The 87,543-nt window shown below is 35.4% G+C and carries 94 protein-coding genes, 3 pseudogenes and 2 riboswitches; of the genes and pseudogenes, 70 read left to right on the top strand and 27 right to left on the bottom strand.

The features are described from left to right. Together FOT98_RS07755 and calY are read left to right on the top strand one after the other, a co-directional pair. A partial coding sequence (locus FOT98_RS07755; RefSeq protein WP_186292096.1) for a hypothetical protein occupies window positions 1-183 on the top strand: 183 nt, incomplete at its 5' end. Between the two features lie 311 nt (window positions 184-494). After that, window positions 495-1,088 carry a biofilm matrix protein CalY gene (calY, locus tag FOT98_RS07750; protein ID WP_063261872.1) on the top strand — a complete coding sequence of 198 codons (594 nt, stop codon included), beginning with the start codon at window positions 495-497 and terminating at the stop codon, window positions 1,086-1,088. A 72-nt stretch (window positions 1,089-1,160) separates the two neighbouring features. Here calY and FOT98_RS07745 read toward each other — a convergent pair whose 3' ends face one another. Both FOT98_RS07745 and FOT98_RS07740 read right to left on the bottom strand, forming a co-directional pair. Next, window positions 1,161-1,484, bottom strand: a complete 324-nt coding sequence (locus tag FOT98_RS07745; protein WP_060630023.1) for a helix-turn-helix domain-containing protein — start codon at window positions 1,482-1,484, stop codon at window positions 1,161-1,163. 79 nt (window positions 1,485-1,563) lie between these two features. Then, window positions 1,564-1,698, bottom strand: coding sequence for an anti-repressor SinI family protein (locus FOT98_RS07740; RefSeq protein WP_000276217.1), 135 nt, complete (start codon window positions 1,696-1,698; stop codon window positions 1,564-1,566). Between the two features lie 342 nt (window positions 1,699-2,040). On the opposite strand from FOT98_RS07740, the gene inhA1 reads away from it, so the two are divergent. The 11 genes from inhA1 (at window position 2,041) to FOT98_RS07685 (ending at window position 15,175) form a co-directional block, all read left to right on the top strand. After that, window positions 2,041-4,428: a M6 family metalloprotease immune inhibitor InhA1 gene (gene inhA1 / locus FOT98_RS07735; RefSeq protein ID WP_063261873.1), complete on the top strand. Its 2,388-nt coding sequence runs from the start codon at window positions 2,041-2,043 to the stop codon at window positions 4,426-4,428. A gap of 171 nt (window positions 4,429-4,599) precedes the next feature. Continuing rightward, window positions 4,600-5,967 carry an aldehyde dehydrogenase gene (locus FOT98_RS07730; protein ID WP_063261874.1) on the top strand — a complete coding sequence of 456 codons (1,368 nt, stop codon included), beginning with the start codon at window positions 4,600-4,602 and terminating at the stop codon, window positions 5,965-5,967. A gap of 236 nt (window positions 5,968-6,203) precedes the next feature. Then, entirely contained in the window at window positions 6,204-7,187 is a 984-nt protein-coding gene (gene potA / locus FOT98_RS07725) for a spermidine/putrescine ABC transporter ATP-binding protein PotA (RefSeq protein WP_000720323.1), read from the top strand. Beyond that, window positions 7,184-8,032 carry a spermidine/putrescine ABC transporter permease PotB gene (gene potB, locus FOT98_RS07720; RefSeq protein WP_000715495.1) on the top strand — a complete coding sequence of 283 codons (849 nt, stop codon included), beginning with the start codon at window positions 7,184-7,186 and terminating at the stop codon, window positions 8,030-8,032. The genes potA and potB overlap by 4 nt, the downstream gene beginning before the upstream one ends. Before the next feature lie 6 nt (window positions 8,033-8,038). Next, window positions 8,039-8,839 carry a spermidine/putrescine ABC transporter permease PotC gene (potC, locus tag FOT98_RS07715; protein ID WP_000714199.1) on the top strand — a complete coding sequence of 267 codons (801 nt, stop codon included), beginning with the start codon at window positions 8,039-8,041 and terminating at the stop codon, window positions 8,837-8,839. A 38-nt stretch (window positions 8,840-8,877) separates the two neighbouring features. Further along, on the top strand, window positions 8,878-9,927 hold the full coding sequence (gene potD, locus FOT98_RS07710) for a spermidine/putrescine ABC transporter substrate-binding protein PotD (protein ID WP_063261875.1): 1,050 nt from the start codon (window positions 8,878-8,880) through the stop codon (window positions 9,925-9,927). Between the two features lie 59 nt (window positions 9,928-9,986). Then, window positions 9,987-10,634 carry a phosphatase PAP2 family protein gene (locus tag FOT98_RS07705; protein WP_063261876.1) on the top strand — a complete coding sequence of 216 codons (648 nt, stop codon included), beginning with the start codon at window positions 9,987-9,989 and terminating at the stop codon, window positions 10,632-10,634. Window positions 10,635-10,744: 110 nt separating this feature from the next. Further along, window positions 10,745-12,937, top strand: coding sequence for an MMPL family transporter (locus tag FOT98_RS07700; protein WP_063261877.1), 2,193 nt, complete (start codon window positions 10,745-10,747; stop codon window positions 12,935-12,937). Window positions 12,938-13,038: 101 nt separating this feature from the next. Next, complete coding sequence (locus tag FOT98_RS07695) at window positions 13,039-13,455, top strand: hypothetical protein (RefSeq protein WP_000490295.1); 417 nt, start codon at window positions 13,039-13,041, stop codon at window positions 13,453-13,455. Between the two features lie 99 nt (window positions 13,456-13,554). Beyond that, window positions 13,555-14,478 (top strand): RluA family pseudouridine synthase, encoded by a 924-nt coding sequence (locus FOT98_RS07690; RefSeq protein ID WP_063261878.1) that lies wholly within the window; start codon window positions 13,555-13,557, stop codon window positions 14,476-14,478. Window positions 14,479-14,569: 91 nt separating this feature from the next. After that, entirely contained in the window at window positions 14,570-15,175 is a 606-nt protein-coding gene (locus FOT98_RS07685) for a DUF1648 domain-containing protein (protein ID WP_063261879.1), read from the top strand. Window positions 15,176-15,215: 40 nt separating this feature from the next. Here FOT98_RS07685 and FOT98_RS07680 read toward each other — a convergent pair whose 3' ends face one another. The 4 genes from FOT98_RS07680 to FOT98_RS07665 all read right to left on the bottom strand — a co-directional run bounded on the left by FOT98_RS07680 (window position 15,216) and on the right by FOT98_RS07665 (window position 20,453). Next, window positions 15,216-16,031: a CAP domain-containing protein gene (locus FOT98_RS07680; protein WP_144290987.1), complete on the bottom strand. Its 816-nt coding sequence runs from the start codon at window positions 16,029-16,031 to the stop codon at window positions 15,216-15,218. Window positions 16,032-16,482: 451 nt separating this feature from the next. Next, entirely contained in the window at window positions 16,483-17,811 is a 1,329-nt protein-coding gene (locus tag FOT98_RS07675) for a (Fe-S)-binding protein (RefSeq protein WP_063261881.1), read from the bottom strand. After that, window positions 17,808-19,220, bottom strand: a complete 1,413-nt coding sequence (glcD, locus tag FOT98_RS07670; RefSeq protein ID WP_063261882.1) for a glycolate oxidase subunit GlcD — start codon at window positions 19,218-19,220, stop codon at window positions 17,808-17,810. Before glcD ends, FOT98_RS07675 begins: the two co-directional genes overlap by 4 nt. A 117-nt stretch (window positions 19,221-19,337) precedes the next feature. Beyond that, on the bottom strand, window positions 19,338-20,453 hold the full coding sequence (locus FOT98_RS07665) for a CdaR family transcriptional regulator (protein ID WP_063261883.1): 1,116 nt from the start codon (window positions 20,451-20,453) through the stop codon (window positions 19,338-19,340). A gap of 136 nt (window positions 20,454-20,589) precedes the next feature. On the opposite strand from FOT98_RS07665, the gene FOT98_RS07660 reads away from it, so the two are divergent. The 9 genes from FOT98_RS07660 to FOT98_RS07620 all read left to right on the top strand — a co-directional run bounded on the left by FOT98_RS07660 (window position 20,590) and on the right by FOT98_RS07620 (window position 28,729). Then, a complete protein-coding gene (locus FOT98_RS07660; RefSeq protein WP_063261884.1) occupies window positions 20,590-21,564 on the top strand; it encodes a YncE family protein in 975 nt (324 codons plus the stop codon). Continuing rightward, window positions 21,557-22,228, top strand: coding sequence for a response regulator transcription factor (locus FOT98_RS07655; RefSeq protein WP_000049878.1), 672 nt, complete (start codon window positions 21,557-21,559; stop codon window positions 22,226-22,228). Before FOT98_RS07660 ends, FOT98_RS07655 begins: the two co-directional genes overlap by 8 nt. Window positions 22,229-22,231: 3 nt before the next feature. Beyond that, window positions 22,232-23,632, top strand: a complete 1,401-nt coding sequence (locus tag FOT98_RS07650; RefSeq protein ID WP_063261885.1) for a sensor histidine kinase — start codon at window positions 22,232-22,234, stop codon at window positions 23,630-23,632. A gap of 210 nt (window positions 23,633-23,842) precedes the next feature. Next, window positions 23,843-24,532, top strand: a complete 690-nt coding sequence (locus tag FOT98_RS07645) for a FadR/GntR family transcriptional regulator (RefSeq protein ID WP_258958392.1) — start codon at window positions 23,843-23,845, stop codon at window positions 24,530-24,532. A 168-nt stretch (window positions 24,533-24,700) separates the two neighbouring features. Further along, window positions 24,701-25,420 (top strand): (Fe-S)-binding protein, encoded by a 720-nt coding sequence (locus FOT98_RS07640; protein WP_061678849.1) that lies wholly within the window; start codon window positions 24,701-24,703, stop codon window positions 25,418-25,420. Between the two features lie 16 nt (window positions 25,421-25,436). Further along, a complete protein-coding gene (locus FOT98_RS07635) occupies window positions 25,437-26,858 on the top strand; it encodes a LutB/LldF family L-lactate oxidation iron-sulfur protein (protein ID WP_000061923.1) in 1,422 nt (473 codons plus the stop codon). Next, window positions 26,858-27,568, top strand: a complete 711-nt coding sequence (locus FOT98_RS07630; RefSeq protein ID WP_000147206.1) for a LutC/YkgG family protein — start codon at window positions 26,858-26,860, stop codon at window positions 27,566-27,568. The genes FOT98_RS07635 and FOT98_RS07630 overlap by 1 nt, the downstream gene beginning before the upstream one ends. A 112-nt stretch (window positions 27,569-27,680) precedes the next feature. Next, the gene (locus FOT98_RS07625; RefSeq protein ID WP_063261887.1) at window positions 27,681-28,403 is read left to right on the top strand and encodes a prepilin peptidase; all 723 of its coding nucleotides are present in this window, start codon (window positions 27,681-27,683) and stop codon (window positions 28,401-28,403) included. A 14-nt stretch (window positions 28,404-28,417) separates the two neighbouring features. Further along, on the top strand, window positions 28,418-28,729 hold the full coding sequence (locus FOT98_RS07620) for a cyclic-phosphate processing receiver domain-containing protein (RefSeq protein ID WP_063261888.1): 312 nt from the start codon (window positions 28,418-28,420) through the stop codon (window positions 28,727-28,729). Between the two features lie 27 nt (window positions 28,730-28,756). Here FOT98_RS07620 and FOT98_RS07615 read toward each other — a convergent pair whose 3' ends face one another. The 7 genes from FOT98_RS07615 to phaQ form a co-directional block, all read right to left on the bottom strand. After that, a complete protein-coding gene (locus FOT98_RS07615; RefSeq protein ID WP_061678852.1) occupies window positions 28,757-29,608 on the bottom strand; it encodes a formate/nitrite transporter family protein in 852 nt (283 codons plus the stop codon). A gap of 202 nt (window positions 29,609-29,810) precedes the next feature. Further along, window positions 29,811-30,605 carry a TerC family protein gene (locus FOT98_RS07610; RefSeq protein WP_000383326.1) on the bottom strand — a complete coding sequence of 265 codons (795 nt, stop codon included), beginning with the start codon at window positions 30,603-30,605 and terminating at the stop codon, window positions 29,811-29,813. A 90-nt stretch (window positions 30,606-30,695) separates the two neighbouring features. After that, a riboswitch (yybP-ykoY riboswitch) is annotated at window positions 30,696-30,862 on the bottom strand. Between the two features lie 38 nt (window positions 30,863-30,900). Then, a complete protein-coding gene (locus FOT98_RS07605; RefSeq protein ID WP_061678854.1) occupies window positions 30,901-32,220 on the bottom strand; it encodes a TrkH family potassium uptake protein in 1,320 nt (439 codons plus the stop codon). A gap of 114 nt (window positions 32,221-32,334) precedes the next feature. After that, window positions 32,335-32,520 carry an alpha/beta-type small acid-soluble spore protein gene (locus FOT98_RS07600; protein ID WP_000241212.1) on the bottom strand — a complete coding sequence of 62 codons (186 nt, stop codon included), beginning with the start codon at window positions 32,518-32,520 and terminating at the stop codon, window positions 32,335-32,337. A 147-nt stretch (window positions 32,521-32,667) separates the two neighbouring features. Continuing rightward, window positions 32,668-33,111: a MaoC family dehydratase gene (locus FOT98_RS07595; protein ID WP_001067916.1), complete on the bottom strand. Its 444-nt coding sequence runs from the start codon at window positions 33,109-33,111 to the stop codon at window positions 32,668-32,670. Between the two features lie 101 nt (window positions 33,112-33,212). After that, window positions 33,213-33,737: a polyhydroxyalkanoic acid inclusion protein PhaP gene (gene phaP, locus FOT98_RS07590; protein WP_061678855.1), complete on the bottom strand. Its 525-nt coding sequence runs from the start codon at window positions 33,735-33,737 to the stop codon at window positions 33,213-33,215. 42 nt (window positions 33,738-33,779) lie between these two features. Continuing rightward, complete coding sequence (gene phaQ / locus FOT98_RS07585; RefSeq protein ID WP_000903018.1) at window positions 33,780-34,232, bottom strand: poly-beta-hydroxybutyrate-responsive repressor; 453 nt, start codon at window positions 34,230-34,232, stop codon at window positions 33,780-33,782. Between the two features lie 198 nt (window positions 34,233-34,430). On the opposite strand from phaQ, the gene phaR reads away from it, so the two are divergent. The 5 genes from phaR (at window position 34,431) to FOT98_RS07560 (ending at window position 39,640) form a co-directional block, all read left to right on the top strand. Beyond that, complete coding sequence (gene phaR / locus FOT98_RS07580) at window positions 34,431-34,913, top strand: polyhydroxyalkanoic acid synthase subunit PhaR (RefSeq protein ID WP_000566960.1); 483 nt, start codon at window positions 34,431-34,433, stop codon at window positions 34,911-34,913. Window positions 34,914-35,065: 152 nt separating this feature from the next. Continuing rightward, on the top strand, window positions 35,066-35,809 hold the full coding sequence (locus tag FOT98_RS07575) for an acetoacetyl-CoA reductase (protein ID WP_000250414.1): 744 nt from the start codon (window positions 35,066-35,068) through the stop codon (window positions 35,807-35,809). A gap of 83 nt (window positions 35,810-35,892) precedes the next feature. Further along, entirely contained in the window at window positions 35,893-36,978 is a 1,086-nt protein-coding gene (gene phaC, locus FOT98_RS07570; protein WP_000206842.1) for a class III poly(R)-hydroxyalkanoic acid synthase subunit PhaC, read from the top strand. A 95-nt stretch (window positions 36,979-37,073) separates the two neighbouring features. Then, window positions 37,074-38,267 carry an NAD(P)/FAD-dependent oxidoreductase gene (locus FOT98_RS07565; protein WP_063261889.1) on the top strand — a complete coding sequence of 398 codons (1,194 nt, stop codon included), beginning with the start codon at window positions 37,074-37,076 and terminating at the stop codon, window positions 38,265-38,267. Between the two features lie 23 nt (window positions 38,268-38,290). Next, window positions 38,291-39,640, top strand: a complete 1,350-nt coding sequence (locus FOT98_RS07560) for a TrkH family potassium uptake protein (protein ID WP_063261890.1) — start codon at window positions 38,291-38,293, stop codon at window positions 39,638-39,640. A gap of 38 nt (window positions 39,641-39,678) precedes the next feature. Here FOT98_RS07560 and FOT98_RS07555 read toward each other — a convergent pair whose 3' ends face one another. Continuing rightward, window positions 39,679-40,014, bottom strand: coding sequence for a DUF3905 domain-containing protein (locus tag FOT98_RS07555; protein WP_061678858.1), 336 nt, complete (start codon window positions 40,012-40,014; stop codon window positions 39,679-39,681). 148 nt (window positions 40,015-40,162) lie between these two features. On the opposite strand from FOT98_RS07555, the gene FOT98_RS32280 reads away from it, so the two are divergent. The 11 genes from FOT98_RS32280 to cbpA all read left to right on the top strand — a co-directional run bounded on the left by FOT98_RS32280 (window position 40,163) and on the right by cbpA (window position 52,652). Next, window positions 40,163-40,315 (top strand): hypothetical protein, encoded by a 153-nt coding sequence (locus FOT98_RS32280; protein WP_063261891.1) that lies wholly within the window; start codon window positions 40,163-40,165, stop codon window positions 40,313-40,315. Between the two features lie 228 nt (window positions 40,316-40,543). Then, entirely contained in the window at window positions 40,544-41,620 is a 1,077-nt protein-coding gene (locus tag FOT98_RS07545) for a putative 2-aminoethylphosphonate ABC transporter substrate-binding protein (RefSeq protein ID WP_061678859.1), read from the top strand. A 20-nt stretch (window positions 41,621-41,640) separates the two neighbouring features. After that, entirely contained in the window at window positions 41,641-42,642 is a 1,002-nt protein-coding gene (locus tag FOT98_RS07540; RefSeq protein WP_063261892.1) for a putative 2-aminoethylphosphonate ABC transporter ATP-binding protein, read from the top strand. After that, complete coding sequence (locus FOT98_RS07535) at window positions 42,643-44,400, top strand: putative 2-aminoethylphosphonate ABC transporter permease subunit (RefSeq protein WP_063261893.1); 1,758 nt, start codon at window positions 42,643-42,645, stop codon at window positions 44,398-44,400. Window positions 44,401-44,421: 21 nt separating this feature from the next. Further along, entirely contained in the window at window positions 44,422-45,216 is a 795-nt protein-coding gene (phnX, locus tag FOT98_RS07530; RefSeq protein WP_063261894.1) for a phosphonoacetaldehyde hydrolase, read from the top strand. 15 nt (window positions 45,217-45,231) lie between these two features. After that, the gene (gene phnW / locus FOT98_RS07525; RefSeq protein WP_063261895.1) at window positions 45,232-46,329 is read left to right on the top strand and encodes a 2-aminoethylphosphonate--pyruvate transaminase; all 1,098 of its coding nucleotides are present in this window, start codon (window positions 45,232-45,234) and stop codon (window positions 46,327-46,329) included. After that, window positions 46,326-47,510, top strand: coding sequence for a saccharopine dehydrogenase family protein (locus tag FOT98_RS07520; protein WP_063261896.1), 1,185 nt, complete (start codon window positions 46,326-46,328; stop codon window positions 47,508-47,510). Before phnW ends, FOT98_RS07520 begins: the two co-directional genes overlap by 4 nt. Before the next feature lie 40 nt (window positions 47,511-47,550). Further along, window positions 47,551-48,333, top strand: coding sequence for a DeoR/GlpR family DNA-binding transcription regulator (locus tag FOT98_RS07515; RefSeq protein ID WP_000117658.1), 783 nt, complete (start codon window positions 47,551-47,553; stop codon window positions 48,331-48,333). A 425-nt stretch (window positions 48,334-48,758) separates the two neighbouring features. After that, entirely contained in the window at window positions 48,759-51,017 is a 2,259-nt protein-coding gene (locus FOT98_RS07510; protein ID WP_063261897.1) for an NEAT domain-containing leucine-rich repeat protein, read from the top strand. A 256-nt stretch (window positions 51,018-51,273) separates the two neighbouring features. After that, window positions 51,274-51,903, top strand: a complete 630-nt coding sequence (locus FOT98_RS07505; protein ID WP_061678866.1) for a class II aldolase/adducin family protein — start codon at window positions 51,274-51,276, stop codon at window positions 51,901-51,903. A gap of 125 nt (window positions 51,904-52,028) precedes the next feature. After that, a complete protein-coding gene (cbpA, locus tag FOT98_RS07500) occupies window positions 52,029-52,652 on the top strand; it encodes a cyclic di-AMP binding protein CbpA (RefSeq protein ID WP_061678867.1) in 624 nt (207 codons plus the stop codon). Between the two features lie 62 nt (window positions 52,653-52,714). On the opposite strand, the gene FOT98_RS07495 is transcribed toward cbpA, so the two are convergent. Beyond that, complete coding sequence (locus FOT98_RS07495; RefSeq protein ID WP_063261898.1) at window positions 52,715-53,485, bottom strand: divergent polysaccharide deacetylase family protein; 771 nt, start codon at window positions 53,483-53,485, stop codon at window positions 52,715-52,717. Between the two features lie 398 nt (window positions 53,486-53,883). Here FOT98_RS07495 and FOT98_RS07490 point away from each other — a divergent pair, with 398 nt between their 5' ends. Next, a complete protein-coding gene (locus tag FOT98_RS07490; protein ID WP_000495532.1) occupies window positions 53,884-54,165 on the top strand; it encodes an aspartyl-phosphate phosphatase Spo0E family protein in 282 nt (93 codons plus the stop codon). A gap of 29 nt (window positions 54,166-54,194) precedes the next feature. On the opposite strand, the gene FOT98_RS07485 is transcribed toward FOT98_RS07490, so the two are convergent. After that, entirely contained in the window at window positions 54,195-55,691 is a 1,497-nt protein-coding gene (locus FOT98_RS07485) for a DUF3149 domain-containing protein (RefSeq protein WP_063261899.1), read from the bottom strand. A gap of 193 nt (window positions 55,692-55,884) precedes the next feature. Between FOT98_RS07485 and FOT98_RS07480 the strand changes: the two genes are divergently transcribed. The 4 genes from FOT98_RS07480 to FOT98_RS32715 all read left to right on the top strand — a co-directional run bounded on the left by FOT98_RS07480 (window position 55,885) and on the right by FOT98_RS32715 (window position 59,074). Continuing rightward, entirely contained in the window at window positions 55,885-56,331 is a 447-nt protein-coding gene (locus FOT98_RS07480) for a MarR family winged helix-turn-helix transcriptional regulator (protein WP_000203340.1), read from the top strand. A 160-nt stretch (window positions 56,332-56,491) separates the two neighbouring features. Further along, window positions 56,492-58,186 (top strand): M3 family oligoendopeptidase, encoded by a 1,695-nt coding sequence (locus tag FOT98_RS07475; RefSeq protein ID WP_063261900.1) that lies wholly within the window; start codon window positions 56,492-56,494, stop codon window positions 58,184-58,186. Between the two features lie 137 nt (window positions 58,187-58,323). Then, window positions 58,324-58,857 (top strand): DinB family protein, encoded by a 534-nt coding sequence (locus FOT98_RS07470; protein WP_061678871.1) that lies wholly within the window; start codon window positions 58,324-58,326, stop codon window positions 58,855-58,857. A gap of 100 nt (window positions 58,858-58,957) precedes the next feature. Further along, entirely contained in the window at window positions 58,958-59,074 is a 117-nt protein-coding gene (locus FOT98_RS32715; protein ID WP_000066280.1) for a DUF6254 family protein, read from the top strand. Between the two features lie 11 nt (window positions 59,075-59,085). Here the strand turns inward: FOT98_RS32715 and FOT98_RS07465 are convergent, their stop codons facing one another. Then, the gene (locus tag FOT98_RS07465) at window positions 59,086-60,294 is read right to left on the bottom strand and encodes an ATP-binding protein (RefSeq protein WP_063261901.1); all 1,209 of its coding nucleotides are present in this window, start codon (window positions 60,292-60,294) and stop codon (window positions 59,086-59,088) included. 207 nt (window positions 60,295-60,501) lie between these two features. Then, a riboswitch (PreQ1 riboswitch) is annotated at window positions 60,502-60,545 on the top strand. Between the two features lie 93 nt (window positions 60,546-60,638). Between FOT98_RS07465 and queC the strand changes: the two genes are divergently transcribed. The 4 genes from queC to queF are packed head-to-tail and all read left to right on the top strand — an operon-like array spanning window position 60,639 to window position 63,017. Further along, the gene (gene queC, locus FOT98_RS07460; protein ID WP_000711596.1) at window positions 60,639-61,301 is read left to right on the top strand and encodes a 7-cyano-7-deazaguanine synthase QueC; all 663 of its coding nucleotides are present in this window, start codon (window positions 60,639-60,641) and stop codon (window positions 61,299-61,301) included. Then, window positions 61,301-61,792: a 6-carboxytetrahydropterin synthase QueD gene (gene queD, locus FOT98_RS07455; RefSeq protein WP_000368410.1), complete on the top strand. Its 492-nt coding sequence runs from the start codon at window positions 61,301-61,303 to the stop codon at window positions 61,790-61,792. Before queC ends, queD begins: the two co-directional genes overlap by 1 nt. Next, the gene (gene queE, locus FOT98_RS07450) at window positions 61,785-62,501 is read left to right on the top strand and encodes a 7-carboxy-7-deazaguanine synthase QueE (RefSeq protein WP_063261902.1); all 717 of its coding nucleotides are present in this window, start codon (window positions 61,785-61,787) and stop codon (window positions 62,499-62,501) included. Before queD ends, queE begins: the two co-directional genes overlap by 8 nt. A gap of 18 nt (window positions 62,502-62,519) precedes the next feature. Further along, the gene (gene queF / locus FOT98_RS07445; protein WP_000918895.1) at window positions 62,520-63,017 is read left to right on the top strand and encodes a preQ(1) synthase; all 498 of its coding nucleotides are present in this window, start codon (window positions 62,520-62,522) and stop codon (window positions 63,015-63,017) included. Between the two features lie 55 nt (window positions 63,018-63,072). On the opposite strand, the gene FOT98_RS07440 is transcribed toward queF, so the two are convergent. After that, complete coding sequence (locus FOT98_RS07440; protein WP_001165081.1) at window positions 63,073-63,258, bottom strand: YkvS family protein; 186 nt, start codon at window positions 63,256-63,258, stop codon at window positions 63,073-63,075. 260 nt (window positions 63,259-63,518) lie between these two features. On the opposite strand from FOT98_RS07440, the gene FOT98_RS32275 reads away from it, so the two are divergent. Together FOT98_RS32275 and FOT98_RS07435 are read left to right on the top strand one after the other, a co-directional pair. Continuing rightward, window positions 63,519-63,677 (top strand): hypothetical protein, encoded by a 159-nt coding sequence (locus FOT98_RS32275; RefSeq protein WP_163097244.1) that lies wholly within the window; start codon window positions 63,519-63,521, stop codon window positions 63,675-63,677. 88 nt (window positions 63,678-63,765) lie between these two features. Then, a complete protein-coding gene (locus tag FOT98_RS07435; protein ID WP_063261903.1) occupies window positions 63,766-64,368 on the top strand; it encodes a hypothetical protein in 603 nt (200 codons plus the stop codon). A 35-nt stretch (window positions 64,369-64,403) separates the two neighbouring features. Here FOT98_RS07435 and FOT98_RS07430 read toward each other — a convergent pair whose 3' ends face one another. Further along, window positions 64,404-64,982, bottom strand: a complete 579-nt coding sequence (locus FOT98_RS07430; RefSeq protein ID WP_063261904.1) for a GNAT family N-acetyltransferase — start codon at window positions 64,980-64,982, stop codon at window positions 64,404-64,406. Between the two features lie 244 nt (window positions 64,983-65,226). Here FOT98_RS07430 and FOT98_RS07425 point away from each other — a divergent pair, with 244 nt between their 5' ends. From FOT98_RS07425 to FOT98_RS07355, 14 genes and pseudogenes are all read left to right on the top strand, one after another. Then, entirely contained in the window at window positions 65,227-65,421 is a 195-nt protein-coding gene (locus FOT98_RS07425) for a hypothetical protein (RefSeq protein ID WP_000344283.1), read from the top strand. 26 nt (window positions 65,422-65,447) lie between these two features. Then, complete coding sequence (locus FOT98_RS07420; protein WP_063261905.1) at window positions 65,448-65,765, top strand: hypothetical protein; 318 nt, start codon at window positions 65,448-65,450, stop codon at window positions 65,763-65,765. A 476-nt stretch (window positions 65,766-66,241) separates the two neighbouring features. Next, window positions 66,242-66,601, top strand: a complete 360-nt coding sequence (nrdI, locus tag FOT98_RS07410; protein WP_000634376.1) for a class Ib ribonucleoside-diphosphate reductase assembly flavoprotein NrdI — start codon at window positions 66,242-66,244, stop codon at window positions 66,599-66,601. After that, window positions 66,588-67,715 (top strand): annotated as a pseudogene (locus FOT98_RS07405) (ribonucleotide reductase N-terminal alpha domain-containing protein); the annotation flags it as partial. The gene nrdI and the pseudogene FOT98_RS07405, both read left to right, overlap by 14 nt. A 382-nt stretch (window positions 67,716-68,097) precedes the next feature. Further along, complete coding sequence (locus FOT98_RS07400; protein ID WP_309599945.1) at window positions 68,098-69,048, top strand: ribonucleotide reductase large subunit; 951 nt, start codon at window positions 68,098-68,100, stop codon at window positions 69,046-69,048. Window positions 69,049-69,202: 154 nt separating this feature from the next. Beyond that, window positions 69,203-69,781, top strand: a pseudogene (locus FOT98_RS07395) (ribonucleotide-diphosphate reductase subunit beta); the annotation flags it as partial. Between the two features lie 189 nt (window positions 69,782-69,970). Beyond that, window positions 69,971-70,738, top strand: a complete 768-nt coding sequence (locus tag FOT98_RS07390; protein WP_063261906.1) for a GIY-YIG nuclease family protein — start codon at window positions 69,971-69,973, stop codon at window positions 70,736-70,738. Between the two features lie 139 nt (window positions 70,739-70,877). Continuing rightward, window positions 70,878-71,273 (top strand): annotated as a pseudogene (locus FOT98_RS07385) (ribonucleotide-diphosphate reductase subunit beta); the annotation flags it as partial. Window positions 71,274-71,489: 216 nt separating this feature from the next. Continuing rightward, on the top strand, window positions 71,490-71,870 hold the full coding sequence (locus FOT98_RS07380) for a GntR family transcriptional regulator (RefSeq protein WP_063261907.1): 381 nt from the start codon (window positions 71,490-71,492) through the stop codon (window positions 71,868-71,870). Further along, window positions 71,867-72,565, top strand: coding sequence for an ABC transporter ATP-binding protein (locus FOT98_RS07375; protein ID WP_063261908.1), 699 nt, complete (start codon window positions 71,867-71,869; stop codon window positions 72,563-72,565). The genes FOT98_RS07380 and FOT98_RS07375 overlap by 4 nt, the downstream gene beginning before the upstream one ends. Beyond that, window positions 72,562-73,350, top strand: a complete 789-nt coding sequence (locus tag FOT98_RS07370; protein ID WP_063261909.1) for a hypothetical protein — start codon at window positions 72,562-72,564, stop codon at window positions 73,348-73,350. The genes FOT98_RS07375 and FOT98_RS07370 overlap by 4 nt, the downstream gene beginning before the upstream one ends. 14 nt (window positions 73,351-73,364) lie before the next feature. Continuing rightward, window positions 73,365-74,267, top strand: coding sequence for an ABC transporter ATP-binding protein (locus FOT98_RS07365; protein WP_063261910.1), 903 nt, complete (start codon window positions 73,365-73,367; stop codon window positions 74,265-74,267). Beyond that, a complete protein-coding gene (locus FOT98_RS07360) occupies window positions 74,267-75,043 on the top strand; it encodes an ABC transporter permease (RefSeq protein ID WP_063261911.1) in 777 nt (258 codons plus the stop codon). Before FOT98_RS07365 ends, FOT98_RS07360 begins: the two co-directional genes overlap by 1 nt. Window positions 75,044-75,244: 201 nt before the next feature. Beyond that, entirely contained in the window at window positions 75,245-76,258 is a 1,014-nt protein-coding gene (locus FOT98_RS07355) for a CPBP family intramembrane glutamic endopeptidase (RefSeq protein ID WP_088029062.1), read from the top strand. Between the two features lie 28 nt (window positions 76,259-76,286). Here FOT98_RS07355 and FOT98_RS07350 read toward each other — a convergent pair whose 3' ends face one another. Both FOT98_RS07350 and FOT98_RS07345 read right to left on the bottom strand, forming a co-directional pair. Continuing rightward, complete coding sequence (locus FOT98_RS07350) at window positions 76,287-76,469, bottom strand: DUF3913 family protein (RefSeq protein ID WP_000707104.1); 183 nt, start codon at window positions 76,467-76,469, stop codon at window positions 76,287-76,289. 100 nt (window positions 76,470-76,569) lie between these two features. Then, entirely contained in the window at window positions 76,570-77,022 is a 453-nt protein-coding gene (locus FOT98_RS07345) for an Lrp/AsnC family transcriptional regulator (protein ID WP_001175500.1), read from the bottom strand. 63 nt (window positions 77,023-77,085) lie between these two features. On the opposite strand from FOT98_RS07345, the gene FOT98_RS07340 reads away from it, so the two are divergent. The 3 genes from FOT98_RS07340 to FOT98_RS07330 all read left to right on the top strand — a co-directional run bounded on the left by FOT98_RS07340 (window position 77,086) and on the right by FOT98_RS07330 (window position 78,608). Continuing rightward, window positions 77,086-77,577, top strand: coding sequence for a carboxymuconolactone decarboxylase family protein (locus FOT98_RS07340; protein WP_144290986.1), 492 nt, complete (start codon window positions 77,086-77,088; stop codon window positions 77,575-77,577). Next, window positions 77,570-78,124 carry a cysteine hydrolase family protein gene (locus FOT98_RS07335; protein ID WP_063261912.1) on the top strand — a complete coding sequence of 185 codons (555 nt, stop codon included), beginning with the start codon at window positions 77,570-77,572 and terminating at the stop codon, window positions 78,122-78,124. Before FOT98_RS07340 ends, FOT98_RS07335 begins: the two co-directional genes overlap by 8 nt. 85 nt (window positions 78,125-78,209) lie before the next feature. Further along, window positions 78,210-78,608 carry an SseB family protein gene (locus FOT98_RS07330; protein ID WP_061678885.1) on the top strand — a complete coding sequence of 133 codons (399 nt, stop codon included), beginning with the start codon at window positions 78,210-78,212 and terminating at the stop codon, window positions 78,606-78,608. 27 nt (window positions 78,609-78,635) lie between these two features. On the opposite strand, the gene FOT98_RS07325 is transcribed toward FOT98_RS07330, so the two are convergent. Further along, entirely contained in the window at window positions 78,636-79,556 is a 921-nt protein-coding gene (locus FOT98_RS07325; RefSeq protein WP_063261913.1) for a S66 peptidase family protein, read from the bottom strand. A 115-nt stretch (window positions 79,557-79,671) separates the two neighbouring features. Between FOT98_RS07325 and FOT98_RS07320 the strand changes: the two genes are divergently transcribed. Then, window positions 79,672-80,766, top strand: coding sequence for an NAD(P)H-dependent flavin oxidoreductase (locus FOT98_RS07320; protein ID WP_063261914.1), 1,095 nt, complete (start codon window positions 79,672-79,674; stop codon window positions 80,764-80,766). A gap of 17 nt (window positions 80,767-80,783) precedes the next feature. Here the strand turns inward: FOT98_RS07320 and dltD are convergent, their stop codons facing one another. From dltD to FOT98_RS07295, 5 genes are all read right to left on the bottom strand, one after another. Next, complete coding sequence (gene dltD, locus FOT98_RS07315; RefSeq protein WP_063261915.1) at window positions 80,784-81,959, bottom strand: D-alanyl-lipoteichoic acid biosynthesis protein DltD; 1,176 nt, start codon at window positions 81,957-81,959, stop codon at window positions 80,784-80,786. Further along, the gene (dltC, locus tag FOT98_RS07310) at window positions 81,956-82,195 is read right to left on the bottom strand and encodes a D-alanine--poly(phosphoribitol) ligase subunit DltC (protein WP_000807310.1); all 240 of its coding nucleotides are present in this window, start codon (window positions 82,193-82,195) and stop codon (window positions 81,956-81,958) included. The genes dltD and dltC overlap by 4 nt, the downstream gene beginning before the upstream one ends. Window positions 82,196-82,263: 68 nt before the next feature. Then, window positions 82,264-83,430, bottom strand: coding sequence for a D-alanyl-lipoteichoic acid biosynthesis protein DltB (gene dltB, locus FOT98_RS07305; protein WP_063261916.1), 1,167 nt, complete (start codon window positions 83,428-83,430; stop codon window positions 82,264-82,266). After that, window positions 83,427-84,941 (bottom strand): D-alanine--poly(phosphoribitol) ligase subunit DltA, encoded by a 1,515-nt coding sequence (dltA, locus tag FOT98_RS07300; RefSeq protein WP_063261917.1) that lies wholly within the window; start codon window positions 84,939-84,941, stop codon window positions 83,427-83,429. The genes dltB and dltA overlap by 4 nt, the downstream gene beginning before the upstream one ends. 12 nt (window positions 84,942-84,953) lie before the next feature. Then, window positions 84,954-85,100, bottom strand: a complete 147-nt coding sequence (locus FOT98_RS07295; RefSeq protein ID WP_000440293.1) for a teichoic acid D-Ala incorporation-associated protein DltX — start codon at window positions 85,098-85,100, stop codon at window positions 84,954-84,956. Between the two features lie 336 nt (window positions 85,101-85,436). Between FOT98_RS07295 and amaA the strand changes: the two genes are divergently transcribed. The 3 genes from amaA to FOT98_RS07285 all read left to right on the top strand — a co-directional run bounded on the left by amaA (window position 85,437) and on the right by FOT98_RS07285 (window position 87,448). Next, on the top strand, window positions 85,437-86,606 hold the full coding sequence (amaA, locus tag FOT98_RS07290) for an N-acyl-aliphatic-L-amino acid amidohydrolase (protein WP_063261918.1): 1,170 nt from the start codon (window positions 85,437-85,439) through the stop codon (window positions 86,604-86,606). Between the two features lie 226 nt (window positions 86,607-86,832). After that, complete coding sequence (locus tag FOT98_RS32270; protein ID WP_063261919.1) at window positions 86,833-87,009, top strand: hypothetical protein; 177 nt, start codon at window positions 86,833-86,835, stop codon at window positions 87,007-87,009. Next, the gene (locus FOT98_RS07285) at window positions 87,002-87,448 is read left to right on the top strand and encodes a flavodoxin (RefSeq protein WP_063261920.1); all 447 of its coding nucleotides are present in this window, start codon (window positions 87,002-87,004) and stop codon (window positions 87,446-87,448) included. Before FOT98_RS32270 ends, FOT98_RS07285 begins: the two co-directional genes overlap by 8 nt. The last annotated feature ends 95 nt before the right edge of the window (window positions 87,449-87,543 follow it).

The following is an 87,543-nucleotide window of genomic DNA, read 5'->3' as shown; positions in this document are numbered from 1 at the left end:
GAAGAAGAGAAAAAAGCAGAAGAACAGAAGAAGGTAGAAGAGAAGAAAGTAGAAGAAGAGAAAAAAGCAGAAGAACAGAAGAAGGTAGAAGAGAAGAAGGAAGTAGAAGAACAGAAACAAGTAGAGACAGCTAAAAAGCCTGAGCAAGGAACTCATGAAAAGGCTACTGATCATAATGAGTAATCATCAGAACAAACGGACTCCTGTTATGGAAAAAATGATGTAAATGAGTGTGAGGGAGTATTTGACCTCGCACTCATTCCGTTTCTTAAAATATAAACAAATAAATTCAGAAAAAACAAAATAATATTGAGAAATAAAAATAATTGAAAATACTAATAAATATTAGTTGTATTTATAGAGTGTTGTTCGTTATAATGAACTTAAGGTTTTTAAAAGAGAACGAACATTAGCTAAGCTAATATAGTTTTCTTTATGGTCCTTATTGAAAAATAAGGGGTAAAAATATAAAAAACAGCTAGGGGGAATTGATTGTGAGTCTGAAAAAGAAATTAGGTATGGGAGTTGCATCAGCAGCACTGGGGTTATCTTTAATTGGTGGAGGAACGTTTGCATACTTTAGCGATAAAGAAGTATCAAATAATACATTTGCAGCTGGGACGTTAGATCTTACATTAGACCCTAAAACGCTTGTAAATATTGATAATTTAAAACCAGGGGATTCTATTAAGAAAGAATTCTTATTAAAGAACAGTGGTTCGTTAACAATTAAAGATGTTAAATTAGCAACAAAGTACACTGTGAAAGATGCAAAAAATGATAATAATGGTGAAGACTTTGGTAAGCACGTTAAAGTGAAATTCCTTTGGAACTGGGATAAACAAAGTGAGTCTGTATACGAAACAACTTTAGCAGATTTACAAAATGTGGATCCAGATGTTTTAGCTAAAGATATCTTTGCTCCTGAATGGGCTGAGAATGGTGGTTTATTACCAGAAACAGAAGACTATTTATGGGTACAGTTTGAATTCGTAGATAATGGACAAGAGCAAAATATTTTCCAAGGTGATTCATTGAATTTAGAATGGACATTCAATGCTAACCAAGAAGAAGGCACTGAAAGATAATAAAAAAGCGGGATTCCCCGCTTTTTTTTGTAAAAAAAAGAAGTGCTTACAACCAGCACTTCTTTCTATTTATTATTTTTGATCTTGCTTCCATTTTGTAAATTCAAGAAACTCACGAAATTGTTCTTTGGAGACGCCGGAGCTCATTGCATCTTTAACGAGTTGTGTCCATTCGGAGTCTAAGTGATTTTCCTTTGCTGTTTCATCATGAAGTAAAGTATCAACTGGAATTTGTAGAACTGCTGCGATTTTTTCAAGAAACTGAATGGAAGGGTTTTTTTGTAAATTTCGTTCTATAGAACTAATGTAAGATTTAGCAACACCGGCTTTTTCGGCAAGTTCAGTTAATGAAATACCTTTTTGTAAGCGCAGGCGTTTTATACGTTCTCCAATCATATTTGCGCACCTTTCTATCAATATGTCGTCGTCTTATGATGTCATTATTATAACATAAACTTCGTTAAAAAGAACAAACCTATTGAGCCTGACTGGATGGCTTCATACGTTGGAAAAAATGTTCGATATCTTGCAGGGCGATACCAGCGTCTAGAGCTTCAAGTATTAAATCAATCCATTCTTGGTCCAGTGCGTCAGTCTTATCTTTGTACAAATGTAATTCCTCCCTAATTATCGGTCATAACTGCTGCTACAGAATATATGATAATGCAATTGCATTTTGTGTTTTATATAGTGAATTATCAAATATTTTGTAGATAAAACAAAGATAAAATCCCCATTAAATTCCCTCTATGGCGATTATAAAGTTTCTGACAAATATTTTCAATATTTTCAGAAAACATTGTTGAATTGTGATATATTCGTATGCTAACTATGGAATTTTTACAAATATATTAAAAACATTACATAATATGACTAAATATTGAAAAAATATTGAATTTTTAATAAAATTCAATTTGTAATACATATTTTTTATTAGGGGAGGAAATAAGGGATGAACAAGAAACCATTCAAAGTTTTGTCATCAATCGCTTTGACAGCTGTATTAGGTCTTTCATTCGGAGCGGGTGGCCAGTCTGCATATGCTGAAACACCTGTGAATAAGACAGCTACGAGCCCAGTTGATGATCATTTAATTCCAGAAGAACGTTTAGCAAATGCGCTAAAAAACCGTGGGGTAATTGATTCGAAAGCTTCAGAGACAGAAACAAAGAAAGCTGTCGAAAAATATGTAGAGAACAAGAAGGGTGAAAATCCTGGGAAAGAAGTATCAAATGGGGACCCACTTACGAAAGAAGCATCTGACTTTTTAAAGAAAGTGAAAGATGCGAAAGCAGATACGAAAGAAAAGTTAGACAAACCAGCAACAGGAACACCTGCAGCGACAGGCCCAGTTAAGGGTGGTCTAAATGGTAAAGTACCAACTTCTCCAGCAAAGGGAAAAGAATATAACGGTGAAGTTCGTAAAGATAAAGTACTCGTTTTACTTGTAGAGTACGCTGACTTTAAACATAACAATATTGATAAAGAACCTGGTTATATGTATACTGACGATTTTAACAAAGAACATTATGAAAAAATGTTATTCGGTAATGAGCCATTCGCATTAGAGGATGGCAGCAAAATCGAAACGTTTAAACAATATTACGAAGAGCAATCTGGCGGTAGTTATACAGTAGACGGAACAGTTACAAAATGGTTAACAGTTCCTGGTAAAGCTGCTGATTACGGTGCAGATGCTGCTACAGGTCATGATAATAAAGGACCAAAAGGACCACGTGATCTAGTAAAAGATGCATTAAAAGCTGCTGTAGATAGCGGTATTGATTTATCAGAGTTTGACCAATTCGACCAATACGATGTAAATGGCGATGGAAATCAAAAACAACCGGACGGTTTAATCGATCACTTAATGATTATTCATGCGGGTGTTGGACAAGAAGCTGGCGGCGGTAAATTAGGTGACGATGCAATTTGGTCACATCGCTGGACAGTTGGACCAAAACCATTCCCAATTGAAGGCACACAAGCGAAAGTTCCATATTGGGGCGGAAAGATTGCAGCATTCGATTACACAATTGAACCAGAAGATGGCGCAGTTGGTGTATTCGCGCATGAATATGGTCATGATTTAGGTCTTCCAGATGAGTATGATACAGACTATACTGGCGACGGTGAACCAATTCAAGCTTGGTCTGTTATGAGTGGCGGAAGCTGGGCTGGTAATATTGCAGGAACAACGCCAACAAGTTTCTCACCACAAAATAAAGAGTTTTTCCAAAAAACAATTGGTGGTAATTGGGCAAATATCGTAGAAGTAGATTACGAGAAATTAAATAAAGGTATCGGTCTAGCAACATATTTAGACCAAAGTGTTACGAAATCTAACCGTCCAGGTATGATTCGTGTTAACTTACCAGATAAAGATATAAAAACAATTGCTCCAGCCTTTGGTAAACAGTATTACTACAGCACAAAAGGTGACAATCTTCATACAAAAATGGAGACGCCACTATTCGATTTGACAAATGCAACGACTGCGAAATTTGATTTCAAGTCATTGTATGAAATTGAAGCAGAGTATGATTTCCTTGAAGTACATGCTGTAACAGAAGATGGCCAAAAAACATTAATTGAAAAACTTGGCGAGAAAGCAAATAGTGGAAATGCACATTCAACAAATGGAAAATGGATTGACAAATCATACGATTTAAGCCAATTCAAAGGTAAGAAAGTAAAATTAACATTTGAGTACATTACAGATGGTGGTTTAGCATTAAACGGTTTCCTACTTGATAATGCATCACTAAATGTAGACGGTAAAGTAGTATTCTCTGATGATGCAGAAGGTACACCGCAGTTCAAATTAGATGGATTCGCTGTATCTAATGGAACAGAGAAGAAAAAACACAACTATTATGTAGAGTGGAGAAACTATGCTGGTTCAGATAACGCATTGAAATATGCTCGTGGTCCAGAATACAACACAGGTATGGTTGTATGGTATGCAGACTCAGCTTATACAGATAACTGGGTTGGTTTACATCCAGGACATGGTTTCCTTGGCGTAGTTGATTCTCATCCAGAAGCAATTGTTGGAAATTTAAATGGTAAACCAACAGTGGCAAGTAGTACACGATTCCAAATCGCTGATGCGGCGTTCTCATTCGATAAAACGCCAGCTTGGAAAGTTGTATCTCCAACGCGCGGAACGTATACGTATAATGGCTTAGCAGGCGTACCAAAGTTTGATGATTCAAAAACGTATATTAATAAACAGATTCCAGATGCAGGACGTATTTTACCGAATCTTGGCCTGAAGTTTGAAGTAGTAGGACAAGCTGATGATAATTCTGCAGGTGCTGTTCGTTTATATCGTTAATACAGTAAAACTACCGAAAGATTTTCTTTCGGTAGTTTTTTTGTGAGCAATGAATTTTATATACAAGAAAAAATTATATATAATGTAACTTTACGAATAGAAATTTATTATATATGAAGTCTATATAAATAATGAAAGAATTGGATAAAAATAGTGGGAGAAGGTGAATGAATGAGTGTTTCTTCTATTGTAAATAAACAAAAGGCATATTTTTATAATGGCCATACGAGAAGTATAGAAGTGAGAAAGAATAATTTGAAGAAGCTTTATGAAGGCATTCAGCGCTTTGAAGAAGAAATATTTCAGGCATTGAAATTAGATTTAAATAAGTCAGTTCATGAGTCGTTTACAACGGAAGTTGGATATGTATTAAAAGAAATTTCTTTTCAATTGAAGCATATTTCATCGTGGAGTAAACCGAAGCGAGTTCGAACAGCACTCACCCATTTTGGATCAAAGGGGAAAGTCGTGCCTGAACCGTACGGTGTGACACTTATTATTGCACCGTGGAACTATCCATTTCAATTAGCAATTGCACCTCTTGTAGGAGCGTTGGCAGCTGGAAATACAATCGTTTTAAAGCCGTCAGAGCTAACGCCAAATGTTTCCAAAGTGCTTACGAGAATGTTAGAGGAATTATTCCAAGAAGAGCTTGTAGCGGTAGTAGAAGGCGGTGTAGAAGAGAGTACGGAATTGTTAAAGGAACCGTTTGATTATATGTTCTTTACAGGTAGTGTCGGCGTTGGGAAAGTTGTGATGGAAGCAGCTGCGAAACGGTTGACCCCACTCACGTTAGAACTTGGCGGAAAAAGCCCATGTATTGTACATAAAGATGCAAAAATAGATGTAACAGCAAGAAGAATTGTGTGGGGGAAATTTTTAAATGCAGGGCAGACGTGTGTAGCGCCTGATTATATGTATGTGCATACTTCGGTGAAAGAACAGTTAATCGAGGCATTACGATACGAAATTGCGGAGCAGTATGGAAAAAATCCACTGAACAACGACAATTATGTACGAATTGTGACTGAACGTCATTTTGAACGTTTATGTACATTTTTGAAAGATGGTAAAACGGTAATCGGCGGGAACTATAAAAAAGAAACGTTACATATAGAACCAACAGTGTTAACGAATGTTACATGGCAAAGTACTGTTATGGAAGATGAAATTTTTGGTCCGATTTTACCAATTATAGAATACGACAACATAGAAGAGGTAATTGGCACAATTCAGCAACATCCGAAGCCATTAGCGTTATATGTATTTTCTGAAGATAAAAAAGTACAAAAGAAAGTGACGAGTAATATTTCATATGGCGGAGGCTGTATTAATGATGTTGTCTATCATCTTGCAACGCCATATTTACCTTTTGGAGGCGTCGGAAGTAGTGGATTAGGTAGTTATCATGGGGAAGAAAGTTTTCGGACTTTTTCACATTATAAAAGCATTTTAGCCCAATCTACGGCATTCGATATGAAAATTCGTTACTCTTCTACAAAAAGTGCTTTAAAATTCATACGAAAGTTGTTAAAATGATGATGGTGTTTATCAGTAGGCGTAGCCGTATGATAATAGCCCCTTCGCAATGGAAGGGGTTTTTCTGTTCGACACATGTATCGTGCGAAAATGAATCAAACATACTACATAAAGAATAGAAGAGAACGCTGCTAAACAATCATTTTTGTTTGGATCGAAACAAAAAATAGTCTATAGAACATAAATATTTATTCATGAATATAAAAATTTAAATTTAAGGTAGATAGGACGGGAAAATGAAAAAGATTATTAAAGTTGAAGCAGTAGAAAAACATTTTGGAAATCAAGTGATTATCCCACCTCTTTCTTTAGACATTAAAGAAGGGGAATTTTTAACGATTTTAGGGCCGAGTGGTTGCGGGAAAACAACGTTACTTCGTATGATCGCAGGTTTTGAAACGCCAACTAAAGGGAATCTTTTATTAGATGATGAAAAGATTAACGATTTGCCGCCATATAAGCGTCATATGAACTTAGTGTTCCAACATTATGCGCTATTCCCACATATGAATGTGGAGAAAAATATTTGTTTCGGTATGAAAATGCAGAAAGTACCGGCAGCAGAGCAGAAAGAGCGTGCTGAAGAGGCAATGCGTTTAACGCAGTTACTTGAGTTCCGTAATCGTAAACCTGCAAAGCTTTCTGGTGGACAGCAGCAGCGTGTAGCAATTGCGAGAGCGATTGTAAATAATCCGCGTGTATTATTACTAGATGAGCCACTTGGGGCGTTAGACTTTAAGTTAAGAAAAGATTTGCAACGTGAATTGAAAAACTTACAACGTAATTTAGGAATTACGTTCATATACGTAACGCACGATCAAGAAGAAGCGATGAGTATGAGTGATCGTATTGTCGTTATGAATAAAGGACATATTGAACAAATTGGAACGCCGAAAGAAATTTACAATAAGCCGAAAACAATGTTCGTTGCGACATTTATCGGTGAAAATAATATTGTGAAAAACGGGGAAGGCTATGTAGCAATTCGCCCTGAAAACGTAAAGGTACGTTCGGTTGAAGAACCGATTTTAAAAGAATACCATCTTGGACATATTGAAGACGTTGAGTTTGTTGGAAATATGGAAAAGCTGTATGTACGTGACGAGAAAACATCAGAATTACTAATGGCATATCAAACTGCTGAAGAAGCAGCGCAGTGGAGCATTGGAGATAATGTATACGTAGGCTGGGAGCAAGAGGACGAGGTGACCTTAAATTGAAAAAAGGGAAATTACTCGCACTACCTACAGTTGCGTGGCTGTTAATCTTCTTCCTAATTCCCCTTCTGTTTGTATTGGCATTTGCCTTTATGCAACGCGGAGCATACGGAACAGTGGAAATGCAATTTACGTTAGAGAATATAGCTCGTGTGTTTGATCCACTATACATGGGAACGTTATGGGAAACTGTTAAGATTGCAGTTATTACAACAGTAATCTGTTTAGTAATTGGTTATCCATTTGCTTATACAATTACAATTGTTGATCGTAAATACCGTTCCATTCTTTTATTATTGGCAACGATCCCGTTTTGGATTAACTTCCTTGTTCGTTCATACGCATGGATTGTTATTTTACGTTCACAAGGTCTTGTAAACACATTGCTATTGAAACTAGGTATTATTAGTGAACCTTTAAATTTACTATATAATACACCTTCTGTAATACTCGGAATGGTCTATTCTTTATTACCATTTATGATTTTACCGGTGTATGCAGCGATTGAGCAGCTTGATAAGCGTAAGCTAGAAGCAGCTTATGATTTAGGAGCAACACCAGCAAAGGCATTTTGGAATGTAACAGTACCAATGACAATGTCAGGAATTGCTACTGGTTCTATTTTAGTGTTTGTTTCTTCTATCGGAATGTTTGTTGTATCAGACGTTATGGGTGGATCGAAAGTAGCATTAATCGGAAACGTAATTCAAAATCAATTCTTAGGAGCGCGTGACTGGCCGTTTGGATCTGCGTTATCTATGATTGTTGTTCTATTCTCTGTTCTGTTAATTTACTTATATTATCGTGCAACGAAAGTATATAAATATGATGGGAACGGAGGGGAATAAGCAAAGATGAAGAAGTTTTTAGTTTCTTATTCTTGGTTAATTTTATTGTTCTTGTATTTTCCAATGATGGTTTTAATGGTATATTCCTTCAATGATTCTCGCATTAATGCGGAATGGGAAGGTTTTACATTCCATTGGTATACAGATTTATTTCAAAAGCAAGATGTTATTGATGCGTTTGTAAATAGTATGACGATTGCAATCGTAACGACGATTGTAACGACAGTTCTTGGTGTGATTTTCGCGATTGCATTACATCGTTATAAATATCGTTATGAAGGGGCTATTAACGGTCTTGTGTATTTACCAATTTTAATTCCAGATATTTTAATGGGATTATCTTTACTTATCTTATTTAGTCAATTAGGTATGGAGCTTGGCAAAACAACAATTATTATTGCGCACATTACATTTAGTATTTCATTTGTTGTCGTTATTTTAGCAGCACGTCTTTCTGGTATGGGACGTGATTTAGAAGAGGCTGCGAATGATTTAGGAGCAACGCCATGGCAAACGTTTCGTTATGTAACGTTCCCAGCAATTGCGCCAGGAGTTATTTCAGCCGCATTATTAACATTTACATTATCAATTGATGATTTTGTGATTAGTTTCTTCGTATCAGGACCAGGATCAACAACATTGCCATTATATATTTACAGTATGGTTAAGCGCGGAGTATCACCAGAAATTAATGCACTTTCTACAATTTTAATTGTGGCTATCGTAGGATTAATGGTTCTATCTGAAATCTTCCGTAACAAAGGTGCAGATGGTGAGGAAAACTCTGGAGGACACCTTCCTTTATAATACGAACGATATAGAAAGTACGAGGGGGTAATAAATCGATGAAATTAATGAAAAGATTAGCCGGCGCAGCAATTAGCTTTAGCCTTGTTGCTGGTGTACTTGCTGGTTGTGGTGAAAAGAAAGAAGAGTTAAACATTTATAGCTGGGCTGACAATTTTGATGAGCAAGTGCTAAAAGATTTTGAAAAGAAATATAACGTGAAAATTAACTATGATAAGTATGCAAGTAATGAAGAAATGCTTGCGAAATTACAAGCAGGTGGCGCAAAGTATGATTTAATTCAGCCGTCTGATTACATGGTTAAAACAATGGCGAAAATGGATTTATTAGCGCCGTTAGACAAAAAGAATATCCCGAATATCGAAAATATGATTTCTAACTTCAAAACACCGGCGTTTGATCCAGAGAATAAATATTCTTTAGTATATACTTGGGGCGTAACAGGGATTGCATACAATAAAAAGTATGTGAAAGAAGCTCCTACAAGCTGGGCTGACCTATGGAATGAGAAATATAAAGGGCATGTAACTTTATTAAATGATTCTCGTGAAGTATTAGGTATGGGTCTTAAGAAGCATGGATTCTCAAACAGCACGAAAGATGATGCACAGTTAAAGACAGCAGCAGATGATTTAAAGAAGCTGCTTCCAAACTTATTAGCATTTGATACAGATAATATTAAACAAAAATTCATTACAGAAGATGCTTGGATCGGAACAGTTTGGTCTGGAGATGCAGCATTTATCGCAAAAGATAATAAAGATGTAGAGTACGTTGTACCAAAAGAAGGTGGCACAATTTGGGCTGATACGTTAGCAATTCCAAAAGGTGCAAAAAACAAAGAGCTTGCAGAGAAGTTTATGAACTACTTACTAGATGAAAAAGTAAGTGTGAAAAACTACGAATCAATTGGATACAGTAATCCTAATGAAAAAGCTCATCCTCTTCATAGTAAAGAATATCGTGAAAACCACATGATCTTCTTAACGAAAGAAGAATTAGATCGTACAGAATGGCTTGTTGATGTAGACGATAAGCTAAAAGACTATGATCGTTACTGGACAGAGTTAAAAACAAAAGGTAAATAAGTAAGGAAATGCGGTTTCTAAAATAGAAATCGCATTTTTTCATAGTAGGAGGAAATCGCTTGAAAAAGAAGTTGCATCAATATGAGGTAGTATGTATCGTTTTATTACTTGCTGTATTTGGCATTGTTGCTTGGCGCGTACATGCGGGTGGCGTTACAGTGATGGATACATATGTCCGAGCATTAGCAAAAGGATTACAAACAGAAGACTCACTTACATTTTTCTCACACTATACAAAATTAGGCTCTGCCATTGGGATTGTAACTACGCTCGTTATAAGTTTACTTGTTTTTTGGAGAAAACGTTATTATGCTGCGATGATCGTGTATCCAATGGGAATTTTAATAACACATCTTGTGAATAAAGGGATAAAAGAAATTGTGAAAAGAGAACGTCCGTCGTTAAATGAAGCATTGGATGCACTTGGGTATAGTTTCCCTAGTGGACATGCAATGTTATCTATTATGACATTCGGGTTTCTGGCTTATATCATTGCGGCAAATTTGAAGAGTGTAACAGGGAAATATGTTATAACGATTTTGATGGGAATAGTCATTGTATCGATTGGGTTAAGCAGAGTTATTTTAAATGTACATTATCCAACTGATATTTTAGCTGGTTATTGCGTAGGTGGTATTTTGTTAATTATAGCGATTTATTGTCATCGTTTACTTACCGAGAGATTGGGGCTTAATAAAGAGAGATAAAAAAACGTCTAGAAAAACTATCATTATAGTGTTTCTAGACGTTTTTTGTTTGTATGAAGATATGATACAGTATAAATGACAATTGAATTATTTAAAGTAGGTGAAAATGTGTGAAGACAAATGTACATAAAGTAGATAAGTGGGGGAAGTTAGGAGCTTTTTTGTATCAGTTTCGTTATACAGTAATTGTAGCATTACTATTGCTTGCGATTGCACTTGGTATTTTTGCTCCAAAGCTACCAGGGGTATTAGGTGGTGACGGTTTCCAAACAGAAGGGGACTATCAAAAAACGAAAGAAATTTTAGATAAAGATTTTAAGAGGTCTCAAGATACGTTGTTACTCGTTTTTGAAAAAAATAAAGGTGTTTCACATGAAGAATTTCAAAAGCAAGTAGAGGGAATTGTAAAAAATGTACAAGAGAAAGAGACGTATGAATCTTTCCATCACCCAGTGCAAAATAAAGAAATGTTACAAGACGATATCGGCTATGCGACAATTTTATTTTCTGGGAAAACAAATAAGGAACGAATGGAAAAGACGTTGCAATTTGCTGATAAAATCGAAAAGGAAAGTAATGTAGCGTTAAAAGTAACGCCTACAGGGTTTCCAAAAATTAATCAAGAGATTAATGAAAGAACGCAAACTGATTTAAAAGTAGCAGAGATGATTGGGTTACCGATTGCATTCCTCGTATTACTATTTTCATTTGGTAGCCTTTTAGCATCTATTTTACCAATTGTAAATGGGGCACTTAGTGTTATTAGTACGATGGGCATATTATACTTTATAGGTGTCGATAAGGAACTATCTATCTTTGTGTTAAATGTTGCACCGATGATTGGACTTGCTTTATCTATTGATTTCGCACTATTATTTGTAAATCGTTTTCGAGAGGAAGTTGCAAAGCGAACGGTAAAAGAAGCGATAGCAATTACATATCAGACAGCAGGGCGTGCAATCGTATTTTCAGGATTATGTGTATTTGTTGGATTATCCGGTTTGTTTTTCTTTAAGATCGATTATATTCAGTCTGTCGCAATTAGCGGAATGATTGTTGTGATTATGAGTATTTTATTTTCACTCACACTTCTTCCAGCGCTATTATCATTAATTGGGAAACGAATATTAAAAAAGAATCAAGTAGCACATACACCGGCAAAGGCGTGGCGTAAATTTGCACAATTTGTAATGAAACATCCAATTGCGATGATTATTGTCGTTACAACATTTATTGTTATTTGCTTATTACCATTACGGACAGCTAATTTGCAGTTCCCTGACGTGGAAGCTCTACCTAAACAAAGCGATACAAGAATTGCATATGAGAAGTATGAAGAAGCATTTAATAAAACGGCAAAAACACATGCTGATGTTACGTTAGTGGTAGAGACGAAAAAAGATATGAAAGAAAAAGAAAGTTTACAAAAGGTTGAAGAAGTCGTTCAAAAGTTAAAAGATGATAAGAAAGTGCATGAAGTAAGAAGTTTATATGATGGGTTAACAGGTATGAAAGCAGATCAAGTTGCTGGAATGTTAGAGTCACCAGAAGCAGCGAAACTAGCTCCTGTATTTGAAGCATATACGAAAGGGAATAAGACGACGATAGAAGTCTTTCTAAAAACAAAACCACGTACTGAAACTGCTAAACAATGGGTTCGTGATTTTAAACAAAATTATAAAGAAACAGATGTTACGTATTATTTAGGTGGGATGACGACGTTCCAACAAGAGTTAGAAGATGAAATTAAAGATAAAGTTGCAATTGGTATGTCTGTTATATTTGGATCGACCTTTGTTATATTATTATTTGCATTCCGATCTATACTCATTCCGATTAAGGCAATTATTATGAATATACTTAGTTTAAGTGCAACAATCGGAATTGTTGTTTGGTTATTTGAAGGTGGGCATTTTGGTTTAGAAGCGAGTCCGGTTCTATTTGTCTTACCAATCTTCATTTTCGGTCTCGTATTTGGGCTTAGCATGGATTATGAAGTCTTTCTTATTTCACGTATTCATGAATTGTATGAAGAAACAGGAGATAACGATCAAGCAACGTTAGAAGGACTTGTGTCAACAAGTAGGATCATTACATCAGCTGCGTTAATTATGATTGTTGTAACTGGTGCGTTCGCCTTTACTGATATTCTACCAGTAAGGCAAATGGGGCTTGGCGTTGCATTAGCGATATTCCTTGATGCAACAATTATTCGTCTTATGCTCGTACCAAGTTTAATGAAATTGTTTGGAGACTGGAACTGGTGGTTGCCATTTCGAAAGAAAAGAGAGAAATCATCGTAAAAAATACTCATCTATAAGATGAGTATTTTTTTATGAATAGCAAGGCCTACATTTTGCAAATAGTATGTGATAAGAAGATTACATATAAGTAGGTGAAGGCAATGTTTCGTTATTTTAAGTTTAAGCTAAATGATACAGTACAGTTTGCAGAAAACGATGGGCATATGTATCGCATTGTCGGTTATCGGTTAGAAAAAGGATTTTATCCAAAAGATGAATGGACTCATATTATTTATGAATTACTGAGAGATTTTGATGGATATACGATGGATGCGGAAGAGGAGGAACTTGTAAAGGTCATTCAAGTAGAGGATGAGTATTACAAAATACAAGAAGTATCGGGCTATCGTTATCCAGTAAAAATGAAGCAAAAACAACAAGTGATGAAAGTAGAAAAGATAGATGATTTATTAGATACGTATAATGATTATAAAAGATTGGCGGATTTCTTTAAAGATTTATCGTATGAGCAAAAAGCCGAAGAAGTATTGCAAGAAATGAAAAGACGTAGAGCATGAGGGGGCAGTCTATTATAAGACTGTCCTCTATTTTTGACGGTGCATCAAAGTGTATTTTCCGTTACAATGAGAGAATCAATAGAAATAAGGTGATACAGTATGGAAACGAAGAAAAAGGGCGAATGGTGCGAAATTACTGTTCCAGGGAAATGGAATGGCATAAGTATTGATTCGTTATTAAAAATAGAATGGGAAATACCGAAAAAGTTGTTACATCAGCTTCGTATGGAGAAAGGTGTTACCGTTAACGGAGAACAAAGAAGATGGAATGAGCTTTTAAAAGAAGGCGATAAGTTGCAAGTGCATATGTTTGTGGAGGAAGAATACGATGTAGAGCCTGAATATGGTGAATTACATGTAGTATATGAAGACGATCACGTACTCATCGTAAATAAGCCTGAGAAGATGGATACACATCCTGCTGAAAAAGGTGGGATGGGAACACTTGCAAACCTTGTTGCCTTTCATTTTCAAATGCAAGGTTTAGAGACGAAGGTTCGTCATATTCATCGGTTAGATAAAGATACGACAGGTGGTGTCGTGTTTGCTAAACATAGAATTGCTGGTGCAATTATGGATCGTTTATTAATGGAGCGAAAAATTAAAAGAACATATGCGGCGCTTGTGGAAGGAAAAGTAAAAGGTAAGCAAGGAACCATTGACGCAGCGATTGGAAGAGATCGTCATCATGCGACGAGAAGACGTGTTTCTCCAAAGGGAGACCAAGCAATCACATATTATAAAGTAGAGAAGTATTTTAAAAACCAAAATGTTACGCTCGTAACGTTACAATTAGAAACAGGTAGAACACATCAAATTCGTGTTCATATGAGTTATCATGGTAATCCGTTAGTTGGAGATGTATTGTATGGTGGACAAACGCAATATATGTCCGGGCAAGCATTACATGCGATGAAGATAAACTTCTTACATCCCATTACGAAAGAAGAGATCGAAGTGGATGTACCATTTCCTGCAAAATTAAATAATACAATGAAAGAATTTCAAAGAATGAATGCGTAAAGTATAAGTTTAAATTTGAGAAAAGTAGATTTTTGCAGGAATTTCTCTAAAAGAAGCGAAGCCGTTAAGAGAAAAGAGAGGTGAGAATCGCTTGGTCAAATGTAAATATATACTCGGAATATTTTTCGCTTGTCTTGTATTTACTCTATGCCTCTATCCATATTTACCAAACCTTATGGCAGTACATTGGAATGAAAATGGTGCACCGAACGAGTTTATGAGTAAACAAGTTGTTATAGCATTTATTCCTTGTCTTATTATTTTTTTACATGGATTCGTGTATATTATTTCACATAATATATATAAGTTTAATGAGGGCGAGCATGTCATTACAAATGGATTTATAAAAACAATTACTTTATTTATGTTGTTTATCCATATGCTCATTCTCTTTATTAATTTTGGAAGTATGATATCCTTTCAGACAGGACTAACGATTGGAATTAGTATGTTTCTTTTTATGCTTAGTAAAGGGTTTAAAACAGTTAAGAGTACGGAAAAAGACCCAATTAAATTACAAAAAATTCGTTTAGTGAGTAGGCGGATTTTCCAAGTGATGGCATGTAGTATATTGTTTTCACTGTTTTTGGACTTGAAGTGGGGGTTTTACGTGTTACTTAGTGTAATAAGCTGTGGCTCTATTTTGTTTATGTTCTACATAATGTACTCATACATAATAGAAAGTTATGAAACGTAAAAAAGAGTCTTCTCATTATGAGAAGACTCTTTTAATCTATTTACTTCGTAATAAATTGTTGTGTCCAGTAGTTGCCGCTTTCTACATAGCCAACACCGATGTGAGTGAAGCCGTTATTTAAGATGTTTGCACGGTGTCCAGCACTGTTCATCCAAGCTTGTACTACTTCTTCAGGTGTACGTTGGCCTTGAGCGATGTTTTCACCTGCAGATTTATAAGAAATACCAAATTTCTTCATCATGTCAAACGGAGATCCGTAAGTAGGGCTATTATGATCAAAGTAGTTATTTTTTTGCATATCTTCAGATTTAATACGTGCTACTTTGCTTAATTCATTATCGATTTGTAATGCTGGTAAGCCTTGTTTTGTACGCTCAGCGTTTGTTAATTCAACAACACGTTGTTCGAACTCGCTTAAAGATTTTGCTTCTTCAGCAGGCTTTTGCTCAGCAGGTTTTTGTTCAGCTGGTTTTTGAGCTTCTGGTTTTTGAACTTGCTCAGCAGGTTTTTGCTCAGCAGGCTTTTGCTCAACAGGTTTTTGTTCAGTAGGCTTTGGAGCTACTGGTTTAGCTGTTGGTTGTTCAGTTACAACATTTCCATTAGGTTGTTGACCAGGAATATAGCAGTTTGGTTGGAAGTTTCCTTGTTGCCATTGTGCGAATGACTCAACTCCCATAGATTGTAAGAATGCTTGTAATTCTTGTTGGCTCATTTGCTTCATCATCACTTTAGAATGCTGAATATTTTGAACCTTTATGTTAGATGGTTGTACTGTTGCAGCTTGTGCATCTAAAGAAGATACTCCTAAAGTAAGTGCTGTTGCAGCAGCTACAGATAATAGAACACGTTTTTTCATAATGTTTGCCCCCATATTGTCTATGTTTTTATTTATTTTTTGCCAGCCGTCTAACTGACAAATTCATCGTAGCATAGATTTTGCGAGAAAAAAGATGGAAAAAAATTCATAGACTTAAAATTTACCTAATTTATCCTAAGAGGGGAAATGGGGGAGAATCAGAGAAACATAGAGTATAAAAGGAATTTTCAGCATTTGTATACTTGGTCTTAAAAGTTTTTTTTGGTTAAATCTACCTAAAGAAAAAAAGAAGAATGCTTTTGTAGCAACGGTTAGAGCGTTTTTTTTAGGAATTAACTGGATGATAATTTACAAAACTGTAATATTCCTGTCGTTCTTTTTTATAATAAAGTAACATATTTTTAATGTTGTAGAAGACAAAAAAGCGGCTATCTCTTTACGTAGACGAAGGAGATAGCCGTTTTCTTATTATTACGTATGTTACGAGTTATTACGAGTTGGTTTCAATTGCTTCTAATAATAAATCTACAATGTGAATGCCTCTCATTTTATGAGAAAGACCTTCTCGCTCAATGCCCAATTTCATTTGTAATAAACAACCTGGATTTGCAGTAACAATAGTTGCTGCTTCTGTTTCATGCACGCGATCCATTTTATAATCTAGAAATTCCATGGATAACTCTGAATGAACAATATTGTAAATACCAGCAGAACCACAGCAGCGATCCGCATCCTTCATTTCACGGTATGTTGCGCCTTGAATTGCTTCTAGTAACATACGAGGTTCTGAAGATGTTCGCATAACATTGCGTAAATGACAAGAGTCTTGATACGTAATAATTTGCGGTGTGAGTCGTAAGTCATTCCGTTTATGGAAATCCAGTTCTACTAGAATAGCAGTAATATCTTTAATTTTAGAAACAAACTGCTTCGCACGTTCAGCCCACTGTGGATCGTCTTTTAAAAGATAATCGTAGTCTACGAGGTAAGCTCCGCAACCACCAGCATTCGTAATGATATAGTCGATGTTTAAATCTTCGAAGGCTTTTATATTACGTTTCGCTAATTCTTTTGCTCCACTTTTCTCACCAGCATGTCCATGTAATGCCCCGCAGCAACTTTGTGTTTTCGGAATAACGATATCGCAACCAGCTAACTGAAGAAGTTTCATCGTTGCATTATTTGTTTCTAAAAACATCGTATCCATTAAACAGCCCGTGAAGAATGCAACTTGTTTCTTTTTTGTACTTTCAGCAGGTAAAAATGCAGGACGATCTTTCATTTCTTTCATTTTTGGAACTTTTGGTAAAACGAGATCCATCGTTGCAAGTGTTTCAGGGAATAACTTCATAATTCCTGTTTTATGTGTTAGCGTTTGTAAACCGGAACGTTGGTAAAATCCGATTAACCCTGTTAATGTTCTCATTCGATTTTGATGCGGGAATAGTCCTTCAAAAACGACTTTACGAACAGCTTTCACTGGCACCGAGAATTTTTTGTTTTGATTTATAATATCACGAGCTTCTTCTAACAAATGTCCATAATTCACACCCGATGGACAAACAGGTTCACAAGCGCGGCAGCCGAGGCAAACATTTAATGTGTTTTCAACATCTTCATCTGGCTCAATTAAACCGTCAACGACTGCTTTCATTAATGCAATACGTCCTCGTGGTGAATGTGATTCTTTATATCCAGATTGAATATAAGTAGGACAAGTAGGTAAACAGAAACCGCATCGCATACAGTTTAGTAGTTCATCTTCACTTAATCTTTCTTTAAATTCTTTTTGAATGTTTTCTTTATTTAATGTTGTCATCGTTCAACCACCACTCTTTTGCGAGTGTCTTTCGCGAACATCTTGCCAGGATTCATAATGTTATTTGGATCGAAGGCTTGTTTAATTCCTTGCATGGCTGCAATACCTTCTTTACCTAATTTCATTTCTAAATAAGGAGCTTTCATCGCACCAACACCATGTTCACCAGTAATCGTGCCGCCAAGTTCAATTGCTTTCGCAAATATTTCAGCAAAAGCTTGTTCAGCTCGGTGCATTTCTTCTTCATTACGAGCATCTGTCATACAAGTTGGGTGTAGGTTGCCATCGCCAGCATGCCCAAACGTACAAATAGGAATATTATATTTTTTTGCAATGGCATTAATCGCTTCAACCATTGGAGCGATTTGTGAACGTGGTACCGTTGCATCTTCCAGTATTGTAGTAGGCTTTAATCTTGCAAGTGCTGATAGTGCACTACGGCGAGCTGTCCGAAGCGCATCTGCTTCTGCTTCATCTTTTGCAACGCGAACATCAACTGCATTCATAGAGCGGCAAACGTTAGCCATTTTTTCAATATCTCGATTGACAACTTCAGGCGGACCATCTTGCTCAATTAATAAAATTGCTTTTACGTCAGTTGGTAAACCGATTTGAGCAAACTCTTCTACTACTTCAATTGTCGGTTGGTCTAAAAACTCAAGTGTCGCTGGAATGATTTTATTTGCAATAATAGAAGAAACAGCACGAGCAGCTTCATTAATATCTTCATAGAGCGCAAGCATCGTTTTCTTCGTTTCAGGCATAGGAACAAGTTTTAAAATTGCTTCTGTTACGACACCAAGTGTTCCTTCAGAACCGATAAATAACCGAGTTAAATCGTAACCAGCTACATCTTTTGCTAATTTACCACCAGTGCGAATAATATCGCCATTCGGTAAGACAAGTTCAAGACCCATCACATAATCACGTGTTACGCCATATTTTAATCCGCGTAAGCCACCTGAGTTTTCATTAATGTTACCGCCAATTGTAGAAATTTTCATCGAGCTTGGATCTGGTGGATAAAATAAACCTTTTTCTTCTACTGCTTTAATAATATCAAGCGTAATCACACCAGCTTGTACTGTGATTGTTAAATTCTCTTCATCAATTTCTAAAATGTTATTCATATGACGGAAGATAAGGACGATACCGCCTTCAAGTGGACATGTTCCTGCGCAAAGGTTTGTTCCAGAGCCACGAACATATACAGGAATGTTGTGAGTGTTACATACTTTTAACACTTCTGCTACTTCATTTGTATTACGAGGAGCAATGACAGCATCAGGCATTGCTTGGAAGTTTGGAGTGGCATCATAACTATACGTTAAACGCCCCATATTGGATGTATCTACATTATCTTCGCCAACAATGGATACGAATGAATGAATAATTTGCTTTTCTAACATTGGAAATCCCCCTCAAACTGTTAACGTATTTAGTCATTATAAAAAACGTTGTCACAGTGCTTTCATTATAATGATAAAAAAGTTGGGGGATTCTTTCTATGTATAATCATCTGAAGATTACTCTATTTTATCGTTCTTTTTTGTATGATTATCTAATAAGAGGAGCGAGAAGTATAGAATATGTAAGTCTTTGAATTGTTTCGGATCAAGTCCTGTATGCTCCTCAACCTTTTTAAGTCTGTAATGCAATGTGTTAATGTGTATATGTAATTGTTCAGCTGTTTGTTTATAGGATTGGTTATAATCGATAAATAAGCGTAAAGTGTGCATAAGCTCAGGAGATGATAGTAAGTTTTCAATCGTGCGCCTTAGAAACTGATCCCGCGTTTCTGCAGAAATATCTTGTAAGCACATTTCTAAACGTAAATCTTCATTAAATACAATTTGTTTCGTTTCAAGTGATACGGAAAGAGCTTGCAATGCTTGTTCGTACGATAAGTTCATATTGCTTGGCGTAACGGACTGTCCAATCCCGATATATAAAGGAATAGAAAACGAATTTTCACAGTCTTGTTTTAATCGTGTTAAAAATTGATACGTTTGTTCTTTGGAGCTTGTGGCTGTAAATAAAATGAATCGATCATTTCCCCAGCGAACAAATAGATGCTCCTTTGTTAATAGATTGCGTACGTGTTGCCAAATTTTACGCTGAAGCATCGTGTCATTTTGATCGATAGAGAACAAAATAAGTTGTTTCTTCTTATATAAATCAATACCAAGTGTTTTTGCGCGATCGAGAAAGCTTGGAGACCAGTCTGTATTTTGAAGCCAATCAAAGACAAACGCTTCATAAGAACGGTGTTCAAGTTCTAGTTGTTCTAAAAAGTAGTTTTCATGAATGAGTAGTTCAGTCATTTTACGTAATATTTCTCCGTATTGTGAAATGTTTTCAGGTTCGCCTGTAATTCCAATGACACCAATTACTTCGTCATGAAATAGTAAGGGGAGGTTCATACCCGCCTTTACGCCTTGCAAACGTCGTTCATCTTCTTTTGTAATAATGACAGTTTTCTTTTGTTTTGCACATCGGAGTGCGCCTTCATGAAACTGACCGATTCTTTCTACATCTGTACTTGCGATAATAACGCCTTCTATATTAATGATAATAATATTTTCTTTAATTAGTCTGCGTACTTCTCGTACAATTTTATTCGCTAAATCAGGAAAAAGCATAATTTGCACACCTCAAATTCTATTTGTTGTACATTATATATGTAAATGAAGTAAGAAAGGAAAATTTCACACTTTCCACACATTTATTTGTTATTTTACAATTATAACGAAATCATCCGAAGATGGAGGGAATCTTTTGAGAAAGTATGTTTTTCTTCTCTGTTTTTTATTTCTATTAGTAGGGTGTCAAGGAAGTACATATACACCGATTGCTAAAGATAAAAGTGTTATGATAACAACGAATATAAAAGAAGGTAGTATCAGTTTTGTTGATAAACAAACTAAAAAGTTAATTACGACATGGGAACTTAATGAACCAATGGCAGGAGTTGCACTACTTCCAAACGGCGAGGATATACTTGTATATGGCAAGCAGTTAGAGTACATGTATGTATATTCACTAGCAGAGGGACGGCAAGTGGACAAGTATAAAACTGGAAAAGGCATTGTAAATGTGATTGTATCCGAAGATAAAAAGCAATTATTTGCTGCCGATCAAACTGCCCAAAAGGTAAGGTTCTTTACGATAAAAGGGAAAGAGACAGGGAGTGTGTCAACTGGAAAAGGACCGATAACGATGGTAGAGTACCATAACCAGTTATCTGTATTAAACTTTTATGATACGAAGCTAACGACAATTGATACAAAGAAAAAAGAAGTGATACAATCCTTTATGATTCCCCCAGCATCAACAGGAGCGACAATTAGCCCAGATGGGAAAGAAATATGGATTGGCGGACATGGTGATGGAAATCAAGTCAATGAAAAAGTATTAGTATATTCATTGCAGAGCGGAGAAATGGTACGTTCTTTACATGCTCCGTTTATGCCTGTGAATATAACGAAGGATAATAAGTATGTATATGCATTAAGTCACGGTTCGAATACGCTTAGACAGTTTGATGTTAGCACGTATAAAGAGGTAGCTTCTGCAGAAGTAGGGTCGAACCCATTTGCATTTTTGAAGAGCGGAGCAGAAGGATACGTAGCAAGCTATGATAGTGATGAAGTGTGTGTCATAGATATGAAGAATTTGAAAATAAAACAAACAATTAAAGTCGGAAAAGGGCCGTTTCAACTCATAGAGAGGGAAGGGAAGAACAATGAGTAAATATAGGGTGCTAGTTGTAGATGATGAAAGTGATATGAGGCAGCTCGTTGGAATGTATTTAGATAATTTCGGATACGAGTGGGGAGAAGCTGAAAATGGAAAAGAGGCGCTAAAAAAATTAGAGACGGATCATTATGATTTCGTTGTATTAGATATTATGATGCCAGAGATGGATGGACTTTCAGTTTGTAAAGAAATTAGAAAAACATCAGATGTACCAATTATATTTTTAACAGCAAAAGGTGAAGAGTGGAATAGGGTGAACGGCTTACGTATGGGAGCAGATGATTATATTGTAAAGCCATTTAGTCCTGGAGAACTAATTGCTCGTATGGAAGCTGTGCTAAGACGTTATACAAAGCAAGAGCAACAAGAGGAGATTCAGTTTGGACCAATCCTTATTAATGAAAAAAGTAGGAAGATTGAAGCTGATGGTGAGCCGATTTCTCTTACAGTAAAAGAGTTTGATTTACTCTATTTTCTTTGCCAACATACAGGACAAGTATTTAGCCGGGAACAATTGCTGGAAAAGGTATGGGGATATGATTATGCCGGAAGTACAAGAACAGTAGATACGCACGTGAAAACGATGCGTTTGAAGCTTGGAGAAAGTGGAAACTACATTCAAACGGTTTGGGGTGTAGGCTATAAATTTGAGGTGTAACGTATGTTTACGATGGTACAGAAGCTTTGGTTGACAGTAGTATGTGCAGTATTTGTAACAGTTTCCTTTCTTTATTTTGTATCTTTATATTCGTATGAAAAGCTATACGTTGATAATTTAAAAGATTCATTAGTAATGGAAGGGAAGGGTCTTGCTGCGCAATATGATAAGCGTGAAGGAATAGCAACTTTTGAAGAGAAAGTACGAGCATTTGATCAAATATCTAGTTCAGACGTTCTTTTCGTATCAAACCCACGTGATTTAAGCGCATGTTTACCTTTTGATGTGCATCATCATTCTCTTATAAGTGAAGGAGACAGGCAAACATTATTAGATGGAAAAACGGTGACAAAGATAGGGTATGAGGAACATTTTGACCGTAATATTATGGGGGTTGTCATCCCCGTTTTAGAAAATAAAAAGTTAGTTGGCATTGTATATTCTTATATTCCTTTAAAAAGTATAAAAGACTTAATATATGATATGGGCCTTATTTTAGCGCCATTAGCACTTGCTATGACTTTACTAACAATATGGATTGGTAGAAAAATTATTATCGCTATTACGAGACCGCTTTCGCAAATGGAACGAGTGGCAAATCATTTAGCTACGGGAGATTTCTCAGAACGAATTACAATTTCTTCCGAAGATGAAATTGGACGATTAGGAAAAGCATTTAATAAAATGGCAAATTCTTTAGAGACAGAAGACGTAAAGCGTAAGGAATTTTTAGCTAACGTTTCGCATGAACTAAGAACACCGCTTAGTTATATAAAAGGATATAGCGAGGCTATTTTAGATGGTGTAGCGAAGGGACCGCAGCAGGAAAAAGTAACACAGCTCATTCATAAAGAAGCAGATCGAATGCAGCGCCTCGTTCACGATTTATTAGATTTAGCACAATTAGAAGGTGAACATTTTCCGTTAAAGAAACAACCTATCGTTTTTTCACAACTCATTGAAGATGTGTTAGATACGTATGAGATTAAGTTTATAGAAAAGAAAATTCGTATTTCAACAAATTTAAATCCAGAAATCATTGTAATGATTGATGAGGATCGTATGCAACAAGTGCTTCATAACGTGTTAGATAATGCGATACGGTACACAAATCCAAACGGGGATATTATGATAACGCTCATGCAGATAGATGATTACTGTGAATTGAACATAAAAGATACAGGAATCGGTATTGAAACAGAGCATTTAGAAAATCTTGGCGAACGTTTTTACCGCGTTGATAAAGCGAGAAGTCGTCAACATGGTGGAACAGGTTTAGGCCTTGCTATTGTAAGACAAATTGTTCATATACATGATGGACAGTGGCGAATTGAAAGTGAAAAAGGGAATGGAACGACGGTTAGTATTAAATTAAAAATACAACTTGAAGAAAGCATGTTCTAACGTGAAGGACATGCTTTTCTTCATGAATACATATAAATTAATATCAAATAAATATTAAAAATTTGACGATTTTATGAACAAAACATTTGTACTTCTTACCAATTCGTTCTAAAATAGTTATGATGCAAAGTTCTTATAAATCGTTTCAATTGTTGTTTGGAAGATACTGAGGTGATTTAACTGGAGTACAAATCTATTAAACCGAAAAAAATTTACGAAGAAGTATCTGAAGCTATTTTAACAATGATTAAAAATGGTACGTTAAAACCTGGTGACAAACTACTTCCTGTACATCAATTAGCTGAGCAGTTTCAAGTTGGTAGATCTGCTGTTCGTGAAGCGTTAAGTGCGCTAAGAGCAATGGGCCTAATTGAGATGAAACAAGGAGAAGGTACATATGTGAAGAATTTCGATTCTTCTTCATTAACAAAATCATTAAACAATAAATTATTAATGAAGAAAGAAGATATTTTGAACTTATTAGAAGTACGAAAGGTGCTTGAAGTGGGGGCAGTTCGAGCAGCTGCGGCAAAACGTACGGAAGATAATTTGCAAAATATGAAGCATTGGTTAGATGAAATGGCAAAGAGCATTGGAGATGAAAAGGCTGGTGAAAAAGCAGATTTTCAGTTCCATATGGGAATTGCGGAGTCTTCGCATAACAACATTTTGCTTGAACTCATGAATCACGTTTCAGAGATGATTGCTGAAACAATTGGTGAATCAAGACGCATTATTTTATATGGTGAACAAACAACATCAGAACGACTTATAGAAGAGCATCAAGTTATATATGATGCAGTTTTAAAGCAAGATATAGAATTAGCGCAGCAAGCAATGCTAGATCATTTAACAAATGTAGAACATATTGTCACAGGTAAAAACGATATAAATTCGTAATTTAATCTTTTAAAAATCAAATTTTTTGATAAAATAGAGAGAGATTAAGTAAGCGTTTTCTTTAGAAGAGGGAGAGGATAGGCCATGGTTGAGCCTACTTCTTCTTTTCTCAGTCATCTGATGACCATATGTTTGTTGGTGGAGTTGTAAAAAGGGGGAGTAATAATTATGAAAGTTACTTTATTTGTTACTTGTTTAGTCGATATGTTTGAAACAAACGTCGGCAAAGCAACAGTTGAAGTGTTGGAGCGTTTAGGTTGTGAAATTGAATTTCCAGAAGCACAAGTTTGTTGCGGTCAGCCTGCTTATAATAGTGGCCATGTAGAAGCAGCAAAAGAAGCGATGAAACATATGATTGAAACTTTCGAAGATGCAGAATATATCGTTACACCATCTGGTTCTTGTGCGACAATGTTTCATGAGTATCCGCATGTTTTTAAAGATGATCCGAAGTGGGCTAAACGTGCACAAAAGGTTGCTGATAAAACATATGAATTGACACAATTTATTGTAGATGTTTTAAAAGTTACAGATGTTGGTGCAAGCTTACCAGGGATCGCTACTATTCATAAATCTTGTCATATGACACGCCTGCTTGGAGTAAAAGAGGCGCCAGGAATTTTATTATCAAACGTCAAAGGATTAACTGTGAGAGAACTGCCAAACGAGCAAAATTGTTGTGGGTTTGGGGGAACGTTTTCAGTGAAGATGACTCCAATTTCTGAGCAAATGGTAGATGAAAAGGTAGATAGTGCAATGGAAACAGGTGCTGATTATTTAATCGGTGCAGATTGTGGGTGTTTGTTAAACATTGGCGGACGTATTGAGCGTTTAGGAAAAGAAATAAAAGTAATGCATATTGCTGAGGTACTGAATAGTCGCTCATGAAGGGGGAACATAAGCTATGTCTATGAAAATCAGTGAGAAAAAATTTAATGATCGCGTTGGCGATGGAATTCAAGATTCGTTTATGCGCGGAGCAGTATCTTCTGCACAAACGCGCTTATATACGAATCGCTTAAAAGCAGCGGACGAATTAGGAAATTGGGAAGAGTGGCGTGAACTAGGTGAACAAATTCGCCAACATACGTTAGAAAATCTTGATTATTACTTAATGCAGTTAAGTGAAAATGTATCAAAAAGAGGCGGACATGTGTACTTTGCGAAAACGAAAGAGGAAGCAGCAAAGTATATTCAAGACGTTGCAAAAAAGAAACAAGCGAAGAAAGTTGTAAAATCAAAATCAATGGTAACTGAAGAAATTAGTATGAATCATGCCCTTGAAGAGATTGGCTGTGAAGTGTTAGAAAGTGACTTAGGAGAGTATATCTTGCAAGTAGATAACGATCCACCTTCACATATTATTGCGCCTGCACTTCATAAAAATAGAGCTCAAATTCGTGATGTATTTAAAGAAAAACTTGGCTATGAAAATTCTGATGATCCATACGAAATGACAAAGTTTGTTCGTAAACAACTTCGTGAGAAATTTATGGATGCAGAAATTGGTGTGACAGGTTGTAACTTCGCTGTTGCAAATACGGGATCTCTTTGTTTAGTAACGAACGAAGGTAATGCCGATCTTGTTATGTCGATTCCGAAAACTCAAATTGCAGTAATGGGTATGGAACGTATGGTTCCGACAATGGAAGAATTAGATGTTTTAGTTGGTTTACTATGTCGTAGTGCAGTAGGGCAAAAATTAACAAGTTATGTAACTGTGGCGGGACCAATTCAAGAAGAGGAAGTAGATGGACCTGAAGAATTCCACTTAGTTGTTGTTGATAATGGCCGATCTCAAATTCTTGGATCGGAATTCCGATCAGTATTGCAATGTATTCGTTGTGCTGCTTGTGTTAACGTATGTCCTGTATATCGTCACGTTGGTGGACATTCATATGGCTCTATATATTCAGGACCAATCGGTGCAGTATTAACTCCACTTTTAGGCGGATATGACGATTACAAAGAGCTTCCTTATGCATCTAGTTTATGCGGAGCATGTACAGAAGCTTGTCCAGTAAAAATACCATTGCATGATTTATTATTAAAACATCGTCAAGTAATTGTTGAGCAAGAAGGACGTGCTCCGCTTGCAGAAAAATTAGCAATGAAAATGTTTAGTATGGGTGCTTCTTCAGCTGCTTTATATAAAATGGGATCAAAAATGGCACCAGCAGCAATGAGTCCATTTACATCTGGTAACCGTGTATCAAAAGGTGTTGGGCCACTTAAAAACTGGACAGATATTCGTGAATTCCCGGCTCCAAGTAAAGAACGATTCCGTGATTGGTATAAAGATCATAAGAAAGGCGGGGACAAATAATGACAGGATTAATTCAAAACCGTGAGTCCTTTCTAGATAATATTGCAAAAGAACTGGGACGTGAGCGGAAAACGGAAGGCGTAAAGCGTCCAGCGTGGAAAAGTAATGTGAATGTAGAAACGCTAAAAGATTATTCACAAGAAGAATTGTTAGAAGTATTTAAAAATCAATGTACAAACATTCATACAACTGTAGTGGAAACGACAAACGACCGTTTACGTGAAGATATTCAAAAAGTAATCGTGGAAAACGGCGGGGGACCTATTATGTTATCGGCAGATGAACGTTTTGATTCTTATGGATTGACTTCTTTATTTAAAGAAGAGCTTCCAAAGCAAAATGTTGAAGTGAATGTATGGGATCCTGAGAAAAAAGAAGAGAATATGCGTATCGCAGAAAGAGCGAATATTGGAATCGCATTTAGTGATTATACTTTAGCTGAATCTGGTACGATTGTTGTACAAAGTCATAAAGGTCAAGGTCGTTCTTTACACTTTTTACCGACTGTTTACTTTGCTATTATTCCACGTGAAACACTTGTGCCTCGTATTACACAAGCAGTTCAGGATATGAACACACGTGTAGAAAATGGTGAGACGGTGGCATCTTGTATTAACTTTATTACAGGGCCTAGTAACTCGGCGGATATTGAAATGAATCTTGTTGTCGGCGTACATGGACCATTAAAAGCAGTATATTTCATCGTATAAAAGAGGGGAAAGCAGGCCAGAAAATGGCCTGCTTTTTTAATAGAATAGAGATAATATGAAGTAGAATTTCTCTCCTTTTTTTGCTATGTTCTTCTGGAAAGGAGAGGAAGGGATGTTCACTTATTTATATGCATTGTTAGTGGGGATGGTGTTTGGTTCTTTTTTTATGGTAATTGCGATGAGAGTTCCACTAGGTGAGTCTATCATTACCCCGCGTTCACATTGTCATTATTGTAAGTATGTGCTAAAGCCAAAAGAATTGATCCCAATCATTTCATTTTGTATACAGAGGGGACGTTGTACGAATTGTAAGAGGACGATTTCAATTTTGTACGTAGTATTTGAACTTGTAACCGGAATGATATTTCTTCTTACTGTATATATGATTGGGATGGAACGAGAGCTTATCATCATTTTATCGCTATTTTCATTACTTCTTATTATTTCAGTTACAGATTACATATATATGTTAATCCCAAATCGTATTTTAGCTTGGTTTGCCTGTTTACTCATTTTAGAATGTCTTTTTGTACCGTTAGTAACTTGGACAGATAGTATAGTTGGTAGTGGCGTTATATTCATTTTGTTATATTGCATGCAAAAGATATATCCAGAAGGACTTGGTGGAGGGGATATAAAATTACTTTCGCTACTTGGGTTTATAGTGGGACTGAAAGGGATTTTTATGATTTTATTTTTAGCATCTTGTTTTAGTCTTTGTTTCTTTGGAGTTGGTATAGTATTAAAACGTATGAAAATGAGGAGCCAAATTCCGTTTGGTCCTTTTATTAGCCTTGGGGCAATATGTTACATGTTAGTCACGTATACAAAATAGAGAGGGGATAGAACATGAATGTATATATGGATGATCAAAGAAGTTGTCCGTACGGGTATGTACCCGCCACTACAGTAGAATGTGCTTTGCAAATGGTTCGGGATTATGAGGTGAATATTCTTTCCCTTGATTTTAACATGGGTTGGGGAGAAAGAAATGGATTAGATTTTGTAGAGGCTTTTTGTAAAGAGGGTTTATATGTAAATGAAATGCACCTTCATACGAATGATGTCATCGGTATGCACAAGATGAAACAGAGGATTAATAAGGGAAAGGAAGAAGGGGAAATTAATCCTCACCTTGTTGTTAAATATGTGGGGAGCTAAAAACTCCAAAGTAAAACTTTGGAGTTTTTAATGTTTCATATGAGCTTGCAACGGAATGATCTCTTCTTGTTGAGCTGCTACTAATTCAGTTTCTTCTTGTTTTACGTCAGGTGCTTTTTTTGTTAAGTAATGATAAACCATACCGACAAATACAGACCCGCCAATAATGTTACCGATTGTAACTGGAATTAAGTTATGGATAGCACCTGCAAAAGAAATTGTCTCCGGATGCGGTGAAACTAAAGATAAAGCAAACAGTGATAAGTTTGCAATGCTATGCTCGTAACCAGATAAGAAGAATGTGAAAACGAGTAGCATCATCATCATAATTTTTGCTGTATCACCTTTCACCTGAGAAGGTAAGAAGCATGCAAGACATACAAGCCAGTTACATAAAATTGCTTTAAAGAATAATTGCATTGTAGGTGTATTCATTTTTCCTTCTACTACTTTATTCATGAAATGACCGTGATCAATTGCTTCGAAAATTCCAGTTGCATAAAATAGTAAGGCAAAGAATAAAGCTCCAGCTAAATTCCCTGCATAACAAGCGACCCAGTTACGAAGTGTATCAGAAATCGTTGTTTCTTTTCTTAAAGTTGCTACTGTGAAGTACATTGTGTTTCCAGTAAATAATTCAGCGCCGCCATATATAATTAGTACGAGGGCAATTCCGAAAAACATAGAAGCAGCTAAATAAGTTGCTGGTGAATCAGCAATGTGAAAAAAGTTACCTAATTTAAAACATAGTACAATAATAAAACCGATATAAATACCCGCAAGTGCAGCACGAATGAAATATTGCATCGGGTTTGTATCTAGCATTTGTTTTTTGCTCTTAGCCAGTTTGACAACATAATCTAATCCTTGTTCTAGCATGAGTAATACGCTCCTTTAGTACATCATCTATAAATACTCCTTATATGAATAAAGTACATGGATTCGGTCGTAGTTTCAATAAGTTTGTGCAATGTTTCACAAAAAGGACATACATACGTTAAGAAAACGTTTACAAAAGATAGTATAATAGAAATTTTTCTGGACATGGAAGGGGAGAAGGGAAAAAGAAAAAGCGCTGTAATTACAGCGCTTTTTCGTCTAAATTCTTTTCTACTTTTACTTCTACCTCTTTTGAGAAGAACCAACCGCCAACTGCGATTCCAACTAATACAATCCAGAATGTTAGCTTCCATGGCGTAGATTCTGGGAATGAATGCGGAATTACATTCAATGCAGGGTGTGCTAATGTATAGACTGCTAGTTTCACACCAACCCAACCTACAATTAAGAATGCAGCAGTTTCAAGTCCTGGCTTACGTTTTAAGATTTGTACGAAAGCAGTTGCTGCAAATCGCATAATGATTAATCCGATAAGTCCACCTACAAAGATAACAACGAATTGCCCAGTATCAAGACTACCAATTGTACCTAATCCTGTTTTTGGTAAAGTCATTGCTAATGCAACAGCAGCTAAAATTGAATCAACTGCGAAGGCAATATCAGCAACCTCAACTTTAAATACAGTCCACCAAAAGTTCTCTTGTTTTTTCTTTGCTTCTTTTTCTTCTGTTTCTTCATCCGTATTCTTTTTAACATACGTTTTAAATAAATGATTACCAGCGATAAACATAAGGTAAATGGCACCGATTGCTTGCACTTGCCATACATCGACTAGGAACGAAATCATAAATAATGATCCGAAACGGAAAACAAATGCTCCCGCTAATCCATAAAATAGTGCTTTCTTACGTTTTTCTTCTGGTAAATGTTTTACCATAATTGCAAGAACAAGAGCGTTATCAGCTGCTAAAATCCCCTCTAGTGCAATTAGGATGAGTAATACCCAACCATACTCCAATAATAATGATACATCCATGTACATTCTCCTCTCATTTCAATAAGTACTAAATAAGTGAAGAATTTCCCCACTATTTAGTTTCCCCATACTCCTGCCTATTAACTTTGGAAGAATTTGGAAATGAATACAAAAAAGACCTCTGCCGTTAATAGGCAAAGGTCTTGCTAGACATATGTAATGAAAATGCCAACAAAGCCGGAAGAACTAAGTTCTACGTAATGACGACTTTGTTTCCAAGAAATAATTCTTGGACGCTACTCCCCTTTGGAGATATGCTATTGTACTCTCATTATATGGATAATTTATACGGTTGTCAACCTGTTAAAATATCTTCATTCGGGTATTTTATTTTTCGGTTCTTTTTACGTGCAAATGAAAAAGCCAATGTTAAAGGTCCCATCTTCCCGAAAAACATCATAAAGATAATAATAGCTTTTCCAATCATAGTTAAGTGTGGTGTGAAATTCATACTAAGACCGACAGTCCCAAATGCTGAAAATACTTCGAAAGCACTCATCAATAGAGGAACTCGCTCAGTAATACTTAAAATTAAAATAGCAAAAAAGATAAATGAAATGGAAATAATAGTGATGGTCAATGATTTGACAATGAGAGTATCTTTAATAGATTTTTTAAACACGACAATATCATCTTGTTCTTGTAAAAATTTAAATACCCCAAAAAACATGATTAAAAAGGTTGTTAACTTAATTCCACCACCGGTTGAAGCACTACCAGCGCCAATAAACATAAGGAGCATCATTAATAGTAGGGAAGGCTTTGATAATGCAGAAATATCAACTGTATTAAACCCGGCGGTACGCGTTGAAACCGCCTGGAAATAAGCGGCCATTCCTTCTTCAAATGGGGTAAATCCTCTCATAGAAAGAGAATTGTGGAACTCGAATATGAAAATAAAAATAGTCGCAATAATATTGACGATTAGAGTAGAAGAGAGCATAAGTTTTGAGTGTAATGTAAGGTTTTTAAAATTTTTCTTTCTTTTTATATCTATAATTACTGTAAAACCAATCCCCCCTAAAATAATGAGGGAAGAAATAACGAGATTGACAAGAATGCTATGAGAATGGGACATTAAATTATCGCTCCACACAGAAAAACCAGCATTGTTAAAAGCAGAGATTGAATGAAAAAAGCTATAATAGATCCCTTTAGCAATACCGTATTTCGGTACCCATTCAAAAGAAAGAATCAAAGTAGCGATACATTCGACTGTAAAAGAGAATAAAAATAATGCTTTGGCAAGACGAATGACGCCACCAATGTTCGTTTGATTTAACGCTTGTTGCAGTAAAATTCGGTTTTGAAGACCAATTTTTCTGCCGAGCATAATCGCAATTAAAACGGCAAAGCTCATAATGCCAAGTCCGCCCACTTGTATAAGTGTTAAAATGACACATTGGCCAAATAAGGTAAATACTTTCCCCGTATCCACAACACCAAGCCCTGTAACCGTACAAGCAGAAACAGTTGTAAATAAAGCATCGAGCCATGAAATAGACGTTGTTGTAGCAATTGGTAGCTTTAATAAGCATGTACCGATAATGGATAACATAATAAAAGACAAAGTAAGAACACGGGGAGGACTCATGCGAATGTTAATCCGTTTCATGTCACGTATCGTTCCTTTCAGTTTACTCTTACTAGTATGTGAAAAAACACGATTATGTATGTTAACAATAGAAAGAGGCAGAGAATATCTGCCTCTAAGCCATATGTTATAGTATTATCCACGTAATTGTTGTTGAGCTAAAGCAACAAGTCGTTTCGTTACTTCACCGCCAACTGAACCGTTAGAACGAGATGCTGTATTAGAACCTAAGCTAACACCAAATTCTTGTGCAATTTCATATTTAAATTGTTCAAGCGCTTGTTCTGCACCTGGAACTAGTAATTTGTTTGTTTTTACCATGCTGATACACATCCTTATGAGTAGTCCAGTTCAGCTAAGTATTTATCTGAACTGGTAACGTTATTTTATGTGGAAACGAAGTACTCATACGCGGAAGTAATCGGTGTGATTAGAAGTTATTGGATAGAAAAAAGAGTAGCAAATTTGCTACTCTTTTTTCAGTATTGTCGCTGTACCTTCCACGACAATATCATCTGATTGATTATATATGTTTGTTTGCAACGTAATGATTTTTTTATCGTCACGTTTTTTGATGACTTCTGCCACAACGCGAAGTGTATCGCCAATTTTGACAGGAGCACGGAATGAAACGTTTTGAGATAAATAAATCGTGTTTTTGCCAGGAAGTTTCGTTCCAAGAATCGTCGAAATGAAACTGGAAACGAGCATGCCATGAGCAATACGTTCTTTAAACATTGTCGTTTTTGCAAAAGAATCTAAAATATGAATAGGATTCACATCTCCAGTTAATTTTGCAAAATTGATAACGTCCTCATCCGTAATCGTTTTTGTAAGGGATGCTTGATCACCGACTTGAATCTCATCATAACGAAGCTCCGGAACAGTTTGTGCTTCTTGAAATGGATTCATTTGGGCCTCCTTCTTTTCCATATCGAAAAATGCCAGCCATCTTGATGTAGTAGGAGGAAGAAAGAGTTTTGTTTGTGCTGCAGTTAGCTCCCACATTTTTCTTACTTGATGGAAGTAAATAAATTTTTTGAGTTTTCCTCGAACTGCTTTGCGAGTTCTAGTTGTTTGGACTTGAACTCTCCCAAAAAAACTTCTAACTGTTTTTGAACCTCTTCACGTTGTACTTGTTGTTGTTCAATAAATTGTTTTGTTGTTTCTTCAAATTGACCGCTAGTTTGAGTAATAATAGACAACGATGTTTTCGTAGGAGAAACAGTAAGTTGGTGCATTTGAGTAGAAAGTTCATTCCATTTCCCTTGCCACTCGTTAATTTGATCATTTAAGGAGTTTCCAGTTAATTGCTTTACGTAATCTGTATATTGGTTATTGAACTGAGCAGTGAATTGTTGTAGTTCTTTTTCTAGTTCATCTACTCCTGATGTTAATTTATGCAAAGCGTCTTGTTGTTGTTTTAAAGTTTCTAAAGTAAGTTGCTCCAATTGTTTCCCAGCTGAAGAGAAGAGGGAAAGAGATTGAGACCAGTTTTTCCAAAATGCATCGACTAATTCGTATGGCTTAGTTTCCATTGTTTGACCTCCAAATGTTTTTTTGCATATTGTGAACGCAGATTACTCTGCTGTACCACCAGGTGAAGATGAAGAATCCTTTTCATCCTTTTCTGGAGAAGTAGAAAATGGAAAGAATGCATTGGTGTATAACGTAAAAAACGTCCGCAACATATTTTGATAATGTTCAAAAGAAGTCGCACATGTTGTTAAATATTGCTCTCCATATTCTGTTAAAGAATAAATTCGTTTCGCTGGCCCGCCTTCGCTTGTATCCCAAGTGGAAGAAATAAGGTTTTCTTTTTCTAACTTGCGCAATGTTCTATACACATTACCTTGGTCAACAGAAGAAAAGCCGATGTCCATTAGCATTTGAATGAGTTTGTAACCATGAAGACTCCAGTCTTTTAGACAGAGAAGTAAGAAAGGAACTAAGAAGTTTTTTGGCATGGAGTTTGGTTGTTTCGCTTGGTTTTTTTCCAAACTTTCTGGGTGTTCTGGTTCATTATGTAGCATGATTGTGCATCACCTCATGAATCAGTTAGATGGAATTTTTTGCTTATAAGTGCAATTTACACCTATCTGTTTTTAATGTCAACACATTTATTGGAAAATAAAGAAAAATAAAATATAGACTTGAAGTTTTATTCAGAATATTAGAAAATAGTGAATAGGTTGAATTGTTTCAAAAACAAAAAAGGGAGTGTAGGCGAAGTGATTGATCAAAAATTCGATCCATTGCAAGCATGGAAAAATGCTTATGAACAAACCGAAACATTTTGGGGAAAAGCGCTCAATGAAACAATTAAAACAGAAGAATATTCTGCTTGGATGGGCAGCGTTCTAGACTTGAATTTGTTTTATCAAAAAGCGTTAAATGATACAACAAAAAGTTATTTAGAACAGGTGAATGTGCCTACGAAAGAGGATATCGCTAGAGTAGCTACGCTTGTTATCAACTTAGAAAATAAAGTTGATAACATTGAGGAAGTTCTAGAAGAGAAAGTGGATTCATTAGGACAAGCTCCTACATTAAAGCGTGATGTTACGAAAGTAAAACAAGATATTCGCACATTAGAAACGAAAGTTGATCAAATTTTGGAATTGCTAGAAAAGCAAAATGCAGTACTAGCGAAACTACAAGTACCTGTAAAAGAAGAAGTAAAGCCTGCGAATAAGCCAGAAAATAAAAAATGATAATAGCGTTTGTTTATAACTTGTAAAAGGGAAGGGAGAATCTCTTTTTCATGTATAAACAACGAAACATAATTAATATATGGACTTTATTCATATGAGTACCAAAATGATTCATAACAATCGTTCACAAATTCATTTAAGGGGGAAAAGAAATGGTTCAATTAAATGGCAAAGTAGCAATCGTAACAGGTGGGGCAAAAGGAATTGGAAAAGCAATTACAGTAGCATTAGCACAAGAGGGAGCAAAAGTAGTTATTAACTATAACAGCAGTAAAGAAGCAGCTGAAAACTTAGTAAATGAATTAGGAAAAGAAGGACATGACGTTTATGCAGTTCAAGCGGATGTTTCGAAAGTAGAAGATGCAAACCGACTTGTAGAAGAAACTGTGAATCATTTTGGTAAAGTTGATATCCTTGTTAATAATGCTGGTATTACAAGAGATCGTACATTCAAAAAGTTAAATCGTGAAGATTGGGAGCGCGTAATTGACGTGAACTTAAGCAGCGTATTTAATACGACAAGTGCTGTACTTCCATACATAACGGAAGCTGAAGAAGGAAGAATCATTAGTATTTCTTCTATTATTGGTCAAGCTGGTGGATTTGGACAAACAAACTACTCTGCAGCAAAAGCAGGTATGTTAGGATTTACAAAATCATTAGCGTTAGAACTTGCAAAAACAAATGTAACTGTAAACGCAATTTGCCCAGGATTTATTGATACTGAAATGGTAGCAGAAGTACCAGAAGAAGTACGTCAAAAAATCGTTGCGAAAATCCCGAAAAAACGTTTTGGTCAAGCTGATGAAATTGCAAAAGGTGTAGTATACCTATGCCGTGACGGTGCGTATATCACAGGTCAGCAATTAAACATTAACGGTGGATTATACATGTAATGAAGTAAGAAAAAAGTGCATATCCATAGCAGGAATGCACTTCTTTTTTTTAGAAAGAAATCGACCAAAAAGGAGATAGAAAAATGACTACATTCGTAACGGAATGGGAAAAGCAATTGGAGTTGTACCCAGAAGAATATCGTAAAGCATATCGCCGTGTAAAAAGAGCGAGCGAAGTTTTATTACGCGAACCAGAACCACAAGTTGGTTTAACACCGAAAGAAGTTATTTGGACGAAGAATAAAACGAAGCTGTATCGTTACATTCCAAAACAAGAAAAAACACAGAGAGTTCCAATCCTATTAATATACGCACTTATTAATAAACCGTATATTATGGATTTAACTCCAGGAAATAGTTTAGTGGAATATTTAGTAGATCGTGGTTTTGATGTGTATATGCTTGATTGGGGCACATTTGGTTTAGAAGATAGTCATTTGAAATTTGATGATTTCGTGTTCGACTATATTGCAAAAGCAGTAAAAAAAGTAATGCGAACTGCGAAATCGGACGAGATTTCTTTACTTGGTTATTGCATGGGTGGAACGCTAACTTCTATTTATGCAGCACTTCATCCACACATGCCAATTCGCAACTTAATTTTTATGACAAGTCCTTTTGATTTCTCTGAAACAGGATTATACGGTCCTTTATTAGATGAGAAATATTTCAATTTAGATAAAGCGGTTGATACATTTGGAAATATTCCGCCAGAAATGATTGATTTCGGAAATAAGATGTTAAAACCAATCACAAACTTTGTAGGTCCATATGTCGCTTTACTCGATCGTTCAGAAAATGAGCGCTTCGTCGAAAGCTGGAAATTAGTTCAAAAGTGGGTTGGTGACGGTATCCCATTCCCAGGTGAATCGTATAGACAATGGATTCGCGATTTTTATCAAAATAATAAATTAGTGAAAGGTGAACTCGTTATTCGCGGACAAAAGGTAGACCTTGCAAATATTAAGGCGAATGTCTTGAATATTTCTGCGAAACGTGATCATATCGCACTGCCATGCCAAGTAGAAGCGTTGCTAGATCATATTTCTAGTACAGATAAACAATATGTATGTTTACCAACGGGACATATGTCGATCGTTTACGGTGGAACAGCGGTAAAACAAACATATCCGACGGTTGGAAATTGGCTGGAGGAGCGTTCTAATTAAAAATAAAAAAATCCAACTAGCGTATGTTAGTTGGATTTTTTTATGGGAAATAACAAAACATAGAAAGGAGAAATTTATATTTTAGGAGTATAATTATGAAACTTATGACTGGTAAGTTGTTTTGGAATACAGGAGTTTCTATACCTTGTTATCCATCGTTAGAAAATGATATGATATGTGATGTGCTTATAGTCGGAAGCGGAGAAGCAGGTGCTCATATAGCGTATTCGTTAGCGAAAATTGGAATGCGTGTTACGCTCATTGAAAAAAGAGCAATCGCATGCGGTAGCACAGCTGCTAATACAGGTTTACTCCAATTTCTTCATGATAAATCGTTAACCTCACTGATCCATACATTTGGTGAAAAAAAAGGGGTACGAGCATATAAGCTTTGTTACGAAGCGTTACGGACAATGGAGCAAGTTGTACCGACTCTCGATATTGATCCCCAGTTTATTCCGCGAAGTAGTTTGTATTATGCAAGTAGCAATGAGGACGTATCGTTTTTACAAGAAGAATATAATACGTTACGCCATTATGGATTCCCGGTTGAATATTTTACCGATTCACATATGATGAAGAAGTATTCATTCACAAAACAAGCAGCGTTATATACGCATGGTGATGCCGAGGTGAATCCGTATTTATTAGCGCATAGCCTTTTGCATAAAGCAAATCAAATGGGTGCTACTATACATGAGCATACAGAGGCTGTACATATAAAAAAACGCCAAAATGATTTAATTTGTTACACGAAAACAGGAAATAAAGTTGTAGCAAAGAATATTATTATGGCGACAGGTTATGAAACACTTTTCGGAAAGAAAGAAAAAAATACAACAGTGGAAACATCATATGCAGTTGTGACAAATAAGGTAGATTCATTTGAAGGCTGGCACGAACAATCATTAATTTGGGAAACAGCACGGCCTTACTTATATTTTCGAACGTATGAAAACCGTATTATTGTAGGTGGATTAGATGAAGCGATGCAAATTCAAACAATCGGTGATACGAAATTATTGCATAAGCGTGATTTCCTTATTAACATTGTAAAAGAGATGTTCCCGCAGTATAAGAATATACAGGCAGAGTACTATTGGGCGGCAGCATTTGGTGGTAGCCATGACGGTCTCCCTATTTTAAAAGAAGACAAAAAGATACATAATTTGTTTTACGCATTACCGTATGGAGGTAATGGGACTGTGTATGGAATGGTATTTGCCAAATTATTTGAGCAGTTATTTACAAATAAAGAAAGTGAAGATTTTTCTTTATTTAATCGATAGAAAAAAGGTAGCGAAGTGATGGAATGAGAGATATAAAAAAGTTTTTACAAAAATTACGTCCTGTACAACTCATTGTTTTGTTTTATTTATTAGCAGTAGTTGTATCGGTGATATTGCTTAGTTTCCCGTTTGTTACGAAGGCTGGTGTGAAATGGACATTTATTGATGCCCTTTTTACATCTGTTAGTGCGGTAAGTGTTACGGGATTGTCTGTTGTTACGATTTCAGATACATTTACTACGGCAGGGATTATTATGTTAGCCCTTATTTTACAATTAGGCGGCTTAGGAATTATGGCACTTGGTACGTTCGTTTGGATTATAACAGGGAAAAAGATTGGTTTGCAGAGAAGAAGGCTCATTATGGCAGACCATAATCAAGGGAATTTATCAGGCCTTGTAGAATTGATGCGCTCTATTTTAATTGTAATTATTTCGATAGAACTTATTGGAGCAATATTATTAGGTACAAGATTCTTACTTTACTTTCCAACTTGGCAAGAAGCTTATTTTCACGGTTTCTTTGCGGCTGTTAGTGCAACTACGAACGGCGGATTTGATTTAACAGGACAATCACTAATTCCGTATAAAAAAGATTACATTGTTCAAATGATTCATATGTTGCTTATTATTTTAGGGGCAATTGGTTTCCCGGTATTAATGGAAGTGAAACAATTCCTTAGTAAAAGGAAACAGCAACTATTTCGCTTTTCATTATTTACAAAATTGACGACAACAACATTTTTTGCGCTCGTTGTCGTTGGAACAATCATGATTTTTTTACTAGAACGAAATCATTTTTTAGCAGGAAAGTCATGGCATGAAACAGTTTTCTATACATTATTCCAATCTGTGACGACGCGAAGTGGTGGACTTGCTACAATGGATATACGTGAATTGTCACAACCGACGCTTTTATTTATGAGTATATTAATGTTTATAGGAGCATCTCCAAGTTCGGTTGGGGGCGGAATACGTACAACAACATTTGCTGTTAGCATATTATCGTTATACACTTTTGCAAGAGGCGGAAGAACGGTTAGAGTCTTTAAACGTCAGCTACATGAAGAGGACGTGCTGAAAGCATCTGTCGTTATGACGATGGGGATTTTATTATGTGCCACAGCGCTATTTATTTTATCTATTACGGAAAACGTACCGCTTATGAGTTTAATTGTTGAAGTGTGTTCGGCTTTCGGGACGACAGGCCTATCGACAGGTATTACGCCAGATTTAACAACGGTTGGTAAACTTGTACTCATTGTACTTATGTTTATCGGGCGTGTCGGTATTTTAACATTTATACTAGCTAGTGGTGGAAGAGAACAGCCACCTCGCTACAAATACCCGAAAGAGAGAATTATTATTGGATAATATGAAACCATTCTACCTACGTTAGGTAGAATGGTTTTTTAGTCGTTAATGCCAAATTGCGGATGCATAAAAGCATCCTTCTTATTCGTTACTTCTTTTTTTAGCAACTCTTGATTTTCTTCTGAAATCCATCCAATATCATTTGTAGGATGGATCCATTCTTCTCCAGCCATAATGGCAGGATCTACTTCATCACTCCAATTGTGAAGTGGACTATTCTCGGAATCATATTTACTGTCTCCGATTACGACGTCATATTGATTTATGAAAGGTTGTTGCATCTTCTTTCCTGTTCCTTTAAAAGATGGGAAATTCATTTGATGCGGGAGCGTTTCATCTAAAATTGGTGACTGAATTTTATCTTTCTTCTTCATAATAATTGCTCCTTTTTATAATGCTTTCTTCATAGGTAGTATTTCCATCTAGCAGTTCTTATGTACTTGTTAACACTTGCCAGTAATAATTATTGTGTGTTGATTCAAACTAGAGTAGAAAGTGAATCCTTGAGAGCAGGTGAATGTATTGGTAAAAAGAAAAGTGAAACAAAATGCGGCAATCAATAATAATAAAACTCCGAAAGGAAGCTTACCAGATGCAGAATTTGCATTAGAGTATGAAGGAGAAAATAGCGCGAAGTATGCAAATCGTAATTCAAAAAAAGGTAAACAAAAATGAGGCGTTTTTTACAAACGCCTCATTTTTTTGTGGGATTATAAAGGTTTTTTTAATTATTTGTAAATTTAGTGTTCATTATTAGCAGAAAAATGCGAAAAAACATAGAAGTAGCAACGTATTACACAAAAACAAACAACAAACAAAAGATTAATGTTGGTTTAATACTGCTTTTACACTAGTTGTTTATATTTGAATTGTACATAAGATTTATAAAAGGAGAGAGAGACAGTGAAAAAAACAATCTTTAAAGCTGTAGCGACTGGAATGGTATTTTCGTTATTAATGGGGTGTGGTGCAAAGAAGGAAGAAAGTGCTGGGGCAAAAGTGAAAGATGATAAATTATCTGGATCATTGACTGTTTACACAGCGATTGAAGAAGAACTTGTACCAATTTATCTTGATTCTTTTAAACAGAAGTATCCAGATGTAAAACTGAACATTGTTCGTGATTCAACTGGAGTTATTACAGCGAAATTGCTAGCTGAAGGAAAAAATACACAAGCAGATGTTGTATGGGGAACAGCAGCGTCTAGTCTACTAGCTTTAGATAAAAAAGATATGTTAAAAGGATACTCTCCAAAAGGAGCAGATCGTGTTCTCACGCAATTTAAAGATGATAAGCAACCAGAAAAATGGGTAGGTAATACGGCATTTATGACGGGGATTGCTGTAAATAAAGAAGAATTAAAGAAGAAAAATTTACCGATGCCAGAATCATATGAAGACTTAACGAAACCAGAATATAAAGGAACGCTTGTTATGCCACATCCGGCTTCTTCTGGAACAGGATTTTTAACAGTTTCTGCATGGTTACAAATTATGGGTGAAGATAAAGGCTGGGATTACATGAAGAAACTTCATGATAATATGGCAACTTATACTCACTCAGGATCAAAACCAGCGAAATTAGCAGGCGCGGGTGAATATCCAGTGGGCGTATCGATGGTTTATAGTGCTTTGAAAGAGAAACAAAAAGGTGCACCAGTTGAAGTTGTATTGCCGAAAGAAGGATTAGGATGGGAAGTAGAAGCGAACGCACTTATTAAAAAAGATAATGCAAAAAATGAAAAATTAGCGCAAGCATTTTTAGATTGGGCAATTACTGATGATGTAATGAAGTTATACTTCGAGAAAAATGGATTTGCGACAATTAAAAATGATTATAAACTTCCAGATGGATTCCCTAAAGATGTAACAGAAAAGTTATACAAAAAGAATGACTTTAAATGGGCAGCAGAAAATCGCGATAAAATTTTAGAAAAATGGGAAAAAGAGTTTGGCCAAAAAGCAGAACCGAAAAAGTAAGTGAGTGGGAGAGAGAAAAAATGAGCGAATATTTATCAATTCAACACATTCAAAAACAGTTTGATGCATTTACAGCGTTAAAAGATATTTCTTTTACTGTGAAAAAAAATGAGTTTGTATGTTTATTAGGCCCAAGTGGTTGTGGGAAAACGACATTGCTTCGAATTTTAGCAGGGCTAGAAGAGGCAACAACAGGTAGTATAGCTGTCAATGGAAAAGATATTACAGCATTACCTCCTGGAAAGAGGAACTTCGGAATGGTGTTTCAATCGTATGCATTATTTCCGAATTTAACAGCACTTGAAAATATTGAATACGGCTTAAAGACAAAAAAATATGGAAAAGCAGAAGTAAAAGAGAAAGCGCTAGAGGCGTTGGAACTAGTTGATTTACTGAATGTAAAAGATAAATATCCTGCTCAAATGTCTGGTGGACAACAGCAGCGAGTGGCACTTGCACGTGCACTCGCTCTGTCTCCGGATATTTTGTTACTGGATGAGCCGTTATCTGCTTTAGATGCAAAAGTACGTGAAAAGTTACGTAGAGAAATGCGTGATTTACAAGAAAAAGTAGGAGTAACAACTATTATGGTCACGCATGATCAAGAAGAGGCATTAACGATGGCTGATAAAATTGTTGTAATGAATCATGCGGAAATTATGCAGATTGGAACACCAGAGGAGATTTATCAAAGACCAGCCAATCCGTTTGTGGCAGATTTTATTGGTTCTATTAATTTCTTTTCGAAAAATAATGAAAAGCATGCAATTCGTCCTGAACATGTAACAATTGTACAAAATGATGGTATTAAAACGGTTGTGGAAAGTATGGAATTTCGTGGATCTGTATATCGGACGGAAGTGCGAGTCGTAGAAGAGAAAACACATCTTTATAACGAGAAAATTGTAGTGGATATATTGGCATCAGAAGTAGAAAAAACCGCTATTAGAAAAGGAAAGCCGATTCAAATCTCTTTCTCAGAAAATCATATGTTGTCATATGGAAAGAAGGTCATTGTATAGATGGAGATGTTAGAAAATTTCAAGGTAGAAAGTACGAAAAAAAAGATTAAGAGACGTATTGGTAAAGAAGAGTGGATACAAAGACTATTAATTATTGGTATGCTTCTTGCTTTTTTGATCATGCTTGTATTACCTCTATTACAATTGTTTACACAAGCTTTTTACGATAAAGATGGAGCTTTCATTGGTGTTGCGAATTTCAGTAAATATTTCACAACACCAACGCTAGTTCAATCATTACAAAATACGATATGGATTTCGGGCGCGACAACAATTATTGCAGTGACACTCGCTTTCGCCTACGCCTATGCGATTGCTCGTACGAATGTGTTTGGGAAGCGTGTATTCCAATATATCGCGTTGTTACCACTATTCGCACCAACGATGATGCACGGTATCGCACTGACATATTTATTTGGTAATCAAGGGTTAGTAACGAAAGGAATGTTTGGTTTGTTTGAAGGGATACAAATCCCTTTATATGGGCCAGTAGGAATTGTAATTGCTGAAGTTATGTATACATTTCCGCAAGCTTTTCTTATATTATTAATTGCTTTTCAAGGCTCTGATTATCGTTTATATGAAGCTTCTAATATGTTAGGAGCGAGTAAAATAAAGCAATTTTTCACTGTTACTTTACCTAGTGTAAAGTACGGATTAATTAGTGCGATGTTCGTTGTGTTTACACTTAGTTTCACTGATTTTGGGGCACCAAAAATTGTTGGTGGACAATATAATGTACTTGCTACTGATGTATATAAGCAAGTAATTGGGCAACAAAATATGCCGATGGGTGCAACTGTCGGAATGATTTTATTAATCCCTGCTATATTTGCATTTGCAGTTGATCGTATTACGCAAAGAAAGCAGGCGAATCTCTTATCTTCCAAATCAGTACCTTACAGAATAATAAATAATAAGAAACGAGATGTTATTTCATTCGTATACTGTAGCGTAGTAACGCTTATGATCATTCTATTATTTGTGGCAGTTGGTATTGCAGCAAGTGTGAAAGTATGGCCATATAATATGAGCTTTACATTTGAGCATTTTAACTTTTCCAGTTTAACAGGAGATGGACTTGAAGCGTTTAAAAACAGCGTAATTGTTTCAGCAATCACAGCGGTTATTGGAGCGGTTTTAACATTTATGTTCGCTTATGCGATTGAAAAAATAGATCAGCTACAATTTTTCCGAAAAGCAGGTTACTTTTTCTCTATCGTCCCTTTAGCGATACCAGGTTTAGTACTTGGGTTAGGCTATGTCTTCTTCTTTAGTCAACCAACCATACAAATCTTTGGACTTTCCGTAACGAATCCGTTTCATTCTCTATACGGAACAATCGCTGTGCTAGTACTAGTCAATATTATTCATTTTTATTCTGTAACATTTGTTACGGCAACAACAGCTTTAAAGAAATTAGATCGAGAGTTTGAACTTGTTTCACAGTCGATGGGAATTCCGTTTTATAAAACATTCTTTCGAGTAACAGTACCGATGTGTTTACCGGCGATTTTAGAAATGGTAATGTACTACTTCGTAAATTCAATGGTAACTGTTTCGGCAGTTGTATTCCTATATGCAGCTGATTTTAAACTAGCTGCTGTATCAATTGTAAACATGGATGATGCAGGAAATGTAGCACCAGCAGCTGCCATGAGTGTACTTATTGTTGTTACAAATATTGTAGTAAGAGTTGTATATGAATGGGGAACGAAAGCACTTCGTAACCGAACTTCACAATGGCAAAAAAGATAAATAAGAAGGGTGATGGATTGAATGAAAATAGAAGCAATTATTTTTGATTGGGCGGGTACGACAGTTGATTATGGATGTTTTGCACCACTGGAAGTATTTATGGAGATTTTCCATAAACGCGGTGTTGAAATTACTGCAGAAGAAGCTCGTAAGCCAATGGGGTTATTGAAAATTGATCATGTTAGGGCATTAACAGAGATGCCTCGTATTGCGAGTGAGTGGAATCGTGTTTTCGGACAATTACCAACAGAAGCAGATATTCAGGAGATGTATGAAGAATTTGAAGAAATTCTCTTCGCTATTTTACCGCGCTATGCGTCGCCGATTAATGGAGTAAAAGAAGTGATTGCTTCTTTACGTGAAAGAGGAATTAAAATTGGTTCAACGACTGGTTATACGAGAGAAATGATGGATATTGTAGCAAGAGAAGCAGCGCTACAAGGGTATAAACCTGATTTTCTTGTAACGCCAGATGATGTTCCAGCTGGTCGTCCATATCCGTGGATGTGTTATAAAAATGCGATGGAACTTGGGGTATATCCAATGAATCATATGATAAAAGTTGGAGACACGGTATCGGATATGAAAGAGGGAAGAAATGCTGGAATGTGGACAGTTGGTGTCATTCTTGGCAGTAGCGAGCTTGGTTTAATGGAAGAAGAAGTGGAGAATATGGATTCGATAGAACTTCGTGAAAAAATAGAAATAGTTCGCAATCGTTTCGTTGAAAATGGAGCGCACTTTACGATAGAAACGATGCAGGAACTCGAAAGCGTAATGGAACATATCGAGAAACAAGAACTTATTATTTCATAAAAGGGGAATAGGATTATGACTGAAAATCACTACTTATTATTAACACCAGGACCATTAACGACAACAAAAACGGTAAAAGAAGTTATGTTATACGATTGGTGTACGTGGGATGCTGAATATAACACGATGGTGCAAGATGTAAGAGCTAAACTTGTATCGTTAGCAACGAAGGAAGAAGAGAAATATACGACTGTTCTCATGCAAGGAAGCGGTACGTTTTCAGTTGAAGCAGTAATCGGTTCTGTTATTCCTAAAAATGGAAAATTGCTTGTTTGTACAAATGGTGCGTACGGTAAGCGAATTGTACAAATGGCAAAGATGTTACATATAGATGTGGTGGTTAGTCAAACGGAAGAATGGGAGCCTACTAATATTGCAGAAGTAGAAAAGATATTACAACAAGATAAAGAGATTACACATATTGCAGTTGTTCATTGTGAAACAACAACAGGTATTATCAATCCAATTGTAGATGTATGTAAATTAGGGAAGCAATATGGAAAAGTAACACTAGTTGATGCAATGAGTAGTTTTGGTGGTATTGAAATAGATATTGCTGAGTTGCAAATTGACTTTCTAATTAGTAGTGCGAATAAATGTATTCAAGGGGTTCCTGGGTTTGGCTTTGTTATTGCAAAGCGCGATGAATTGTTGAAATGTAAAGGGCAGGCACGTTCATTATCATTAGATTTATACGATCAGTGGGAGACGATGGAAAATCAAAATGGAAAATGGCGTTTTACGTCACCTACACATGTTGTACATGCTTTTTATCAAGCACTACTTGAATTAGAAAAAGAGGGCGGAGTAAAAGCGCGTTACAATCGATATTATAACAATCAAAAACTATTAGTGAATAGAATGAGAGAAATCGGATTTAAGTCACTAGTAGATGAAAAATATCAATCGCCTATTATTACATCTTTCATTTATCCAGAAGAGTGGTTTGATTTTGGGCAGTTATACAATGAATTAAAGCGCGATGGATTTGTTATTTATCCAGGTAAAATTTCAAAAGTAGATACATTCCGCATTGGAAATATCGGTGATGTACATGAGGCAGATATTAATCGTTTAGTTGATAGTATTGCTAAAGGAGTTGTTATAGGTTGAAAGTATTTTGCTTAGGTGGAGCAGGTAAAATTTGTCGTGAAGCAATTTTAGATTTAGTGCAATTTTCATCTTTTGAGACGATTACAGTAGCTGATTTTAATGAAGAAGAGGGCCTGAAAGTAGTAGAATGGCTCAACGATCCTCGGGTTGATTTTGTGAAAGTAGATGTAACGAATCATGAGGATACGGTTGCAAAAATGAAGGGCTATGACATTGTAATGGATGGCACGACGATAAAGCTAAATGGTTTGTCAACTCGATGTATTGCAGAAGCAGGTTGTCACGGTGTGAATTTGAATGGGTTTGGTGAAGAAAATGACTCACATTCTATATTTGTTCAAAACGGAAAAACATGTTTACCTGGTTTTGGTATGACGCCAGGTGTAACGCAAATGATGGCAATGCATGCAGCAAATCAGCTAGATACTGTAGAATCAGTTCGTGTCAGCCACGGTTCGTATCGCCCGATTGCTTTTTCTGCATCAATTACAGAAACAACGACATATGAATACGATCCACATTTACCATCGCGTACAGTGTATGAGGATGGTGAGTTTAAGCAAGTACCTCCGTTTGCGCGTCCGAGAGAAATAGAATTACCGGCGCCTTATGGTAAGACAACGCAGTATATAATCCCGCATTCTGAAACGATTACGTTAGCAAAAGCACTGAAAAATAAAGGCGTCAAACTGATAGAGACGAGAGGGACGTGGCCAAAGCAAAATATGCAACTCGTACGTGCGTTATATGATTACGGTATATTGCGTAATGATCAAGTTGAAATAAATGGAGAAGAAATCGGTATTATGGATTGTATTTCGAAGTATTTATTGCAATCGAAAGAGGGACAAGAAACAGAAATTTATGGTTATGCACTTCATGTAGAAGTAATAGGTATGAAAAATAATGAGAAACAAAGGCACGTATTATATCATACACACCCGTTATCTGATGGATCTGTTGTAGGGTGGGAAAAATTAAGAGCTTATACGAGAAACGTCGGTATTCCGTTTGGGATTGCTACAGAGTTAATCGCAAATGGAAATGTAAATAAAGTTGGTGTTGTGACACCTGAGGAAGCTTTTGTAAAGCCACAAATTATTTTTGATGAACTAGTAAAGCGTGGTATTCATATTCATGAAGAAGTTTTTACTGAAAAAGAAAGTTATAACTTTGTATAAGTAAGGTAGTTTATGAGGTAGAAATCAATGGGGTGAGGCTATGTCTGTAGTAGGTGAAGAAAGAAAGCGAACCATTCTTGAGAAGGTAGAGTTTAAAGGGAAAGTAAAAGTTTCAGAGTTAGCGAGAGAGTTTGCTGTATCGACAGAGACGATTCGCCGTTATTTAGAAGAATTGGATCGCGAAAAGAAGTTGAAGAAAGTGTATGGTGGAGCCGTCCAACTTCCGGGAGCTGGAATAGAGGCACCAATGTTAGAACGAGAGATGCTGCATATAGAAGAGAAGAAGAGAATTGGGTATAAAGCAGCGACGTTTGTGGAAGATGGAGATGTGATTGCGATTGATGACGGAAGTACACCTCTTCAAATGGTGCCATATCTTGTTCACCGTAAAAATTTAACGATTGTAACAAGTTCATTTCCAGTAGCAACACAATTAATTTCTTCTATTAATAAAAAGATGTTTCACGGTGAAGTTTTATTTATTGGTGGAAAAGTATCTCCAAAGCATTCACGTGTGTCAGGGTCTATTTCACAGCAAGTAATCCAGCAATTTCATTTTCATAAAGCATTCGTGTCGATTGATGGATTGTTACCTGGTTTTGGGGTTTCTAGTTTTGAATTAGAAAAGGCGAAACTGTCAGAAGCAATGCTGAAATTAGCTGAGAAAACATATATTTTATGTGATCATACAAAAGTAGGGGTAAAAGGAAATTACCGAATAGCAGCATTTTCGCGTATTCAACATGTAATTTGTGATAAGAAAATGCCTTATAGTTTTGAAGAGGAAGTCAAAAAGCATAATATTCAATGGACGATTTGCTAAATAAATTGAACTCCCACCTGATTTTGAGGTGGGAGTTTTACTGTCCGCAAAAAACGGGATAAAAGATTTGGATTTATGCAAAAAGTGGACACATTTTCTCATCTCTTTCATATAATTTACCAATACAAAAAAAGTTGGTCGAAGGAAAGAAGGGGAAAGTATGTCAGAACGGATATATAATAAACTTGTATTGTATGCAAATATTTTGCAAAAAATTGGTTTTATTAATGAAAAAGAAAAAAGTGAAATTCTTCATACGATAAGTAAAAAGGCCCTCTGAATAAAGGGCCTTTTTATTATTTTCTTTGGAAATATAAATTTAATGTAATATTCTTATTGACAATGATAATGAGATTCATTATCATTTATTTGTAGGTAAATGATAAGTGTTATCAATTAATATATATATGATAGGGGATATTATTTTGAAAAAAAAATATATGAAGGCGTTAGTAGTAGCGACAACATTAGCAATTCCATTTGCTGCATACTCTACTCCAGCATTAGCAGCACTAAAAGTTGAAGCAAATCAATCGGTCGTAGCAGCTAGTGAACGTACATACGATACTGAGATTAAAATATATAAGGACCAAAAAGACGAGCCATCTATGGTTTCTCAATATATAAAAGATCCTAAAGTAGCGATTGCAGACGGGAAAAAAATTGTTACTGTAACAATACAAGATAGCGATTATTTTCAATATCTTAGAATAGAAGATAAAAACCAACCAGGTGTATTTCATGATGTGAAAGTTTTGTCAGAAGATAAGAGGAAAAATGGAACGAAAGTAGTTCAATTTGAAATTGGCGAGTTTGAGAAGAAGCACAATATGCAAATGCATATACTTATTCCGGCTATTGGATACGATCATAAATATCAAGTTCAATTTGAAATAAAAGATCCAACTGTAGGTGACAAAGAAGCAGAGAAACCAGATGATAACTCTAATTCAGGCAATACGGGAACGGATTATCCAGTTGATAATCAAAATATGATAACAGATAACAAATTAAGAGAACTTGTTAATAAAAAAGTATTTAATAGAAAAGATTTAAATACACCAATTACGAAAGAAGAGTTATTACAAGTAAAGGACTTGTTTTTAAATACGAATGAGATTCTTGATTATAGTGCATTAAAATATATGCCAAATTTAAAATCTTTAACAGTTGCGAATGCAAAGATAACAGATCCGTCGTTCTTTGCGAACTTAAAGCAATTAAATCATTTAGCTTTGCGTGGTAATGAATTTTCAGATGTAACGCCACTTGTTAAGATGGATAATTTAGAATCTCTTGATTTAAGTAATAATAAAATTACAAACGTTGCACCATTAGTTGAGATGAAAAATGTAAAAAGTTTATATCTATCAGGAAACCAAATAGAAGATGTAACAGCATTATCGAAAATGGAACAACTAGATTACTTGAATTTAGCAAATAATAAAATTACGAATGTTGCTCCATTAAGCGCGTTGAAAAATGTAACATACTTAACTTTAGCTGGTAATCAAATCGAAGATATTAAACCGTTATATTCATTACCTTTAAAGGACTTAGTATTAACGCGTAATAAAGTTAAAGATTTATCGGGTATTGATCAAATGAATCAATTAAATAAATTATTTATCGGAAAAAATCAAATAGAAGATGTGACACCACTTACTAAAATGACTCAACTTACAGAACTAGATTTACCTAACAATGAGTTAAAAGATATTACGCCATTATCTAGTTTAGTAAACTTACAAAAACTTGATTTAGAAGCAAATTATATTTCAGACTTATCGCCAGTTAGTAAGTTGAATAAGTTAGTATATTTAAGTTTTGTTGCAAATGAAATCCGCGATGTTAGACCAGTAATAGAACTAAGTAAGAAAGCTTATATTAATGTTCAAAACCAAAAAGTTTTTCTAGAGGATACAGAAGTAAATAAAGAAGTAAAAGTACCTATATACGAAAAAGACGGCGAGGTATCTACAAAAATCCGTTTGAAGAGTGATGGTGGTACGTATAGTAATGGTGTAGTGAAATGGAACACACCAGGTGAGAAAGTATATGAGTTTGGAGTGAAAGATCCATTTGCGGATACAGGAATCTTCTTCACTGGTTCTGTGATTCAAAAGGTTGTAAATGAAAAAGTAGCCGAAGAAGTAATAGAGTTTAAAGATGTACCAAAGGGTCATTGGTCAGAGAAAGCAATTAATCATTTAGCGAAAGAAAAATTATTTGTAGGCTATGGAAATGGAAAATTTGGATTTGGTGACAATATTACGCGCGGTCAAGTAGCAGTTTTAATACAAAAGTACTTGAAACTGGAGCGTAATCTAGAACAGAAAGGGAAGTTCACAGATACGAAAGGGAATGCATATGAAGGGGCTATTGAGGCAGTTGCACAAGCTGGAATTATGACTGGATACGATAATGGTCAGTTCCGCCCAGATGGAGTATTAACTCGATATGAAATGTCAGTAGTATTACAAAAAGTATTCCAGTTAAAGGGAAATGAAAAGAGTGTAGAGAGCTTTATTGATGTACCGACTGGTCATTGGGCAGAAGGATATGTGAAAGCGTTAGCGGATAATAATATATCAAAAGGTGATGGAAAAGGAAACTTTTTAGGTGATGATTTCGTAACACGTGAACAATATGCACAGTTTTTATATAACGCGATAACGCGATAACGAAATAAAAGATGAGAAAATACGTTATTCTTTGATTTAATAAGAATAACGTATTTTTTATGTACAAAATGAAATGGGCAATAGACAGGAGTATAGATATATGAATGGCCCATTTTAAAGAAGAGCTGTGAAACTATATTGACAAAAAGGCGTTCTCGTGTGATAATTCAATTAAATTTTTAGAATAATCAAAAAATACTCCTTTTACATAGAAAGGATTCGAACATTATATAAATATTATGCCGGGGGTGACGAAATGTTATTTTTTCTAAAGAAATGGAATGAATTAAAAGATGTGAAATCTGAATTGGCACTTCGTGATTGGTTTTATGGTACAAAAATTAGTTTATCACTCTGTACGTCAAAAGAGCCGTTAACTTTTTTAGTAAACGTTGAGGGAAGAGATAAAGGGTTATTTTCAGAAGAAGACTTTATTGTTGTTAATTGTATGTGTGAGCCAGTATTTGAAAATGAAGAAAAACCAGCTGTAGAATCGTTTATGCATGCGGATATTTATAAAAAGAGTAGTGCAGAATGTATTTTACAAGTGCAGACTGTAGATAGCCATTTAATATCAGAGTTATATGGAGAAGAAGGGGAAGTAACATTTGATAAACGTAGCGTGGAACGTGTTTTTGGAAAAGAAGGTATAACAGAAATGACAATTCCCATTGTAGAAGATGAGAAAAAATTTGCTGATTTATTAGAAAATAATGTACCGAATTTTATTGAAGGTGGAGGAGTAGTTCTTGTTCATAATTATGGCATGATTGTGTGGGGGAAAACTCCAGAAGAAGCGAAAAAATGGCTAGAGGGTATAGAATATTTAATGAATTACCATGTAAAGTTGTTAATGATAAAAGGTGCAAAGAGCTCTGTTATATAAAATGTTTGTGATATCGTTACAAGCCAACAAACAAATGAAAGCGTTTTAAAAATAATTTTACTCATAAAATATAGGTCTCCTTATTATATATAGATTACATGTTGACATGTAAGGAGGAACATATTTTGCGAGTTAAATATCATTTTCTGCCAAAACAGCAAGTAACATTTTGCAAAATAAGCGATTCAGGTGAAGAGGCTTTGCACATTATGAATGAAACGGGATTTCGAGCAATCCCTGTATTAGCAGAAGATGAAAAGAAATTCATGGGGATTATTTATAAAGTAGATCTTTTAGAAAAAAAGTGTGAAAGCGGATTAGAGAAATTAAGTACGGAACATATGCTGGAAGATTCCTCTGCATGTATTTTTGAAAAGGATTCTTTTTTTAGAGCATTTTATGTTATTCGTCGGCTTCCATTTTTAGCTGTGCTAAATGACTATAATGAATTTGTCGGTATCTTAACGCATTCCAATATATTTGATGTTATTGAAGATTCATTCGGTATGCGGACGGGTGGTTATATATTAACAATTGCAACACAAGATTGTAAGGGAACGATTAAAGAACTAGGGACATTGTTGAAAGCTTTTAATATCGGTGGACTATTTACGCTAGATAACGGTGATCAATATATTCGCCGCGTTATCGTAAATATAGCAGATGAGTTAAATGAAAAAAGACTGAAGCAATTAATCGAAAAAATAGAGAAAAAAGGATTCAGAGTGAGCCATGTAGATTATATTTAAGATGGAAAGGTACCAATTTGCTATATGCAGATTGGTACCTTTTTTAGTGTGAGTAATGAATCTTATTTTGAAACAGGAGGCGGAGATAATGCTAAATCAGATAAAAAAATAAAATCGGCATGTTCACGAATGTTAGGGATAGAAGACTCTATAACATGTGATGTAATTTCACCTGGAGGTCCAACGTGTCCGATAGCTACCATAATTGGTTTTTCTTGAAGTTTTTTAATGAGTAATTGGGCCTGTTTTGAAATATGTGCCGCTGTATACACATCATCAAAAAATAATTGGTTTTCAATAATAGGCACTCCTAATTCTTTCCCGATTTTTGGGACAACACTCTTAGGATTAGTTTTGCTATCTAAATAAAATAAACCGTGTTTTTTACAAGCTGCAAGTATAAGCCTTACAATTCTTTCGTCTGCAGTCACTTTTGATCCCATATGATTGTTCATCCCAATTGCATGTGGTACTTCTTGAATCGCTTGTTCGAGTCGGTTATTTATTTCTTCGTCGCTTAAATCAGTTGTAATTGCTTTTGGTCCAAGCCATTCTTTTTTACCTTTAATAGGTTCCATTGGCATATGTATAATAACTTCGTGCCCTTTTTTATGAGCCGCTATCGCATCTTCCTTTGTAGAAGGGAGAAAAGGCATAACGGCAACAGTCAGTGGAATAGGAAGTGATAACATTTTATCAGTCCCCTTCATATTATTGCCGAAGTCATCAATGACAATAGCAACTTTGTTTGTATGAGCTTTTGCTTGAACAGGAAATAAGAAGGATGGTAAGAACATAGTAAATATAAGCAATGCAATCGTATATTTGCGCATATAAATATTTCCTTTCTATTTTATCCGGCTATTTGCGAGCGGTGAGGAATGAACAAAATTCCGAATGATTAAATTGCACTTTATCAATCATCATTATGTTTTGCGTTTTTATATAAATTAAACAAAAAATGTCGAAGAAAAGTATATGGAAAATAGAAAATCCGCTATTTAATTGGTATTTGTAAAAAAAGAAGATGAAAAAAATGTCTATTATTGCGAATGTATTTACAAAGATAGAATAATTTGTAATAATTCTCAAAGTGAGGGTAAAGATTTGTAAATTACAGGGAGAAAATGTTAAATTTTCTGATTCTTCAAATTCAAATATGATGTAAGTAGTTAAAAGGCCGATGGAGAAGTGAAGCAGAGAGCATGGAAGTATAATAAGGGGGATATGAATGTTTACTGTAAAAAGGAAGTACACATTAGAAAAGCTTTCACGTGATATTCATATGAAACGTGAAGAAATGATTCAATTAGGTTTAACGAGTGGGTTAAATAGTATGGAGACGATTCAAGTGAGTCAAGAATTGGACAAGCTTATTTTACAGTACCAGTGTTATAAAGAAAAACAAACACCAAAATGGTTATCAATTATAAAGGTACCTATTTTTCAAATTGGGTATGAAGGGAAATCGAGTAATTTTTGGCGAATGCTTGTAGCTGGTTTTATGAAATAAGTATAATTACCCTTTTGGGAGAAGGATAATTATACTAGGTGTAACGGAATTTCGATATGAACGGTCGTTCCTTCGTTTTCTATACTGTCGATAAAAATATGCCCATTGTACATCTCTACAATTCGTTTACATATGACAAGCCCAAGACCTGTTCCAGTATCTTTATTAGTAAAGAACGGATGAAAGAGGTGTTTTTGAATATGTTTTGGAATCCCTTTTCCAGTATCTTTAATTTGCAATTGTGCGTGTGTTTCATTGTTCGTTACGGAAATAGTTAGTGTGTCACCAGAAGTCATGGCTTCAATTGCATTTTTTGTAATGTTTAAAACCACTTGTTTCATATGGTCTTTTGAGCAACGGATATGAACAGGATGGTCTGGCAAATGTAAATTGAATATAATGTTATGTAGATTCGCCTCAGATTGAATAATTAATGCTACCTCATTTAGAATGTTTCTCACATCATATGTTTGTTCAATGATAGCAGTTGGCTTTCCAAGAATAAGAAATTCGCTTACAATTTCATTAATCCGTTCTATTTCTTGTTCGATAACGGAAAAATAGAATTGATCTTGTTCATCTTTATATTTCTCTTTCAATAGAGCAACGAGTCCTTTAATTCCGGTAAGGGGATTACGGATTTCGTGGGCTGTACTAGCTGCAAAAGTGCCAACCAATTCAATTTTTTGTAGTTCATTTTGTTGTCTTTCCAGTTTTGTTTGACGTTTTAACAACATATATTGAGCAAGTAAAAATAAAATAGACATTAAAAATAAAGTAGCTATACACTCTATTGAAACCCACTGATATAATGTTTTTTGATGGATAGGCAATGGAGAAACAGAGACCTTCCAATTTAATCTTTGGAGTGGGGTAGTAAGCATATTAGAATGCGCATCACTTGTTTCTTTATTATCATCGGTGAGAAAAACTACATCATGTTTATCAGTTACTTCAAAATGGTATTGTGGCTTAATGGCATTTAAAGATGCTGAAATGTAGTCAAAGCGTAAACTTGCTAACAATAAGCCTGAGATTTCTTTCTGTTTATTAAAAATGGGAGAAGCAATTATAATAGCTTGATGTCCAAGAACACGATCCGTAATGACTGATGATATAGTTGTTTTCTTCGTCTGTAACGCGTCTTGAATATATTTACGATCTGAGACATCAACAGGTGGTCGGTCGCCTTCGGATGCGACTGTAATGATACCTTCTGGTGTAGCGTAATATAAACCAGAAAAGCGTGCATCGTTTTCATCAGTATCATGTACAATTTGTTTTACTCCATTTATATTTCCAGTCTCGGTTCCTACGACCTTTGAGAGCATTTCTAATGCGGAAATTGCTTCACCAAGGTGATGATCTAAATAGTCTCTATATAAAAAGAGAACCGTGTGAGCAGATAGTTTGTTTTCCTGCTTCATTTTATACGAATGATATGAATAAAATGTAGCACCAATCCCTATCGTTGGTAGGATAACAAGCAATATATATAAAACTATGCTGTGGAATTTGACTTTCAAATTTGGTACTCCTTCTTTTTTATTATCATTATATATAAACTATGTTAAAATTGTCATGTTTTTATTCAAGAATCATTCATAATATATTTGGGGAGAGGTAATGAATGAGTGAATACTCATTCGGAATTTACATGAAGTACTAAACTGTTTTTCTTTTTATTACTGAGAATTTAAGTGAAGGGTTGAAAGTTGTATGACATCAAATAATGAACGAGAAGATATTTCTCAATCTCTAAAAGTATTTATTGCATTATCTCGTGTACATCGTTCTGTTATGGATACTACAAATAAATCTATACAAAGTAACGGGTTAAATCCAACTGAATTTGCTGTATTAGAACTGTTATATCATAAAGGTGGTCAACCACTTCAGCAAATTGGTGAGCGTATTTTAATAGCGAGTGGCAGCATTACATATGTTGTAGATAAGCTAGAGAAAAAGGGACTAGTAAAGAGAATTCCGTGCCCGAATGACAGACGTGTTATTTATGCACAATTAACTGAGTCTGGAGAGAACTTTATTGCTTCTATTTTTCCAGGGCATGAACAAGTTATACATCAGTCTTTTGAAATGTTAACGAAAGAGGAAAAGGATGAATTACTTGATCTATTAAAAAAGATTGGAAAGTATGAAAAGTAATAGTATGTTCCAAAGGAGCTTTGGATAATGAAATCCAAGGCTTTTTTGTTTATATGTAATTATGACAGGATCTGCCGTATTTTGCTGAAGAATAAGAGGAGATTTGTAAGTAAGCATTGAATTATAGTAAGGATGCACATAATGGAGAGGAGGCTCGTTCATGTCATTTAAAGACTATGAATATAAACGGCCAAATATTGAAGAATTAAAAGAGAAGTTTACTGTTGCTTTAGAGAAGTTTGATAACGCCAAAACGGTAGAAGAGCAAAAACAAGTCATCAATTCAATTAACGAAATTCGCAACGACTTCGGTACAATGGGGAATCTTTGTTACATTCGTCATTCTGTCGATACGACAGATGCCTTTTATAAGGAAGAGCAAGATTTCTTTGATGAATTCTCTCCAGTTGTACAAGGATATGGTACAAAGTATTATCATGCGTTAATACATTCTCCATACCGTGAAGAATTAGAAGCGTATTATGGGAAGCAATTATTTGCTTTAGCGGAGTGTGATTTAAAAACATATTCTGATGATGTCGTGAAAGATTTACAATTAGAGAATAAATTGTCTTCACAATATACGCAGTTATTAGCATCTGCAAAAATTGACTTTGCAGGAGAAGAAAGAACGTTATCGCAGCTTATTCCATTTATGCAGGGGAAAGAAAGAAGTGAACGTAAAGTAGCAAGTGAAGCATATTACGGATTTTTAGCTGGGAATGAGGAAGAGTTAGATCGTATTTATGATGAGCTTGTTAAAGTGAGAACGAAAATCGCTAAATCTTTAGGTTTCAAAAACTTTGTTGAACTTGGATATGCAAGAATGTACCGTACAGATTATAATGCGGAAATGGTGGCGAATTATCGTCAGCAAGTACTTGATTATATCGTTCCAGTTACAACGGAATTAAGAAAACGACAACAAGCACGTATCGGTGTAGAGAAGTTAGCGTATTACGACGAAAACTTTGAGTTTGCTACTGGTAATCCAACTCCAAAAGGAGATGCGGATTGGATTGTTAATCATGGGAAAACGATGTATAAAGAGTTATCGGCTGAAACGGATGAATTTTTCAATTTCATGCTAGATAATGATTTATTAGATTTAGTTGCGAAAAAAGGAAAAGCTGGTGGCGGATATTGTACATATATTGAGAATTATAAAGCGCCATTTATTTTCTCAAACTTCAATGGAACATCTGGCGACATTGATGTATTAACACATGAAGCTGGTCATGCTTTCCAAGTATATGAAAGCCGTAAGTTTGAAATTCCAGAATACAATTGGCCAACGTATGAAGCATGTGAAATTCATTCTATGAGTATGGAATTCTTTACATGGCCATGGATGAAGTCATTCTTTGAAGAAGATGCAGATAAATATTATTTCTCTCACTTAAGTTCAGCACTTCTGTTTTTACCGTATGGTGTATCTGTTGATGAATATCAACATTATGTATATGAAAATCCAGAAGCATCACCAGAAGAGCGTAAGACAGCATGGCGTAATATAGAGAAAAAGTATTTGCCGCATCGTGACTATGAAGATAATGATTATTTAGAGCGCGGTGGTTTTTGGCAACGTCAAGGACATATTTATAGCTCGCCGTTCTACTATATCGACTACACGTTAGCACAAATTTGTGCACTGCAATTTTGGAAACGTGCAAGAGATAATAGACAAGAGGCGTGGGAAGATTATGTAACTCTGTGCCAACAAGGTGGAAGTAAATCATTCTTGGAATTAGTAGAAGTTGCAAATTTAACATCACCATTTGCTGAAGGTTGTGTGAAAAGTGTCATTACAGAAATAGAAGCGTGGCTACATGCGATTGACGACACAAAATTGTAAAAAACATGCGCTTTTTTTCACATGTTTAACATCGACATAGCGAGAAAATGATGAGATAATAAAAGAAAATTCAGAATACTAAAAGGTGTTTCTAATAGGAGCACCTTTTTTCACCAACAAAAAGGGGGGAAAGAAGTATGCTTCAATCTAATATGGATGTGAGTTTAGAAAGTTTGTTGAACTCGTTACAGTCTACCCGAAGCACGCTATTATCAGAAATTGAAATGTTAAATGATACAGAAGTGAATGTAAAACCGCGCCGTGATAAATGGAGTATTATTCAAATTTTGCATCATTTACATTTAGTTGAACAATCCGTCACGTCTGCCCTTGTATATGCTTTACAAAAAAATGAAAGAAACACGACTCCATTTAAAGACCTCCAACTTACGCTTGATCGCACACATAAACGAGAAGCTCCTCAGCAAATGCAACCAACAGAAACGTTAATGAAAAAACAGCAAGGAATTCAATTACTAGAACATTCACGACAAGAACTATTACACGCGCTTCATAGTGTGCTAGATGAAAAAGATCTATTTGAAAATGGATTAAAGCATCCGGTTTTTAATGATCTGAATTTGTATCAGTGGGTTCAATTTCTTGATTTGCATGAACAAAGACATCTTACGCAGTTAAAAGAGGCGAAACACGCAATTTTACAGCGATAATTAGAAGGAAGTGGGAGACCACTTCTTTTTTGATACGTGCATAGTTTTCTTTCTTATTTTGGAATACTACATGGAGAAAGAATAGAAGGAGTTGAAAAGTATGTCCAACAAAAAGAAAGAAGAAGAGCGCGCTTGGAAAGCACGTAAAGAAAATCAAAAACCACATGGAAAAGTGAAAGCCTTTGCTGAATTAGTTGAAGGAACAGAAAAAACGTGATGATTATTTCATCACGTTTTTTGTATGAGCGGAAAAGTTAATAAAAAGGTTGTACCAGTTCCTTTTTCGCTTATAATATCAATTTTTCCATTCATAGCTTGCACAACACTAAATACGACCATCATTCCAAGACCAGTCCCTTTTTCTTTCGTTGAGTAGAAAGGGGATCCAAGGCGTTTTACTTGTTCTTGATCCATACCAACTCCGGTATCTTTTATATACAATTGTATATGTTTATGATCTGGAACTAAAGTAAGTACGAGATCACCGCCTGTAGGCATAGCCTCAATACAGTTTTTTAAAATATTTAATAAACATTGGTTCAGTTTTTGTTTTTCACCAGCGATATAGAAAGATGTACTTTGTTTGATGTAGTGGATACGAACATTTGTTAAATTAGCAAGAGGTGTGATTAAAGATAAGGCGTGCAATAATTCTTCCTCTACTTGTAACTGTTGTTCTTTTTCAATACTTGGTTTCGCGAAAGTTAAATAGTCTGTAAGAACATGATTTGCTTGTTCGATTCCGTTGATGGCTATGTCGATATATAATTTTCGCTCTTGCTCAGTGCATGTATTTGATTGCAAAAGTTGTAAAAATCCTTTTGTTGAAGTTAATGGATTGCGAATCTCATGAGAGATGGACGCGGCCATTTCACCAATTAAATGGAATTTTTCAGCATTCATAAGTTCGTTTTGAAGACGAACTTGCATTTGTAGTATGTGTAGCAAATATAAAGTAAGGATTGTTCCGATTATTGTACATATTTCGTATACGATAATATGTGGTATGTAATCTGCACTATTTGTAACCTCTGAAAGGAAAGATGGTATCCACCCTAAGCCAAATATGAGACTGTAAAAGATAGCGAGTGCTATTTTTATACGATTAGAACTTCGGTTAAATAGTTTGTATGTTAATAGTAGAACAATAAACAGTAAAACCGAAGCGATAAGGGATGGGAATACACCTATTCCACCTAATAAGAAGCGGTATATGTTTAATACAGCTAAGATGGAAGCACCAGCAATAGGACCTCCTGTTAATGTACCGACAATTAATACGATATGGCGCATATCAAATTGAAATCCATAATTTGTTTTTGCCCCGAAAGTAATACATAGTACGGTAGTGAGGCAACACAATGTAATAAATATAGCTGAATTTAATTTAGGAGAGCGTTTCCCTTTTTGATTCCAAAATAAATGGAATACGAGCATGGTAACAAGGATGAATAATATATTTAAAAAGAGATAAATAATAAAGGGTTTCAGTAGGGTGCCTCCTCTCTTCTCACATTAAATTAATCATACTATAAAATGAAAGAAATGAAATGAGAAATAGCGGAAAAGTCAGAAATTTTTTCTGGTAGTATACAATATGTTACAATAAGCTTTGTCAATGAAAGAAGGAATTCCGTGCATTGCACGGGAGAGGTTCGCGAACTCCCTCTATAAAAAACTATGGAAACAACAATATCTTTAGGTATTGTTTTGTTTTTTTATTGTGACAGTTCAAGAACGTTCTTTCTTCTTATTCGTAGTAGAGAAGGAGAATGAGTGAAATGAAAAAAGAAAAGGCAGTTGTTGTTTTTAGTGGAGGACAAGATAGTACGACATGTTTATTTTGGGCAATAGAGCAGTTTGCAGAAGTAGAGGCTGTAACGTTTAATTACAATCAACGTCATAAGTTAGAAATTGATTGTGCAGCAGAAATTGCAAAAGAGCTAGGAATTAAACATACGGTACTTGATATGAGTCTATTAAATCAACTTGCTCCAAATGCGTTAACGAGAACGGATATGGAGATTACACATGAAGAAGGTGAATTACCATCGACGTTTGTAGATGGACGAAATTTACTATTCTTATCATTTGCTGCTGTATTAGCAAAACAAGTTGGAGCACGTCATATTGTAACGGGTGTATGTGAAACTGATTTTAGTGGTTATCCAGATTGCCGTGACGTGTTTGTGAAATCGTTAAACGTTACTTTAAATTTATCCATGGATTATCCGTTCGTAATTCATACACCACTTATGTGGATTGATAAAGCGGAAACATGGAAATTATCAGATGAACTTGGAGCATTCGAGTTTGTTCGAGAAAAAACATTAACATGTTATAACGGAATCATTGGTGATGGTTGTGGTGAATGTCCAGCATGTCAACTTCGTAAAGCAGGATTAGATACGTACCTACAAGAGCGCGAAGGAGCGAGTAACTAATGGATAACTTCTTTGGATTTCGCATCGTAGAAAATTTGCAAAAAATGGACAAGGATATTCAGCGCAAACAGCTTAAATATCATAATAAAAGAGTAATGGTCAGCAAGGAATTTACATTTGATGCAGCACACCATTTACACTGTTATGAAGGGAAATGTAAAAACTTACATGGTCACACATATAAAGTTGTATTTGGTATTAGTGGATATGTGAATGAAATAGGTCTTGCGATTGACTTTGGAGATATAAAAGAAATTTGGAAGAATGAAATAGAAATTTATTTAGACCATCGTTATTTAAACGAAACGTTACCAGCGATGAATACGACTGCTGAAAACATGGTCGTTTGGATTTACGAAAAGATGGCAGAAGCATTAATAAAAGATAATCGTGCGAACGAATATAAAGGAGCTCGCGTTGAATTTGTTCGTCTTTTCGAGACGCCAACTAGTTATGCGGAAGTAAGACGGGAGTGGATGCTCGATGAGTAAAATCCCTGTCTTAGAAATATTTGGTCCGACTATTCAAGGTGAAGGAATGGTTGTGGGACAAAAGACGATGTTTATCCGTACAGCAGGTTGTGATTATAGCTGTGCATGGTGTGATTCTGCTTTTACGTGGGATGGATCGGCTAAGGATCAAATTAGACAGATGACAGCAGAGGACGTATGGAATGAGCTTGTAGAAATTGGTGGCGAAAATTTTTCTCATGTTACGATTTCAGGTGGAAATCCAGCATTGTTGAAAAATATTGAGTTTCTTCTTTCTATATTAAAAGAGAATGGAATGCGGACGGCAATCGAAACACAAGGGAGTAAATGGCAAGATTGGTTACTTCAAATTGATGAGATAACGATTTCTCCAAAACCACCAAGTTCGACAATGAATACTGATTTTCAGAAGTTAGATGCTGTTATTCAGAAACTAGCAGGAAAAGATATTAGTTTAAAGGTAGTAGTATTTGATGACTATGACTTTGAGTATGCAGTTAAGATGCACGAACGTTATCCAGATGTACCATTTTTCTTACAAGTAGGGAATGATGATACAAAAACAGTGGATGATGTGATGCTGATTAAAAAATTATTAGATAAGTATGAGTGGCTTATTGATAAAGCTGTAAATTGTAAAGAGATGAATGATGCAAAAGTATTGCCGCAGCTTCATGCGTTAGTATGGGGAAATAAACGCGGAGTATAATGAGAAGGGATGTTTAAAATGGCAGGAAGATTAGATGAAGATTTAAAAGATGTAACGTTACTAGGAAATCAAAATACAAAATATTTATTTGAATATAGCCCAGAAATTTTAGAGGTATTTGATAATAATCATCCAAACCGTGATTATTTTGTGAAATTCAATTGCCCTGAATTTACAAGCTTATGTCCGAAAACAGGCCAACCAGATTTTGCGACAATTTATATTAGCTACATTCCAGAACAAAGAATGGTAGAGAGTAAATCTTTAAAGCTATATTTATTTAGTTTCCGCAATCACGGTGACTTCCACGAAGACTGCATGAACGTTATTATGAATGATTTAATTAAATTAATGGATCCACGTTACATTGAGGTATGGGGTAAGTTCACACCACGTGGAGGGATTTCAATTGATCCTTACTGCAACTATGGTCGCCCAGGAACGAAATATGAACAAATGGCAGACTACCGCATGATGAACCATGATCTATATCCAGAAACAATTGATAATCGTTAATATATAATAGAAAGAAAGGATCTGTATGTTATACAGATCCTTTTTTTCTATTATATTATGCATTTTGATTAATGACAGTATAGTTTTTATGACTTACAACTGTAAGAGGTTCCATATCTAGTTCTCTAAAATTTTCCATAATTGTTATATCTACAATAACGGAGTTTTGATTTACTTTTTGAACACGGCCTTGCATTCCACCTTTAAATTCAATGATATCTCCAGTTTCTGCGATCTGCATAAGCAACTCTCCTTGTTACAGTTTTCCAAAAAAAGAATAATTTTGGTTTTTTTTATTTCCTCCTATTTTGAACCATATTGTCCAGTTTGTAAATGTTTCCAAAGTAAAAATTCGAAAAATATTCACATTTTGTAAGAAAATATGCAAGAACTCCATATTAATAGAAAAAAAGAACGGTTTAAATGCGAACATCTTTATATGGGGGTATAATAAAAAATATACAATAACCTACTAAAGCGGGAGAAATTAGAGGCGGTAAAATGATGTTTGAATTTGTGGGGAGTGTTATAGCATTAACTTTATTTGTATTTTCTTATATAAATTTAAAAAAGATTCGTCATCATGAAACAACTACATATTTTGATGGGATGGATGGTATACATGCTGGGGTCACAAATGAGAGTGGCGGGGATATGTAAAGGTGTATAACTTTCTTTTTTTGCGTGGTATGATATTAAAAAATAGTACATAATAGAGTTCGTAAGTGATGAATGGAGAGTGGAAAGAATGAAGATTTCTTTTATTCGTCATGGTCGCTTAGATCGTACTATAGAACCAATGACGGTTACATCCTTTCATGAATGGATGAAAGGATATGACTTACATACTACAACAGAACAAGCACCTATACCAATGGAAACAAAGGAAGCGGTTGAAGTAGCAAAATTGATTGTAACGAGTGATCAAAGGTGTGCTGTACAGTCAGCAGCTGAATTAATGGATTCTTTATCCTTTATGCAAAATTCTCTTTTTAGGGAAGCTGAAGTTCCGACGAGTTTTTATGCTCCGAAAGGGTTGAAATGTAAACCTAACGTATGGATGTTTATCGGACGAACATTATGGATACTTGGTTACCATAAAGATGTTGAGTCTTATAAGGAAGTAAGAGAGAGGGCAAGGCAAGCGGCTTACTTATTACATCGTTACGCTCTCGTACACGGAAGTATTGCTCTTATAGGTCATAATTACATGAATGCAATGATTGGTGCGGAACTGAGAGCAATGGGATGGTCCGGTTCTCCTATTTTACATAGGAAGCCATGGGGATGTACAATCTATACATTCCACGAAGCGATGGATGGTAATGCATTACATACAAATTTAACATAAAAGCACACGATTTATATAAATCGTGTGCTTTCTTTTTAAGATATAGAAACTTTGATGTTTAATGTTTTTACGAGATGTGCATAAGGTTCGCCTACGAGCATAACGATTTGATCTTTTTTATAACCTAGCTTCTCGTATAGTGAATAGGCACGTTTGTTTTCTAAATTAACAAGTAATGCGATTTTTTCATACACCTTTTCAGTTGCATGGATTTCAGCAGCTTCAATTAATTTAGAACCAATGCCTTTTCCGCCATATGCACTTGAAACTGATAATGTATCAATGTAATATTCATCAAGTTCAGCTTCTTTTTCTAACGTAATCGATTCATCTTTATGTAATTCTCTTAAGTAATGTACAATTGGTGTATCAAGCGTTGTTGCTTCACTACCGTGATAAGCGACAATAACTCCAACTGCATCACCGTCTTGTTCATATACAAAACAGTTTTCGTAGCTCAGTCGATTTCTCTCTTTTGAGAACCATGTTTCAAGTCCTAGTAATACTTCTGTCTCAACTGTGCTACCAGTGATTTTTTCAGCAATTTCGTGCAGAGCGTTATACAATAAAGGCGCTACTAGCTTCGCATCTGTCTTTTTTGCTTTCCGAATCATAGTATCCCTCCTAGTTCTATTTGTATATTGTAGCATAGTGGTATGGAACTTTGCATAATTGAATGTCGAAATGTTTGATATAGAGAAGTAGCTATGTTAGTATATGATATTTAGTGGACATATAGTAAAGTGATATCGTTTGCAAATAATGAAAATGAAATGAAGGTATAGCATCTGGATAATTTTACAGTTGTTGACCTAAAGAATATACGATAAAATAAAATATTGCATAGAGGTGAAATACATGGATGAGCAATTAGCAAATACAATTTTGGATCAGCTGAAAAATGGTGAAATAAAGGAGTATGTTGCAACGAAAGATGTATTTTATACGTTTAGGAAAGTTGTAGTAGGGCGTGAAGATTTTAAACATATTATTGGGAACGCGCAGCGCGGCGGACAAGTAATTTATACATATTCAGAAACGCCACGTTCGTAACTAGAAGACTATAGGGGAGGAGAATTATGGGCGATTTTAAACAAGGTATATTACCGCATTGGGATTATATGTGGAAAGACAGAGCCGGCAATAGGTTTATGGGGATGGTTATGTACCCAGAGAAACGAAAGTGTTCGGAAAAAATGCTTCGAAAAATAAAAAGAGCATATGAAGAGGCTATAGAAATTAAAGTAACTGTACAAGTTCAACATACATATCAGCACGTAGAAGGAATGATTGTGTACTTTGATGAAGAAGCTCCTGTATGTACAATGATTGATAAAGATGAAAATCCACATCATATATTTGTAAAAGATATTTTGCGTATTGAGCACTCTGAATAATCTTTTCATAAATAAGTTGAATTTCCATAGTAATAATCTTTTTCTATAATAGTTATCTTTTAGTATGTAACGCGAACCGAAAGTATATGTATAATATTTAATAAACTAAAATTGATAAATGTAATCGTTTTTTAGAACAGATTATCGTTTCATGTCTGTTCTTTTTTGCGTGATGCTGGAGAAATATATTCCTCCAGCATTTGCCGTTTTATGACAAAATATATTGGTAACTTTTTTAAAAATAAGGTTAAATTCGTTGACAACTTTTTTGAAAAGCACTTTATTGACATGAGTTTTAGAATGTTGTTTCATAGTCATTGTATTGAAAAAAATCGACTATCTTGTCGAAAAGTAAAATTTAAAAAAAGAAAGAATTTATACATATATCTTGTGTCTTATTTTGAAACGTAATACAATATATAGAGAAATCAAGAAGCAACATACAGAGAGTATAGATTGGAGAGGGAGGGTCGGAAATGATAGTTGCATATGATTCTATGACAGGAAACGTGAAGCGTTTCATTCACAAATTAAATATGCCGGCCGTTCAAATTGGTGAAGATCTAGTAATAGATGAAGACTTTGTTTTAATTACGTATACAACAGGTTTTGGCAACGTACCAGAACGTGTTTTAGAATTTTTAGAGCGCAATAATGAAAAATTAAAAGGCGTATCTGCAAGCGGCAATCGTAACTGGGGAGACATGTTCGGTGCAAGTGCTGACAAAATTTCTGCTAAATATGAAGTGCCTATTGTATCAAAATTTGAGTTATCAGGAACAAATAACGATGTAGAATATTTTAAGGAAAGGGTGCGGGAGATTGCGACACATTGAACTGAATAATGAAATCACGCAAATGCAGGACGGTTTTTATCAGCTTCATAAAGATAAAGAGGCATTAGAAGTCTTTATGGAAGAAGCTAGAGAGAATACCGTTCATTTTAATAGCGTGGCAGAGCGAATGGAGTATATGAAAGAACATGATTACTATTACAACGTTCTGGACGAGTATAGCTTGGAGGAAGTAGAAGAGGTATATAACATCGCTTATGGTGAAAACTTCGAGTTCCAATCTTATATGGCAGCATCTAAGTTCTACAAAGATTATGCGTTAAAAACAAATGATCAAAAACAATACTTAGAAAGCTATGAAGATCGTGTAGCAATTGTTTCATTATACTTAGGACGCGGTGATGTTGCGAAGGCAAAACACTTCGCAAGCATGATTGTAAAACAAAACTACCAACCAGCGACACCAACCTTTTTAAATGCGGGACGAAGCAGAAGAGGAGAAATGGTGTCTTGTTTCTTGTTAGAGATGGATGACAGCTTAAATTCAATCGGCTTTAACATTAATACTGCAATGCAATTATCGAAAATCGGCGGGGGAGTAGCCTTAAACTTATCTAAGCTACGCGCACGCGGTGAGCAAATTAAAGGTATCGATAATGCTGCAAGTGGTGTAGTACCTGTTATGAAATTACTTGAAGATTCGTTTTCATATGCGAATCAGCTTGGCCAACGAAAAGGTGCCGGCGCAGTATACTTAAACATTTTCCATTGGGATATTATTGAATTCCTTGATACAAAAAAAATAAATGCCGATGAGAAGAGCCGTATTCAGTCTCTATCAATCGGAATTATCGTTCCAAGTAAGTTCTTTGAGCTTGCTGAGAAAAACGAACCTTTCCATGTTTTTGCGCCTTATACGGTGTATAAAGAATATGGCAAGCATCTAGATGATATTGATATCGATGAAATGTACGATGAATTAATGAGCAATCCGAAAGTGAAGAAGAAGCCGCTAGATATTAGTGCACGTGATATGCTTATTAAAATCGCTATGATTCAGCTTGAGTCTGGTTACCCATACTTAATGTTTAAATCAAATGCAAATAACCAACATCCACTGAAGGATATTGGAACTGTGAAGATGTCGAACTTGTGTTAAATATGTAGCACCTTCTAGTAGAAATGCTAGTCGAAAACTCCGTTAAACGGGGAAAGCCTCAAATTTGAGGTAACCTACCGTGCTAAATCTTATCTTAGAATGAAAATATAAAAGTTCAGAATGTATCTTATTATTTTGTATAGCAGAGTTATGGGACAACATAAAGTAATAAGAGACTTTCTGAAGTATTAAGATAAGTAAAAGCCTAACGACTATCCCTTATGGGAGTAGAGCGCAAGCGATTGGCGTTCGAAAAGCGGAGCACCTAATCAGGTAATGCTGTAGGTGATGATATAGTCTGTCCTGTATGGTGACATACAGCAGTTGCTTGAGCAACGGACTGAGGAGTAGCGAACTCGGTTGAACATTCGAGACAGAAATCTTCCAGCTTCAAGAAACTTCTGAAATAAATGATTACGGTACAGATGACATTATCCGCCGTGATATTAACTGTAACTTAGGATCGTTAAATATCGTGAATGTAATGGAAAATAAAGAAATTCGTGAAGCAGTGCATGCGGGAATGGAAGCTTTAACAGCTGTTTCTGATATGACAATCATTCCGAATGCACCAACTGTGAAAAAAGCAAATGATGAGCTTCATTCAGTTGGACTTGGTGCCATGAACTTACACGGATATTTATCTAAAAATAAAATCGCATATGAAAGTGCTGAAGCGAAAGAGTTCGCTCGTACATTCTTTATGATGTTAAATTACTACTCTATTGAGAAAAGTATGGAAATCGCTAAAGAAAAAGGCGAAACATTTAAAGACTTCGATAAGTCTGATTATGCAAATGGCACATACTTTGAAAAATACGAAACGACAGATTACAGCCCAGTAACTGAAAAAGTTCAGCAACTATTTGATGGAATTCATATTCCAACAAAAGAAGATTGGACAAGTTTAAAAGAGCAAGTGAAGAAGAATGGATTATATAATTCATACCGTCTTGCCATCGCTCCAACACAATCTATCAGTTACGTTCAAAATGCAACTTCAAGCGTAATGCCGATTGTAAGCCAAATTGAGTCAAGAACGTATGCGAATGCGACAACATATTATCCAATGCCGTATTTATCAAAAGATACGTTCTGGTACTATAAATCGTCTTACGATATGAATCAGTTTAAATTAATTGATTTGATCGCAGAAGTTCAAGAACATATTGACCAAGGAATTAGTACAATTCTTTACGTTAACAGTGATATTTCAACACGTGAATTAGCACGTTACTACATCTATGCACATAAAAAAGGCTTAAAGAGTCTGTATTATACAAGAACACGTAAGTTAAGCGTGGAAGAGTGTGTGGCTTGTACTGTTTAATGGCATATGGCCATACTAAATGAATAACCCAACAGTATGAGCAGGGTTATGAACCCTGCTCATACTTGGTTTGTTCTACTAAACGGTTAGCTTTTCATTGTTAGATGGAAATTTAACCGTTCAGTAGAACAATAATAGATATAGGGGTGATTCAATGCGCGCTGTTAACTGGAATAAAAAAGAAGATGATTTCAGTTTAATGTTTTGGAAGCAAAACATCGCTCAGTTTTGGACAGAAGAAGAAATTGCGGTTTCATCTGACAAAAATACTTGGGTGCAATTATCAAAAGAAGAGCAAATTGCTTATAAGCGTGTATTAGGTGGTTTAACACTTTTAGATACGAAACAAGGTGGCGAAGGTATGCCTCTTGTACTTGTTCATCTTGAAAATTTACAAGCAAAAAGTGTATTAGCTTTCATGGGTGCTATGGAAGAAGTACATGCGAAAAGTTACAGCCATATTTTCACAACGTTAGCTACTGAAGAAGAAATCGATGATATTTTTGACTGGGTAGACAATCATCCATTACTTGAGAAAAAGGCTGGTATTATTACGAGTTACTATCGTCGTTTATTAAAGCCTGAAGTAACGAAAAAAGAGTTATACATGGCAATGGTAGCAAGTGTGTTCTTAGAAAGTTACTTATTCTATAGTGGATTCTTCTATCCACTTTACTTAGCTGGTCAAGGGAAATTGACAGCAAGTGGTGAAATTATTAACCTTATTATCCGTTAACTTATAGCGGCCTTTGGTAGAGATACCAATTGAAAAACCCTTTTAATTGCTGGGAACCCCTATTGTAAATTTATCTGTTTTATTATTGATGAATACATTCATTCAGGTTATTCTCTAACTATCAATAGATGGAAAGGAGAATAGCTGATAGGGCAATCAGCAGCGAAGCCTTTATCTAGCGATAACATGTACGGAATTTACTATTTGAAAATCAATGGGAAGTATTATATTGGTAAAGATGTGCAAGTTTCTAATTTAAAACGAATTAAGGAACATATGTGGATGTTAAAGAGTGGCACACATTATAATAGGTATTTACAAGCAGCATACTGTAAATATGAATTCACCTTAGAATATGGAATTCTAGAGGAGATAGAATGTTCATTGGAAGAATTGAGTGAGATTGAGCAACAGTATATCTGGCAATATGACTCTTATAATAATGGCTATAATTTGACTTTAGGTGGAGAAGGATTAGGTGGCATTAAATTCACTGAAGAACAATTAGAGAAGAAAAGACAACGTGTTATAGGTGAAAAAAATCCACAATCTAAAATTACAGATGCGCAATTTTTTGAGATTGTAGAACTATTAAAGTGCGGAAAGACAAACCCGGAAATTGCTGAAATATATAATCTTCATCCAAATTATGTATCTTTAATTCGACATAAGAAACGTTTTAAACATCTTTGGGAAAAAGCGCCAAATTATATGCCAGTTAAATCTGAACACCAACTGAAAACAAGGGGGTGTGTTACTCTGGAAATGTTTTTAGATATTGTTCAGATGTTACAAGCTGGTGAATCAAATGCGTCCATTGAAAGAAAACATGGGTTATCGAGCGGCACAGGAAGCCGTATCAGACATCGAAAACTGTACAAACAGTGGTGGGTGCGATACGTAGATAAAGGAACGTTCAACGACTATCCCAATGGCGGTGAAATTCCGCAATAGGAGTAGGGCCAAGCGGTGGGTGAGAATCCCTTAAATCGAAATGGAGGGCTACCTGAGAAGGTAGATGATATAGTCTCTTCTTGCAGGAAACTGCAAGCTGTATGAAATGACGGTATAGGCGTAGCGAACCTATATGAAGGTAAAGGATGAATCAATTCACGGCGTATTCGTCGGTATTTTAGCACAGCAACTCTTCGCAGAGCTTTCTGCAGAAGATCAACAAGAAGTGCAAAAAGAAACACAAGAGTTATTAATGGAACTATATGAAATTGAAATGGCATACACAGAAGAAATTTACACTTCTATCGGTCTTGTAGAGGATGTAAATCGTTTCGTTCGTTACAATGCGAATAAAGGACTTATGAACTTAGGACTTGAGCCGAAGTTTGAAGAAGAAGAAATTAACCCAATCGTTTTAAATGGTTTACGTACAGATACGAAAAACCATGATTTCTTCTCTGTAAAAGGAAATGGTTACGTAAAAGCGACGAACGTTGAAAAGTTATCTGATGATGACTTCGTGTTTAATTTTTAATATATGATCATAAAGAAAAGCTGTCTTATTCATTGATAAGACAGCTTTTCTTTATGGTTTTGTTTACATAACACTATTATTTTTGTATAACGATTTCTGTTAAGAAAGTTCTATCCGGCTAATGGATAGAACTTTTTTGTAATTAAATGGGTATTTACAATTCTTTTGTATCAGTGTATTATTTAACTAGTACACCGATACAAAAGGAGGGAAGAAATGAAAATAGAGTTTTCTCCAAATACACCAATTTACATTCAGGTAATGGAATACATAAAAAAAGAAATCGTAACAGGACATTTATTGCCTGGTGATAAAATTCCCTCTGTACGTGAATTAGCGAGTGAAATACAAGTAAATCCAAATACGATTCAGCGTACATTTCAAGAGCTAGAACGGGATGGAGTTGTAGTAACGCGTAGAGGAATGGGACGATATGTAACGAATGAAGGGGAGAAAATTATGGAGCTGCGCAAAGAGATGGCGAAAGAATTACTTCATTCTTTTATAGATGGAATGGACAATTTAGGTTTTTCAGAAGAAGAAATTCTTACAATCCTGCGCTCTTCATTGCATGAGAAGAGGGAGGAGAGCGAATGACAGAGTTATTAAAAATAGAAAACTTATGGAAGAGATACGGATTAAAAGCAGTGATTCGTGAATTAAACATAGAGATTACGGAAGGGAAAATTATAGGACTCGTTGGAGATAATGGGAGCGGGAAAACGACGTTATTGAAAATGATTGCTGGTCTGCAGCATTCTTCCGAAGGGATTATTACAATCGCTGGTAAAAAGGTCGGATTAGAAACGAAAGAAATTGTTTCTTTTATGTCGGATAAACCAGTATTTGATGATTGGATGACAGTAAAAGATTCTTTATTTTTCTATCGAGATTTTTATAAAGACTTCGACATTCAAAAAGCGGTAGATACGATTGCGGAATTTAAAATACCGTTAGAAGAAAAAATTACAGCTTTATCAAAAGGTATGGTTGAAAAGCTACAAATTATTTTAACATTTTCGAGGAAAGCGAAGTTGTACGTACTAGATGAACCGCTTGGCGGAATTGATCTTGTTTCTAGAGAACATGTATTAGAACTTATTTTACAGTTTTATCGCGAAGATTGTACGATAATAATCGCGACTCATTTAATAAATGAAGTTGAAAATATTTTTGATGAAGTAATCTTTTTAAAAGATGGAGAAATTGTATTGTATGAAAATGTAGAAGAGTTACGTTTTCAGAGAGGAAAAGCTGTCACAGATGTGTTTAAGGAGGTGTTTAGTAGATGAAGGCCAGTTTAATATACATGTACAATATAAATAAAAAGCAAATAATTATTTCGTTGCTATCATTTATATTCATTATCGCTGTAGCTTTCGTAAGTTTGGGGAATTATATTAAGCAAGAATCAGGAGAAGTAAGACAAACAATTATAGTTATTTTCGTTATTCTAGTATATATAATCTTCTTAGCAATGATAGTTATTCAGGCAGTGTCTGCATTTGGAAAAATGACTGAAAGCACATTATTTCGGTTAACATCGATATCCGGTAAAAAGATTGTTTTAGCAATATTGGTATACGCTGTAATTTATTCACTTATTTTCGAATTAATAGGTTCTATTTTTTTATATGGTATTTCTATGAAAATAATAAAAGGTACAGAGCTCTATGAAGTATTATTTACTCAAAGTGTATTCAATCCACTAAAGCACCTCTTTAGTACTATGTTATATGTATTTAATTTATCTAGCATATTGCTAGTATTACTTTTTTCAGTAGCAAGCGTTAAAGTGTTTTCGTTAAAAAAGAAGAAGTTAAAATATCCAATGGTATTTTTCTTATTTTTACTAGTAACAAAATTATTAGGTGCTATATATGGAATGTTGGGCGGGCTTGCACCTACTGCGCCTTTAATAACAAAGTTAGTGTATATAGATGAATCATCAGAAGCAAATGTGTTTCTCTATCCAGAAAAACTTATGAATGTATATAGTATTGCTTTTTCAATCGGTATATTTGTTTTACTTGTTTATATAACAGGACGCATAATTGATAAAAAACTAGAAGTCTAAAGGAGGAATCAACATTGGGAAATGTAGTAGTAAAGTTAGAGAATGTTCGAAAAAAGATTGGTGGAACAGAAATTATCCGCGGTTTATCATTTGAAGTTCGTGAAGGGGAAGTGTACGGGTTTCTTGGACCGAACGGTAGTGGTAAAACGACGACAATTCGTATGATGACAGGTCTTATATCAATGACAGAGGGCGATATTACAATTTGCGGTCATAGTATTCGCACAGAGCGTGAAAAGGCGCTAGAGCAAATTGGGGCGATCGTAGAAAATCCTGAACTATATGATTATATGACTGGAATGCAAAACTTAAAGCATTTTGCGAATATGGCAATTACACCAATTAGTAAAGAGCGCATTGCTGAGATTGTAAAGCTTGTTGAATTAGAGCATGCGATTCATAAAAAAGTAAAAACATATTCACTTGGTATGAAACAACGTTTAGGAATTGCACAGGCATTACTTCATCAGCCGAAAATCTTAATTTTAGATGAGCCAACAAATGGATTAGATCCAGCTGGTATTCGTCAAATTCGTGATTATTTACAACGTTTAGCGAAAGAAGAGAATATTGCCGTAATCGTATCAAGTCACTTATTAAGTGAAATTGAACTTATGTGTGATCGTGTCGTTATTATTAAGCAAGGGGAGTTTGTACAAGAGTACAACTTACATGAACAAGCGAAACATGATGAGACAGTCGTTGTAGTGTTTGAAGTAGACCAAGTACAGAAAGCAAATGAAATCATTAAAGGTAAGGCGCAAGGAAATGTAATTGCAGTATCTGTAACGAAAGAAGAAATTCCACAACTTGTAAAAAGACTTGTGAATGATGATGTGCTTATATACGGAGTTACTGTTCAAAATAAAACGTTAGAGGATGAGTTCTTAGCGATTACAGGGGGAGTGAAAGCGTAATGTTTAAATTAATTCAAAATGAATTTTTAAAGTTGCATGCGAAAAAAGGTATGTATATTTTAATTGGTGCCATTGCAGTATTGGAGATTTTGGGAGTTTTAGCGATGCTGAAATGGGGAGACGGAAGTGAATTTAAAGGATCATATTTAGATTTTGCAAGTTCAGAGATTGGTTTAATTACTTTGTTTGCAACAATTTTTGGTATTACGATTGCTACTCGTATGATTACAGATGAGTTCCAAAAAGGTACAATTAAGCAATTATTAATCCGTCCAAGAAAAAGAATTACCGTTTTATTCTCTAAGTATATTACAGTATTACTTACTATAGTATTTATCATATTTGCTAACACGATCATTTCAATGATGATTGGCGGAATTGTAATGGATGGTAGTAAAACAGAATTAACGGTAGGCATCGTAATGAAATCTACTTTATATCAAGTACTTTCACCGTTCTTCTTTGCGACACTTGCATTTTTCTTAGCGAACGTATTTAGAAAGTCTGTATTACCATTAATTATTACGATGTTCCTCTTCTTTTTACAAGGACCAATTAATATGGTACTGATGATGTTTGCAAAAGGTGTAGCAAAGTTTGTAGTGTTTTTCCATTTAAATTTAAGTGTGTACGATAGCAATAAACTAGTAAGCGGCGGAGCGGAACCGACATTTTCAGAGTTTACCTTTACAACTTCATTCTTACTTGTAGCTGCATACTTTGTTGTATTACTTGTAGCATCAAGTGCATTATTCCAAAAACGTGACGTATTATAATAAAAGAAATCCCCGCTTGTAAAAACGGGGATTTTTATTACATAACTTTCTCGTATATTTCGCCTGAAAGAAAAGTGTAAAATAAATTACTATTTATGTTGTCTGAAAGTGTTTGAGAAAAATAGGAAGAATTTCAACTATATTCATATTATAATTTAATTATCACACCATTTATTTTTACTATCTTTGGAGGTGTTCTATATGCACTATGCATTTTCACGTATAAGACTGCGCGGCTTTTTTGGATGGATGATTATAGGATTGTTCCTTACGATGATCCCATTAAGTCTAGCAAATGTTTCTGAGAATACAATGGAGGTTATTTCACAAATAACTATATTTTTTGTATTTCCGTTATTTTGGTTATATGTAAAAACAAATAAAAATAATGTTGTATTCAATAGTTTTTTTGATAAGCCAGGACGTTTACCGTGGGGATTAATTGTATTAGCAACGATAATGGGAATGATTTTTTCAGTTGGTATATCTCATATTCAATTTTACATATTAGCACATACGGTACCGAATTTCTTAGTTACTATGTTAGAAGACGGAAATGTTATTAACACGAGTAACGTATATATGACGATATTTACTTTCATTTCAGCGTGTGTGTTAGCACCGGTTATGGAAGAGGTTATTTTTAGGGGATTCTTTTTACAGCGAATGGCTTACAAATGGGGAATTAAAAAAGCTGTAATCATATCTTCACTGATTTTTGGTCTAGGACATTTTGATGTGATTGGCGCATTCATGTTTGGCGTTGTTATGTGTCTTTTATACATAAAGACGAAAAATATATGGACGAATATCGCCGTACACGCTCTAAATAATTTAATTGCAACAAGTATGCAATTTGTCGGTGGAGAAGAGAGTAGTGCCATTTCAATTCCTGAATTACAAGCGCAAAGTAATTTATGGATCGGTATCGGTCTTACAGTTGTTGGGTTACTTTGGTTAATTCCTTATGTTTGGAAACAATGGCGTACAGTAAAAGCAGTAGGTGTGCCGCCGATGCGCTTTATAAATGAGGAAAAAGTAGTGAGTGCATTACAAGAAAATGAAGAGTATAGTCAAGTGATCGTAACAGATAGACTGATGGCTGTAGAGCTGCCAGATGAAGCAGTCAATAAGCTTCGGTTAGAAGAAAATGATTATGTAACAGTATCTGTAGAAGAAGATAAAATCGTTATAAAGAAAGCGCATGATAGATAATTAAAAAGTAGCTCCTTGGAGCTACTTTTTAATTTGTAATAATTTCTACACGAAAATTATTACCATTCTTTACATATTTAATATCTGTAACGATACGGACTGTTTTTAAAATCTCCACTTTTTCACCAATGCGAGGGATAGTCGGAACATTGTCCCAAATGCCAAGCAAGTCATCTAATTGTGCCGTTTTTTCATAAAACCAGATTTTCAATGTAAAGCCCCTTTCTCGAACTTTATGTATTTTAATACATAATATATTATTTTTATTCTTATTGTAAGGGGTTTTTATATATTTTATGAATAAAAATAAATTAAACTTCTGGGAAGATATGTTCAATATCAGGAGTAAGAGATACTTCTGATAATACGATATGAGAAACAGTCGTTGCATATGAAGAAACATCATTGATAAATTCTTCAAGTTCAACGAGTGAAGGAACAGAAATTTTTACAATGTAGCATAAGCTCCCTGTTACGCGGTAACAAAAGCTTGCAGATGGATAAGACTGAATAAACTGTTGCATACGTGTTGTATCACCATTTTTTAAAGTGATTTCTAAAATACAATCTAAAACAAGTCCTGCTTTTTTATAATCGATATCGATTGTGTACTTTTGAATCACGCCTTCACTTTCGAGTTTACGAACACGTTCTGCAGTAGACGGAGCAGATAAGTTTACTCGTTTCGCCAATTCGCGCATCGAAAGGCGACTATCATTATATAATTCATTTAAAATTTTTCGATCAACACGGTCTAATTGCATTTGTAAATATACCTCCAGTAAAATGATGATTTTTGTAAAGTGAAAATATAAATTAGGATTCATATGAAATGTGAAGTGAACTTTATTTATTTTACAATAAAACAGAAGGAAATAGGAGGGAAAAAGATGGAGAGAATTTCATTATCAAATGTAGGAGATACAAAGTTTCAAAAATTATTAGGGCATAATCCGGACCTATTACATTCATGGAGTATGGTAGAGAACACATTGTACAGTAAAGGAACTCTTTCGGCAGAGCTGAAGGAGCAAGTAAGAAGAACATTAGCGTACGGGAATGAATGTCCGTACTGTATGGCAAAGGGAAGGCCTGATGATATGCAAAAGGTAGAAGAAATGAGTGTAGCCGTTACTTTTGCACATACATTTGTTCATGACAAAAAGGCGATAGATGATAATATGTTTCATGTATTGAAACAATATTGGACGGAAAAAGAAATTGTAGAGCTTTGCGCTTATATTTGTTTTATTACTGCGTCACAACAGCTTGGTTTTTTGTTTCAATTACAGCCGAATGAAGGAGAAAATAATGACTAATCAAATAGCACTTATCATAATTGATGTACAAAAGGCGTTTCAGTTACCATATTGGGGCCAGAGAAATAATCTTTTTGCTGAAGAAAACATAGGAATTTTGTTAGAAGGATGGAGAAAAAGGAGACAACCAGTTTTTCATATTCAACATGTAAATAAAGAAAATGCTCAGTCGATGTTTTATGAGGGAGTGGAAACGGTAAACTTTAAAGAAGAAGTGCAGCCACTACCAGGTGAAGTGATTATTCAGAAATCTGTTAACAGCGCGTTCATTGGGACAAATTTAGAAGAGCAATTAAGAGAGAACAAATGTAATGCAGTAGTGGTTGTAGGATTAACGACAAATCATTGTGTGGAGACTACGACACGAATGGCAGGGAATTTAGGGTTTACAACGTATTTAGTGAGTGATGCAACGGCGACTTTTAACCGTAAAGGTCTAGATGTTAAAGAGTATAATGCAGAGGATATTCACAATATGACACTTGTAAATTTACATGAAGAGTTTGCTACGATTGTGACAACAAAAGAAGTGTTAAAATTATTTTAAGAAAATAATTGCGAATTATGTAGAAAAAAATAAGAATATTTCGTATAATCTAAGTACAATCATTTTGAAATAGGGGTGGCATCATATGGAGCAAATTCCGGTAAAGAGAATAGAAGAAGTACTTGTTATAGCAGGGGACGATAAACAGAAGCAAAAGGAATTTTATGAATTGCTCTTATCTACTGAGTTTTATGTTGCTGGTTCACTAGAAGCAGAGGACGGGGCAACAGAAGGAATACTTCGTTTGCGTCATTTCCAAGGAGAGGGTAGATGGATCGTTCCGTTCTTTACACAAATGGAATTTGTAAAAGACGTGTTGCCAGAAGGAACGCCCCTTATTACGATACGTGGGAAAGAGTTATTTGGTGGCATTGAGAAAGATGCTACAGCAGTATTAAATGTTGGAACTGAGATAAGTAAAACATTTATTCCAGAAGAAATTGCAGATATCGCATCTGGACGAATTTTTAATTATTATAAATAAAAGGAAAAGCGGAATCGCTTTTCCTTTTTAATTTGAAAACGGAGTGGCTACGCCAGAAGAAATAGAGAGTGTTTTATTATTTGTACTTATGGTCGCTGTAGCTCCAAGAGGAATCCCGATATTTGGGCTTATATGTCCAATCGGTAAACCGAATAGAACAGGTATATGATAGGGTGCGAAATATTCATATAGTATTGTTTGCAATGATTGAGATGGTTTAGAAGGAGTGCAGTCGTGACAACTTGTAAAAATAACACCACTACATTCATTAAATTTTCCAGATAAAAGTAGCTGATTTAACATACGATCAATGCGATACGGTTCTTCCCCGATGTCTTCAAGTAACAAAAGTTTATTCGCCGTATTTATCTCATAAGGTGAGCCAATTATACTCGTTAACACAGCTAAATTGCCTCCCGATAATGTGCCTGTAACTGTACAGGAAGAAGTAGGTACGATACATTCTGAAGCAGATAAGATGGTGGAATACGGATGGAATAGTTGATTGAAAGAAGATAAAGAGAGAGAATCTACACCTTTTCCTAACTCTTCCACCATTGGACCGTGAAAAGTAACGAGCTTTGCATAACGTGAAAAAGCAGTATGTAAAGCTGTAATATCGCTATATCCCCAAAAGATTTTTGGATTTTGCCGAATGATTTCATATTGAATGTGAGGGAGGAGACGAGCACTTCCGTAACCACCTCGTGCACAGAAAATAGCCTTTACTTCATGATTTGAAAATGCTTCATGTATATCATCAAGGCGAACTTGATCACTTCCAGCTAAATATCCATATTTCTCATAAACACTTTTTCCGATTACTACAGATAAACCCATTTCTTGTAATACGTTTACACCTTTTAATACATTTTCAATTGTTGGTGGACCGGACGGGGCAATAACCATTACTGTATCACCTTGTTGTAACGCATTTGGATAAATCATCGTTTTCAGCCTCCTTCACTTTCAATATATTCGCTTCATAGGAAGTTCAATCCTTGTAAAAGAAGGGGAAAGTTTGTCAAATAAAGAAGATATAAGGGGAATAGGAGGAGGAATAATGTTTACAAGTCGAGTGTTAAATATATTACAAATTAAGTATCCAATCATTCAAGCAGGTATGGCGGGTGCGATTACGACGCCAGAACTTGTTGCAGCTGTAAGTAATAGCGGAGGATTAGGAACGCTTGGAGCAGGCTATATGAGCCCTGAACAAATTCGTGACGCAATTTATAAAATAAGGGAACGAACGGATAAGCCTTTCGGTGTTAATTTACTGTTAACGAAAGAGATACAGATAGAAGAAGAGAAGATAAACTTGGCAAAGGGATTACTTAGCGGAGTAAATAGAGAATTCGGCATAGAGGAAGAAGAGCAGTTAAAGCTTCCGAAAAGCTATAAAGAACAATTACAAGTGTTAGTAGAAGAAAACGTACCAGTCGTTAGCTTTGCATTTCAAACGTTAGAAAAAGAAGAAATAGATGACTTAAAAAGAAGAGGAATAAAAGTCATCGGAACAGCTACTCATGTGAGAGAGGCGAGGGTGCTTGCTGAATTAGGGGTAGATATTATTGTCGGTCAAGGTAGCGAGGCAGGAGGGCATAGAGGAACATTTATCGGGAAAGAACAGGACGCTATGATTGGGACATTCGCATTAATTCCGCAGTTAGTAGCAGCAGTCCCGCATATACCAATTGTTGCAGCAGGTGGTGTAATGAACGGGCAAGGGCTTGTTGCGGCATTTACACTGGGGGCAGAAGCTGTTCAAATGGGATCAGCCTTTTTAACGAGTGAAGAAAGTATTACGCATGATGTGTATAAAGAAGCTGTTTTACATAGTACAGATACGAGTACAACTGTGACCCGTGCGTTTTCCGGGAAATATGCACGGGGTATTCGTAATGAATTTATAGAGAGACATGAAGGGAAAGAAGAAGGGCTTCCGATGTATCCAGTGCAAAATGTATTAACTTCTAAAATACGCCAAGAAGCAGCAAAACAAAATAAAGGAGAATACATGTCGCTTTGGGCAGGACAAGCGTCATCATTAGCACGAATAGAATCAGCTCAGCATGTAGTGGAGCGAGTGATGAAAGAAGCAGATAACGTAATCGAACAATTGCAAAATGTATATAGAAAAAGACCACTTGAATAATTCAAGCGGTCTTTTCGTTAGTTTGCTTTATAAAATTGTTGGACGGCCTCATCGATATAAACCCAGCCTTTCCAACCTAAGTGCATGTGATCTTTTAAGAAGTATTTATCATACTCATGATTTGAGAAGTCGGCAATTGGATAGCCAGCTTTCTCAATTTGCTCATGAACTTTCTTATAGTACAATTCGCGACGTTCTTTCGGGAAGCCAGCGTAATCGTACCAAGGACCTTTTACAGGAACAGAAATGAAGAGTGGTTTTGCACCAGATTGTTTTAATAAATCAAGTACAATTTGTAAATCTTCATATTCTGGCGATTGATCATAAGCATCATTTTTTAAGTAGCCTTCACGTTGCTTTAATTTCTTCTTGATTTTGCTGTTGAAGTAACTATCTTCGATACCATATTCATTAGATCCAGATTCTGCTGCACCTGTTTGATCTGCATGTTTACGAGCTTCATCCCAGTTCATTTGTTTTAATGAAGGGTCAAGCTTTTCTTTATGCGGTTTAATATCAAACATTGCTGTAAATAAATCTTTACGATCTAAAATGTTACGATAAATATAAGCGAAAGGTTTAGCAGCAAGTGCTTTTACTTTATGCTTTGTATCATCGTAAACGATACCTTCAAGCGAAATTTTAAGTAAAGTTTCTTTCTTAACAATCTCAAAGTTTAATAAGCGCTTTGCAATTTGCTTTTTCATTTCAGGTTTTACATCATCGTTGAAAATGAAGTGGTAACCTTGTTGTTTTGAAAAGTTAGGTGCAAAGTGTGTTTCATCAATCCCTTGTGGTACAAACCATTGAGGAGAAAGAACGAATACCATTTTCTTATCTTTCAATTGATCCATTGTAGATGCAAAGTTTAACACATGTACAAGGTCTTGTGTTCCACCGCGTCCAAGTAGGAATGGTGTGAATCCTTCAGGCTTTACTTTGAAATAGTTTGATGGATGGTAAGCATCCATACGTGCGAATTCCGATGATCCATACATCGGAAGGTATTTCGAGTCTGCTAACATCTTTTGCTGTAAAATCATACTTTGAATCTTTTCTTCTTTTAAAGAAGTGGCAGCTTGTTCTACTTTTTCATCACTTAAAAGTGGAAGTAGGAAGCGCGTTGGAATAAGTAAGAATACAGCAAAAAGGGCCAATGCTAAAAGCATCGGACCAAATTTTGCTTTGTTCATCGGATTTCTTCCAACTTCTTAATAACCATGTTTGGTGTAGCCCACTCGTCACGGTCAAAATCAGAAATAGAAACTTCAATATCTAAACGCTCTTGGAATTCAACTAATAAAGATACTACAGCGAAAGAATCAAGAATACCTTCTTCAAATAATTGAACATCTAAGTTTTCTTTCACAATATCGTTTTCACATACTTCTTCTAAAATATCTAATACTTGCTCTTTGAATTCTGCCATTTTTAAAATCTCCTTTATATCCGAAATATATTATATGTGCAACTTCTTATTAGTATAAGAAGGGTGCATTAAAAGTATCTGTTAAGGTGTCCAGAGAAAATGAGGAAACCGAAACATACAACGTGGAACGTAATTACAATCGCAAGGACGTGTGTAAATTTATTGTTTGGCCAAAACTTATGCTTCTTGTTTTTTCGTTCGAAAATATCGAATAAAATAAACAGTGCGGCATGATAGAGACCATAAATAACATACTGCGCAATGGCGCTTCCTTGGATGTGCCAAATTCCCATAATGAAGAAGTTTAAAAAGGCACCGATATACGAAATTGTGTAACGGTTCTTGATTAACTTTTTCTTCGTTGCAAAAAAGACGAAACGCATGTAAATAAAATCACGGAACCAGAATGATAAGCTCATGTGCCAGCGGTTCCAGAAGTCTTTAATGTTACGACTAAGGAATGGCTTATTAAAGTTTTCTGGCGTTTTAATTCCCATCATGTAACTGATACCAATTACGAACGCACTATAACCTGCAAAGTCAAAGAATAATTGCATGCTAGTAGCGTACATAAAAATCACATTAGATAAAAGTGTATCTTGATTAGCGAATACAGCTTTTACAAGATATGTTGTTATCAAGTGCGCGATTATAAATTTATACAGAAAACCTTGGAAAATACGGTTAAGCCCTGTATATAGTAACTTTTGATATTCTTCAGCGCTAGGTGGCTTTTGAATATCTTTTTGGAATCTACGGTAACGATCAATAGGTCCACTTGAAATTGCAGGGAAGAATAAAACAAACTCCCAGAAATTAAAGAAGGAAAGTTCTTTAATTAAATTATCACGAACTTCAAAGACCATTTGTACAGCTCTAAATGTTACGTAAGACATACCTGCGAAAACAATAAAATGTAATTCAGGTACAAATGGTGCGATTTTTGCCAAAATAAGTGGCAAAATCGATAAAATAACAGCTATACAAAACATGAATGTACTATTATTTTGTTTTCTTAAAATTAAATAGCCTTTAATTAGGGCATATTGCCAAATAATAAATACGGCTAACATAATCGCTTGCTTCGGTTTATCCGAGAAGATAATAGCAATCATGACTAATGTTAAAACGGCATTATATTTACGCAACATTTTACCTTTTAATCCAGCTATGATAGTAGGTATTAATAAAATGCCCACTATAGCGAAAAAATAAAATGATCCATATGCGGTCATGCTGTAACCTCACTCAATAATTTTTTGCGATCTACCTTTCCATTTGGTGTCATTGGAATAGAAGATTGATACATGAATTTACGTGGAATCATGTAGTTTGGTAATCGCTCATTGAGTTCTTTTTTAATTGCAGATGTTAATTTGAATTCTTTTTCAAATGAATGTTCTCCAGGAACAACAACCGCTAATAAATAATCGTATTTCTCACCTTTTTTAATTGGAACGATAACTGCTCCTTCTACGTAAGAACACGCACGAAGGTGATGCTCAATTTCTTCTAATTCCATTCGATAACCATGCAGCTTAATTTGGAAATCAAGACGACCATTATAGAATAGAAGACCATTTTCAACATAGCCAGCATCGCCTGTTTTATAGGCGCGCTCACCGTCAATCATAGTAAATGCTTTTTCTGTTAATTCAGGGCTTCCTAAATATCCAACGCTCACGCTTGGACCAACAATTACGATTTCACCTTTTTCACCATCAGGTGCAATCGTGCCATCTTCTTTCATAATAAGAAGGCGGCAGTCTGATTTACAGTAGCCAACTGGAAGTGATTTGTATTGATCAAGTACTTCTTCTGTAACGTGAATACCTGTTACAGCGACAGTAGCTTCTGTTGGACCGTACGTATTCATAATTGTCGCTTTCGGGAACCGCTCAATTAATTTTCTAGCCACTTCGTTTGGTAACACTTCACCGCAGAATAAGAATGTTTTCATGTTTGGTAGCATACTCTCAGAGAAAGATGCTTCCATTAAACACATTTCTGCGAAAGATGGTGTTGAAGTCCATACTTGTATATCCGATTGCTCTAAAGAAGCAAACAAGTCTTTTGGACGTGCAATCATATCTTTATCGATTGCCCAAAGTGTACCACCTGTTACTAATGATGGGTAAATATCCATGACAGATAAATCGAATGAGAAAGGTGCTTGGTTTAAGAATACTTGCCCTGTTTGTAAGTTGAAATCTTCTACAGCCCATTTTGTAAAGCTTACAAGGCAGTTATAAGTAATCTGAACCCCTTTCGGATTACCTGTGCTTCCTGATGTGTAAATAATGTAGAAGTTCTCATCACCTTTTACCGCATGTTCAGGATTTGGAGTTTTCCCTTTATGAGTAAAGAAAATATCTTTTAAGTTGTCTTCACTTACAATGCGAACTGGTAAATCAGTTACAGTTACTTCTGTTCCTGATAAAAGTAGTTTCGCACCAGAATTTTCAGCGATACGTTGTACACGATCAGCTGGGATAGATAAATCTACAGGAATATAAGCATGTCCAGCTTTTACACATCCTAAAAAGTTAATAATCATTTCAGGTTGCATATGGCCATACACCATAATTGGTGAACGATCATCTGGATACGCAGAAGAAATCCAATGTGCTAACGCATCAGAATCTTCCTTTAATTGTTTGTACGTAATTTTCGCATCTCGCCAAACAAAAGCAGTTTGATCAGGCGTTTCAATAGCCCACTTTTCAATTTGTTCTAATAACTTCATAACGTTCCCACCCTAGAATTCATTGTAAATAAATGTACTTGTGTTTGTATCATGGAATCCATACAACCAAAGTAATGCAAATAAAATTGCAAGGTAATAAACCGTCTTTGCAACCCATTGTGTGAGTGGTCGAGACCATATCTCTTTTAATCTTTCCATGTCTTTCCCTCTCTTAATGAAATAATAGCTCTTTGTAGGTATCATGTCCTACATTATTGTGAAAAAAACAAAATTCCACATTTTAGGTAAAAATAAGTCAAAAGGCTCTTTTCTGATATTAGCACTAAATACTAAAAAAGAAAATCCCTAACTTAGCAATTATATTACATTCAGCACCAATTTGTAATGGGTTTGATATGTAAATAGGAAGTGGATTGTGTGAATGTATAAAAGTGGTCTGGGAGAATGGATAGGAATGTAATATTTGTTTGGATTTTCGAGTTTTTCATAGTTAATATATGCATTGCTAAATTTTCATAAAAGGAGGCATTTCTGATGAAGAGCATGTGGAAGGATTTTATTTCAGAAGAAAACATTATGAAATGGAGACGGCATTTTCATAAATATCCGGAATTATCATTTCATGAAAAAGAAACTTCACAATTTATATATGAAACATTATGCTCATTTTCTTCTTTTGAAGTAACGAGACCGACGAAGTATAGTGTACTAGCAATTAAAAGAGGGACGGGACAAGGGAAAATAGTTGCGATTCGAGCTGATATAGATGCTTTACCAATTCAAGAGGAGACAAGGAAATCTTATACGTCTGTGAATAAAGGAGTGATGCATGCATGTGGACATGATGCTCACGCCGCTATTTTGTTAAGCACAGCAGAGGTGCTATCAAATATAAAGGAAGATTTTGTAGGGGAGATTCGTCTCTTCTTTCAGCACGCAGAAGAGGTGTATCCCGGCGGCGGACAAGAAATGGTTGAGGCAGGCGTGATGGACGGTGTTGATTATGTAATAGGTTTACATGTTATGTCAGGACTTGAGAGCGGGAAAATTGGAATTGCTTATGGGCCGATGATGGCGGCACCAGACGTATTTACAGTTGAAATTCAAGGGAAAGGAGGGCATGCAGCGAGGCCAGAAGAAACGATAGATCCTATTGCTATCGGAGCGCAGATTATTACAAATCTACAACATATCGTATCAAGAAATACAAGTGCTTTCATGCAAAGAGTCGTTTCCGTTACGCAGTTTCATGGGGGAATGGCTGATAATATCATTCCTAGCATAGCAACTTTAATGGGAACTGTTCGTTCATTTAATCAAGTATTAAGGGTAGAAGCAGAAGAGAAAATTGAGAAAATCGTAAAAGGCATTATAAAGGCACATGGAGGGGCGTATACATATTCGTATCGATATGGATATGATCCGGTTATTAATGATGAATATATTACGAAAGTAGTAGAAGAAAGTGCTCTACATTTGTTTGGGAATGAGCGTGTTGTGAAGCTTGAGCCTTCTATGGGAGGAGAAGATTTTTCAGCATATTTAAGAAAAGCACCTGGTTGTTTTATTAAATTAGGAACAGGTAATGAGATGATAGATACTTGCTACCCGCATCATCATCCGAAATTTGATGTAGATGAATCAGCTCTCATTTCTGGAGTAGAATTATTTTTAGAGACAGCGATAAGACTACTAAAATCATAAAAAAGTATAAAAAAAGGCAACTGCGCTCTATCGCAGTTGCTTTTATTTCTTTCCGTCAGAGAGGGCTGAGAAAGAACTATGCTCATTTATAGTATATGAATAGCTAACGGACAAGCTTGTACATTTTAATCATTTTTTTAAAAATAGTTATTGACAGTGATAATCAATGTCAATTAATCTAAGGGTAGTTGAAATTGATAATTATTATCAATAGGATGGATGCGACATGTTAATGAGAAAAAAATTTCACCTTCTGCGGAGGGGATTAAAAGATAAAAATAAAGAAGTGGATCAGCATATGGAATGGCAACGAAATGTAATTCGTTCTGAATATGTAGATGAGAAGAGTACACTTCTAACAGAAAAAGAGATACAAGGTAAAAGGAGAGATTCAGTTGAGTAAGTTAGTAATGATTTTTGCAAGTATGAGTGGAAATACAGAGGAAATGGCTGATCATATTGCGGGTGCCATTCGTGAAACAGAAAATGAAATTGAAGTTATCGATATTATGGATTCACCAGAAGCTTCTATATTAGAACAGTATGATGGAATTATTTTAGGTGCTTACACTTGGGGAGACGGTGACCTTCCTGATGATTTCTTAGATTTTTATGACGCAATGGATTCTATTAATTTAACTGGGAAAAAAGCAGCAGTATTCGGATCATGTGATTCAGCTTATCCGAAATACGGCGTGGCAGTTGACATTTTAATAGAAAAGCTACAAGAGCGCGGAGCTGCAGTTGTGTTAGAAGGGCTAAAAGTAGAATTAACGCCAGAAGATGAAGATGTAGAAAAATGTTTACAGTTTGGAGCTGAATTTGTAAAACACCTTTCTTAATGAAATTTTTACGAGTTAGTCAAGTATCAGAATTAACAGGTTTGCATCCGAGTAGTCTCAGGAGAATGCTGGTGGAACACGCTACGATTCAGAAG

The organism is Bacillus sp. HY001 (assembly GCF_007558965.1).
GTDB classification, from domain to species: Bacteria; Bacillota; Bacilli; order Bacillales; family Bacillaceae_G; genus Bacillus_A; species Bacillus_A mobilis.
This window is presented reverse-complemented; position numbering and strand designations above follow the sequence as displayed.

Coding starts and splice junctions, on each gene's coding strand:
- FOT98_RS07690 (WP_063261878.1), top strand. CDS start 13,555: ATGGAAACGAAGAAAAAGGGCGAATGGTGCGAAATTACTGTTCCAGGG.
- FOT98_RS07335 (WP_063261912.1), top strand. CDS start 77,570: ATGACTAATCAAATAGCACTTATCATAATTGATGTACAAAAGGCGTTT.
- phnX (WP_063261894.1), top strand. CDS start 44,422: ATGAAAATAGAAGCAATTATTTTTGATTGGGCGGGTACGACAGTTGAT.
- FOT98_RS07360 (WP_063261911.1), top strand. CDS start 74,267: ATGTTTAAATTAATTCAAAATGAATTTTTAAAGTTGCATGCGAAAAAA.
- FOT98_RS07745 (WP_060630023.1), bottom strand. CDS start 1,484: ATGATTGGAGAACGTATAAAACGCCTGCGCTTACAAAAAGGTATTTCA.
- FOT98_RS32275 (WP_163097244.1), top strand. CDS start 63,519: ATGATGTTTGAATTTGTGGGGAGTGTTATAGCATTAACTTTATTTGTA.
- FOT98_RS07565 (WP_063261889.1), top strand. CDS start 37,074: ATGAAACTTATGACTGGTAAGTTGTTTTGGAATACAGGAGTTTCTATA.
- phaQ (WP_000903018.1), bottom strand. CDS start 34,232: ATGCTACATAATGAACCAGAACACCCAGAAAGTTTGGAAAAAAACCAA.
- FOT98_RS07420 (WP_063261905.1), top strand. CDS start 65,448: ATGGGCGATTTTAAACAAGGTATATTACCGCATTGGGATTATATGTGG.
- FOT98_RS07470 (WP_061678871.1), top strand. CDS start 58,324: ATGCTTCAATCTAATATGGATGTGAGTTTAGAAAGTTTGTTGAACTCG.
- FOT98_RS07535 (WP_063261893.1), top strand. CDS start 42,643: ATGGAGATGTTAGAAAATTTCAAGGTAGAAAGTACGAAAAAAAAGATT.
- FOT98_RS07330 (WP_061678885.1), top strand. CDS start 78,210: ATGGAGCAAATTCCGGTAAAGAGAATAGAAGAAGTACTTGTTATAGCA.
- FOT98_RS07675 (WP_063261881.1), bottom strand. CDS start 17,811: ATGACAACATTAAATAAAGAAAACATTCAAAAAGAATTTAAAGAAAGA.
- FOT98_RS07375 (WP_063261908.1), top strand. CDS start 71,867: ATGACAGAGTTATTAAAAATAGAAAACTTATGGAAGAGATACGGATTA.
- potD (WP_063261875.1), top strand. CDS start 8,878: ATGAAATTAATGAAAAGATTAGCCGGCGCAGCAATTAGCTTTAGCCTT.
- FOT98_RS07345 (WP_001175500.1), bottom strand. CDS start 77,022: ATGCAATTAGACCGTGTTGATCGAAAAATTTTAAATGAATTATATAAT.
- FOT98_RS07425 (WP_000344283.1), top strand. CDS start 65,227: ATGGATGAGCAATTAGCAAATACAATTTTGGATCAGCTGAAAAATGGT.
- queC (WP_000711596.1), top strand. CDS start 60,639: ATGAAAAAAGAAAAGGCAGTTGTTGTTTTTAGTGGAGGACAAGATAGT.
- inhA1 (WP_063261873.1), top strand. CDS start 2,041: ATGAACAAGAAACCATTCAAAGTTTTGTCATCAATCGCTTTGACAGCT.
- FOT98_RS07600 (WP_000241212.1), bottom strand. CDS start 32,520: ATGGTAAAAACAAACAAATTACTAGTTCCAGGTGCAGAACAAGCGCTT.
- amaA (WP_063261918.1), top strand. CDS start 85,437: ATGAAGAGCATGTGGAAGGATTTTATTTCAGAAGAAAACATTATGAAA.
- FOT98_RS07515 (WP_000117658.1), top strand. CDS start 47,551: ATGTCTGTAGTAGGTGAAGAAAGAAAGCGAACCATTCTTGAGAAGGTA.
- FOT98_RS07505 (WP_061678866.1), top strand. CDS start 51,274: ATGTTATTTTTTCTAAAGAAATGGAATGAATTAAAAGATGTGAAATCT.
- FOT98_RS07465 (WP_063261901.1), bottom strand. CDS start 60,294: ATGCTCGTATTCCATTTATTTTGGAATCAAAAAGGGAAACGCTCTCCT.
- FOT98_RS07430 (WP_063261904.1), bottom strand. CDS start 64,982: ATGATTCGGAAAGCAAAAAAGACAGATGCGAAGCTAGTAGCGCCTTTA.
- FOT98_RS32270 (WP_063261919.1), top strand. CDS start 86,833: ATGTTAATGAGAAAAAAATTTCACCTTCTGCGGAGGGGATTAAAAGAT.
- queF (WP_000918895.1), top strand. CDS start 62,520: ATGGCAGGAAGATTAGATGAAGATTTAAAAGATGTAACGTTACTAGGA.
- FOT98_RS07695 (WP_000490295.1), top strand. CDS start 13,039: ATGTTTCGTTATTTTAAGTTTAAGCTAAATGATACAGTACAGTTTGCA.
- dltB (WP_063261916.1), bottom strand. CDS start 83,430: ATGACCGCATATGGATCATTTTATTTTTTCGCTATAGTGGGCATTTTA.
- FOT98_RS07625 (WP_063261887.1), top strand. CDS start 27,681: ATGTTCACTTATTTATATGCATTGTTAGTGGGGATGGTGTTTGGTTCT.
- FOT98_RS07605 (WP_061678854.1), bottom strand. CDS start 32,220: ATGAAACGGATTAACATTCGCATGAGTCCTCCCCGTGTTCTTACTTTG.
- FOT98_RS07680 (WP_144290987.1), bottom strand. CDS start 16,031: ATGAAAAAACGTGTTCTATTATCTGTAGCTGCTGCAACAGCACTTACT.
- FOT98_RS07730 (WP_063261874.1), top strand. CDS start 4,600: ATGAGTGTTTCTTCTATTGTAAATAAACAAAAGGCATATTTTTATAAT.
- FOT98_RS07650 (WP_063261885.1), top strand. CDS start 22,232: ATGTTTACGATGGTACAGAAGCTTTGGTTGACAGTAGTATGTGCAGTA.
- FOT98_RS07495 (WP_063261898.1), bottom strand. CDS start 53,485: ATGCGCAAATATACGATTGCATTGCTTATATTTACTATGTTCTTACCA.
- FOT98_RS07610 (WP_000383326.1), bottom strand. CDS start 30,605: ATGGATGTATCATTATTATTGGAGTATGGTTGGGTATTACTCATCCTA.
- dltC (WP_000807310.1), bottom strand. CDS start 82,195: ATGGCAGAATTCAAAGAGCAAGTATTAGATATTTTAGAAGAAGTATGT.
- FOT98_RS07340 (WP_144290986.1), top strand. CDS start 77,086: ATGAAATGTGAAGTGAACTTTATTTATTTTACAATAAAACAGAAGGAA.
- FOT98_RS07435 (WP_063261903.1), top strand. CDS start 63,766: ATGAAGATTTCTTTTATTCGTCATGGTCGCTTAGATCGTACTATAGAA.
- FOT98_RS07595 (WP_001067916.1), bottom strand. CDS start 33,111: ATGAATCCATTTCAAGAAGCACAAACTGTTCCGGAGCTTCGTTATGAT.
- potA (WP_000720323.1), top strand. CDS start 6,204: ATGAAAAAGATTATTAAAGTTGAAGCAGTAGAAAAACATTTTGGAAAT.
- FOT98_RS07540 (WP_063261892.1), top strand. CDS start 41,641: ATGAGCGAATATTTATCAATTCAACACATTCAAAAACAGTTTGATGCA.
- FOT98_RS07555 (WP_061678858.1), bottom strand. CDS start 40,014: ATGAAGAAGAAAGATAAAATTCAGTCACCAATTTTAGATGAAACGCTC.
- FOT98_RS07390 (WP_063261906.1), top strand. CDS start 69,971: ATGTACGGAATTTACTATTTGAAAATCAATGGGAAGTATTATATTGGT.
- potC (WP_000714199.1), top strand. CDS start 8,039: ATGAAGAAGTTTTTAGTTTCTTATTCTTGGTTAATTTTATTGTTCTTG.
- FOT98_RS07630 (WP_000147206.1), top strand. CDS start 26,858: ATGACAGGATTAATTCAAAACCGTGAGTCCTTTCTAGATAATATTGCA.
- FOT98_RS07635 (WP_000061923.1), top strand. CDS start 25,437: ATGTCTATGAAAATCAGTGAGAAAAAATTTAATGATCGCGTTGGCGAT.
- FOT98_RS07640 (WP_061678849.1), top strand. CDS start 24,701: ATGAAAGTTACTTTATTTGTTACTTGTTTAGTCGATATGTTTGAAACA.
- FOT98_RS07475 (WP_063261900.1), top strand. CDS start 56,492: ATGTCATTTAAAGACTATGAATATAAACGGCCAAATATTGAAGAATTA.
- FOT98_RS07295 (WP_000440293.1), bottom strand. CDS start 85,100: ATGGAAAGATTAAAAGAGATATGGTCTCGACCACTCACACAATGGGTT.
- phaP (WP_061678855.1), bottom strand. CDS start 33,737: ATGGAAACTAAGCCATACGAATTAGTCGATGCATTTTGGAAAAACTGG.
- dltA (WP_063261917.1), bottom strand. CDS start 84,941: ATGAAGTTATTAGAACAAATTGAAAAGTGGGCTATTGAAACGCCTGAT.
- glcD (WP_063261882.1), bottom strand. CDS start 19,220: ATGTTAGAAAAGCAAATTATTCATTCATTCGTATCCATTGTTGGCGAA.
- FOT98_RS07370 (WP_063261909.1), top strand. CDS start 72,562: ATGAAGGCCAGTTTAATATACATGTACAATATAAATAAAAAGCAAATA.
- FOT98_RS07620 (WP_063261888.1), top strand. CDS start 28,418: ATGAATGTATATATGGATGATCAAAGAAGTTGTCCGTACGGGTATGTA.
- FOT98_RS07615 (WP_061678852.1), bottom strand. CDS start 29,608: ATGCTAGAACAAGGATTAGATTATGTTGTCAAACTGGCTAAGAGCAAA.
- FOT98_RS07325 (WP_063261913.1), bottom strand. CDS start 79,556: ATGATTTATCCAAATGCGTTACAACAAGGTGATACAGTAATGGTTATT.
- dltD (WP_063261915.1), bottom strand. CDS start 81,959: ATGAACAAAGCAAAATTTGGTCCGATGCTTTTAGCATTGGCCCTTTTT.
- queD (WP_000368410.1), top strand. CDS start 61,301: ATGGATAACTTCTTTGGATTTCGCATCGTAGAAAATTTGCAAAAAATG.
- nrdI (WP_000634376.1), top strand. CDS start 66,242: ATGATAGTTGCATATGATTCTATGACAGGAAACGTGAAGCGTTTCATT.
- FOT98_RS32715 (WP_000066280.1), top strand. CDS start 58,958: ATGTCCAACAAAAAGAAAGAAGAAGAGCGCGCTTGGAAAGCACGTAAA.
- FOT98_RS07560 (WP_063261890.1), top strand. CDS start 38,291: ATGAGAGATATAAAAAAGTTTTTACAAAAATTACGTCCTGTACAACTC.
- phnW (WP_063261895.1), top strand. CDS start 45,232: ATGACTGAAAATCACTACTTATTATTAACACCAGGACCATTAACGACA.
- FOT98_RS07655 (WP_000049878.1), top strand. CDS start 21,557: ATGAGTAAATATAGGGTGCTAGTTGTAGATGATGAAAGTGATATGAGG.
- FOT98_RS07440 (WP_001165081.1), bottom strand. CDS start 63,258: ATGCAGATCGCAGAAACTGGAGATATCATTGAATTTAAAGGTGGAATG.
- FOT98_RS07665 (WP_063261883.1), bottom strand. CDS start 20,453: ATGCTTTTTCCTGATTTAGCGAATAAAATTGTACGAGAAGTACGCAGA.
- FOT98_RS07480 (WP_000203340.1), top strand. CDS start 55,885: ATGACATCAAATAATGAACGAGAAGATATTTCTCAATCTCTAAAAGTA.
- queE (WP_063261902.1), top strand. CDS start 61,785: ATGAGTAAAATCCCTGTCTTAGAAATATTTGGTCCGACTATTCAAGGT.
- phaC (WP_000206842.1), top strand. CDS start 35,893: ATGACTACATTCGTAACGGAATGGGAAAAGCAATTGGAGTTGTACCCA.
- FOT98_RS07355 (WP_088029062.1), top strand. CDS start 75,245: ATGCACTATGCATTTTCACGTATAAGACTGCGCGGCTTTTTTGGATGG.
- FOT98_RS07575 (WP_000250414.1), top strand. CDS start 35,066: ATGGTTCAATTAAATGGCAAAGTAGCAATCGTAACAGGTGGGGCAAAA.
- FOT98_RS07380 (WP_063261907.1), top strand. CDS start 71,490: ATGAAAATAGAGTTTTCTCCAAATACACCAATTTACATTCAGGTAATG.
- FOT98_RS07490 (WP_000495532.1), top strand. CDS start 53,884: ATGTTTACTGTAAAAAGGAAGTACACATTAGAAAAGCTTTCACGTGAT.
- FOT98_RS07320 (WP_063261914.1), top strand. CDS start 79,672: ATGTTTACAAGTCGAGTGTTAAATATATTACAAATTAAGTATCCAATC.